The sequence below is a fragment of the Streptomyces sp. NPDC048507 genome (assembly GCF_043199995.1).
Lineage (GTDB): Bacteria > Actinomycetota > Actinomycetes > Streptomycetales > Streptomycetaceae > Streptomyces.
Genome location: NZ_JBICWZ010000016.1, coordinates 1 through 111,889 on the forward strand (window position 1 = coordinate 1; position 111,889 = coordinate 111,889).

Genomic DNA, 111,889 nt, shown 5'->3' on the forward strand with positions numbered 1-111,889 from the left:
GGCCACGTGCAGGCGCAGGCCGTGCCGGGCGACCGCGCGGTCGCGGTAGTCGAGGACCTCGGGGAAGTTGTGGCCGGTGTCCACGTGCAGCAGCGCGAAGGGCACCGGCGCCGGCGCGAACGCCTTCAGCGCCAGGTGCAGCATGACGATGGAGTCCTTGCCGCCGGAGAACAGGATCACCGGCTTCTCGAACTCGCCCGCCACCTCGCGGAAGATGTGCACGGCCTCGGACTCCATCGAGTCCAGGTGGCCGAAGGTCCCGGCCTCCTTGTGCAGGGGAATGACGGTCACGCGAGACCCCTCTGGTCGAGCAGCGCGTGGAGCGCCGCCGCGGATTGGTGGACGGACTGTGTGTGCGAGTCGATGCGCAGGTCCGGGGCTTGCGGTGCCTCGTAGGGGTCGTCGACCCCGGTCAGACCGGAGATCTCGCCCGCCGCCTGCTTGGCGTACAGGCCCTTCACGTCACGCTCGGAGCACACCTCGACCGGGGTGGCCACGTGGACCTCCAGGTAGGCGGTGCCTTCGGCGGCGTGCCGCCTGCGGACGGCCTCGCGGCTGTCGGCGAACGGCGCGATCACCGGGACCAGTGCCTTGACGCCGTTGCTCGCGAGGAGCTCGGCGACGAAACCGATGCGCTGCACGTTGGTGTGCCGGTCGTCCCGGCCGAAGCCGAGTCCCGCCGAGAGGAACTCGCGGATCTCGTCCCCGTCGAGGACCTCCACCCGGTGGCCCTCGGCGCGCAGCCGCTCGGCCAGCGCGCAGGCGATCGTCGTCTTCCCGGCGCTGGGCAGCCCGGTCAGCCACACGGTGGCGCCCTGGTCGCTCACGCTCATCTGCTTCTTCTCCGTAGGTCGCGTCATCAGCCGTGCAGTCCGCACTCGGTCTTGCCCCGCCCGGCCCACCGGCCGGCCCGCGCGTCCTCGCCCTGCGCCACCCGGCGGGTGCAGGGGGCGCAGCCGACGGACGCGTACCCGTCCATCAGCAGCGGGTTGGTGAGCACGCCGTGCTCGGCGACGTAGGCGTCCACGTCGTCCTGGGTCCACCGGGCGATCGGCGAGACCTTGACCTTCCGCCGCTTCTCGTCCCAGCCGACGACCGGGGTGTTCGCCCGGGTCGGGGACTCGTCGCGGCGCAGGCCCGTCGCCCAGGCGTCGTACCCGGTCAGCCCCTCCTCGAGCGGCTTGACCTTGCGCAGCGCGCAGCACAGGTCGGGGTCGCGGTCGTGCAGCCTCGGGCCGTACTCGGCGTCCTGCTCGGCGACCGACTGACGCGGGGTCAGCGTGATGAGACGGACGTCCATCACCGCCCCGACCGCGTCGCGGGTGCCGATGGTCTCCTCGAAGTGGTAGCCGGTGTCGAGGAAGACGACGTCCACACCGGGGAGCGCACGGGACGCCAGATGCGCCACGACCGCGTCCTCCATCGAGGACGTCACACAGAACTTCCCGCCGAAGGTCTCGGCCGCCCACCGCAGGATTTCCGGTGCCAGGGCGTCCTCCAGTTCCCGTCCGGCGCGCTCGGCCAGCTTTTCGAGATCGGCCATCCGGCGGCTCCTTCGCAGGGTGAAGCGGTGCACGGACAGGAATTCGCTGCGCCGAGATTAGCAATGTTGACGGGTAAATCACTGACGGTTCGCTGATCGCGTCCATTTTCGGCCGAAGAAGCAAACATGAGTCTCTGACCTGCCCGTTCAATGAATTGAGGGGATTTGTGATGCGTCGTCAGCGAGCGGTAAGGCTGTTATCAGCGGACCGCCAGTACCCGCGTGCCATAGTGGGCCGGAAAACATGCCGAATGGTTTACGCATTCCGGCCGACTTCCCCCGGAGAGGGCATACAGAGAAATGAGCCTGCAAGGACTGCGCCGAGGAAGGCTGATACGCCGCCTCGCACTCTGTCTGTCGGCGGTGGGACTCACCGCCTCCGTACTCACGGGAGCGGACCCCGCCGCCGCCGGCACGCCGGTGACCTGGACCTCCACCTTCCAGGGCACCGACGGCGTCACCTACTCGGCGACCAACCACCTCGTGCCCGCCTCCAGGGGCCCCGCACGGCAGTGGATGCTCGTCTGGTCCGGCCCGGCCAAGCAGCCCGCGCCCGACTTCCTGACCGTCATCGACGCCACCCCCGGCTCCCCCACGTACGGCAAGGTCGCCAACACCGTCACCGTCGGCCCGAACAACGGCAACGAGCCGCACCACATGCAGTACGTGTGGCATAAGGGCGACCGGATCTACGCCGGCGGCATCATGAGCGACACCACCTTCGTCTTCGACGCGAAGGCCCTGCCCGCGCTGACCATCGCCGGGGTCAACTCGGCCGTCGACACCCCCTGCGGGACGCTGCCCGACGCCTACCAGGTGCTGAGCGACGGGACCGCGTACGGCACGTACATGGGCGGTCCGAACGTCACCGGCCCCTGCACCTACACCAACGGGCAGGTGCGCGTCGGCAACGGCGCGGCCGGCTCCCCCGGCGAGATCGTCCGGATCGGCAAGGACGGCCGGACGCTCGCCGAGATCCCGGCGGCCACCGCGGCGGGCGAGGATCCGGCCCAGTGCGGCAACGTCCCGGCGCTGCCCGCCGCGACCTGCGCCAACCCGCACGGGGTGGCCGTCCGCGAGGACCTGAACGTGATGGTCGCGAGCGACTTCGCCGAGGCCCGCAACTTCATGACGCCCGACTCGGAGCTCAAGGAGAACCTGGCCCGCCAGACCGTCCGCGTCTTCGACATCACCCACCGCGACGACCCGGTGCTGCGCTCGGTGTCCAAGGTCGCCGACGGTCCGCGCGGGACGCAGGAACAGCGCGCCTTCTTCCGCGAGTCCCGCGTGGTCATGGAGACCGCGCTGACCAACCGGCCGGGCCACAAGGGCGCCTTCGTCTCCTCCATGGCCGGCGGGGCCGTCTTCTACACCCCGGACATCACCGCGCCCGCCCCGCAGTGGAAGGAGGTCTTCGACGACACGACGGCCTACCGGTCCTTCCAGGACGACAAGAGCGTCACCGGCAGCGGCGACAACGGCAGCTGGCTGGCCGTCAGCCCCGACGACCGCTTCCTCTTCCACACGGTGATGGGCCAGTCGGTGCCCTACGGCAAGCCGCTCGACCAGACCACCGGCATGATCTACGTCCTGGACATCCAGAAGCTCCTGGCGGCCGGGACCGGCGCCACCTGCTCGGTCGACGAGCTGGCCGAGGCCACCCGGGGCGGGCGCGAGCGGGACTGCCCCGAACTGGTCAGCACCGTGCCGATCCGCGACGTCAGCGCGGGCGGCCCGCACTGGGGCGCCATGGACAACTTCAAGCGGGGCGCGGACGGCGTCTACCGCGAGACGCAGGACGTCACCCGGATCGCGGTCGCCAACTACTTCGTCGCCGGTTCCTTCGGCGGCGGCGGTGACCACCGGGTGTGCATGTTCGACCTCGACCGGCGCGGCCGGGTCTCCCTGGACCGCTCCTTCCGCGACGAGAACACCGGCAAGCCCTGCGTGGGCTTCAACCGGACGTCCTGGCCGCACGGCGACACCGGCGACGCCCAGCCGCACGGCGTCCTGTTCGTGGTCAGCGACAGCGTCGTACGACGGTGAACGCCGTCCTCGTGGCGGCGGTCGCCCTGACCGCCGCCCTGGCGCTGGGCCTGGTGCTGCTCCTGCGCACCCGGCTGCTGCGCCACCGCGCCACCGCCACGGCGTACTTCGCCGTGGCGGTGGCGGGCGCGGTCCTGGCCGGGGTGTGGGGCGGCCCGCTGCTCGCCCCCGCGCCCGCCCGGCCGGTGGCCGGGGGCCCGCTGCTGGACTCCCTCGTGGTGGGCGCCCGGAAGGTCCCGGTGCTCGTGGTGCCGAACCGGCCCGGGTACAACCTGGTGGCCGTCGGCGCCCCCGACGCCGCCGCCGGGACCGGCCGGGACCGGCTGACCCGCGGCGAGCGGCGCCCCGGGTCGGCCCTGACCTGGGTGCCGGTCGAGCTGCCGGCCGGGCCCGGCCGGGTGTGGGTCTCCACCGGCGGGGCGTCGGCCCCGCTGGCCGTGGACACGGGCCGCGCGGGCGGCGGGGCGGGCCCCGCGGACGTGCGGGGCGCCGACGGGCCGGAGTGCGCGAGCGCCGCCGCCGGGGCCGTGGTCGGGGGCAGCACGAAGCCCCTGTCCGGCTGTCCCGCCGACCGGCTCACGCAGGAGGACGCGGCCGCGCTGCGCGAGACGGTGGCCTTCCTCGCCGGACGCGGGGCCCGCTCCCTCGCCCTCGCCGAGGACGGCTCGCCGCGCGGCCGGGCCGCCGCCGCCGAGGTGCGCACCGCCGCCGCCCGGGCGGGCCTCTCCGTGGGCGGGCCGGACGGCGGACGGCGGCCGCTGGTGGTCACCGCCGGCTGGGCGGGCGCCGAGGCGGCCGTACGGGACGTCGCCGCGGGCCGCACCACCGCCGAGGGCACCTACCTGGCGCCCTGGCTGTTCACCGCCCCGCTGCTGTCGCCGAGCGCGGGCCAGCTCATCCCCCTGCGGTACGCGCCGAACGGCCCGGCCGCGGTGGAGTACCTGACGGCGCTCGGCAGCCGCCTGCCGGGCGAGGCCGCGACCGCCGCGGGGTACGAGGCCTGGCGCGCGGCCCGCGGCGCGGCGGGCCCGGCGCCCGCCCGGCTGTACGCCACGGCCGTGCTGTACGTGCCGGGCAGCGGCGGCGGCCACCACCACGAGGAGTCCACGAGCTGGCTGCCCAGCGGGATGATCGTCCCGGTCGCGCCCCTCGGCACCGCCTGACCCCTCGCCCCCTCCCCCCTCCCCCAGCCCACCAGCCCACGTAGGAGCACACGGAGATGACGGAAACAGCCGCGCCGCCGGTCCGGACCGCACGGACCGCCCGGCCCGCCGCCGCCCAGCGCCCCGACGGGCAGTGGGCGCTGGGCCAGCGCGAACCGCTGAACGCCAACGAGGAGTTCAAGCAGGCAGAGGACCCGCTGCTGGTGCGCGAGCGCATCGAGCGGGTCTACTCCCGCGAGGGCTTCGCCTCCATCGACCCCGACGACCTGCGCGGCCGCATGCGCTGGTGGGGCCTGTACACGCAGCGCAAGCCCGGCATCGACGGCGGGAAGACCGGCTCCCTGGCGCCCGAGGAACTGGAGGACGAGCACTTCATGATGCGGGTGCGCAGCGACGGCGGCACCCTGGACCCGGAACAGCTGCGCGCCATCGCCGACGTCTCGATGCGCTTCGCCCGCGACACCGCCGACATCACCGACCGGCAGAACATCCAGCTGCACTGGGTGCGCATCGAGGACGTGCCGGCGATCTGGCGGCGGCTGGAGGCGGTCGGCCTGTCGACGACGGAGGCGTGCGGGGACTGCCCGCGCGTCATCGTGGGCAGCCCGGTGGCGGGCGTGGGCGCCGACGAGGTGCTCGACGCGACCCCGGCCGTACGGGAGATCGCCGCCCGGTACATCGGGGACCCGTCGCTGTCGAACCTGCCGCGCAAGTACAAGTCGGCGGTGTCCTGGCTGGCGGACGTCCCGTACGAGATCAACGACCTGGCCTTCCTCGGCGCGGTGCACCCCGAGCACGGGCCGGGCTTCGGCATGTGGGTGGGCGGCGGACTGTCGACGGTGCCGATCCTCGCGCGGCACGTGGGGGTGTGGGTGCCGCTGGCGGAGGTCCCGGACGTGTGGGTGGCGGTGGCGCGGCTGTTCCGCGACTACGGCTACCGGCGGCTGCGCAGCCGGGCCCGGCTGAAGTTCCTGGTCGCGGACTGGGGCGTGGAGAAGTTCCGCCGGGTCCTGGAGGAGGAGTACCTGGGCCGGCCGCTGCTCGACGGACCGCCGCCCGAGCTGCCGCCGGAGCCGATCGACCACATCGGCGTGCACCAGCAGAACGACGGGCTCTGGTACGTGGGCGCGGCCCCGGTCGTCGGCCGGCTGTCGGGGACGCGGCTGGCGGCACTGGCCGACCTGGCCGAGGCGCACGGCAGCGGGCGGATCCGCCTGACCCCGTACCAGAAGCTCCTGGTCCTGGACGTGGCCGAGCCGGAGCCGCTCGTGGCGGAGCTGGCCCAGATCGGGCTCCAGGCCCGGCCCTCGCCCTGGCGGCGGGGCACGATGGCCTGCACGGGGATCGAGTACTGCAAGCTGGCGATCGTGGAGACGAAGGAGCGGGCGGCGACGCTCGTGGCGGAGCTGGAGAAGCGGCTCGCGGGCGAGGACGTCTCCCTCAACATCAACGTCAACGGCTGCCCCAACTCCTGTGCCCGGACGCAGGTCGCGGACATCGGCCTGAAGGGGCAGCTGGTCGCGGACGAGGACGGCCGGCAGGTCGAGGGCTTCCAGGTGCACCTGGGCGGCAGTCTGGCGCTGGCCGCGGACCAGGAGGGCGCCTTCGGCAAGAAGGTCCGGGGCCTGAAGACCACCGCGGCGGACCTCCCGGACTACGTGGAACGCCTCACCCGCGCCTACCTCGCGGACCGGGCCGGCGCCGCGGAGACCTTCGCCGAGTGGGTGGCCCGCTGCGAGGAGTCGGCCCTGACGTAACCCCCCGCAGCCACCTCCGGCACGGCGGCCCGGCGGCCCGAACCCGCCGGGCCGCCGTGCTGGGCGGGGGCGCCGGGCGCGTACGCACGGCGGCCGGGCGGCCCGCGGAGCCCGGGCACGCGTCCGGGCCGGGCTCCGTGGGTACGGGGCCCGGCCCGGGTGGGGGGTGGCGCGGGGAGTCAGGGGTGCGGTCAGGGGGCGGCGGTCAGTTCGGCGGCGAGGGCTTCGCGGATGACGGCCGCGCTGCGGTCCACGTCCTCCCGCGTCGTGCGCCAGTTGACGACGGAGATCCGCATCGCGGCCCGCCCCTCCCACAGCGTCCCGCCGAACCAGCACACCCCGCTGCGCTGGATCCGCGCGATCACGTTCCGCGTCACCTGGTCGTCGTCCCCGAAGCGCACCATCAGCTGGTTCAGGACGACGTCGTTGAGCAGCTCGACCCCCTCCGCCCCGGCCAGGAGCTCGCCGAAGCGCCGGGTGTGCGCGCAGCAGCGCTCCACGAGGTCGGCGACCCCGGAGCGGCCCAGCGAGCGCAGCGCGGCCCAGACCGGCAGGCTGCGGGCGCGCCGCGAGAAGTCGGGGACCCATTCGATGGCGTCGCGCTCCCCGTCGGTGCCGGGCGGCAGGTAGCCCGCCCGCTCGTTGAGCATGGCGGCCCGGTGCGCCTCGGGGTGGGCGATGACGACGATCCCGCAGTCGTACGGGACGTTGAGCCACTTGTGGGCGTCCAGCGCCCAGGAGTCGGCGCGCTCGACGCCCTCGACGAGGGGCCGCAGCTTCGGGCTGGCCGCGGCCCACAGGCCGAAGGCTCCGTCGACGTGCACCCAGGCCCCGTGCCGGTGCGCGATGTCGCAGATCTCACCGACGGGGTCGATGGCACCGGAGTTGACGTCGCCGATCTGCGCGGCCACGATGACCGGCCCGTCGATCCCGGCGAGGACGGCCTCCAGTTCGGCCGGGATCATCCGGCCCTTCGCGTCGACGGGCACGTTGCGGATGCGGTCGGTGCCGAAGCCGAGGTAGCGGGCGGCCAGGTCGATGGTCATGTGGTGCTGGGCACCGGCGACAATGGCCACGTCGGGCGCGCCGCCCAGGCCCCGGCGTTCCACGTCCCAGCCGGCCTCGCCGAGGAGCTTGTGCCGGGCGGCGGCCAGGGAGGTCAGGTGGGCCATGGTGCAGCCGGTGGGGAAGCCGACGGAGGCGTGCGCGGGCAGGCCCAGCAGTTCCAGGACCCACTGGGCGGCGACGTCCTCGGCGACGGCGACGGCCGGCGAGAGGTTGTAGAGGCTGGCGGTCTGGTCCCAGGCGGAGACGAGCCAGTCGGTGGCGATGGCCACGGGCAGGGTGCCGCCGGTGACGTAGCCGAAGTAGCGGGGGCCGTTGGCGGTGGGAATGCCGCCCTCGGCGACGGCCCGGCCGAGCAGCTCGATGGTGTCGGTCGCTTCGAGGGGCCCGGCGGGCAGCGGGCCACCGAACATTTTCAGCAATTGTTCGGAGCCGGCAGTGGCAGCCACCGGCCGATCGGCGAGGCCCGCCAGATATTCGATGGCCTGCTGATAGGCCAATGCGAGAGGCGCACTGTCTGCTGTGGTCATAGTACTAACCTAGGCGGCCGGTACTGACGTGCGACTGACGAAATTGGCCGGAACAACCGGTTACCCGAACCTCGTGGACTCCGGGGGCTGTTGGACTGTATTACTTTCTCCTGTGGCCCGGTCCGACCGGCGGGCCGCCCGTGCCGAGCCATGAGACATGAGGAGTACCGATGTCCGACGAGCAGACACGCAAGGTTATCGACCAGTTCAACCAGGCATTCCAGCAGCACGACGCGAGCCTGCTGAAAGACCTCCTCGCCGAGAACTGCCGGCTGGAGAACTCCGGACCGGCTCCCGACGGTTCGAAGCACGCCGGTTACGACGAATGTCTCCAGTTCTGGACCGCCATCGCCGCCAACGAGCAGATGACCTTCGAGGTGGAGGAGGTCTGGACGGCCGGCGAACGCGCCGTGTGCCGCTGGACGCTGCGCTGGGGCGGCGGCCCGAAGGACTTCGTGCGCGGGGTGAACGTGACCCGGCTGGAAGGCGGCCTGATCGCCGAGAGCTTCGGTTACGTCAAGGGCTGATCCGCGGGAAAGCGTAGGGGGCACGGGCCGCGAACGGCTCGTGCCCCCTCCGTCTTCCGTTACCGCGCGTCGGCGCCCGGCCGTCAGCCCAGCTGGGAAACGATCATCACGCAGTCCTCCAGCGCCTTCGTGGCGTGGCCCTTGCCGTGCGTGTCCTCGACCAGCTGCGTGTTGCCGGGGACGAAGGTGCGCCAGGTGCCGTCGCTGACGCCGCACTCCATCCGGCCGCTGACCAGGGTCATGATCTGGCGGCGCGGCGCCGGGTGGAAGTCGCCGAACCAGCCGGCCGGGATGTACAGGTAGACGGCCTGCTTGGCCGGCACGCCCTCGGAGACGAAGAGCGACGGCGCGGGCGGCGCGAAATTCACCGCCGTCACCTCCAGCGTCTCGTCGATGAAATGCGATTCGCCGTTCTCATCGGCGTACAGACGCGATACGGCAATCTTGGCGGTTTCGGCGCTCACGGGAACTCCCCTGGGACACACGTGGATGAAGAAGCTCGATCGCCTTCGACTATCCCAGTCACCACTGATGGGCCCCTGACCGTTTCTCCGATTTCCCTCTCAGATATCCATCAGCACCGTGTCAGCCGCCCCGTGCCAAGCTGATGGCACAGAAAGGCCGAGGAGAGGTTCCCAAAGCGGCCGAATGGGGTCCGGTGGGGTTCACCCGCCGGACGGGCTCTGCCCACGCAGGTTCGAATCCTGCCCTCTCCGCAGGTGCTCATCCCAGGCACGCGCATCCCGATCCGGTACCAGGGGTGCGCGTGTCTTCGGCATGAGGGGCCCCGGCGGTGCCGGGGCCCGGTGAGCGCCCGTCCCGCCCCCGGACCCGCGCGGCGGCCGTATCCGGCCCATCCGCCCGCGGGTCCCGTCGACGGAACGCACCTCGTGCGGACCCCTCCCGACCTCTTCCCGACCTCTTCCCGACCTCTTCGCCCGCTTCCTCCGGCCCCCACCTCCTTCCCGGCTCTGGCGGGACCCGACCTGGCGTCGTTTTCCGAGCGACCCCGAGAGACATGGAGACGCAGTTGCCCAGCAGCGACAACCCCACCGTGCCCACGATCCGCAGGACCGGCGCCGCCGCGCTCGTGGAGGAGGTCTCCTCCTGGCTGACCGTGGACGCCGACGAGATCGACGCCAAGTTCCTGGGCGAACGCGCGCGCGTCGTGGAGGCGGTGGCCGCGATGAACGCCGCCGCCATCGCCGGCCCCGACCGCGACGACGCCCACTACCACCAGCAACTCCTGCTGTCGCGCGTCTACCAGACGGTGATGCAGATACCGGACCGGCCGACGGCCGAGGGCTCCGTGCTCCTGCACGAGGTCACCCGGATGCTGGAGAACGCCACGCTGGCCGCCGAGGACGCCCACCTGGAACCCGGGCTCCTGGAGTCGGCGCCCACCGAACCCAAGCAGTTCCTGTCCTGGCTCAAGGGCCTGGTGCGGCGCCACCGCGCCTTCAAGCACCCGTACTACACCGACTTCATCAACCGCGAGGCGCGCAGCGAGGACCTGCGCACGTACGTCATCCAGGAGTCGCTGATCGACGGCCGCTTCGACGACTTCCTCGCGATGATGCAGATCGGCACGGCCGGCGCCAGCAAGATGGAGATCGCCGGGAACTACTGGGACGAGATGGGCAACGGCGATCCCGAGGCCGTGCACACCCACCTCTTCAACAAGATCTACGAGGTCTTCGACGTCCGCGCCGAGGACCTCGAGGCGGCCATGACCACGACCGACCTGCACTCGGGGAACCTCGCCGTGCTGCTGTGCCGCTACCGCCACCTGTACCCGGAGGCGGTCGGCTTCCTCGGCATGACCGAGTGGCTGGCCCCCGACCGGTTCCGCAACGTCGTGCGGGCGTGGGAGCGACTGGGCCTGCCCGAGGTCGGGATCACCTACCACCGGCTGCACATCACCATCGACTCCCAGCACGCCGCGGGCTGGTTCCACAACGTGGTCATCCCGAGCGCCGACACCGCGTACATGCGCCGGGGCATCGCCCGCGGTGCGCTGTGGCGGGCCAACTCCTCCGCCCGGCACCTCGACGAGCGTCTGGACCTCGCCCGGCCGAGCGCCGAGCGCACGCCCGTCGCCGCGGGCTGAGCCGTGCGGACGGGTGCGCACGGACTGCGCGAACACGGCTTCGCGCCGGTCGGCCTGCCGCCGGTCCCGGCGGCGGTCACGGCGGGCTTCCGCGACCACCCGTACCGCACGCTGCGGCTGCGGATGTCCTGGACGGCGGACGACGACTGGCTCTTCCAGTACGTGCCGCCGTCCGGGGCGCCCGGGCCCGTACGGGACCTCGCGGACCGGCGCCTCGCGGCGGGGCTCGGCTCGCTCCTGCGGCGCACGCTCAGCGGTCCGTGGCTCGACGTCCACGCGGACTGGCTGATCGCCCTGCACCGCGTCCGGACCGTCGCCCCCGCCGGGACGTCGGTCCGGGTCGAGCCGCCCGGACCGCCGCCGCCGGACTGCGCGTTCTCCCTGCTCGCGGTCCTGGGCCGGGAGGGGGCGGGCAGCCTGCGCTCGCGCCTCTACGGCCCGGGCGGGGCCTCGGCCCCCCTGCTGGAGACCGCGCCACGACCCGGGCAGGGCCTGCTGCTGGACCGGCGTACGGTCACCGACGACCTCCATGAACTGCTGGCCGGCCCGGACGGCCCGGTGACGCAGGACCTGCTGAGCGCCCACCTCGCCCCGGCGGCCGACCCCGCGGCCTCGGCCCTGCGCGTCCGCCCGATGCTGGTCCGCGGCCCCGCGGGCACCCTCATCCACACCCGCCCCTCCCTGCGCTGACCGCCGGTGGCCCGCCCCCTCCCGCCTATGGGCGGCAGGGGGCGATCGCGTTCGTCCAGTGGGGGGTCAAGCCTTCTCACCGAGGGCGTTGCGCAACCAGTCCAGCGGGCCCTGTCCAAGCAGCTCGTCGGCAAGCCGCTGTCCGGTCTCCGTCGTGAGCCGGGCCCGGCTGTTGTCGATCCATCGCTGCGCGTTCTCGTAGCCCTGGGCCTTGTACTCAATGCCCTGGAGCATGCACTCCAGCTTGTCCGCGTCGCGCGCGCACACCGCCTCCGGCGAGTCCTTCGCTTCGTACTCGGCGACCAGCTCGAGGATCGCCGAGGCCAGTACGTCGGGCATGCCCGCGGTCTGGTCGGCCGTCACGGCCTGCGGGTCGCCGGCCGGCGCGTACTTCTTCCCGAGGTGGTTCACGTCCCCCGTGCGCGTCTCCTGGGTGTCGTGCCACACGGCGAGGAACGCGGCCCGCGCTGGGTCGGCGCCCTCCAGCTTCGCGATGACCGAGGCGATCAGCGAGGTGCGCCACGAGTGCTCCGCGACGCTCTCGGGCTGCTTGACACCGGCCATCCACCAGCCCGTACGGGCCGTGTTCTTCAGGGTCCCCGCCTCGTAGAGGAACCGCGCCACCGCGGACAGGTCGTCAGCCACGTCTGCTTCCTTCCGATTGCCGGTGTCCGTCGCCCGGAACCGCGACGACCGCCTCGGCTTCGGCGTGGGCCGGTACCGTTCAGGTGTCGAGTCTGAACGGGAGCCAGTATGCACTCTCTACCGCACGACCACACCGGCACGCGCATCAAGCGCCTGCGCCTCGAACGCCACCTCACCCAGCAGGACCTGACGGACCTCGCACAGGTGCCGTACAGCACCCTCACCAAGACCGAGCAGGGTGTGATCCCCGCGAGCCCGCACCTGATCGCGGCCGTCGCGCGGGCCCTGAGGGTGGACGTCGCCACCGTCACGGGCCAGCCGTACGCCACCGAACTGCGCGCGGACCAGCTGGACGTTCTGATCCGGCCGATCCGTGCGGCCCTCGACGTGTACGACCTCGGCGCGGATCCCGCCATCAGCCCACGTGCGCACCAGCTGCTCGCCGATGACGCCGGAGCGCTCCTCGTCGCGGTCCGCGCGGGGGAGATCAAGCAGACCGCCGGCCGGCTGCCGGGGCTGGTCCAGGAGGCGACCACGGCCGCTCACACGGCTCCGGCCAGGGAGCGTTGGCTGCTGCTGGCCAGCCTGTACCGCACCTCCTACGACGTCGCGTCCAAGCTCGGGTACTACGACCTTGCCGCGCTCGCCCTGGCACGCATGAACTGGGCCGCCGAGCGCGGATCGGATGCCGTCGTCGGCGGCATGTACCGGTACATGCGCGCCCTCACCTACCTCCGCGACGGGGAGTACCACACCGGTCAGCGCCTCGTGGATCTCGGCCTGCGCACCCTCGCGCAGGCGGACCCGTCCCGGGAGCGTGACGTCGTCACCGGACAGCTCCACCTGGGTGCCGCAGTCATCGCCGGCCGGTCCAAGGACGGCAGCCGCGCGGAGGGCCACCTTGCCGAGGCGGAGCGGATCGCATCGCGGACGGGGGAGGCCGTGGCCGTGCACTGGCTGACCTTCGGCCCCACGAACGTGGCGGTCCACCGAGTGTCCGTGCTGGCCGAGCTGGACGAGTACGGACAGGCCGCGCAGCAGGGCCGGGGGGTACCGATCCCGACGGACTGGCCCAAGTCCCGCAAGAGCCATCACTACGCGGAGCTGGCCCGGGCGCAGATGTGGACCGGCGACCTGGACGCCTCCTTCCAGAACCTGTTGAGGGCCCGGAAGTCGGCTCCGCAGCAGGCCCGGTACCACCAGACCGTCCGCGAGACGTACGCCGGTCTGGAGGCGGCTCGCCGCCGGCTCCCGGACAGTTTCCTCTCGTACGGCTCGTGGCTGGGCGCGTAACACCGCGCGAAGCCATGACCCCGGCTATCAACATGTCGTGATAGTCGGGGTCGTGACGTGCTCCCACACTCGTCGTCACGACCCACTGACGACGGCAGGGAGCACCGGTATGGACAGCGGCGAGACGCGGGAGACCGAGGAACTCATCGGGCGGGCCATCGTGCCGTACTCGGACCGGCCGGACGCCGCCGTCGTGGCGCGGCTCGTCGACGACCTGATCACCCACGGCCAGGTGCTCCACGCCCGGGTGGCCGCGATGCCGCGCGAGCGGCGGACGGAGCGGGCCGGGGCGGCGCTGGTCGAGTGGGCGTACTTCGTCGACGCCGGGCCGATGGGGCGGGGCGACCACGCGAACTGGAACCACGCGCGGGCGCTGGCCCGCATCCTGCGGAGCCTCGCCTCGGCCCTGGCCGAGCGGCCGGGCAGGGTCCGGTGACCGAGCGCCTGCGGCAGGCCCTGTACGTCGTGATCCTGCTCGGCGCGCTCGGCGTCATCGTCGTCGGCACCCGCTGAGCCGCTAGGCCCGGGCCGGCTCGCGGAGCAGTTCGTCCAGGCGGGTCAGGGCCTCGTCGCAGAGGCGGGCCGCCTCCAGGTCGTCGGGGGCGGCGGCGCAGGCCTGGAAGCGGTCGACGAGCAGCAGGCCCGTCGTTTCGATCTCCTCGGACATCTCGTGACTCCCCCTCAGACCGCGTTGCAGGCGCGGAAGACGTGGACCAGCGCGGGCAGGCTCGCCCGGTGCTGGAAGGCGATGTACTCGGGCAGCACCGCGGAGGGCGCCCACTTCTGCTTGTACTCCAGCTGCGTGCGCGCCGGGTAGATGTGCGCGCCGTGCTCCCACAGGTGCTCCATGAACCAGTGGAAGCCCAGGCTGTGGCCCGGGAACTGGGGGGCCGTCAGGGAGGTGAAGGGCGTGAAGCCGAAGTGCAGCCAGCGGGTGCCCTCGGCGGTGAACACGTCGATGGCGGCCTTGTTGAGGGCTTCCATCACCCCGGGCGGGGAGTCGGGCCGCCGGCGGCTGAGGTCGTGCATCCAGCCGGCCTGGGGGCCGAAGACCGGGGCGTAGGAGACGTAGCCGATCAGTTCGCCGTCGCGGACGGCGGCGAAGAGGCGGCGCAGGTGCTGGTAACGGCCGCCGGTCTGGCCGACGAGGAACTCCAGCGGTTTGACGCCCTCGCCCTTGGTGGCGAGCCAGGCGGTGTCCAGGGCGGCGATCTGGTCGGCGTACGGCTCGAACGCGACCTCCTCGATCACCAGGCCGCTGCGCAGCGCCCGCGAGATCTTGTTGCGCAGCTGCATGAACTTGGTGCCGGCCAGGGTGAAGGTCTCCAGGTCGACGGCGTAGGAGGCGCCCATCTGGTTGACGGTGAAGCCCTGCTCGACGTAGACGTCGGCGTCCGCGCCCTGGAGCTGTACGGAGACGATCTCGCGGCCCTGCTCCGCGGCGAAGGCGGTGAAGCCCGCGAGCAGGCGGGCGCGGGGGCCGTGCGGTCCGGCGGGTTCGAAGGGGGCGAAGGGGCCGCCGAACTGGACCAGGTAGCGGCCGACGGGCCGGTACACGATCACTCCGGGCACGTCCGGCAGCCGGAAGTGGCTGTTGCCGTCGCTGAAGGCGAAATACGCGCTCGGATTCCCCGCGTCCGCGTACCGGCGGATGGCGTCGAGCGCGACATCCGTCTCCACGATTACTTCCGTCATTTCAGATCCATTCTGCCGCCGATACTTCCTCACTTATGGCACGGGCGGCGCACCGTCACAAGCCCCACCAGGCCCTCCGGTCAGCCGCCCGTCAGACAGTGGTCAGGCGAAGATGCAGATCAGACGAGTGTCAGGCCTCAGTCAGACCGTCGGTGAAACACTTCTTTCCGAATATCGAGTTTCGGATCAAAGGGATCACAGGAATACCCTTCCCCGGTCCGCAGGAGAATTTCCGATGAGCCCGAGGAGAACACGGCGATGCGTTCCCTGACGACAGCGCGCGGGATCTGCGAGCAATTCCACCCAGGTCTTCTCGACGCACTCGAAGACCTGCCGCTCAGCACCCGGGAGGGCGAGGACAGCCCGGTCCTGGAGCTGTACCGGGCGCACGGCGGCCCCGGCCTGCTGGTGCCCGCGGCGTACGGCGGCGCGGCGGCCGGCCCGCTGGAGGCGGTGCGGGTGCAGCGGGCCGTGGCCGCCGTCTCCCCCTCCCTAGGGGTGGCCACCGTGATGCACCACTTCACCGTGGCGATGCTGTTCCGGCTGGCGGAGGCCACCGGGCGGCTCACCCCGGCCCAGCTGAAGCTGCTGGGGGCGGTGGCCCCGGACGGGCTGCTGCTGGCCTCCGGCTGGGCGGAGGGGCGCACCGACCAGAACATCCTGGCCCCGTCCGTGGTCGCCGAGGCCGTCCCCGGCGGCGGCTACCGGGTCAACGGCACCAAGAAGCCGTGCAGCCTGTCCGGTGCGATGGACGTACTGACGGCGAGCGTCCAGGTGACGCAGGAGGACGGGCGCTCCGCGCTGGCCCTGATGCTGATCCCGGCCTCCTCCCCCGGCATCGCGGTCCGGCCGTTCTGGGCCACGCCCGTACTGGCCGCCTCGCAGAGCCACGAGGTGCGGCTGGACGACGTGGTGGTGCCCGAGGAGCTGGTCATCCACAGCACCCCCGAGGACGCCGAGCGCCTCGACGACCTCCAGACCGCCGGCTTCACCTGGTTCGAGCTGCTCGCCACCTCCTCCTACGTCGGCGCCGCCTCCGCGCTGGTCGCCCGGGTGCTGGAGGGCAAGCGCGGCACCGACGCCGAACGCGCGCAGCTGGCCGTACGGCTGGACGCGGCCGTTTCCCTCGTGGAGGGCGCGGCCCGCTCCCTGGAGGACGGCACCGAGGGCGACGAGGCGGTGGCCGCCGTGCTCACCGCCCGTTACGCGACGCAGGACCTGCTGGCGCAGACCGTCGACCAGACCGTGGAGATGCTCGGCGGGATGGCCTACATCCGCTCCGGCGACGTGGCCTACCTCGCCTCCGCGGTCCGCGCCCTGGCCTTCCACCCGCCCTCGCGCGCGAGCGTGGCGGCGGAGCTGGCCGAGTACTTCGCCGGCGGCCCGCTGCGGCTGTCCTGACCCCGCCCGCGGCCGCACGGCCGCCGGCGCCCGCGGCCGCCCGGCCGCACGGCCCCGCCGGACAGCCCGCCGGCCCGCCAGCCCGCCCGTCGGAAGGACACCCCTGATGGACATCAAGAACCCGGTGGAATCACCGGTCACCTTCAGCCTGCACCGCGCCGAGTACCTGGTCGCCTTCGCCGTGACGATCGGGTTCATCCTGTGGCACTTCCTGGACATCAACTGGTTCGCCGCGATCGGCCTGTTCCTCTACATCGACCTGATCGGCTACATCCCCGGGGCCATCGCCTACCGGCGCAGCGCCGACGGCCGGATCCCGAAGGCGTACTACGTCCTCTACAACACGATGCACAGCCTGCTCAGCGTGGCCGCCGTCGGCCTGCTGTGGATGTGGCTGATCGGTCCCGAATGGGCGCTGCTGGCGCTGCCGTTCCACGTCTTCGGCGACCGCGGCGTCTTCGGCAACTTCCTCAAGCCGTTCGGGCTGCCCTTCGAGCCGGTGGACACCCCGCTGGTCGACCAGGTCACGGCGATGCTGAGGCGCCGCGGCGCCACCGACGGCCCGGTCCCGCTCCCGTACGAGGAGCACCCGGCGACGCTCGCCGCCACCGGCTCCGCCCCGGCCGTCGGGGTGAACCGGTGAGCCGCTACCCGACCTGGCTCACCGACCGCTCGCCCGCCGCGCCCGCCGAGGGGTACGAGGACCCGGAGGCGGCCCGGCTGGCGCTGCGCCGGCTCGCCTCCAGCGTGACGGTGCTGACCGTCAGCCGGGACGGCGTCCGGCACGGCACCACGGCCAGCGCCGTCGTCACCCTGTCCCGGGACCCGCTCGTGCTCGGCGCGTGCCTGCGCCCCACCTCCACCTTCGCCTCGATGGTGCGGCGGGCCGGGAAGTTCTCGGTGAACGTCCTCGCCTCGGCGCAGAACGACGTGGCGCGCCGCTTCGCCAACCCCTCCCGCCCGCTCGGCGACGCCCAGTTCGAGGGCTTCGACTGGTCCACCGACCCGCTCACCGGTGCTCCGCTGCTCGGCGGCAGCCTCGCCCACATGGCCTGCCGGGTGCTCGGCTGGCACCAGGTCGGCGACCACGACATGCTCCTCGCCGAGGTCACGGGCGGCACCCACACCGTCGACTCCCCGATGCTCAGCTTCGCCGGCCGCATGCACAGCGCCGCCGTCACTCCCGCCGCTTCCGTCTCTCCCAGTGAGGTTGCCTCATGACCACCGTCCCGCAGATCCCCGTCGAGGCCGACTGGGACCGCGCGCCCAACCTGCTCGACGGGGCACAGGAGATGACCCTGACCGCCGACGAGTGCGACCTGGGGTACTGGCTGTCGGCCGTCGCCCAGGGCACCCTGCGGGGGCGGGCCGAGGCCGGGCACGACGCCGAGACCCCGGCGTACATGCGCGAGGACGGGCCGCTGCGCGAGGCCCTCGTCCTGGAGCTGGGCAACCGCTCGCTGGCCGAGACCCGCGCGGTCGAGGTGCTGTCGCACTACGTGATCGGCGCGCCCGGGGTCGTCGAGCAGGAGTTCTTCACCACCCAGGTGGTCGACGAGGCCCGGCACGCGATGATCTTCCGCAAGCACCTCACGGACCTGGGGGTGCCGCGGGCCGGGCTGCTGGACTTCATCCGGGAGCAGGGCGCCGACTACACGAAGCGGGTGCTGAACCCGATCGCCGAGTTCGCCACCTCGGTCGTGCGCGACGAGGGCGACTTCATCGGCGCCGTCGCGGTGTTCACCATCGTCATCGAGGGGGTGCTCGCCCCGGCCGCCGAGCTCAGCGAGCGCAAGTGGACCCTGCTGGACCCGGCGGCCGCCGAGATCGCGCGCGGGGCGTCCATCGACGAGATCCGCCACCTGACCGTGGGCAGCTCGATCGTCCGCGAGCACCTCGCGCGCACGCCCTCGTACCGGCCGCGGCTGATCGAGCTGATCCGGCGCGGGCGCCGGCTGTGGGACGAGCTGCCGTCCGAGGAGTTCGTGCTGGAGCGCGAGGAGCTCTTCCAGCAGGGCATGTTCGCGCACGCCCGGCTCCTCGACGGGTACGAGGTCTTCCCCGGCTGCAAGCTGCTGGAGACCACCCCGAAGCAGCGCTACGACCTCGCCGAGCAGTGGACCGACGACATGGCCGAGGTGCGGCTGCCGTACATGGGCATCCCGGAGGCCGTCGACATCATCCGCAACCACCCGAGGTGATCCGGTGACGTCCACGATCCCCGCGAGAGCGGGAGCGGGCGCCGCCGCGGCGGACGCGGCCGCCGGGAAGCCCGCGCTGCGCCGGACCCTGACCACCCCCCGGATCGTGTTCCTCGTGGTCGCCGCGGCGGCCCCGATGTCCGGGGTGGTGGGCTCGGTGCCGCTCGCCTACGCCATCGGCAACGGGGCGGGGGTGCCCGCCACCTTCGCCCTGGCCGGGCTGATCCTGCTGTGCTTCTCCGTGGGCTACGCGGCGATGAGCCGGCACGTGGTCGGGGCGGGCGGCTTCTACACGTACATCGGGCAGGGACTGGGACGGCCGCCGGCCGTCGCGGGCGGGCTGACGGCCGTCCTCGCCTACACGGCGGCGGTCGCGGGCATCGCGGGGGCCTTCGGCTACTTCGCCGAACTGGTCGCCGCCGCCCACCACCTGCCGGTGCCGTGGCCGGTGTGGACGGGCGGGGCGCTCGCGCTGACCGCCGTCATGGGATACCGGCGCATCGACCTGAGCGCCCGGCTGCTGGCGGTCCTGATGGTCGCCGAGGTGGCGGTGCTGGGCCTGCTCGCGCTGGCCATCGGCGTGCGGCACGGCGCGGACACCCTCCCGGCCGCCTCCTTCCGGCCCGACACCGTCTTCTCCCCCGGCCTGGGCGTGGCGCTGATGTTCGCGCTCATCTCCTACGTGGGCTTCGAGGCTGCCGCGCTGTACGGCGAGGAGAGCCGTGACCCCCGGCGCAGCGTGCCCGTCGCCACCTACACCTCGGTGGTGCTCATCACCGTCTTCTTCGCGGTGATCAGCTGGGCGGCGGTCGGGGCGGTCGGCGCCGGCCGGGTCGCGGACCGGGCCTCGGCGGAGCTGGGCGACCTGTTCTTCCACCTGTCCGACGACTACCTCGGCTCCTTCGCGACGAGCGTGATGCAGGTCCTGCTGTGCACCAGCCTGTTCGGGGCGCTGCTGGGACTGCACACCGCCGCGAACCGGTACCTGTTCGTGCTGGGCCGCGAGCGGGTGCTGCCGGGCTCGCTGGCCCGGATCCACCCGCGGCACGGCTCCCCGCACCGGGCGAGCGCGGTGCTGTCGGTGGCCACGGCCCTGGTCTGCGCCCTGTTCGCGCTCGCGGGGGCGCACCCGTACACCACGCTGGCCACCACCATGCTCGCGCTGGGCACGGTCGGGATCGTCGGGCTCCAGGCGGCGGTGGCCGTGGCGGTGCTCGTGTTCTTCCGCCGGCATCCGGACGCGCACTGGTGGCGGACCCGGCTGGCCCCCGTCCTGGCGCTGGCCGGGCTGGTCGGCGCGCTGGTGCTGCTGCTGGCCAACTTCCCCCTGGTCACCGGCACCACCTCCGCCTGGGTCAACCGGATCCCCTGGCTGATGGTCGCGGCCGCGCTCGGCGGGCTCGGCTACGCCGGCTGGCTGCGGGCCCGGGCGCCCGAGCGGTACCGCGCGGTCGCCACCGCGGCGCAGGACATCCCCCCTCTCCCCTGACTGAGGAGCCCGTCATGCACGACCCGCACACCCTGCTCCAGGACGAGGCACAGGAGGCCCTGGCCCGTCGCGGACACCGGCTGGACCGGGCCGCCCTGCGCGACCTGACCGAACAGCGCGCCCGGCTCATCGCCGAGCGGGACAAACTGCGGGCCGAGCAGAACCGCTCCGCGCGCAGCGGCGTGCGCCCCGACGAGGCGGCCCGGGCCCGGATGCAGGAGGCCAAGGACCGCCTGCGTTCGGTGTCGGGGGAGCTGCGGGAGGCGGAGGAGGGGCTCGGCGCGCTGCTGCTGTCCGTGCCCAACCTGCCGTACCCGGACGTCCCCGGGGGCACGGAGCAGGATCCGCCGGTGGTGCGCCGGGTCTGGGGGGAGGTGCCGGGCTTCGACTTCACCCCGCGCGACCACGTGGACATCGGCACCGGCCTCGGGATCCTGGACCAGGTGCGGGCGGCCCGGCTGTCGGGCTCCCGCTTCGCGGTGACCCGGGGGGCGGGGGCCCGGCTGGAACGGGCGCTGGCGGCGTTCCTCCTGGACCTGCACACCACCGAGCACGGGTACACCGAGCACGGGGTGCCGCACCTGGTGACCCGGGAGACGATGACCGGTACCGGGCAGCTGCCGAAGTTCGAGGACGACCTGTTCCTGACGACGGCCGCCGACCGGGACCTGCTGCTGGTCCCGACGGCCGAGGTGCCGCTGGTCGGCCTGTACGGGGGCGAGACCCTCCGGGAGGAGGCGCTGCCGCTGGCGCTGACGGCGTGCACGCCCTGCTACCGGGCCGAGGCGGGCTCGTACGGGCGCGACACCCGGGGGCTGGTGCGGCTGCACCAGTTCGAGAAGGTCGAGCTGGTGCGGATCTGCCGGCCCGAGCGGTCCGCCGAGGAGCTGGAGCTGCTGACCGGGCACGCCGAGACGGCCCTGCGGCGCCTGGGGCTGGCCCACCGGGTGGTGGAACTGCGCGCCGGGGACCTGGGGTTCGCCGCCCGGCGCACGTACGACATCGAGGTGTGGCTGCCGGGCCAGGGCACCTACCGGGAGATCTCCTCCTGCTCGGACTGCGGGGACTTCCAGGGCCGCCGGTCCGGCATCAAGGTGCGCGACCGGGACGGCCGCAAGGCGTTCGCGGCGACCCTCAACGGTTCGGCGCTGCCGGTCGGGCGCACGCTGGTGGCGGTCCTGGAGCAGTACCAGCGCGCGGACGGCTCGGTGACCGTGCCGCCCGCGCTGGTGCCGTACACCGGCTTCTCGGCGATCGCCCCGGACGGGACCCCGGTGCTCAGCTCGCCGTGAGCCCGCCCGCCCGGGCCCGGGCCCGCGCCCGTACCCGTACGAGGTCGCGGGCGCGGTCCGGCCAGGGCAGGACCGTGACCGGCGGGAGCTCCCGGGAGACGAAGGCCGTCATGGCCCACGGGGAGTCCTGCCGGGTGGGCTGGAGCGCGGTGTGGCCGTGCCAGGGCAGGGTTCCGTGGCCGGTGATCCCGCGCAGGGTGACGGCCCCGTCGGGCCCGAAGTCCAGGTCGACGTCGCGGGCCCCGTCGGTCAGGCCCCGGCCGGTGGCCTTCACGGCGGCCTCCAGCAGGGTCCAGGCGTGGAAGAAGGTCTCGGGGGTGGCACCGGCCGGGACCCCCGGGTAGACGAAGGTCAGCACGTCCAGGCTGGCGGTGGCCGGGCGGACCAGCTCCACGTCCACTCCGATCGGCCCGGTCTCGGTGGCACCGAGCAGCAGCAGTCCGTCGGAGCGCGACCAGCTGACGTGGGTGCCGGGCCGGTCGGGCAGGTAGGGCTTGCCGGCCGGGTCGTAGTGGATGCGCAGGTCCCGCGCGGCGAGGCCGAGGCGGTCGGCGAGCAGCCGGCGCACGGTGAGCCGGGCGCGGTAGAAGCGGTGGGCGGCCCGCGCGTGGACGAACTCGGCGCCGCGCCGCAGTTCCTCCTCGGTGAGGCCCTCGGGATAGTGCGCGCTGATGTCGGTGGGGTCGACCTGGTCGAGATCGACCAGCCATGCGTCCATCGTGCTCCTTTCTCGGACACGGGCCCTTGGCGCGTGCGGCCCTCCCGCGGGCGGGCCTACAGGGCGAACACCTGCGTGCGCGAGCGCGAGGGGTCGCCCGGGCGCAGGTGGAGCAGGCCCGCCGCGGGGAGCATGACGGCCGCGGCGACGGTGCGTTCGGCGCGGATGTCGCCCCGGTCGGGGACGCAGACCGGGGGCCGGGACAGCAGGGCGAAGTGGTCCTCGGCGGACGCGTCGGCGGGCAGCGCGGACAGTCCCTCGCGGGCGGCGCCCAGCCGGCGCAGCGAGGAGTTGCGGGCGAAGACGTTCAGTTCGTCGGCCGGGGCGAAGTCGGGGTGCAGGAAGTGGTTGGTGTGGGCGAGTTCGCCGGGGGCGGCCTCGGTGACGCGCAGCTCGCCGTCGAGGTGTTCGGCGTACAGGACGCGTTCGCGGTCGCAGAGCATGAGCGAGCGGGAGCTGGTCAGCGGCAGGCCGGCGAGGATCTTCAGGGCTTCGCCGGTGTCCCGGGCGCTGTCCAGGAGGTGGCGGATCGCCAGGTACGGGGGGACGCCGGGGCGCCAGGTGCCGCCGAGGACCAGGTTGAGTCCGACGGCGAGGCCGTCGCTGTTGAGGCCGAGGTAGCCGAGCAGTCCGGCGAAGCTGAGGACCAGCGAGCGCCGGCCGGTTCCGGTGCGGGCGGTCTCCAGGACGGCGATGTGGGTGTCGAGGTCGCCGCTGAGGTCGACGGTCTGGGCGAGGACGGGCGGGCCGCCGGGGCCGGTGCGGGCGTAGGTGGTGCAGTCGCCGGCCGGGCGGACGGCGGAGTAGCCCATGACCTCGCGGCGGATCTGCAGCAGCCAGGCCTCGTCGGCGCTGATCCGGGCCCCGTCGGCGAGGCCCGCCACTTCTTCGGCGAGGTCGGGCAGGGCCGCCTCGACCGCCGCCCGGTGGGCGGCGATCGTCGCCAGCAGGCCGGGCAGGGTGGGGGGCCGGTCGCTGAGGTGGCGCAGGCGGGCGAGCCCGTCGTCGAGGAAGGCCCGCAGCGGGGCGGCCAGGGCGGCCCCGTGTGCGCGGCCGATCTCGTACGGGGTGCCCGCCGTCCGTATGAAGGTGATCCCGTCGGTGGTGGTGGCGCTCATGCCGGTACGGCGTTCTTCGGGCCGCGCGCCAGCAGCGCCCGGACAGCGGGCCATTCGGAGCGGAGCACGCTGTAGAAGACGGCGTCGCGGCGGCGGCCGCCCGGCATGTAGTTGAAGCTGCGCAGGACGCCTTCCTCGGTGGCGCCGATGTTGGCGAGGCCGCGGCGGGCCTGGACGTTGAGGACGTCGGTCTTGAACTCGGCGCGTTCGGCGCCGAGCACCTCGAAGGCGTGCTCCAGCAGCAAGGCCTTGGCCCAGTGGTTGACGCCGCGGCCCCGGAAGTCGCGGCCGAGCCAGGACCAGCCGACCTCCAGGCGGCGGTCGGCCTCGGCCAGGTTGCCGAAGCTCATGCTGCCCGCGGTGCGGCCGCTGTCCTTGTCGGTGATGACGTAGACGAAGCGGCGGCCGGCGGCGTGGTCGGCGAGGTTGGTGTCGAAGAAGGCCTCGAAGTCGGCGTCGGTGTCGACGGCGGCGACGAAGTACCGCCAGATGTCGGGGTCCATGGCGACGGCCCGGACGCCCTCGCGGTCGGCCTCGGTGACCGGGGTGAGGCGGACCCGGTCGTTCTCCAGGACGGCGGCGGCGTGCTCGCTCCAGCTCATGGCTCAGACTCCGGTGGGGGCGTGGTGGCGGGTGAGGGCGGCGGTGACGTCGCGCAGGGTGCGCATGTCGGCGAGGTCGTGCTCGGTGAAGTGGGCGAGGTCGACGCCGGTCTCCTCGCAGACCTCGGTGAGGAAGAGGACCTTGTTGAGGGAGGTCAGGCCGTAGGCGGCGACCATGTCGGCGTCGGCGTCGATGGCGTCGGGCGCGACCTCGGGGATCAGGACGAGGGAGAGCTGGTCGCGGGCTGCCGCTTCGATCTCGGACGGGTTCTCAGGCATGGATTCCGGCCTCCTGGGTGTGCAGCGGGGAGTGGTAGGCGGCCCGGATGTCAGGGCGCTTGGGCTTGTACTGGGAGGTCAGCAGGCCGTTGCCGATGCTGAACGGCGGGTCGGCGACCACGACCCGGCTGATCCGCTCGTCGGGGGCGGTCACGGCGTTGGTGGCGGCGAGCCGGGCGGCGATGGCCCGGGCGTCGGCCGGCCGGGCGGCCGGGGAGACCACGGCGACGAGTTCTGTCTGGGTGGGGCTGAAGACGACGCATTCGGCGATGGCGGGGTCGGCGCGCATCAGTTCCTCGATGGGCCGCACGATGACCTTCTTGCCGTTGTCGAGGACGATGACGTCGTCGGCGCGGCCGTGGACGAACAGGAAGCCGTCCTCGTCGAGGTGGCCGAGGTCGCCGGTGCGGACGGTGCCGTCCGGGGAGAACACCTTCTCGGACTCGCCGGGGCGGGCGTACGCGTAGTGGTTGTTGACGGGGTGGGTGCTGCGGACGCTGATGACCCCGTCCTCGCCGATGACCACCTCCTTGCCGCGGACCGCCTTGCCGACGCTGCCCTCGCGGTGGGCGCCGGGGTGGTTCTTGGTCGCGATGCACGTCTCGTTGAGCCCGTAGCCCTCGAAGATCGCCATCCCGGCGTCGGTGAAGAACCGCAGGACGGCGGGCGAGGCGGGGGCGGAGCCGGTCCACAGGTAGCGGATCCGGTCGCCGAACAGGGCGCGGGCCACCTCGGGCAGGGTGCGTCCGGCGGAGCGGCGCAGCCGGCCCTCGATGGTGCGGCGGGCGCTCTCGTAGAAGGCGGGGACGCCCATGACGACGGTGGGGCGGACCCGGCGCAGGGTCGCGAAGGCGGCCTCGTAGGTGGTGATGGTGACGTCGTGGCCGTGCAGCAGGGCGGAGTAGACCCAGTAGCGCTGCTGGAGGAGGGAGAGCGGCAGGAAGACGAAGAGGTGGTCGTCCGGGGTGTGTCCGAAGATCTCCTGGACGGCGGTGAGCGAGCTGTCGATGCTGCCGGCGGTGGCGCCGAGGCCCTTGGGGACGCCGGTGCTGCCGGAGGTGAACTTGATGGTGGTGACGTCCCGGGCGCCCCAGCGCACGGGCGGCAGCGGGGTGTCGGGGGCGCCGGTGGGTTCCGTCAGCCGCCAGATCCCGTCGGTGGCGAGGGTGTCGGGGACGTCGGTGGGCCGGTCGGTGCAGAGCAGGTGCAGCCCGTAGCGGTCCATGAGGGCGGTGGACGGGGTGAACTTGCCCGGTTCCAGGCCCGCGGTCTGGGCGCCCAGGCGCAGCGCGGCGAGGTCGAGGAGCACCCATTCCAGGCTGTTGGCGGCGAGGATGCCGATGCGGTCGCCGGGTCCGATGCCGTAGGCGTCCCGCAGGTGGTGGGCGAGCCGGCCGGAGCGGGCGTACAGCTCGCGCAGGGTGATGGTGCGGGTGCCGTCGAGGCGGGCGACGGAGATGCTGCCGCCGCCGGGCGGCCCGGAGACGATCCGCCCGATCGTCTCCGGGTCCCCGGCCGTCCGCGGGTCCTCGAACGTCTCCGGGTGCCCGGTCATCGCTCGCCCCCCGGCATGAGCACGGCGGCCATCGCGCGGACGGTGTCCACCTCGGAGAACTGGTCGAGCGTGAGGGTGACGCCGAAGCGCTTGCGGGCGGCGGTGAGGATGCGGGCGGCCGCGATGGAGTCGCCGCCGAGGGAGGCGAGGGTGTCCAGGGCGCCGACGTCGGGGCGGCGCAGGACGGTGGACCAGATGTCGCAGAGGATCTTCTCGGCCTGGGTGGCGGGGGCGCTGGTGCCCGTGGCCGCGCCCGCCGGGCCGTCGGGTCCGGCGGCCGCGTCGGCCGGGAGGGCGGCCAGGGCCGTGCGGTCGACCTTGCCGTTGCGGGTCAGCGGGAGTTCGTCGTGCCACAGGACGGCCGCGGGGAGCATGTAGTCCGGCAGGTCCGAGCGCAGGGCCCGGCGCAGGTCGTTCAGGTGCGGGCGGTGGGTGCCGCTCGGCACGAGGTGGGCGACGAGGCGGTTGCCCCGGGCGGCGACGACGGCGCGGGCGACCTCGGCGAGGGCGGCGAGGCGGGTCTCGACCTCTCCGGCCTCGATCCGGTAGCCGTTGATCTTGATCTGGAAGTCGCTGCGGCCGAGGATCTGGATGTTCCCGTCGGGCAGGTACCGGCCGAGGTCCCCGGTGCGGTACAGGCGTTCGCCGCGGACCGGGTCCGTGAAGAAGCGCGCGGCCGTGCGTTCCGCGTCGCCCCAGTAGCCGCGCGCCAGACCGGTGCCGGCGGCGACGATCTCGCCGGTGACCCAGTCGGGGGCGTCGAGGCCGTCCCGGTCCAGGACGTAGGCCCGGTTGTTGGCGTTGGGGCGGCCGTAGGGGATGGACTCGCCGCCGTCCTCCTCCTCGCCGACGGGGTGCAGGATGTTCCAGATGGTGGTCTCGGTGGGGCCGCCGAGGGAGACCACCTCCAGGCCGGGGATCAGGGCGCGCAGTTGCGCGGGCAGGGCGGGCGGGAGCCGGTCGCCGCTCATCATGACGAGGCGCAGCGCGGGCGGTGCGGCGCCGTCGGCGCGGGCCTGGCCGTGCAGCAGGCCGACGATGGCGGGGACGGAGTTCCACACGCTCACGTCGTGCAGGCGGCACAGGTCGAGCCAGTGCGCGGGGTCGACGGCCTTGTCCCGGTCGGGCATGACGAGGGCCGCGCCGGCCGCGAGGGCGCCGAAGACGTCCCAGACGGAGAGGTCGAAGTTGAAGGCGCTGATGGCCATGAACCGGTCCGCGGGGGTGATCCCGAAGCGCTCCTGGCAGTCGGCGACGACGTTGGCGACGTTGCGGTGGGTGACCATGACGCCCTTGGGGGCGCCGGTGGTGCCGGAGGTGTAGAGGACGTACGCGAGGTCGTCCGGGTGGGATCCGGGGAGCCGGTCGGGGACCTCGGCGCGGCCGGAGCAGGGCCGGGTGAGGTCGAAGGAGGCGCGGGCGCCGGTGTCGGGCCCGCCGGTGTCGGTCAGGACGCAGCGCACCCGGCCGTCGGCCAGCATGTACTCCTGCCGGGCGGCGGGCAGGGCGGCGTCCACGGGCAGGTAGGCGGCTCCGGCGAGCACCGTGGCGAGGATGCCGACGATCTGTTCGGGGCCGCGCCGCATGACGAGGCCGACGAGCTCGCCGCGGCCGACGCCCTGTCCGCGCAGCCAGGTGGCGGCGGTGGCGGCCCGGTGCAGGAGCTCCCCGTAGCTCATGGTGCGGTCGCCGGTCAGGACGGCGGGCGCGGCGGGGGTGCGGGCGGCCTGGGCGACGATGGCGTCGCCGAGCATCTCGTCGGGCAGCGCGACGGCGGTGTCGTTGGCCTCGCGGCGCCGTTCGCGCTGGGCGGGCGGCATCAGGTCGAAGCTGTGGCGCTGCCAGGCCGCCTCGTCGACGAGCGCGCCGAGCAGGGTTTCGTAGCCGTGCGCGAGGTCGTCGAGGAGTCCCTCGCAGAAGAGTTCGTCGATGCCGTCGAGCTGGACGACGAGCGCGCCGTGCTGCTCCATCGCGAAGGCGTTCAGCCACACCTGCGGGGTCTGGCTGACGGAGAAGACCTCCTTGCCGAAGAGTTCGAGGGCGGAGCCGTCCACCTCGCTGCTGACGTGTCCGATGGCGCTGTTGAAGGTGAAGGGCATCCGCGCGCCGGCCACCCCGCCGCGGCGGCGGGCCAGTTCCTTCAGGACCTCGACGCCGGAGAAGTGGCGGTGGTCGATGTCGGTGTGCAGGCGGGTCTGGAGGGCCTTGGCGCGCTGTGCGAACGGCAGGGCGCGGTCGATCGCGGCCTCGACGAGCAGGGTGTCGGAGAACTGGCCGATCGCCTCGAAGACGCGGGGGTGCACGGGCGGCCGGTTCGCGACGGTGGTGGTGAGGGTGAACCGGTCCCCGGCGCCCCAGGTCGCCAGGGTCTCCGCGTACGCGGCGAGCAGCAGCGCGGAGGGGGTCAGCCCGGCCGCGGCCGCCCGGTCCTTGAGCGCGCTCCACCGCGCGCGGTCCAGGCGGACCCGGCGCTGGGTGAAGCGGGTGCCGTTCAGGGCGGCGGGGCTGGTGCGCAGCGGCAGGTCGGGGTGGGGGGCCAGGTCGTCGCAGCGGTCGGTCCAGTACTGGCGCGAGCGCCGGGCGGGGGCGCGGTCGCGGGCGTGCTCCAGGGCGGCGACGTAGTCCTTGTAGGGGAGTTCCTCGTGGACCTCGGCGGCGGGGTTCTGGTAGGCGTGCCACCAGGCGCGGAAGAACAGGAACATGCTGATCCCGTCCATCACGAGCCCGTCGTGGCCGACGTGCAGCACCATCCGGTCGTCGCCGAGGATGGTCGCGTCGACGGTGAGCAGGGGGGCCTGGTCGGCGGGGAGCACCTGGTGGGAGCGCATCTCGCGCAGTTCGGCGCGGATCAGTTCCTGCTGGCGCCGGTCGTGGGCGCGCAGGTCGAGGACGCCGATGCGCGGGGCGTGGTCGCCGTGCTCGGTGGCCTGGCGTTCGTCGGACAGGAAGCGGGAGCGCAGGGCGCTGTGCGCGGCCACGACGGTGTCGAGGGAGGCCTGGAGCCGGTCGAGGTCCCAGTCCCCCTCGATCTCGTGGAAGACGTGGCTGGCGACGTCGCCGATCTCGAAGATGCCGCTGCGGCCGAGGTGGTAGCTGCGCTGGAGCGGGGTGAGGGGGAAGCCGGGGCCGTGTCCGGCCTCGCGGGCGAGGTGGGCGACCAGGTCCGGCTTGGCGGCCTTGAGCCGGGCGATGAACTCCGGGTCCATCCGCTCGCGGCTGCCCTGGAGGCGCAGGTCGCCGTCGGTGAGGGTGACGGACAGTCCGCGCTCGGCTATCTCGCGCAGGATGCGGCGGCTGTTCATCGGGCCTCTCCGGAGGTCAGGGCGGTGACGGCGGCGGGCTCGGCGCGCTCGGCGAGGACGGCGGCGAGCTCGGCGAGGGTGCCGCCGTGCAGGAGTTCGTCCATGGACAGGTCGACGTCGAGGGTGTCGAGGATCTGGTACTGGACGGTGACGGCCTGGAGGGAGCCGGCCGCGAGCTGGGTGAGGGTGCGGTGGGAGATCGGCTCGTCCTCGCCCAGGCGCAGGGCGGTGCGCACGACGGCGGTGAGCCAGGGCGTGAGCTCCGGTTCGGCGGAGGGCGCGGACTGCGGGAGCCCTGCGGACCGTGCGGGCTCGGCGGGGCGGAAGAAGACGGCGTCGGCGAGGGTGACGGCGCTGCCGGGGGCGAGGAGTTCGACGTGACGGGGCCACGTGTCCGGGGCGCCGGCGCCGAGGGCGGCGGCGAGCCGGGCGGCGAAGCGGGGCATGACGGGGGCGGCGGCGTGCGCGAGGAGGCGGGCGGCGGCCAGTTCGAGGGCGACGGCGGTGCGGTTCTCGCTCTCCCAGCCGGGGGCGTCGGTGAGGAGGCCTTCGGCGCGGGTGAAGCGGACGGTGTCGCGGACGATGCCGTCGAGTTCGGCGGCGGCCTGGTTCAGGGAGAAGGAGTCGTTCTGCAGGGCGCCGGTGACGGCGGCCAGGCGGGTGCCGAGCCGGGCGAGGAAGGCGGAGTGCTCGGCGGTCCAGTTCCCGGCGTCCGGGGCCTGGCCCCCGTGGTGCTTGGCGACGCGCAGGCCGAGGTCGTTCAGCCACTGCTGCCAGGTGCCGATGAGGGTGTCGGTGAGGGTGGCCTCGTAGGCGGCGCGCCGGAAGTCGGTGCGCGTCCCCTCGGGGCGGGTGGCGGCCAGGAAGTAGCGGACGGAGTCGACGGTGTCGGGGGTGAGGATCTCCTTGCCCCAGATGGCGTGCCGGCGGCTGGTGGAGAACTTCTCCCCTTCCAGCAGGTAGAACTCGTTGACGTGGTAGTCGATGTCGGGGGTCCAGCCGGGGAAGGCGAGCTGGTAGAGGACCGGGTAGAGCACCGCGTGGTAGAAGCTGTTGTCGTAGCCGAAGAAGTGGACGATCTTCCAGTCGGCGGCCGGGGCGGCGGCCTTCCAGGGCTTGCCGAGGCGGGCGCCGAGGGACTGGATGCCGTGCAGGAACCCGTAGCTCATCTCGGGCCAGACCCAGATGACCTGGCCTTCGGTGCCGTCCTCGCGCGGCTCGACGCCCCAGCCGGAGGGGTGGGTGAGGGGGATGGACAGGTCGGGGCGGCGGAAGAGGCGGTCGGCCAGTTCGCGCAGCCGGGCGGGGACCCGGCCCAGCCGGTGGTGGGCCCGCACGTCACCGGCGTAGGCGTGCAGGGGCAGGGTCCAGCGGGCGGCCGGGGCCGTGGCCGGCGGGGCGTCGGAGCGGGCCGAGCGGGGGCCGGTCAGGTCGGCGACGGTGTTGGGCTCGCCGCACTCCTCGCAGATGTTGCCGGAGGTGGTGGTGCCGCAGCCGGGGCAGCCGCCCTTGACGTCGGCCTCGTAGAGGTAGTCGCCGGTGGTGGCGTCGTAGAGGGCGTCGGTCTCGGTGACGGCGATCTCGCCGGAGGCGACGACCTGCCCGAAGAAGTCCCGCAGGCCCTCGCGGTAGGCCGGGTCCTGGTCGGTGACGGTGTACTGGTCCAGCGGTATGTCCATCAGCCGCAGGGTCTCGGCGATCTCGGCGCTGTAGTGGGCGGCGGTCTCGGCGGGGGTGCGGCCGTCCTGGGCGGCGGCGCCCAGGACGTAGCTCTGGTAGTCGTCGCTACCGGTGAGGTGGTAGGCCTCGGCGCCGGTCATGCGCTGGTAGCGGGTGAAGGCGTCGGCGCCGAGGTAGGGGCCGGACAGGTGGCCCAGGTGCAGGTCGCCGTTGGGGGTGGGCGGGGTGGAGAAGACGAAGACGGGGCGCTCGCCGAAGCCCTTGCGGACGGGGGCGGCCGCGGAGACCGCGGCCCGCTCGGCGTCGCGCCAGTACTGGGTGAAGAAGACGAGGTCGCCCTCCGAGGTGTTCTCCAGTACGTGGGACTCGAAGGGCTCGAAGAGGATGACGGTGCCGGGGGCGGCCGGGTGGCGGCCGCCGTCGATGACGAACTCGCCCCGGCCGGAGACGACGACGAACAGTTCGGTCTCGTCGTGCCGGTGGCTGTCGGTGGCGCGACCGGGTGCGACGCGCCCCCAGCCGGCGCCGGTGCCCAGCCCCTCGACGCCGCTCATGTCGATGCCGAACGCCTGCTCCAGGACGTCGGCGTCATAACTCGCGATGATCATGTCGTGGCCTTTCGCGGGGACGGGAGGGAGGGGATCAGACCGGCGGCGCGGGCGGCGAGCGCCGGGGCCAGCCGGTAGCCGGCACCGCCCGCCGCGCCCGCGAACACGAGCCGGCCGAAGGGGTCCAGCGGGGTGACCAGCGGGGTGCCGTCCGGCCCGTACGCGTCGCAGAAGACCCGGCCGGAGCGGCAGTGGGCGGCCAGGTCCGGGGCGTAGCGGGTGAGCAGGGCCCGGCCCTCGCGCAGGTGTCCGGCGGTGGGCGCCGGGTCGACGGCGCCGGGGTCGACGTCCCATTCCCGGCAGGTGTAGCTGAGCAGCCAGTGCCCGCGGTGGTGCAGGGGCAGCAGGAAGGCGTCCTCGTCGTGCAGGACGACGGCCCGGTCCCCGGGGGCGGGCGCCCGCTCGACATGCAGGGCGACGACCTTCTTGACCCGGGCCCCGAGCGGGGCGACCAGCTCCCGCCAGGCGGGTTCGGCGAGCCAGGGCCCGGGGGCGATCACCACGTGGCCGGCGTCCAGGGTGGCGCCGCCGGTCAGGGTCAGCCGGGCGCCGCCGGGTCCGGCGGCGACGGACAGGGCCGCGACGCCCTCGCGGAAGGAGGCCCGGCCGCGCAGTTCGGCGGCGAGGAGCTGGGTGAGGGCGTGGACGTCCGCGTACTGGCAGCCGTCCCCCTCCCAGGCTCCGAAGTGGGCGGGCAGCCTCGGTATGCAGGGCGGGAGTTCGCCGGTCCAGCGGAGTTTGGCCTCGGGCAGGTAGACCTCGCGCAGCCGCTCCTCGGCGGCCTCGGGGGCCAGGACGCTCATGCCGAGCGGGTGGATGGGCAGGCCGGGGCGGGCCGCCGCGAGGTCGGCGTAGAAGCGCTCGCTCTCGGCGGCCAGGGTGCGGACGGTGTCGTTGGCGCCGCGCGGGAAGTGCAGCCCGGCCGAGCGGCGGGTGGCGCCGGAGCCGATCATGTCCCGGTCGAGGACGGTCACGGTGGCGGCCGGGTCCCGGGCCAGCACCTCGCGGGCGATGAGGACGCCGAGGATCCCGGCGCCGACGACGGCCACGTCGCAGCGCGCCCCGGTGGGGCCGCCCGCCCGGGGCGCGGTGCGGCGGTAGGCGCCGGGCCCGGTGACGTCGGCGGGGGCGGAGGCGGCGGCGGGGGCGGGGGCGGGGGCGACGTCGGCGGGGGCCATCAGGCGCTCCACCGTTCGTCCTGCGGTGCCTTCGTGGACCACTCGATGAAGGAGGCCAGCTGCTCGTCCCCGCGTACGCCGCACAGCCGGTCGGCGATGCGCCGGCTGCGCCAGGCGTTGAGGCTGAGGTTGGGGTCGGCGAGGCCGCGCTGCCCGCGCACCCCGTTCTGGACGAAGATCCGGCGGTCGGCGGGGCCGTCCCAGCGGACGGCGTAGTCCTCGTCGACGCGCAGTTCCTCGCCCTCGTGCTCCAGCCGGCCGGTCAGCGGCGCGAGGAAGTCCATGGCGGCGGGGCGGTAGCCGGTGGCCCAGACGACCACGTCGGCCTCGAAGCGCTCCACCGACTCCGGCTCGCCGGTGTGGCGGGCGCAGACCTCCCAGCCGCCGAAGGGCCCGGCGCTGACGTCGAAGACCTCGCGGCCCGGGTGCAGGGCGACCAGGTCCTCGTTGCCCTCGACGAACCGGTGGACGTAGATGGTCTGGTAGATCTCGCGCAGCGTGGACTCGGAGATGCCGTCGCTGGTCAGGATGTTGCGGGAGTTCAGCGACTGGCGGCGCTCGCGCGGCAGTCCGTAGAAGTAGTCGGCGTGGCTGGGCATGTAGTAGTCGTTCGTGAAGGGCGAGTCGTCGATCGGGAAGTAGTTCTGCCGGCGCGAGATCCAGGAGACGCGGCGGGGCAGTTCCCAGCCGCCCCGGGAGATCAGGTCGAGGAAGGCCTCGGCGCCGGACTGGCCGCCGCCGATGACGACGACCCGCTTGCCGCCGACGTCGCGGGCGGCGTTCAGGTAGTCGGCGACGTGGAACTGGGTGGGGCCGAGCCGTCCTTCGCCCTGCGGCGGCACCCAGGGGCGGCTGCCGACGCCGACGACGACGTTCTCGGCGGTCAGGGCCCGCTGGTCGGTGAGGACGGTGAACACGCCGAGTCCGTCGTCGAAGCCGACCTCCCGGACGCCCTCGCCGAAGACGATGTTCTCGTTGCGGCGGCTCGCCCAGGCCAGGTAGTTGCGGAACTCCAGCCTCGGCACGTCGTCGAACTGGGCGTTGAGGAAGTGGTAGACCCGCCCCTTGGCGTGCAGGTAGGCCAGGAACGAGAAGGGGCTGGCCGGGTCGGCGAGGCTGACCAGGTCCTTGAACTGGGAGACCTGGAGGGTGGTGCCCGGGATCTGCTGGCCGTCGTGCCAGCTGAAGGACTCCTTGCGGTCGAGGAAGAGATTGGGTACGTCCGGCCTGCTGTGCAGCAGGGAGGCCAGGCTCAGGTTGGCCGGGCCCACGCCGACGCCCAGGCAGCGGAAGTGTGTGATGCCGGGCCGGAAGCTCTCGTGCCCCATGGTCGGAACCTCTCGTTCGATCGGTAGGGAAGGGGGGGTGGGGACTCAGGCCGCGGCCGGACGCGTGCGTACGGCGACCAGGCCGAACAGGGTGGCGAGCAGGGAGCAGGCACCGACCATCGGCCAGACGAGCGGGCCGAACTGGAGGAAGAGCCAGGTGCCGGCCATCGGCCCGAGGGCGGAGCCCAGGCCGAAGACGAACTGGAAGCTGCCGATGTAGCGCGAGCGCAGCGCCTCGGGGCCGGCGGAGGCCGGGTAGGCGAAGACGGCGGGTCCGCCGAGGATCTCGCCCAGGGACCAGATCAGGGTGCCGATGATCACGGCGGCGGGCCCGATCGGCAGTCCGTAGCAGGCGACTCCGGCCCCGACGAGGGCGAAGCCCAGGCCGATGGTGATCTTCAGGGGCCAGCGCTGGGAGACCTTGGTGACCAGCAGTTCGAAGGCGATGACGAGGGAGCCGTTGAGCGCGACCGCGAAGGTGTACCAGAAGAGCGCGATGTGGGCGTCCTTCAGGGACAGCGGGAGGGTGGAGAGGTACTGCATGTAGACGGCCGAGTGGAAGAAGGCGGCGACGAGGTAGAGCAGGTAGCGGCGGTCGCGCAGGACCGCGCCGTAGCCGCCGGTGGCCGCGTCCCGGTCCGTCGCCCCGGCCTTACGGGTACCGGTACGGGTACGGGTACGGGCGGGCAGCGTGGCCCGGGCGACGAGCGCGTAGGCCAGGGCGAGGGCGGCCTCGCCCCAGAACAGCAGGGTGTAGGTCTGTCCCCCGGCGTGGTAGAGGGCGTAGCCGAGCAGCGGGGCGACGGTCGCCCCGACGTTGAGGCCGAAGCGGTACATCGCGAAGATCATGATCTGCCGGTCGCCGTCGGTCTGCTCGGCGAGCAGGGTGGCCGAGGCGGGGCGGAACAGCTGGGCGCCCAGGCTGACCAGCGCGATGGCGCCGAGCAGCGGCGCGAAGCCGGGCAGGTAGAGGAGGGCGGCGGTGAGCACGGCGGTGCTGCTCATGGACAGGACGGTGGCGCCGCGGATGCCGAGCCGGTCGGCGAGGGTGCCGCCGGCCAGGGAGCCGGCGACGGCCCCGGCCCCGTAGACGCCCAGCGCGATGACGGTGTGTCCCTTGGAGTGGCCCCGGGAGGTGAGGAAGAGGACGAGGAAGACGTGCAGGAAGCCGCTGAGCCGGTTGACGAGCACCCCGGCCAGTACGGTCTTCACCGCGCGCGGGGCCTCCTTGAAGGTCGCCCACACCCCGGGGGCGGGCCGGGCCGGGGCCCCGGGCCGCGGGGCGGCTTCGGCGGGGCGGACGTCAGTGCTCACCGGCGGCCTCCTGCGGTTCGATGACGACGGTGACGGCGGCCCGGACGGACCGCTCCAGCTCGTCGAGGCCTTCGGGGGTCGGGGCGTCGATGAGGAAGGTCACCGCCCGGTCCTCGGAGCTGGCGAGCGGGCGCAGCCGGGCCCCGGCCTCCTGGAGGACGAGGAGCGCGCGCAGGGCGGCCGGGTCCGCGGCCTCCCCGGGCGGCCACTCGGGCCACATGCCGGCCTCGCCCACCCACAGCGGGCGTACGCCGGGCCAGTCGAGGGTGACGTCGGCGAGGACGCCGGGGGTGTGGTCCAGGTAGACCTGGCGGGCGAAGCGGCGCGGGGCCGGGTAGGCGGCGTCCTCCCCGAGGGCGATCTTGATGATCTCGGGTTCCATCGGGCGTCCGGTGGCCAGGTGGTAGAGGGCGAGCAGGCCGTCGCCGGGGGTGCGGGCGGCGACCTCCATCAGGCAGGGGCGGCCGTCGGCGCCGACGCGCCATTCGGCGTGGGCGATGCCGTCGCGGAAGCCGAGGGCGTCCAGCATCCGCCGGTTGGCGTCGAGCAGGGCCGCGTCCGCGTCGCCGGGGGCGCTGGGGACGGAGTGGGCCAGCTCCACGAAGGTGCGGGCACCGGATTCGGTGGTCTCCTTGCGGGTGACGGAGGTGAAGACGGGCTCGCCGTGCTGGACGAGGGACTCGACCGAGTACTCCTGGCCGGTGACCTTCTCCTCGATCAGTACGGTCTCGTGGGCGGGGTACTCGGCCAGCAGGACGCGCATCGCGGCGGCGTCCTCGACGGCGACCACGCCCGAACTGGAGTGCCGGGTGGCGGGTTTGGCGACGACCGGGTAGGCCAGCGCGGTCAGGTCGGCGTCCTCGCGTCCGCCGGGCGGCACCACCAGGCAGGCGGGGCCGAAGGCGTCGAGGTACCAGCGCTGGAGGTACTTGCTGCGGCACACGCGGGTGGCGCGCGGTCCGGGTCCGCGCAGGCCGAGGGCGTCGCAGAGCAGGCCGGTCTGCTCGACCAGGGTCTCGCCGACGGCGTACGCGCCGCGCACGTCGTAGCGGCCGTGCCAGGCGCGGGCCCGGGCGGCGAAGCCGGGGGTGAAGGAGCCTTCGAGGTCGAGGGAGCCGTCGACGTAGGCGATCTCGTCGATCAGGAAGGCCGGGTGCTCGGGGTCCTTGCGGGCGGTCTCGGCGGCCTCGCGGTGGCTCTCGGGGGTGATCAGGAGGATCTTCAGGCCGCGGGCGGCGAGTTCCTCCAGGTAGCGGGGGTTTCGGCAGACGACCCGGAAGGCACCGGTGAGGACGAAGGCCGCGGGGAGCGGGCGGGGGGCTGCGGGCCGGGCCGGGGGCGCGGTCGGGTCGGTCATGCCGGGACTCCTGAGGGGGTGGAGGAGGTTTCTTCGCGGGTGCCGCCCAGGCCGTGGGCGGCGAGGAAGGTGAGCCAGCGGGTGGTCTCCCGGGGGGTCTCGGCCGCCCGGTTGAGGCCGGCCGGGAGGGCGCCGGTCAGGATCCGGGTCACGCCGTAGGCGACGGGGAGGCTGACGCAGCGGGCCATCGCGGACTCGTCGGCGTCGCCGGTGAGGTCCAGCAGGTGGGAGCCGCTCCAGCGGGTCCCGGCGGCGGTGCGCAGTTCCAGGGAGACGGACAGCACGACGCGGTCGCGGTCGGCGGGGGTGGTGGGGTGGCGGGCGGCGAGGGCGGCGGCCAGGGCGCGGACGGCCTCGGGGTCGCCGGTGGAGACGGTGTCGAAGACCTCCTTCCAGGCCGTCCGCCAGCCCGCGTTGCGCAGCGTGCCGCGGACGAAGGTGGCGAGCTGCCACTGGTCGGGCATGCCGTACTGGGCGACGAAGGGGAGGCTGTCGCGGTTGGGGTAGACCTCGAACTCCTCGCCCGCCAGGGTCAGCGGCCGGGTGGCCTCCCAGGGGCGGGCGGCGGTCCGCTCGGCCCCGCCGTCGATGTGCCGGGCCGGCGAGCCGAGGGCCGCCAGCACCCCGTACGGGGCCCAGCTGAAGCGGTAGCGGAAGGAGTTGGGGACCGCCGGGACTCCGCCGCAGTAGGAGGTGAACACGGCGGTCGCCGGGGCCGGTCCGAGGGCCTCGCGGGCCCGGGCGACCAGGTCGTGGGCCATCAGGTGGTCGATGCCGGGGTCGAGTCCGGCCTCGGCCAGGACGACGGTGCGGGCCGCCCCGGCGGCTTCGGCGGCCAGCGCGGCCAGTTCCGGGGTGACGTAGCTGGTGCAGGCGAAGTGGGCGCCCCGCTCGGCCGCCAGCCGCAGCAGCGGGGCGTGTTCGGCGGCCGGGAGCATGGAGACGAGGACGTCTCCGGGGCCCACCCCGGCCGCCAGGGCGGCCGGGGTGAGGGCGCGGACTTCCGCGCGGCCCGCCAGGCCGTGGGCGGCCAGGCGGGCGGCGGCGCGCTCGGCGGTGCGGTCCCACAGGACCACCCGGCGGGCGCGCTCGCAGACGAGGGAGAGGCCGGAGCGGCCGGTGGACAGGCCGGTGCCTATCCAGTGGACGGTGCCGGACGCCGGGGCCGCGCCGGGCGCGGGCTGATCAGTGGTCAAGGGGTGCCTCCTGGGCTTCGGCTGCCGTCCGGTAGGTGGTCAGGGCGCGGTCCCAGACGCCGTCCCGGCCGCCCAGCCGCGCCAGGTGCGGGGCGAGCTCGGCGGAGAAGGCGGTGCTGGCCTCGACGGGGAGGAGGGAGGGGAGGTTGTCGATGGCGATGAGGTCGAGGCGGGGCGCCTCGGCGCGCAGGGTGCGGACGGGTTCGGTCCAGGTGGTGGTCTCGTCGTAGACGGGCAGGACGTTGCAGTCGGAGGTGACGTCACAGGTGACGTCGCTGAGCACGGACAGCCGCCGGGCCGGGTCGTCGAGGTCGGCCTTGGCCAGGAAGGGCGCCACGGGGGTGGTGGTCAGGACGGTGTTGACCATCAGGTCGTGGGCGAGCAGGGCGGCCCGGTCCAGGGAGCGGGTCTCGGGCAGGTCCCAGCGGGTGGGCGCCAGTCCGGCCCGTTCCAGCGCGTCGCAGGCGCCGCGGCCGCTGCGCCCGAGCGCGCCGACGACCAGGGCGGTGGTGGGGTCCCCGGCGGTTCCGCCCGAGGCGAGCAGGGCGTCGAGGGAGGCCCGGTCGGTGGGGCGCAGCGGGGTGGTGAGCGCGCCGCGGTGGTGCAGGACGGCGAGGGCGGCGCCGACGTAGCCGGCCCAGTAGCCGAACGCGGCGACGCGGCGGCCCGCTTCGTCGGTGAGGTACTCCAGGTCGAGGAGGGCGCCGCCGCCCGCGGTGAAGCGGGAGAGCAGTGCGCCGGCGCCGGCCTGGCCCTTGTAGGCGTGGGCGAAGTAGATGTGACGGTGGCGCAGGGCGGGGGCGTCCGGTCCGGAGGGGAGTTCCTTGAGGCCGAGGACGTGGGCGGTGTCGGGGGCCTGTTCGTGCCAGGAGGCGGTGGGGGCGGTGGCGCAGCCCGCGGCGGCGTACGCGGCGAGGGGGAAGGCGCGCTGCTGCGACTCCTCGACGGTGATCCGGACACCGGCCCCGACGAGGCGGGCGGCGTCCTCGGGGGTGAGGGGGGCACGCCGCTCGGTGGGGCGGGCCTCGTGACGCATCCAGAGGTGAATACGGTCCGACATGGTGCGGTTTGTCCTGTCTGAAGGCATAGGGGTGGTAGACCCCCGGCCTGATCGCGGTTGCGGGGGCGGCGTCCTGGAGGTGCCTGCGCGCTAGAGGTGCGGGATCCGGGCGTTCGCCAGAGGGCGGTAGGCGGGGGTCGCGGTGGTGGTCAAGCCTGCCGTGCGCAGTTCGCCGACGACGGCGCTCGCCAGGGCCACCGCGAGCTCCCCGCCCGGGCAGCGGTGGGCCGCCGCGCCGAAGGTGAAGATCACGGGATTCACCCGGCCGGGGAGCAGGGTGTGGGGGTCGGGGTTGACGGCGGGGTCCCGGTTGGCGGCGGCGAGCACCACCAGCAGCTGCTGGCCCGGCTCCACCGTGGAGCCCGCGTGGGTGAAGGCCCCGGCCGCGAACCGGCGGGTGTTCTGGACGGGGGCGTCGTGGCGGACCACCTCGCGCACCAGCGCCGCCGTGTCGGGGGCGGCCGCGCCGCGGGCGAGGGCGACCAGGGTGTTGCCGATGAGCCCGGCGGTGGCGTCGTAGGTCTGCGAGAGGAAGCCGATGGCGTTGGAGAGCAGCGCTCCGAGCTCCACCCGTCCGTCCCGGTCGGCGGCCCGCACCAGTTCGGCGAGCAGCCCCCGCGCGGGGCCGGCTCCGGCGGGGGCGGCCGCGGCCGCGTCCAGCCCGGGACCCAGCAGCGCCCGCAGCCGGACGGCGGCCGCCCCGGCCGCCGTGTGGTCGGCGGCGGTGGCGGTGGCCGGGATGCAGCGGACGAAGTCGCCGATCGCCCGGGCCGCCTCGCGCTCGGCCCCGCCCGCCAGCCCGCAGAGCACCGCGATCACCCGGGCCGGAACCCCGAACATCAGCTCCTCGTACGGGACGTCACCGCCCGCGGCGAGCGCCTCGCGGGTGAAGCGGGCCGCCAGTGCGGCCGCGTGCGCGGTGTCGGCGCGGGCCAGGGCCCCCGCGACGACCCCCTTCAGGCGGGCGGCCGCCGCGCCGTCCGTCATCCGCACCAGAGCGCCGAACACCTCCCCGGCCGCCGTCCCGGCGATCCCCGCCGGGACGGGCTCGGCCACCGGCCGCACCCGCAGCACCGCGCTGCCCAGCACCGCGCGCACCGCGGCCGCGTCCGCGGCCACCCATGCCCCGAGCACCTCGTCGAAGGCGAAGGGGCGCTCGGCCACCAGGCGCGCGTAGAAGGGGTAGGGGTCCGCGAGGCGGACGGCCTCGACGGGGGTGACGGTGGTGGTGCTCACGAAGTCTCCTTGCTGAACGGGCGGTACGGGCTGAGCGGGCGGTACGGGCTGAGCGGGCGGCGGGAGCGGCGGCACGGCCGGCCGGGGCGCGGCCGAGTCAGGCCGCCGTCACCCGGGCCGCCCTGCGCATGTCGAGGGAGCCCGCGATGGCCATCCGCAGCACCTCCGAGGTGCCCTCGTAGATGCGCAGGGAGCGGATCTGCCGGTACAGCCGCTCGGTGACCGACCCCTGCACGATGCCCGCCGCGCCGAGCAGCTGCACGGCGGAGTCGACCACCTCCTGGGCGGCCTCGGTGGCGTGCACCTTGGCGATGTTGGAGTGCCGGGCGAAGCGGCGGCTGCCCCGGTCGGTCTCCCAGGCGGCCCGCGCCACCAGCAGCGCGGCCGCGTTCAGCCGCACCTCCATGTCGGCGAGGGAGGCCTTGACCAGCTGGAGGTCGAAGAGCGTCGCCCCGTACGCCTCCCGGCCCAGGACGTGGGCGAGCGCGGTGTCGAAGGCCCGCCGGGCGAAGCCGAGCGCGGCCGCGCCGACCGTCGTGCGGAACCGCTCCAGCAGATCGACGGCGACCACGAACCCCTTGCCCGGCCTGCCGAGCAGCGCGTCCGCGGGCAGCCGGCAGTCCTCGAAGGACAGGTGCGCGAAGGAGCGCGGGGCGATGGCGTCCACCCGCTCCACCCGCAGTCCGGGCGTCCCGCTCGGCACCAGGAAGGCCGACAGGCCCAGCGGGCCGGGCCCCTGGCCGGTGCGGGCGATCACCACGAACACGTCGGCGATGGTCCCGTTGGCGATCCACGCCTTGCGCCCGCTGAGCACGTACGAGCCGTCCGCCGGGTCCCGGACCGCTGCCAGCCCCACCGAGGCCAGGTCCGAACCGGCCTCCTTCTCGGAGACCGCGAAGGCCCCGATCAGGGTTCCGGCGGCCATCCCGGGCAGGTAGCGGCGCCGCTGCGCCTCGCTGCCGAAGCGCAGCAGCGGGGTCGCGGCCAGCGCCTGGATGGAGAAGGCGAAGTCGGCCAGGTCCTCGGCGTACGCGAGGGCCTCGCGGCGCAGGCAGACGGCCCGGAAGTCGTCCACCGGCGCGCCCCGCGGGTCCAGTTCGGCGAGCCAGCCCGCCGCGCCGAGGGCGCGCACGAGGCGGCGTCCGGCGGCGTCCGGGTCGAGGGCGCGGATCTCCTCCCACAGCACCCGGTTGCTGTCGCACCAGGCCCCGGCCGAGGCGGCGAGCCGGCGGTGGGAGTCCTCGTAGAAGGGCAGGGCGATGACCTCGGGGTCGAAGCTCGTCGTCAGTTCCATCGTCCGGCTCCTCAGATGACCAGGTCGGCGGGGGCGTCGGCGGCCGGGGCGGTGGCGGTCGCGGTAGCGGCGGCGGCGGTGGCGGCCGCTTCGGCGCGGACCCGCTTGACCAGGCCGTGCTCGACGAAGTGGGCGAAGGAGGCGTAGCCGCGCCAGATCCGGCGCCACTCGCGCTGCACCGCCTCCTCGCCCGAGCCGCGCCGCACGTCGTCGAGGTAGGCGACGACGATCTCGGCGGACTGACGGGCGTGCCCGGCCGAGAAGTTGTCGATGGACAGGTGGGCCTCTTCGTAGGAGACGTCGAGGCCGTGCCGGCGCAGCTTCTGGATCTCGTGCAGCCGCATCGCGCCCAGACCGAACATCTCGATGCCCAGGTTGTAGCCGAGGATCTCGTTGTAGAGGCTGTCGGGGAACAGCGACAGGCACATCTGGTGGATGGAGAAGCCGTACAGGTGGTCCGGCAGGTCGCCCTGGTGCAGGAACGCCTCCTGCCGGATGTGCGGCAGGTCCATGTCCATGCTGGCGAGCACCTTGTGGATGATGGTGATGTGGTTCTTGTCCATGTCGCCGCGGCCCATCTCGTCCGCGTAGATGGAGAAGAGCAGGTCGTCGCTGCGCCGGCCGCGGCGGCCGAGGTTGCCGATCCGGTGCGCCCAGGTGCCGTCGATGAGGCTGCCGAGCGCGTAGGTGGACTGCTCGAAGACCACCTCGTCGCGGGAGGGGATCTCGGTGAGCGGCTCGTACGGGTCCACGAGCTTGTCCCAGTAGATCCGCTCCACCCGCTCCATGAGCGCCTCGGGCGTGTACGGGAACCAGCTGGCGTCGGTCAGCACCCCGCCGGCCCCGTGCGCGAAGAGCAGCTCGGCGTCGGCGAGCCCGGCCTCGGCGCGGGCCCGGGCCTGCGGCAGCACGTTCGGGTGGCGCTCGAAGTTGACCAGGCGGTGGAAGAAGCGGCGGTGGTCGCCGGTGCCCTCGGGCTCGCGCACCACCAGGCCGGCGGGTTCGACGGTGGCGAGCCGGCCGCTCCAGGCCCGGGCCGGCTCGTCGCCCGCGGTGCTGGGCACCAGGTCCGGGCCGGCGGGCTCGCCCGCGGCGACGGCCGCCGCCCACTCGGCGAGGACGGCGGCCTCCCGCTCGTCGAAGATGCCGAACATCGGGCCGCCGAACTTGATGGACTTCAGGAACCGGCAGGGGCCGCCGTCGCGGGCGGGCCTGATCTGGCGGGCCGTGCGGAACTCCCGTACGAAGGCGGCCGCGTCGAGCCGTTCGTCGTCGAGCCAGTCGGTGAGCTTGCGGGTGCCCAGGCGCACCGCGCGGTGCTGGCGGCCGGCGTGCGGGGCGTGCCGCTCGACGATCCGCGCGACCTTGGCGTCCAGCGACAGCCCGTCGTGCCAGCCGGCGAGCTCGGCGAGGGCGGCGGTGTGCTCGCGCTCCAGGCGCACGAGGAGGCGTACGGCGGCCAGCGCGCGGCGGCGGTCCTCGGCCCCGGTCGGGGACTGCGCGGTGAAGGCCAGGTAGTCGGCGAGCAGGGGGCGTACGTCGCTCTCGGCGAGCATCGGCTCGATGCCGAGCAGCAGGTCGTCCAGGCCGAGGGCGTGGGCGGCGTAGTGGATCCCGACGACCTCGGGGAGGAAGGAGGCCGGGAGCCGGGACAGGGCCAGGTGGAAGGCGCCGTGCAGGGCGGTCAGCGGCCGGGCGCCGGTCTCGTCGAGGAAGGCGGCGGCCTCCACGCCGGGCAGGAAGACGCCGGCGCCGATCAGGGCCCGGCGGCGGCGGCCGAGCATCCCGGCCTCGGCGGTGCCCTCGCCCTGGAGGCGCCAGTGCTGGCCGAAGAGCCGACCCACGATCTCGGCGGGCTGGGTCGCGGCCTGCGAGAGGGTGTCGAGCCAGCAGCCCCCGGTCAGGGCGAGGGGGGCGCGCTGGCGCAGTACGGCGGTGCGCACCTCGGGGTCGGGGTGGCCCGTCAACGGGGCCAGCACGGCGACGAGTTCGGCGCGGGCGGCCAGGACCTGGGCGGCGACGCCGTCGGCCTCGGCGGTGGCGGCGGCGGTCGCCTCCGCGGCGGTGGCGGCGGATCCGGCGGGCCGCGGCAGGTCCGGGTCCTCGGACTCCGGGGCCAGGAAGGCGGCGAGGACCCGGCGGGCGGCGACCAGGACGCCCTCGCTCTCCTGGTCGGCGAGCAGCCGCCGGAACAGCCCGGCGGGGGGCAGAGCGGCGATCCGCGCGCCCTCGGTGGCGCCGGCCGGGGAGGCCTCGAAGGGGCCGGACGGCAGCGAGGTGGTCAGGTCGGGCAGCGCGTGGGCGGGGGCGTAGAACCCGCGCGCCATGTCGAGGGAGGTCTCCTCGCCGGGGGTGGGGTGGGCGCTCATGTCAGTGCTCTCCCTGCCGGGCGGCGGTGGTGGTGGTGGCGGGTCCGGCTCCGGCGGACTGCGGCAGCCGGCGCAGCAGGACGGCGATCCGTACGCCCGGGACGCTGGAGGCGAGCAGGTAGTGGCCGCGGGGCCGCAGTTCGCCGGCGTCCTGGCGGTCGACCAGGTTGATCAGCGGGTCGGCGGCGAAGCAGTGGCCCACGCGCGGGATGTTGTCGAGGTAGAGCTGCTCCCGGGTGAAGCCCGCCTGGCGTTCCTTCAGGACGACGAGCGGCTTGTAGAGGTTGGGGTGGAGCACGCCCTGGATGTCGCCGATCTTCATCCCGGCCTCCTCCAGGATCTGCCGGTTGACCTCGCGGGCGAGGTCGGAGCTGATCTCGTTGGACCAGTCGAGCCCCGCCGGGTCCTGCGCCGCGGCACCCGCGACGATCTCGTAGGCGTCCGGGCCGAGCGGGCCGGCGCTGATCAGGCAGGAGGCGGCGCCGTCGCTGAAGAGGGCGAAGTTCTCCATGCGGACGGACTCGTCGGTGACCCGGTCGGTGGTGACGACCAGGACCCGGCGGTACATGCCGGCGGCGACGTACGCCTGGCCGGTGCGGATGCCGGCCAGCAGGTTGGCGCAGCGGCCCAGGGTGAGGCCGGTGAAGGCGGCGGCGCCCAGGCCGGTGGCGGCCAGGACGTTCTCCACGAACGTGCCGTGGGTGCGCGGGCCGCCCGGGAAGCGGGTGGAGCAGACGATGAGGCAGTCCACGTCCGCCGGGGCGGCGCCCGCGCCGTCGAGGGTGGCGCGGGCGGTCTCGGCGGCGAGGGTCTCCAGGGACTTGGCGGTGCGGTGGACCGTGCCCCAGCCCCACAGTCCGGCACGGGCGGGCATGCCGAACCGGCGGGCCCGCTCCGCCAGGGCCTCGACCGTGGTGTGGTCGGCGGGGAGTTCGCCCAGCACGTAGCGGGGCGCGGACAGGTGGACGGCGCCGGCCGCGGCTGACGCGGGGGCGGCGGGGACGGCGGGTGACGCGGACGGAAGGCTCACGGTGCCGGATCGCTCTCTCGGTCGGCGGGCGGGGCGGACGGGGCGGGGGCGGCGGCCAGGAGGTCGTTGGCGTCGGCGTACGGGAGGGCGTCCGTGCCGAAGCCGAAGGTGCCGGAGCCGGTGATCTCGCGGGCGGCCCGGACGAGGGCGCCGAGGGCGGCCCGGGAGAGGGCCGAGCCGGTGCTGACGCGGCGCACCCCGAGGTCCCCGAGGTCGGCGACGGACAGCTTCAGGGCGCCGGTCATCAGGACGTTGACGGGCCGGCCGACGGCGGAGCAGACGGCGCGGATGGAGTCGGCGTCCGGCAGCCCCGGGGCGTAGAGCACGTCGGCGCCGGCGGCTTCGTAGGCCCGCAGACGGCGGATGGTGTCGTCGAGGTCGGGCAGGCCCTGGAAGAAGTTCTCGGCGCGGGCGGTGACGGTGAAGGGGAAGTCGAGCGCCTTCGCCGCCTCCACGGCGGCCGCGACCCGTTCCACGGCCTCGTCGAGCGGGCGCACCGGGTCCTCGTCGCGGCCGGTGGAGTCCTCGACGGAGCCGCCGACCAGACCGGCGGCGGCCGCCAGCCGGATGGTCTCGGCGACGTCCTCGGGAGCCGGTCCGAAGCCGCTCTCCAGGTCGGCGGTGACGGGCAGGCCGGTGGCGTCGACGATGGCGGCCGCGTTGGCGAGGACCTCCGCCCTGGTGAGCTGGTTGGCGCCGTCGGGGCGGCCGAGGCTGTGGGCCAGGCCGGCGCCGGTGGTGGCGAGGGCGGCGAAGCCGAAGGAGGCCAGGATGCGGGCGGTTCCGGCGTCCCAGGGGTTCGGGACGACGAAGGGGCGGGGCCCCTCGTGCAGGTCCCGGAAGGCGATGGCGCGCCGCAGACGTGCGGCCGTGTCGGTGGTGCTGTTCATGGGTTCCTCGCAGGTGCAGGGGTGCGTCGGCCGGTGGATCAGATCAGCTCAACGTACTCATCTCCGCTGCGGGAGGGGCCCGTTGCCGCGCCCGCCGCCGCTGTGCCAGCCGCCGCCGCGCGGGCCAGGGCGCCCAGGACGGCGGTGACGGAGGTCGGCCGGTCCTCGAAGTAGAAGTGGCCGCCCGGCACCCAGTGCCGGTCCGGCGCGGCGGCGCACTCGTCGGCCCAGGGGCCGAGCGCGGCGGGGCTGACGTGCGGGTCCTCGGTGCCGTTGACCAGGGTGAGCGGGACGGTGAGCGGGGCGGCCCCGCGGTGGCGGTAGCGGTACCCGGCGACCATCCGGAAATCGGCCTTCAGGTGCGGCAGGAGGAGTTCGCGCATCGCCTCGTCCTCCAGCACCTCGGGGGGCAGTCCGCCGAAGAACCGGACGGCCTCGGCGAAGGCGCGGCCCTCCAGACCGGCGGCCCGGGCCACGCGCGGGGTGGGCAGCAGACGCGGGGCGGAGCAGCCGGAGGCGACGAGGTGGGCGAAGCCGCGTACGCCGTCGAGGCGGCGGGCGACCTCGAAGGCGAGGGCGGCGCCGAAGCTGTGGCCGAAGAGGAGGAAGGGCCGCTCGCCGGTGGCGTCGAGGGCGATGGCGGTGGCGGCGCCGTCGGCCAGCTCGGTCAGCGAGGCGGGGGCCGGTTCGCGGAAGCGGTGGCCGCGGCCGGGCGGGCAGACGGCGAGGATCCGCGCGTCGCGCTCCAGGGCGGGCTGCCAGCCGAGGAAGGTGCGGGGGTTGCCGCCGGCGTGCGGGAAGCAGTAGACGCGGGCGGCGGGCTCAGGGCCGGCCGCGGCGGCGTCGGGTCCGGCCGCGCTCTCGGAGGTCAGGAACCAGGGGGAGGCAACCACGAGGATCAGCCATTCCTTTGCCGGTCGGTCGGTGGCGGGAGGTGAAGCAGTGCAGGACGGGGCTCTGGTGGAGGATCAGTTCCAGCCAACGTCGTTGGTGGAGCTGGGCGTGGGGGCCGGGGTGGTGCCGGGCTGCGTGCTGTTCCAGCCGACGTCGCCGGCGTCACCCGCCACGACGTGCGGGTTCGCGTTGTTCCAGCCGACGTCGCCGAGGCGCAGGTGGCTCACGGAGCCGGCCGGGGCGCCCCCCTGGAGGGAGAGGCCGGTGACCGCGGTACCCAGACCGATCGCGATGCCCGCCGAGGCGAGTACCATGCGGCCGCGGATTCCCGAAACGCGGCCGGCCCGACGAGTCACCATGTGGTTCTTCCCCATTTTGCCCAGTCCCCTCAAGTCGTTTCGTGTTCGGCCATTCCAGGAACGCCAAACCGAGGCGGTTTCCGGCGGTGGTGATCCCCGGGGCGCCTTCTCGGTGTTCGTTCCTGCGGTGAGACCAAATCTCCCCTGCCGGGTCACGACGAGGTAGACCTACGATGGCTCCGGTTTACGCATTGCGGGAACCCACGGGGTCTAGACCGCTACAAACAGCTGCATACCGGACAGACGGGGGTGGCACGTGGACGTAGTCAAATACGTCAAAACCGCACAAAGCGGTGCACCTGAAGCGCTGTGCGCGGCTGCGGCGGGGGAACCGCAGGCGTTCTTGCGGGAACTCGCAACGCACCTGGGCCTGCTCGCGCAGGAAGCCGCGCAGCAGGCCCAGCGGCCCACCCCGGCGCAGGCCATCGAGGCCGGTCCGGACGAGGTCGTCGTGGGTCCCGGCGTCCGGTACCTGCACGGCCTGGGCAGCATTTCAACGGCGATCAACGAGGCGCTGGGCTCGGTCCGGCGGGACATCCTCACCGCGCAGCCCGACGGGGCGCGGCCGAGCGCGGTGCTGAAGGACGCACTGGAATCCGTGCGCCGGCACATCTCCGCGGGGATCGCGATGCGGACGCTCTATCAGCACACCACGAGATTCGACGAGGCGACGAAGGAATATGTCCGCGCCGTTACGGAATACGGAGCGCAGGTTCGCACTCTTGAAGAATTCTTTGACCGTTTGATCATTGTCGACGACGTGGCCTTCATTTCGGCGAACGAGGACCGTACCACGGCGATCTCCATTACCGAACCGACCATCGTACGATTTCTCCGGGACACGTTCGACAAGGCCTGGGACCGGGCGAAGCCCTTTCCCTTCGTCCCGCTGCACGCGGCGAAGGCGGCCGACGAGGTGGTCCCGGCGATCCGCGAGTCCATCAGCCGGCTTCTGGTGGAGGGCTACTCGGACAAGGCCATCGCCCGCCGGATCGGCATCAGCGAACGCTCTCTGCAGGCCCATATCGCCGCCATCAAGCAGGACTTGGGCGCCCTGAACCGATTACAGCTCGGCTATCTCCTGGGCCGCAACGAGGCCACGTACGTCCTGTAGCGGGGTGCTCCCCCCGGGCCCCGGGGGGAGCACCCCGCTCACTTCCCGGCCGGGGCCGCCTGCGGAGCCGTCCGGGGCCGCCTGCGGGAGACGGCGACGCCCGCCAGGCAGATCGCCCCGCCCAGCAGCGTCCACCAGCCGGGCACCTCGTCCAGCACGATCCAGGCGACGAGCACGACGACGGCGGGCACCGCGTAGGTGGTCGCGCCCATCTTCCCGGCGGTGGTGCGCGACAGGGCGTACGACCAGGTGGTGAAGGCCAGCGCGGTCGGGAAGAGCCCCAGGTACACCATGTTGAGGGTGGCGGCCGGCGGGGCCTCGGGAATCTGGCGCAGCAGCTGCCCGGCGAACGGCAGGGTGCAGGCCGTACCGACGAAGCACCCGTACGTGGTCACCTGGAGCGGGCTCGCGTACCGCAGGGCGGGCTTCTGCGAGACCACCCCGGCCCCGTAGGCGAGCGCCGCGACCAGGCACAGCAGCACCCCGGTGAGGGAGGAGCCGCCGCCCTTGGAGGTGGACATCCCCACCACGGCCGCCCCCGCGAAGGACACGGCCATCCCCGCCAGCAACATCGGCGGGAACCCCTCCTTCAGCAGCCACCCGCTCAGCAGGGCGATCACGACGGGCCCGATGTTGACCACCATGGCGGCGGTCCCCGCGTCGACGCCCTGCTCGCCCCAGTTCAGCGCCACCATGTACAGCCCGAACCAGAGCACCCCGGACGCCAGGATCCCGGGCCACGCCTGCCGCGGCGGCAACGGCACCCGCTTGAACAGCAGCACGGCCCCCAGCGCGACGGAAGCCGTCGCGAGTCTCCCCAGCGCGAGCGCCCCGGGCCCGAAGTGGTCCGCGGACGCCCGGATGGAGACGAAGGCGGAGGCCCACATCACGACGGTGACGCCGGCCGCCACCAGGGCACGCCGATCGGTTCCGGATTCCCCAGCCGTTTGATCCATCCCCCGATGTTGGCACCAATTCCCCGCCCCCACCCACCAGTTGCCCGGCCCCCACCCTCCGACCGACCACTTCCGGCCCCTCCCGTCAGCCGCCCCCCGGGGGCGCGGTCAGGTGGGGGAGGTGAAGACCGTGAGGTCTTCGGTGAGGGCGCGGGTCACGGCCTCGTGGTGGTCGGACAGGTAGAAGTGGCCGCCGGGGAAGCCGCGGAAGGTGAACGCCGCCCCCGTCACCTCCCGCCAGCCCATGGCCTCCGCCACGCTCGCCCGCGGGTCGGACTCGCCGACGAGCACGCTGACCGGGGTGCGCAGCGGGGACCCGCCCGGCTCGTGCCGGTAGGTCTCGATGGCCCGGTAGTCGGCGCGCAGCGCGGGCAGGATCAGCTCCCGGAAATCCGGGTCGGCCAGCAGCCTCGGATCGGTGCCCGCCAGCGCGGCGACCTGGGCGAGCAGCGCGTCGTCGCCCTGGAGGTGGACGTTCTGCTCCCGGCGCGCGACCAGCGGGGAGCGCCGCCCGGAGACGATCAGGCCGCGCGGGCCCGCCCCGGACGCCTCCAGCCGGCGCGTCAGCTCGTAGGCGAGGACGGCGCCCATGCTGTGGCCGAAGAGGACCAGCGGCCGGTCCCGCCACGGCAGCAGCGCCCGCTCCACCCCGTCGACGAGGGCGGCCACCGTGTCCGGTGCGCTCTCCCCCAGCCGCTCCTGGCGGCCGGGGTACTGGACGGTGAGGACCTCGGCGCGCGCGGCCAGGTCCCGGGAGAGCGGGAAGTAGAAGGAGGCGTTGCCCCCGGCGTGCGGGAGCACGACGAGGACCGGGGCGGTCTCGGGGTGCGCCACCGGGTGGAAGCGGCGGATCCAGGAGCCCGGCCCCTGGTGGAGGCGGTCGGCGGTGGTCATCCCTGGTCCTCGGCGAAGTGGGTGGTCAGCAGCAGCTTCTTCTGGGGCTTGCCCATGGCGTTGCGCGGCACGGCGGCGACGAAGCGGACCTCGCGCGGGCGCTTGTGCACCGAGAGGTGGGCGGCGACGAAGTCGGTCAGCTCGGCGCCGGTGACCCCCTCGGCGACGACGAAGGCGACGATCCGCTGGCCGAGGTCCGCGTCCGGGACGCCGACGACGGCCGCCTCGCTCACCTTGGGGTGGTCCAGCAGGGCGTTCTCGATCTCGCCCGCGCCGATCCGGTACCCGCCGGACTTGATCATGTCGATGGAGGCGCGGCCCACGATGCGGTGGACCCCGTCGCGCTCGTCGACGGCCGCGATGTCACCCGTACGGAACCACCCGTCCTCGGTGTACGCGGCCGCGGTGGCCTCGGGGCGGCCCAGGTACCCGGAGAACAGGGTGGGCCCGGTCAGCTGGAGTTCGCCGATCTCGGCGCCCGGCTCGGCGGCGATGCGGGTGCGGACACCCGGCAGCGGGGTGCCGACGGTGCCGGGGCGGACCTCGCCGCCGGCCCGGCCGCTGAGGGTGATCAGCGTCTCGGTCATCCCGTAGCGCTCGACGGGGCGGTGGCCGGTGAGGCGCTCCAGGTCCCGGAAGACGGGGGCGGGCAGCGGGGCGCTGCCGGAGACCAGCAGCCGGGCCCCGGACAGCGCGGCGGCCGCCTCCGGGTCGGCGGCGACGCGGGACCAGACGGTCGGCACCCCGAAGTACAGGCTGCCGCCCGCCGCGGCGTAGGCGGCCGGGGTGGGGCGGCCGGTGTGCACGAGGCGGCTGCCGGTGCGCAGGGCGCCGAGCACGCCGAGGACCAGGCCGTGTACGTGGAACAGCGGGAGCCCGTGCACCAGGGTGTCCTCGGCGGTCCACTGCCAGGCCCCGGCGAGCGCGTCGAGGTCGGCGGCGAGGGCGGCGGCGCCCAGCAGCACGCCCTTGGGCGGGCCGGTGGTGCCGGAGGTGTACAGGATCAGCGCGGGGTCGTCGGGGCCGGCCGCTCCGGCCGTCGGGGCGGCGGCGCGCCGGGCGAAGTCGACCTCGAACTCGACCGCGCCGGAGTCCTTGAGGATGTGCTCGCGTTCGGCCGGACCGGCGTCCGGTGGCAGCGGTACGAAGGGGACCCCGGCCAGCAGCGCGCCGACGACCGCGGCGACGGTCTCCAGGGAGGCGGTCGCGGTGACGGCGAAGGCGGGGGCGCCCGCGACGTCGGCGGCGACGGCCCCCGCCGCGCCCAGCAGTTCCTCGTACGAAGCGGTACGGCCGGCGACGCCGACGGCGTCCTTGCGGTCGCCGTACGTCCCGTCAAGTGCGGTCAGCACGCGGTGACTCCCCCTGTCGGTGGTGGGAGGGCCAGGCTACGTGCCGCGGGCCCCCTCCCACCTGGGCACCCCCGCCCCGCCGGTGCGGGCGGGACGGGAGCGCCGGGGTGCCGGAGCGTCGGAGCGTCGGGGCGCGGGGGCATCGGGGCGACGGCGGCCCGGATGACTCCCTGCATGACGCCCTGCATGACGCCCTGGACGACGGGCTGGAGGACCGCCTAGATGACGCCCTGGGCGAGCATCGCGTCGGCCACCCGCTCGAAGCCGGCGATGTTGGCGCCCGTCACGTAGTCGCCCGGGGCGCCGTAGCGCTCCGCCGTCTCGTGCGCGACCGCGTGGATCGACCGCATGATGCCCGCGAGTTCGTCCTCGACCCGGTCGCGGCCCCACGCCACCCGGCCCGCGTTCTGGGCCATTTCCAGCGCGCTGACGGCGACGCCGCCCGCGTTGGCGGCCTTGCCCGGGCCGAAGGCGACCCCCGCCGCCTGGAAGAGGTGCACCGCCTCGGGCGTGGTGGGCATGTTCGCGCCCTCGGAGACCGCCTTGACGCCGCTCGCGATGAGCGTGCGCGCGTCCTCGGCGCCCAGCTCGTTCTGGGTGGCCGACGGGAAGGCCACGTCCGCGGGGACCTCCCAGACCCGGCCGTCGCGCACGAAGCGCGCCGACGGGCCGCGCCGGGCGGCGTACTCGCTGATGCGGCCCCGCTCGACCTCCTTGATCTGCTTCAGCAGCGCGAGGTCGATGCCCTTGTCGTCGACCACGTAGCCGGAGGAGTCGGAGGCCGTCAGCGGGTTCGCGCCCAGCTGCTGGAGCTTCTCGATCGTGTACAGGGCCACGTTGCCGGAGCCGGACACCACGGCGCTGAGCCCGTCGAGGGACTCCCCGCGGACCTTCAGCATCTCGGCGGCGAACAGCACGGCGCCGTAGCCGGTGGCCTCGGGGCGGATCGCGGAACCGCCCCAGCCCTCGCCCTTGCCGGTCAGGACGCCGGCCTCCCAGCGGTTGGTGATGCGGCGGTACTGGCCGAACAGGTAGCCGATCTCGCGGCCGCCGACGCCGATGTCACCGGCCGGGACGTCGGTGTGCTCACCGATGTGCCGGGACAGCTCGGTCATGAACGACTGGCAGAAGCGCATGACCTCGGCGTCGGACTTGCCGTGCGGGTCGAAGTCGCTGCCGCCCTTGCCGCCGCCGATGCCGAGGCCGGTCAGGGCGTTCTTGAAGATCTGCTCGAAGCCGAGGAACTTCACCACGCCGATGTCCACCGACGGGTGGAAGCGCAGGCCGCCCTTGTACGGGCCCAGCGCGCTGTTGAACTCGACGCGGTAGCCGCGGTTGACGTGCACCCGGCCGTGGTCGTCCGTCCACGGCACGCGGAAGATGATCTGCCGCTCCGGCTCCAGGAGCCGCTCGACGAGGCCCGCCTCGGCGTACTCGGGGCGTGCGGCGAGTACGGGGCCCAGGGTGTCCAGGACCTCTCGTACGGCCTGGTGGAACTCGGGCTGCGCGGGGTTGCGGCGCTCGATGTCCGCCCGCAGTGCGTCCAGCCTGTCCTTGGGGTCGGTCACGGTCAGTTTCCTCTCCGACGTCTGTTCCGGGGGCGTGCGGGCCCAGCCGGAGGGTACATCGCGCGGTTCGTGCCCCGGCAAAGCCCCTTGGGGGCGCTGGGCCGGGCAACGGCCCGTCCCACATGCCGGGACGCGCGGACCGCGGAACATAGGATCGGCCCGCGCCGGCGGCGCCCGGCCGTTCGCGGAGCACGGGGGAGGCAACTGCGTGGAAACCGTACGTTTCGTGTCACTGATCGCGGCGACGGTCACGATGGGCCTGGTGAGCGGCCTGTTCTACGGATTCACGGTGGCGGTCATGCCCGGCCTGCGCGGCGCGGGCGACCGGACCGTCGTGGAGGTGATGCAGCGGATCAACGTCGCGATCCTCAACGGCTGGTTCCTGGCCGGCTACGTCGGCTCGCTGCTGCTGACCGGGCTCGCCCTGGCCCTGCACGTCCCGGCCGGCGGCCGCTCCGTGCTGGCGCCGCTGATCGGGGCCTTCGCCGCGTGCGTCCTCGCCATGGCCGTCACGGGCCGGGTGAACATCCCGCTCAACAACGCCCTCGCGGCGGCGGGCCCGGCGGACCGGATCGCCGACCCGGCCGCCGTGCGCCGCGCCTTCGAGCGGCCGTGGGTGCGCGCCAACCTCTGGCGCACCCTGCTGTCCACGGCCTCGACCGTCCTGCTGGCCTGGGCCCTGGTCCGCTCCGGGCAGTCCCGCTAGTCCGGCCCGGCGGGGGCGCCTCAGCGCCCGGTGGCCCGGCCGTGCAGGAGCAGGGCGCGGGCCAGGGCCGCCAGGGCGACGGCGCACAGCAGCGTGCGGGCGGTGTTGGCGGGCACCCAGGTTCCCCGGAACCGGTCGACCACGCCGGCGGCGGTGGCGCCCGCCGGATCGCCCGCGGCGGCGAGCTCGTTGTTGAGCGGGATGTTCACCGCGAAGGTGAGGACCAGGACGACGAGGTAGGCGACGGCCGCCGCGCCCGCCCACAGCGCGGCCCGGCGCCGCCCGGCGCGGTACTCGACGGCGCTCGCGGCGACGGCCGCGAGCAGCGCGAGGACGAAGGCGGTGCCGAAGAGGCCGTTGCCGTCGACGGCGGAGTTGAACCGCCGCATGGCGGCGGCGTACGTGGGGTCGCCGGCGGCGTCCAGCCCCGGCATCACCGAGACGGTGAAGGCGAAGAACAGGCCCGCCATCAGGCCGACCAGGACGGTCGCCAGCCCGAGCAGGAAGCCGGCCGCCCGCACCCGGGAGACGGCGGGGGCGGGGGCGGGGTCGTCGGTGTGCGGTGCCGGTCTGTGCTGGTCCATGAGCGCGTCCTCACCCGGTGCCGGCGGGCCCGGTGCCCGCGCGCGGCCGATCGTGACATCCCGCACCGTCCCGGGACCAGGGTCCGGGCGCGGAGCGTGCGGTTCAGCCGCGCGCGAGTGCGGCTCCACTAAGGGTGCGCACCATCTCTGCGGCACCAGGTGGCGCTGACAGGGCCTACGTGCGGGTGGAAGAGGGACGATGCCTGAGCACACGCGTGGTTTTCCCGACCGGTCCGCCGCCCGGACGGCCGGCGCGCCGGCTCCCGCACACCGGCCGGCGTACGCCTCCCGGCCCCCGGCGCGGGGCCGGGACCTGGCGGTGCTGTTCACCGGCCAGGGCAGCCAGCGGCCCGGCATGGGCGCCGGACTGTACGAGGACTTCCCGGTGTTCGCCGCCGCCTTCGACGCGGCCTGCGCGGAACTGGACGGGGCCGTCGCGGAGGCCGTCTTCGGCGAGGACGCCGACGCCCTGAACCGGACGGGGACGGCGCAGCCCGCCCTGTTCGCCTTCGAGGTGGCCCTCTACCGGCTGGTGGAGTCCTGGGGGGTGGTGCCGGCGGTCGTCGGCGGCCACTCCGTCGGGGAGGTCGCCGCCGCGCACGTCGCCGGGGTGCTGTCGCTGCGCGACGCGGCGGTGCTGGTGAGCGCGCGGGGCCGGCTCACGCAGGCGCTGCCCGCGGGCGGGGTCATGGTGTCCGTCCAGGCGGCCGAGGACGAGGTGACTCCGCTGCTGGTGCCGGGCGCGGCGATCGGCGCCGTCAACGGGCCGCGCGCGGTGGTGGTCTCCGGCGCCCGCGAGGCGGTGCGCACGGTCGTCGGCCGGCTCGCCGAACGGGACGTCAAGTCCAAGGCGCTGCGCGTCACCCACGCCCACCACTCCCCGCTCATGGACCCGGTGCTGGAGGAGTTCCGCCGGACCGTGGCGGGCCTGCGCTTCCGGCCGCCCGCGACGGCCTTCGTCTCCGGGCTCACCGGGGGCCTGGTCTCGGACGAGGTAGCCCGGCCCGAGTACTGGGTCGTCCAGCTCCGCGAAACCGTCCGCTTCCACGACGTCGTCCGCACCCTGGCCGGCCGCGGCGTCGGCGCCGCCCTGGAGCTGGGCCCGGACGCCCTGCTGACCGCCCTGGCGCGGGGCTGCGTCACCGCCGAGGACGACATGGCCCTGGTGCCCACCCTGCGCCGCGGCCACGACGAGGCCCCGAGCCTGACCCGGGCGGTGTCCGGCCTCCACCGGCACGGCATCGACGTGGACTGGCAGGCCTTCTTCACCGAGTCCGCCGCCGCCCGCACGGACCGCCCCGCGTACGCCCCGCGCCGCGAGCGCCTGTGGGTGGCGGGCGCCGACGAGGCCCCGCCGGCCGCCCCGGGCCCGCGCTCCGGCGGGTGGGGGGCGGACGGTCCCGGAGCGCGGGCGCGGTTCCCCGCTGCCGCGGCGGGCCCGGCGCCCGACGGATCCGCGCCGCACGCCGGGGCGGACGAGCCCGGCGACGGGGCGCGCGCGGGCGTCCCCGAGGCGTACGCGGTCCCGGCCCTGGCGGGCGCCGCCACCGGCCGGGCCGGCCTGCGGGCCCCCGCCGCCGAGCACGCCCGCGCGGCGGCGCCCGCCGACGCCGCCCGGCCCGCAGCGCGGCTCCCCGCGTCCCGGTCGCCCGGGCGCGGCGCGGCCGTGTGCGCCCCGGCGCCGGAGCGGGCGCCGGGCGGGACCCTCGTAGGGCTGCTGCGCGGGGCCCACGCCCAGGGGCGCACCGCCGAGGGCGTGGCACTGCTGATGGCGGCGGCCGAGCTGCTGCCGCACTACGAGCACCGCGCCGGGGTGGTGCACTGGCCGGCCCCGGCGGAGCTCGCGCCCCACCGGGAGGGCGCCGCCCGGCTGTTCGCGTTCCCCTCGCTCGGCGCGTGCTCCGGTCCCCACGAGTACCGGGAGCTGGCCGCCGCCCTGGACGGCCGGCTGGGGCTGACGGTGCTCCCGCACCCCGGCTTCGCGGGCGATCCCGTACTGCCGCGCACCCGCCAGGCGCTGGTCCGGGCGCAGGCGGAGGCGGTGGCCCGGGCCTGCGGGGACGGGGCGCCGGTGTTGCTGGGGCACTCCTGCGGCGGCTGGATCGCGCACGCCGTCGCCCGCGAGCTGCCCGAACTGGGCCGGGAGGCGGCGGCGGTGGTGCTGCTCGACACGTACGCGCGCACCGAGGCCGGCCGCGGCCTCGCCCTGCTGACGCGGCGGCTGCTGGACCCGGCCGCGCCGCTCGGCGTGCCCGACGACGGGCGGCTCCTCGCGATGGGCGCTCACCTGCGGGTGTTCGCCGACTGGACGCCCGGACCGGCGGCGGCGCCGACGCTGCTGGTGCGGGCGGCCCGCTCGGCGGCCGCCGGAGCGGCCGGCTGGGAGTACGCCGACCACGTGACGGAGGTTCCCGGGGACCACTTCTCGCTGCTCGGCGCCGACAGCGGCGAGGTCGCCGACGTCGTGGAGGGCTGGCTGGGCCGCCTGGCGCGCTAGGCCAGCGCCGGCAGTCCCCGGGGCCGGGTGAACTGCCGGTCGTGGTAGACGAGCGGGTCGGCGCCGCCCGCGTGGACGGCCTCGACGCGGCCGACCAGGATGCTGTGGTCGCCGCCGTCCAGCACCTCGTACAGGGTGCAGGCGATCCGCGCGGTGGCGTCCGGCAGGCCCGGCAGGCCCAGTTCGCAGGGCCGCATGGGGGTGCCCGCGAACTTGTCGGCTCCGGAGCGGGCGAAGTGGCCCGCGAGGTCGCCCTGGTCGGCGGCGAGCACGTTCACCAGGAAGCGGGTGCCGGTGACGAAGGCCTCGTGGCAGGAGGCCGTCTTCGCCGGGCAGACCAGCACGAGCGGCGGGTCGAGGGACAGCGAGGTGAAGGAGCTGGCGGTGAAGCCCCAGCGCCGTCCGTTCGCGTCCACGGTGGTCACCACGGTGACCGGGGTGGGGACCTGGGCCATGACGCGGGCGAATTCGACGGGGTCGGGAGTGCTCATCGGTCCTCCTGGCTCGGAAAGGTACGGTACGGGCGCCCCGCGGACGCGGCGCGCGGGCCCGGGGCGGGCCCCGCCTCAGGCGGCGGCGCGGACCACCACGGCCGCGTTGAAGCCGCCCCGGCCGCGCGCCAGCACCAGCGCCGTGCGCAGGGGGCCGGGCCGGCGGGCTTCGGTGACGAGGTCGATCGGGCAGTCCGCGGCCGGGGCGCCGGAGTTGACGGTGGGCGGGACGACCTGGTCGCGCAGGGAGAGCAGCGCGGCGGCCAGGTCGAGCGAGGCGCCGCCCGCGGCGAGCCGGCCCGTCATCGTCTTGGGCGCGGTGACGGGCACCGCGTACCGGCCGAACAGGCCCGCGATGGCCTCGGCCTCCTCGCGGTCGGCGGAGCGCCGGCCCGCCGCGTCGGCGAAGACCACGTCGACGTCGGCGGGGGTGAGACCGGCGTCGCCGAGGGCCAGTTCGGCGGCGGTGCGCAGCCGCGGTGCCCCGCCCGAGCCGGGCGGCGGGTCGAAGGTGGCGGCGTATCCGGCGACGCTGCCGTAGATCCCGGCGCCGCGCGCGCGGGCGGCGGCGGCGTCCTCCAGGACGAGCAGGGCGCCGCCCTCCCCCACCACGTGGCCGTCGGCGTCGGCGGAGAACGGCAGGAAGGCGCGCGCGGGGTCCTCGGCGGTGCTCAGTTCGCCGCCGGCGAGGTGGGCGGCCCAGCCCCAGGGGCAGATGGAGGAGTCCACGCCGCCGGTCACCACGAGCCGGACGCCCTTGCGGATCTGGCGGCGGGCCTGGGCCACCGCGTCGAGGCCGCCGGCCTGCTCGGTGACGAGGACGCCGCTGGGGCCGCGCAGGCCGTTCTTGATGGAGATCTGGCCGCTGTTGACGGCGTAGAACCAGGCGAAGGACTGGTACGCGCTGACGTACTGGCCGCCCTTGCTCCACAGCGCCTGGAGCTCCTTCTGGCCGAACTCGTAGCCGCCCGCCGAGCCGGCGGTGACGACGCCGGCGCAGTAGTCGGGCAGCGCGGCCGGGTCGACGCCGGCGTCGGCGAGGGCCTCGTCGGCGGCGGTCAGCGCGAGCCGGGTCATGTGGTCGGTCTGCGGCAGCAGCCGGCCGGGCAGGTGCGCGGCGGCGTCGAAGCCGGGGACCTCGCCGGAGAGCCTGGCCGGGTACTGGGCGGCGTCGAAGCGGCCGACGGGGCGGATGCCGCTCTCGCCGCGCAGCACGGCCGCCCACCAGGCCTCGGTGCCCAGCCCGTTGGGGGCGGTGACGCCGATGCCGGTGACGACGGGTGCCGCGGCCGGGCCGGGCTGCCCGGCGCCGGGGCGGGGGCGGGGGCGGGCTGCGGTCTCGGTGCTCATGCGGCATCTCCCAGGCGCGGGCGGGTCAGGATCATGGCGCTCTGGAAACCGCCGAACCCGCTGCCGACGCTGAGGACGGTGTCGGTGCGCTGCTCGCGCGCGGTGAGCGGGATGTAGTCCAGGTCGCAGGACGGGTCGGGGGTGTGCAGGTTGGCCGTCGGGGGGACGGTGTTGTGCGCGATGGCCAGGGCGCTGGCGGCGATCTCCAGCGAGCCGATCGCCCCGAGGGAGTGGCCGATCATGGACTTGATGGAGCTGACCGACACGTCGTGGGCGTGCTGCCCGAGGCTGCGCTTGAAGGCGGCGGTCTCGTGCCGGTCGTTCTGCTTGGTGCCGGAGCCGTGGGCGCTGATGTAGTCGACGGCGGTGGGGTCCAGGCGGGCCTCGTCGAGGGCGACGGTGATCGCCTCGGCCATCTCCACGCCGTCGGCGCGCAGTCCGGTCATGTGGTAGGCGTTGCAGCGGCTGGCGAAGCCGGATATCTCCGCGTAGACGTGGGCGCCGCGCCTGCGGGCGCTCTCCAGCTCCTCCAGGACCAGGACGGCCGACCCCTCGCCGAGGACGAAGCCGTTGCGGGTGGCGTCGAAGGGGCGGGAGGCGGTCGCCGGGTCGTCGTTGCGCGGGGAGGTGGCCTTGATCGCGTCGAAGCAGGCGACGGTGATCGGGGAGATCGGGGCCTCGGTGGCGCCGGTGACCATCACGTCGGCGCTGCCCTCGCGGATCAGCTCCACGGCGTGGCCGATGGCGTCGAGACCGGAGGTGCAGCCGGTGGAGACCACGGAGACCGGGCCCTGGGCGTTCACGCGCCAGGCGACCTCGGCCGCGAGCGAGCTGGGCACGAAGTAGTCGAACAGGTGCGGGACGGCGAGGGTGTGGTCGACCTGCCAGGTGCTGCCGCCCCGGCTCACCGCGTTGTACTCGACGTCCAGGCCGGTGGTGCAGCCCACCGCGCTGCCGAGGGTGACACCGGTGCGCGCCGGGTCCGTCTGCGCGCCGGCCAGGCCGCTGTCGCGCAGGGCCTCGTCCGCGCTGACGAGCGCGAACTGGGCGGCCCGGTCGAGGCGGAGGGCCTCCTCGGCGGTGAACCCGTGGTCGAGCGGGTCGAAGTCGGCCTCGGCGGCGATGCGGGAGCGGAACGCGGAGGCGTCGAACAGGCTGATCGGGCGGGTCGCGGTCCGTCCGGCGGTGAGCAGGGACCAGAACTCCTTGGTGCCCACCCCCCCGGGCGCGACGACTCCGATTCCGGTGATGACGACGCGTCGGCTCATTGGGTGTCCTTCACGGGTGAGTCCTTCTGCTGTGCTTTCGGCGCATCCGGCGGTCCGGTCAGCCCCTCGTCGGTCCGTGTCCGCGGGACGAGCCTGGTCAGAGCCGCTCGACGGCAGGTGGAGGGCCGGTGGTGACCGGCCCGCGCACGGCCCCGGACCGGCCGTCCCCGCCCGGCGGACGGCCGCGCCCCGAGCCGGTCTCGACCCCGTCTCCGGGAGGCCCGGCCCCGGACGGCCGGCCCCGGACGTCCGGCCCCGGACGGCCGGACCCCGCCCGGCCGGACCGCGGCTAGGCGGCCCGGGCGGCTCCGGCGCCCGCGGCGGACCCGGCGGGCGTCGCGGAGCCGAGGACGTCGCGGTGGATCTCCAGGGTCGCCGTCGAGCGGTTGAGGGTGATGTAGTGCAGCCCCGGGGCGCCCTCGGCCAGCAGCCGCCGCGCCATGGCGGTGGCGTACTCGACGCCGATGGCGTGCCCGGCCGCCGGGTCGTCGCGCACGGCGTCGAGGCGGCGGGCCAGGTGTCCGGGGAACGCAGCGCCGCTGAGCTCGGCGAACCGGCTGATCTGGCGGACGTCCGTGGCGGGCATGATCTCCGGAATGACGGGGGTGTCGCAGCCCGCCGCGGCGACCCGGTCGCGCAGCCGCAGGTAGTCGTCCACGTGGAAGAACATCTGCGTGACGGCGTAGTCGGCGCCCGCCCGGCACTTGGCCACGAAGTGCCGCATCTCGCTCTCCCAGTCCGGGGAGCGCGGGTGGCGTTCGGGGAACGCCGCGACGCCGACGCTGAAGGCCCCCGCGTCCCGTACCAGGCTGACCAGTTCGTGCGCGTGTTCCAGGCCCTGCGGGTGGCGCACCCAGGGCGCGTTCGGGTCGCCGGGCGGATCCCCGCGCAGCGCGAGGACGTCGCGCACGCCCACGTCCGCGTACTGGCCGATGATGCGGCGCAGCTCGGCCACCGAGTGCCCGACGGCGGTGAGGTGGGCGACGGGCCGCAGCGTCGTCTCGGCGGCGATCCGTTTGGTCACCTCCACGGTGCGGTCCCGGGAGGAGCCGCCGGCCCCGTAGGTGACCGACACGAAGGTCGGCGCCAGCGGCTCGATGCGGCGGATCGCGTCCCACAGGACCCGGCCGCCGGCGTCGGTCCTGGGCGGGAAGAACTCGAAGGAGAAGGACGGGACACCCCGGGCGAGGGCGTCGCGCAGGGCGGTCATGTGCGGCCTCCGGCGGGGACGGCGGGCGGGGACGGCGCTGTGAACGGGCGGCGGGACACGGGTGGCTTCCTCCTGCGCTGCGGGGTGGGGGCGACGACCCTCCCCGACCGTCCTGGAGGCGGGCTCGAACGGCGGGGTCACCGGCCCCGCCCGGAATCCGGACCGCCCGGACCCCGGACCCCGGACCCCGGACCGCCGGACCCCGGACCGCCGGGGTCTCACCAGCCGAGGCCCCCGTTGATCTCCAGCACGTGGCCGTTGACGTAGGAGCCGCTGTCGGCCGCGAGGTAGACCGCCGCGTCGGCCACCTCCGCGCCGCTGCCCATGCGGCCGAGCGAGATCTTCGGCGCGTACTTGCTCCACACCGCCTCGTTGCGCTTGAGCAGCTTGCCCATGCCCTCGTCGATGAAGCCCGGGGACAGGCAGTTGACGGTGATGCCCCGGGGGGCCAGCTCCAGCGCGATGACCTTGCTGAACATCTCCACCGCCGCCTTGGTGGCGCAGTACGAGGAGGCGCCCGGGGTGGGCCGGCTGCCGAGGGCGGAGGACATCGCGATGATCCGCCCGCCCGCCCGGCTGCGCTCCAGGTGCGGGACCGCCGCCCGGACGCAGTGGAAGAGGCCGTTCAGGTTCGTGTCGACGACGTCCGCCCAGTCCGCCCCGGCCAGTCCCACGGCGGGGCCCGAGCGGCTCACGCCCGCGTTGGCCACCAGGATGTCGATCCCGCCGTACGCCTCCGCCACGGCGTCCGTCAGGGTGCGCACGGACTCCGGGTCGCGCACGTCCACCCGGTGGAAGACGGCCCGCTCGCCGAGCGGTTCCAGGGCCTCGCGCGCCCCCTCCTCGCCGCGCGCGGCGGCGACGACGTACGCCCCCTCGGCGACGAAGCCCTCGGCGATCCTGAGGCCCAGCCCCCTCGTACCGCCGGTGACGACGGCGACCCTGCCCTTGAGTTTCACATGCAACCTCGCACCGCTTTGGGACGGATATGGGCGGCCAGGCTCTGAGGAACCGGGCGCGCCTCACCGGAGGCTGCCTGGAGGAACACGGTCCGGGCCGGTGGCGGCGGCCGCCGTACGGGGCGGCGCCCGTCGGCGGCCGCGCCGTGCCCCCGTACCGGCGACGACCGCACGTCGAGTCCGTTTCCAGCGGATCTGGACGCAATGCGTCCAGGGTGGCCGCACTGCCGCCCGCCCGGCGCGCCGCCCCGAACCGACGAGGAAAGTGGTGCCGATGCCAAGCTCCCCGACGTCAGGCACGGATCTGCGTGCCGGAGCACAGGAGCTGGCTTCCCTGGCCGTCCGGTACGCGGAACGGGCCGACAGCGAGCGCGCCCTGTCCCCCGTGGTGAGCGAGGGGATCATCGGCGCGGGCTTCGCCCGGTACTTCGTCCCCGCCCGCTGGGGCGGCCGCGACGGGCCGGCCACCGGACTGCTCGACGCCGTCGCGGCCCTCGCGCAGGGCTGCACCTCGGCCGGCTGGTGCGCCTCGGTGCTCGCCGGCGGCAGCCGGATGGGCGCCTTCCTGCCCGAGCAGGGGCAGGCGGAGCTGTGGGCCCGGGGCGCCGACACCGCCGTGGTCGGCGCGCTGGTGCCGCGCGGCGGCGCGACCGCGGTGCGCGGCGGCTGGCGGGTGTCCGGCGAGTGGGAGTGCACCAGCGCCGTCGGGTTCTCCGACTGGGCCCTGGTGTGCGCGCTGGTGCCCGAGGACGGCCGGCGGGTCCCCTGGTTCTTCGCCCTGCCCCGGACCGACTACGACATCGCCGACACCTGGACCTCGGTGGGGATGCGCGGCACCGGCAGTCACACCCTGGTCGCCGGGAACGTCTTCGTACCGGCCCACCGCGGCTTCCCCCGCCGGCACCTGACCGAGGGCCGCGCCGTCGGCTCCGACGCCCGCTGCCACACGGCGCCGCAGCCGCTGCTCGGCGGCCTGCTCCTGGGCGCCCCCGCGCTCGGCGCGGCCCGCGCCGCCCTGCGCGTGTGGGCCGAGGACTCCCGTACGGGGGCGGAGCCGGAGGACCTCGGGCTGCGCACCGCCGTGGCCCGCGGGGTGATCGCCACCGACAGCGCGGGCCTGCTGCTGGAGCGGGCGGCCCGGGCCGCCGACTGCCCCGGCTCCGGCCCGGCCGAGCTGGTGCGCAGCCCCGCCGAGTGCGCGTACGCCGTCGAGCGGCTGGTGGACGTCGTGGAGCGGCTGCTGCGCGCCACCGGGAGCTCCGGGCAGTTCGCCGGGCATCCGCTCCAGCGGATCTGGCGCGACGTGCACAGCCTCGCGAGCCATGCGGGGCTCCGGTTCGAGGCGGCCGCGGGTCCGTACGGGGCCCGGCTGCTGTCCCCGTCCGCCGGCCTCACCGCCGCCTGAGCGGGGCGGGCGGATGAGCCACGGTGCGGCGCGCGAGCCGCGACAGCCGGACGAGGACGAAGGGCGCCGCGCGAGGCGGGCGCGCGAAGAGGCGGAGGAGCGCGTCGTCACCGTGATCGGCGCGGGCACCGTCGGGCTCGGCTGGATCGCCCTGTTCCTGGGCCACGGACTGACGGTACGGGTCAGCAGCCGCCGTGCGGACGCGCCGCGCGCCGTCGCCGAGGGGCTGGCCCTGCGCGTCCCGTACCTGCCCGACGGCTGCGCGGACCCGGCGGGCTTCCCCGGGCGGCTGTCCTTCGAGCCGGACCCGCAACGGGCGGTGGCCGGCGCGGACGTCGTCGTCGAGGCCGTGCCGGAGGACCTGGAGCTCAAGCGGGCGCTGTACGAGCGGATCGGCCGGGCCGCCCCCGCCCGGGCGCTGCTGCTGTCGTCCGCCTCCGCCCTGGACCCGGACGCCATGGGCGCCCGGATGGCCGACTCCGGCCGGCTGGTCGTGGGCCACCCCGGCAACCCGCCGCACGTGGTGCCGCTGGTGGAGGTGGTGGCCGGCCGGCGGACCTCGGAGGCGGCCGTGGAGGAGGCGGTGCTCTTCCTGGAGTCGGTGGGCCGGGTCCCGGTGGTGCTGCGCGGCCCCGCCGTCGCGGCGTCGGCGGCGGACCGGCTCCAGGCGGCGCTGCTGCGCGAGGCGGTGCGGCTGGTGCGCGAGGGCGTCGTCACCGCGGAGCAGCTGGACCGGGTGGTCACGCACTCCCTCGGGCTGCGCTGGGCCGCCGTCGGCCCGTTCCTCGGCTTCCACCTGGACGGTGCGCAGGGCGGCCCGCGCGGCCGGCTGGACGCCGGGACCGCGGCCCGGCTCGCCGAGCGGGCGGGGCGGGCCTACGGAGCGACGGGGCGGGAGGACCACGTACGGGAGCGCGACGCCCGGCAGGCGGCGGTCCTGCGCGCGCTCGCCGGGGTCGACGGCCGCGGCTGAGGCCCGCGTACGCACGGGAGTCCCGCTACGGCCCGCACGCCGTACCGGGACTCCCGTGCGTCGCGGTGCTCAGAACGCGGTGCGGGCCGCGGGCGCTTCCCGGCGGGCCGGGACCTCCTGGCCGGGGACGCGGGGACGCACGGTGCGGGCGGCCCGGTCGGCGCGCTCGGGCCGGTCGGCGCGCTCGGGCTGCGGGACGGGGCTCAGCAGCCGTGCCTGGAGCTGCTTGAGCTCCAGGGAGGGCTCCAGGCCCAGTTCGTCGGCGAGCAGGCGCCGGACGTTCTGGTAGGCCTGGAGGGCCTCCGCGCGCCGCCCGGCGGCGCCGAGGGCGCCGATGAGCTGGCTGTGGAACCACTCGTTGAGCGGGTAGTCGTTGATGAGCTTGCGCAGCTCGGGGATGGACTCGCGGTGCCAGCCGAGCTGTTCCTCGCAGGCGATGCGGATCTCGAAGGCGCGGATGCGCAGTTCCTCCAGGTGCACGACGTGCCCGGCGAGCAGGTCGCCCGCGGGGAAGTTGGACAGCGCCGGCCCGCGCCACAGGTCGAGCGCCTCGCGCACGGTCCGCAGGGCGGTGAGCGCGTCGCCCTCGCTCAGTTCGAGGCGGGCCCGCGTGACGAGCGACTCGAATATCCGGATGTCGATCTCCGAGTCGTCGGCCTGGATGGAGTAGCCGGGCGGGCTGGTGAGGATCAGCTGGCGGCCGGCCGGGGCGAGCGACTCGTTCGTGAACATCCGGCGTGCGTGGTACACGTACGTCTGGAGCGTGGTGACGGCGCTGCGCGGCGGTTTCTCGCCCCACAGCTCCTGGATGAGCGCGTCGGCCGTGACGATCTCGCCCGGCCGGGTGAGCAGCAGCGCCAGCGTCTGGCAGACCTTGGGGGTCCCCGGCCGGTAGGTCCTGCCGTCGTCCGTGACGATTTCGAAGGGGCCGATGAGATTGAAACGCATGGGTGATGACTCCTCGTCAGCAGGACAATGCGATGAGCAATCCGCCTGAATTATAAGAAGTCTCTTCCAGTCCTCTGATGCGCGTCAACCAGCCATTTGTCAGGGCGTAGTCAACTTGCGTCAGCATTCGGAATGCTTTTCACAGATCCCCGTCACGGACCTCCGGAAACACAAAAAGACGGCCGCCCCGCCGGATTTCTCCGGCGGGGCGGCCGCATGGGGTGGACCGGCTCGCGACTACTCTCCGAGCAGGTACCGGATGTGCTTGACCAGTTCGCCGATGTCCGGGGTGCGGAGCAGGCTGTAGTGGTCGGCGTCGAGGTCGATGACCGTGGGCGGCTCGGCGGAGTAACCACTGCTGTTCTCGATGAACGAGTAGTCGTCGCCGCGGGCCTTGAAGATGGTCACCGGCGCGCCCAGCGTGCGCTCGGACAGCTCACGGAACGAGTACTCGAATTCGTAGGTCTGCCCCACGACCGAGATGATCCGCTTCGCCAGATCGATGTCGATGCCCTTGAGCTCGCTGATGAATTCGGCGAAGGATTCCTCGTCCGTCGCCGATTCCAGGCACCGGTCCAGGTCCGGACCCGAAATGGTGCCGGTGAACACCGAGAAGAGGATCGTCGTGTAGGCGCGGTTGGCGAAGGACGCCTCCCGGCCGTACACCTTTCCGTTCTCGGCGCGCACGGTCGGCGAGCCCGGGGCGATCAGGAAGAGGTTGTCGACCTTCTCGCCCGCCTGCTCCAGCTGGAAGGCGGTCTCGAAGGCGACGCGGGCGCCGAAGGAGTAGCCCCACAGGGTGTAGGGGCCCTGCGGCTGGAGCTCCTTGATGGCCTCGATGTCGGCCTTGGCCATCTCCGTGATGGTGGCGTACGGGGCTTCGCCCTCGTTGATGCCGTGCGCCTGGATGCCGTAGAACGAGCGGCCGAGGCCGATCTCGCCGGCCAGCGTGCGCAGGTTCATCGGGTAGCCGCCCAGGCCCGGCCAGCACAGCACCGGACGGTCCTTGCCGGTCTCGGCGTGCAGCCGCACCAGGCGGGAGGACTCCTGGGCGACCTCGCGCTCCAGGCGGCGGGCGAGCTTCTCGACCGTCGGGGACTCCAGGACGCTCTGCAGCGGCAGGGAGACGGCCAGGCGCGAGTTGAGCTCGCGGATCAGGCCGACGGCGATCAGCGAGTTGCCGCCCGACTCGAAGAAGTCGTCCTGGACCGAGACGCTCTCGCGGCGCAGGGACTTGGCCCACACCTCCGCGATCTCCTTCTCGGTCTCGGTGCGCGGGGCGACGAAGGGCCGCTCCACGAGCTCGGCGTTGACCTGGTCGGAGGCGGCGAGCGCCTTCGCGTCGATCTTGCCGTTGGCGGACAGCGGCAGCCGCTCGAACACCACGACCCGGTTCGGGATCATGTAGTCCGGCAGGAAGCTGACGAGGTCGTCGCGGATCAGCTCCGCCGGACCGCGCATGTGGACGCTGTCCTCGCGCATGCCCTCGTGACCGAGCTGCTCCTCGCTGACCCGGCCGCCGACGAAGAAGTACGACGGACCGCTGTCGACCCCGGCCGCGTTCAGGACGGAGTCGATCCGGCGCGACGCGGGCAGCGGGTTGCCGGTCTTGGAGCTGTAGCCGGAGGACATGAAGCCCAGGCCGAGCCCGTTCATCATCAGGTGCTGGAGCTTCTTGCCGAGGGTGACGTAGTGCAGCCAGTCCTCGGGCGCCCGGCTGACCACGCTGATGCCGAAGCTGGCGGCCTCGTACACCGACTGGTTGATGGCGATGACCTGCTTCTTGAGGACGATGTCGTCCGAGAAGCGGGTGAGCTCGCCGTCCGCGTAGCGGTACTGGCCCTGCGGGAGGCCCTCGATCTTGCCGCCGTGGGTCTGGACGTAGACCTCGGCGTGGTCCTCGCGCTGACCCGTGTGCGGGACCAGCTCGAAGGTGCCGAGGTAGTAGTCCTCCTCGGGGACGTCCAGCAGCTCGCGGACGGCCGGCTCGAAGGCCAGGTCGCGGATGTCCAGGCCGTAGGCCGGCAGCACCTGCTCGAAGAGGCCGACGATGTGGCCGGTCTCGATCTCCAGGACCTCCTGGATGTTGTTCTTGTAGACGGGCTCGATGCCGCCCTTCTTGCCCATGAAGTGGATCCGGGCGGTGGGCTTGCCGGTGGCGGCCCGCTCGCTGATGAGGACGAGCTGGTGGCGGACCGGCTGGTAGTAGTAGTAGCCCGGCTTCAGCGAGCCGACGCCCTCCAGCTCGAAGTACATCTGCGTCGCGTACAGCGCGCCCGGGGAGGCGTAGCCGTACTTCGGCAGCAGCCGCTCCTCGCTGACGTACTGGCCGAACCAGCGCAGGATCTGGCCCAGTTCGGCCGGCGCCAGGTCGGCGGACTTGCGCGAATAGGCCGCGGGGACCTTCGCGCCGAGCAGCGAGAGCAGGTCGGACTGGGTGACCGCGCCGCCCTCGTAGAAGCGGTACGTCTTGCGGGCGAAGACCCGGCTGCGCTGCTCGGGGGTGGCCTGGGCGCCCGGCAGGTCGAAGGTGGAGCGGCCGGCCAGCTCGGAGTCGTCGCGCAGGCCCGGGTTGGACAGCTGGGCCTTGACCTGGAGCTTGCTCTTCTTCGAGGCGTGGTGGGAGCCGTGGTTGCCCTGGTCCATCAGGGCGGCTTCCTTCTCGCTCAGCTCGACGCAGGCGATCAGGTTCTGGAATCCGGTGCGGCCGTCGTTCTTGACGATGACCGCCGCGTTGCGGACCCAGTCGTGGTTCTCGATCGCCAGGGATATCTCGTCCAGCTCGACGCGGTAGCCGCGCAGCTTGACCTGGTTGTCGGCGCGGCCGGCGAACTGCACGGTGCCGTCCGGGTTCCACTGGCCCAGGTCGCCCGTCTTGTACAGGCGGGTGGTGCCGGCGCCCTCGGCGAGCTCGATGTCCAGGAAGCGCTCGGCGGTCAGGTCGGGGCGGTGCAGGTAGCCGCGGGCCAGCTGGCCGCCGCCGATGTACAGCTCGCCGATCTCGCCGACGCCGACGGGCTTGAGGTCCTCCTTGCCCAGGATGTGGTACTGGGTGTCGTGGACCGGGGCGCCGATGGAGATGGACTGCGGCGCCTCGTCGAGGGCGGCCGGGTCGACCACGAACGAGGAGGAGTTGATGGTGCACTCGGTCGGCCCGTAGACGTTGATCAGGGCGCGGCCCGGCATCTCCTGCGTGACCTGGACGGCGAGCAGGCGCGAGAGCGCCTCGCCGCCGCTGAAGATCTGCTGGAGGGAGACGCACTGGTCGAACTTCTCGGTGTCCAGCAGGCCCTGGAGCAGGGTGGGCACGCACTGGAGCGTGGTCACGCCGTACTTGACGATGGTCTCGATGAGGCCCTCGGGGTCGGCGTAGACGCCGGGGGCGCCCATGACGACGGTGGTGCCGTTGGCCGGGGAGAGGATCTCCCACTGGGCGGCGTCGAAGCTCATCGGGGTCTTCTGCAGGATGGTCTTGCCGCGGTCGATCGCGTAGGTCTCGCGCAGCCAGCCGAGCTGGCTGACGATGCTGTGGTGCTCGATCATCACGCCCTTCGGCTTGCCCGTGCTGCCGGAGGTGTAGATGACGTACGCGAGGGTGTCCGGGCGGGCGCCGTCGACGATGGGCGCCTCCTGCTGTCCCTCGGGCAGGAGGAAGGCGTCGGAGTCGCGCAGGGTGACGACGGTGACGTCCGCGGGCGCGAGTTCACGCAGCCGGGACACCAGGCGCTGCTGCGCCAGGATGATCTTGGCCTGGCTGTTCTCGATCATGTACCGGAGGCGGTCCTCGGGGTACTCCGGGGACAGCGGCAGGTAGGCGGCTCCGGCGGTCAGGATGCCCCAGGCACCGACCATCAGATCGATCGACGGTTCGACGAAGAGGCCGACGCAGTCGTCCGCCGCCACGCCCAGGTGTCTGAGGTAGGCGGCCAGGGCCGAGCTGCGGGAGGCGAGCTCGCGGTAGGTCAGCCGCTCGTCACGGTAGACGACTGCGGTCGCCTCGGGGTGCTCGGCGACGCGCTCCGCGAGCAGGCCGGGCAACGTGGTGGTGCCGCGCAGGGTGGGCTCGAGCACGGTGGTCTCCTGAAGTGTCATTTCCCGCTTCCTTACGTTCCGTTGTCGAGCAGCGGGCGCGCGCACGCCCCCGCGACCGGGCCTGCGGTCGAGCGGTCGGCCCGGTGTGCGACGGCTCACCCGTGCGCCTGGGGGGAGGTGTCCGCCCTGGGGCGGCCACCGCGCCGGCGGTGAGCGTCGGGGCCGGGAGGAACCTCCCGGCGATAAGAATCAGAGAAACGAGGGGCGCAGGTCAGGAGCCTCGCCACCCCGGAAAGAACCGGAACGGCGCGGTGCGTGCGGCCGCCTCCCCCATCGGACGGACGGGCCCCCGTCAGGCCCGTCCGCCCGGGCGATCACCGGCTCTGCAGGAGCCGGGTCACTGATCCGTTTTCGAACACCTCACGGGAGGCCCCGGCGATGAGCGGGGCGATCGACAGGACGGTGACCTTGTCCAGTCCGAGGGCCCCGGGCACCGGCAGGGTGTCCGTGAAGACGAACTCGCTGACGCGCGAGTTCTTCAGGCGGTCCGCGGCGGGGCCGGAGAGCACCCCGTGCGTGGCCGCCACGATGACGTCCTTCGCCCCCTGGGCGAACAGCGCGTCGGCCGCGGCACAGATCGTGCCGCCGGTGTCGATCATGTCGTCGACCAGGACGCAGACCCGGTCGCGGACGTCGCCGACCACCTCGTGGGCCGTGACCTGGTGGGCCACGTCCTTGTCCCGCCGCTTGTGGACGATCGCGAGCGGGGCGCCGAGCCGGTCGCACCAGCCGTCGGCCACGCGCACGCGGCCCGCGTCGGGCGAGACCACGGTGAGGTCCTCGCGGTCCACCTTGGAGCCGATGTAGTCCGCGAGGACCGGCATGGCGAAGAGGTGGTCCACGGGGCCGTCGAAGAAGCCCTGGATCTGGTCGGCGTGCAGGTCGACCGTCAGGATCCGGTCCGCGCCCGCGGTCTTGAGCAGGTCCGCCACCAGGCGGGCCGAGATGGGTTCCCGGCCGCTGTGCTTGCGGTCCTGCCGCGCGTATCCGTAGAACGGCAGGATGACCGTGATGCTGCGGGCCGAGGCCCGCTTCAGCGCGTCGATCATGATCAGCTGTTCCATGATGGACTTGTTGATCGGCGCCGTGTGGCTCTGGACCACGAAGCAGTCCGCGCCGCGCACGGAGGCGTGGTAGCGGATGTAGATCTCGCCGTTGGCGAAGTCGATCGCCTTCGTCGGGACCAGCGTCGTGCCCAGCTCGGCGGCGATCGCCTCCGCCAGCTCGGGGTGCGCGCGCCCCGAGAACAGCAGCATCTGCCCGGTCTCGCTCACGCGGCGAACGTCGGGTAGTCGGTGTAACCGGTGTGGTCGCCGCCGTAGAACTTGCTCTGGTCGGCCTCGGCCAGCGCGTGGCCGCTGCGGATGCGCTCCGGCAGGTCCGGGTTGGCGAGGAAGGCCGAGCCGAAGGCGACGGCGCAGGCCACGCCGGTCTCCAGCGCCTCGGTGGCGATCTCGGCGCTGACCGGGACGCCGTTCTCCGGGTGCGGGCACAGCACGATGGTGCCGGTCCACTGGGCGCGCAGGGCCGCGATGTGGTCGCGGTTGCCGCCCTCCAGGATGTGCAGGAAGGCCACCGGCGGCAGGGCCGCGACGAGGGCCTCGTACAGGGCGCGGGTGTCGTTCTCGACGATGTCGTTGTACGGGTTCGACGGCGAGATGCGCACGCCGACGCGGTCGGCGCCGATGCGCTCGGAGACCGCCTCGATCACCTCGATCGCGAAGCGGACGCGGTTCTCGACCGAGCCGCCATACTCGTCGGTGCGCTGGTTGCTGTTGTCCGCCAGGAACTGGTGGAGCAGGAAGCCGTTGCCCGCGTGGATCTCCACACCGTCGAAGCCGGCCTCGATGGCGAGCTCGGCGGCGTCCGCGTGCTCCTTGACGACCCCGGCGATCTCCTCGACCGTCAGGGCGCGCGGGACCGGGTAGTCGAGCGGGCCCTCGGGACCGTAGGCCTGGCCGGCCGCGGCGATGGCGGACGGGGCGACCGACTGGTGGCCGCTCGGGTACAGCGCGGGGTGGCCGATGCGGCCGGCGTGCATGAGCTGCACGACGATCTTGCCACCGGCCGCGTGCACGGCCTCGGTGACCGGCTTCCAGGACTCGGCCTGCTCCTGGGTGTGCAGACCCGGGCTGTTGGCGAAGCCCTGGCCCACGGCGCTGGGCTGGGCGCCCTCGGTGATGATGAGGCCGGCCCCGGCCCGCTGGCCGTAGTAGGTGGCCATCAGGTCGGTGGCCAGGCCCTCGGCGGTCGCCCGGTTGCGGGACATGGGCGCCATGACCACTCGGTTGCTCAGGGCCAGCTTCCCGAGGGTGACCGGCTCGAACAGCTTCTCGGACATGTGTCTCTCCAGACTGAGGTCAACGCGTGGTGCGGTGGTGGAACGGAAAACGCCCGCGGGCGGGGCGGATCAGCGGCCCGCGATCTCGGCGAGGTGGCGGGAGTGGGCGACGGCCAGGCGGCCGGCCGCCTCGGCGCAGGAGGCGAGGACGGCCATGTTGGCCTTGGCGGAGCGGCCTTCGGTCGCCGCGTCGACGGCGCGCATCAGGTACTTGGTGATGGCCTGGCCCGACACCCCGTCGCGGGTGGCCTCGGCGACGGCGGCGCGGATGGCCGTGTCCACCTCGGCGGAGTCGATGGCGTCCTCCTCCCGGACCGGGGTGGTGATCAGGAAGGAGCTGTTGTTGCCGAGGGCCCAGTGGGCCTCGACGGCGCGGGCGATGACCTGCTCGTCGTCCAGCCGGTGCGGAGCCTTGTGGCCGCTCGTGCGGCAGTAGAAGGCGGGGAAGTCGTCCGAGCGGTAGGCGACGACGGGGACGCACTGCGTCTCCAGGTACTCCAGCGTCAGACCGAGGTCGAGGATCATCTTCGCGCCCGCGCAGACGACGGCGACCTTGGACCGGGTGAACTGGATGAGGTCCGAGGAGACGTCCCAGGTCTCCTGGGCGCCCCGGTGCACGCCGCCGATGCCGGCGGAGGAGAAGAACGGGATCCCGGCGAGCTCCGCCGCGACGACGGAGGTGGCCACGGTGGTGGCACCCAGTCCGCCCTGCGCGAGGACGACGGGCAGGTCCCTGCTGGACACCTTGGGGATGCCCGGCAGCGAGGCGAAGCGCTCGATGTCGGCGTCGCTCATGCCGACCCGGATCTCGCCGCCCTCGATGGAGATCGTCGCGGGCACGGCGCCGCCGGCCCGTACGGCGTCCTGGACCTTGCGGCCGGTGGCCGCGTTGTCCGGGTAGGGCAGGCCGTGGGTGATGACGTTGCTCTCCAGGGCGACGACGGCCGCGCCCTCGTGGAGGGCCTCGCGGACCTCCTCGGTGTAGACGACGGGGATGCCGTTGCTTGCGCTCATCGGGGCTCTCTCAACTCTCGTTCCAGTAGCCGGGTGCCTTGAGCAGCTCGTCCCGGCGGGCGGCAATCTCGGCGAGGACCTGGCTGTCCCAGTCCTCCGGGGTGACCGGCTCGAGGGAGATCGAGACGGTTTCCTCGCCGGTGGCGAAGGTCTTCGTCACGGCGGCGGTGACCGCCTCGTCGATCGCCCTGAGCTGCTCTTGCGTGAAGTCCCTCGGGTAGTGCCGGACGTGTATGTGGGGCACGGCCTCGGTCCTCTCGCGGGGTACTGCGCGTACGTGTGGTCGTGGGGGGGGTGGGCGGCACACCGCGGACGGGGGAGGCCGCGGTGTGCCACCACCGCTCCCCGCCCGTGCCCAGGGGGGAAGGGGCCCGGCGGGGAGTCTCGGGCGGGAGTCCGGCGCGTTACGCCGGGGCGGATTCCCGCGGGGTCTTGTGAGGGGCCGGCTCGGCGGCCGGCTCGGCGGCCGGTCCGGCGGCGTCCTTCTTCGCGCCCGCCCGTGGCTGGGCGAGGAAGACCGCGCCGACGACGATCAGCGCTCCGACGATCTGGAGCGGCGAGAGCGACTGGTCGAGGACGAAGTAGCCGAGCAGCGTCGCCGCCAGCGGGGAGGCGAAGCTCAGGAACGAGACGGCCAGGGCGGGCAGGCGCTGCACGCCGCGGAACCAGATCGCGTAGGCGAACAGGGCCCCGATGATGCCGAGGTAGAGGAAGCCCCAGACGTTCTTGCCGGTGATCTCGCCGGGCAGGCCCTCACCGATCAGCGCGATCGGGAGCAGGACCAGACCGCCGACGGTCAGCTGCCAGCCCGTGAAGGGCAGCAGGCCGACGCCTTCGGGTCGGCCCCAGCGCTTGGTCAGCACGATGCCGGAGGCCATGCTGAGCGCGCCCAGCAGACCGGCGATGACACCGGTGGCGTTCAGCCCGGCGTTCGGCTGGAGGACGAGCAGCGCCACACCGGCCGCGCCGAGCGCACAGGCCGCCAGGTGGATCCGCTTGATCTTCTCCTTCAGCAGCACCGCGCCGAGCAGCAGCACGATCATCGGCTGGATGGACATCACCAGCGCGGCGACACCGCCCGGCAGGTGGTAGGCGGCGACGAAGAGCAGGTAGAAGAAGGCGCCGATGTTCAGGACGCCCAGGACCAGGGCCCGCCACCACCAGATGCCCTTCGGCAGGGTGCGCCCGAAGATCACCAGGATGAGACCGGCGGGCAGGGCACGGAGCACGGCCGCCAGCAGCGGGCGTCCCTCGGGCAGCAGCTCCGTGGTGACCAGGTACGTCGAACCCCAGATCGCCGGCGCCAACGCCGTCAGCGCGGAGTCCGTTAGGGTGCGGGAGCCCTTCATCGTGCGGCGCCCGAGTCCGTCGTGCCGAAGAAGCGGTCACCGAAGTCGCCGATGCCCGGGATCATGAACGCGTGCTCGTTGAGGCGCTCCTCGACCGAGGAGGTGACGATCTTGACCAGCGGGTGCACCGCGTGGACCGCGGCGATGCCCTCGGGGGCGGCGAGGAAATTGACGAAGACGATGTTCTCCTCGCGCACGCCGGCGTCGAGCAGGACCTCGATCGCGGCGTTGGCGCTGCCGCCGGTGGCGAGCATCGGCTCCAGGAGCAGGACGTGCCGGTCCGCTATGTCGGACGGCAGGTTCTGGTAGAAGAGGTGCGGGAGCTTGGTGGTCTTGTCCCGCTGGATGAGGACCTTGCCGATGCGGATGTTCGGCACGACCTCGCGCAGTTCGTCCACCATGGAGTCACCGGCCCGGATCACGGGCACGGCGCACAGCTTCGGAGCGAACTTCAGCCCTTCGAACGTCTCGCCGACCGGCGTGACGACCTTCACCTTGTCGAACGGCAGCTGGTCGAGCGCCGATTCGAGCAGGAGTCGGATGATGCGCCGGGAGTAGAACACGAAGTCGGCGCGCGATGCCTCGCGGTCGCGGATGATCGTGTGCATGGCCCGGAGCTGGTTGGTCTGCGGCAGCGGGTGGACGTTGTGGTGGCCGGTCGCCATCTGAACCTGCTTCTCGTCGGTCGGTGGAGACGGGCTGCGGCCGGGCCCGGGGCCCAGGGGGCCCCGGGCGGCCGCAACCGCGTGGTGGGGTGCCGAGGTCAGGAGGCCGCGATCTCGGCGAAGGCCTTGCGGGACTCGGCCACGAACTTCGCGACCTTGGCGCGGTCCTTGCGGCGGTCGGTGCCCTCCAGGAGGCTGTGGGCGTCGACGGCGGCGGGCTTGACGAAGCGGATCGCGTCGGCGACGTTCTCCGGGCTCAGGCCGCCGGCCATCATCAGGGGCTTCGGCGAGCGGCGCACGAGCTCCGCGCTGACGTTCCAGTCGTGGGTGAGGCCGGTGGCGCCCTTGGCACCGGTGGCCGGGTTGAAGGTGTCGGTGATGAACATGTCCACCGAGTCGGCGACGTCGTCGACGAGCTTGAGCAGCTCCTCGGCGTTGTCCTCCTTCACGACCAGGCTCTTGAGCACGTACAGGTCGGGGCGGTTCGCCTTGAGCTTGCGCAGCTGCTCGGGCTCGACGTCGCCGTGGAGCTGGACGGCCTTGACACCGAGCTGCGTGGTGAACGCGCTGATCTCGTCGGCGTCCGTCATGTAGCTGATGAGGACGCCCTCCTGCGGGGCCTTCAGGCCGGCGATGATCTCCGTGGCCGCGGCCTCGGAGATGTCGTCCTTGCCCGACGGGAGCCGGAGCGGGAAGCCGAACCAGTCGACGCCCTCCTCGGCCAGCAGAGCGGCCTCCTCGGCGTCGATGATTCCGGCGACCTGCACCAGGTCCTTCACGTCACTCATGTGTGTTCCTTTTCGGGATGTATCTGCTGGATCAAAGCGAGTACGGGCCGAACGAGTTGACGTGTCCCGGCATGACGGATTTCGTTACACGTCTCGGGATGCTCACGAAAAGCCTCGTTGGTGACGATCTGTTGGTCAACGGGCTTTATGTCAGATCCGCGTCAACCTTTTTCAGGTCTCTGTCAGACGGCCGGGAAACACGGACCGCCGCGGCGTCACGGGCGAGCAGGCACTCCTCCAGGAAGGCCAGAACCCGCAGGTGATAGGTGCGAGCCGCCCAGCCCAAGCTGATGTTATGACCGGAATCGGGCAGTCGGACAGCCTCCGCGGAGCCCCGGGGCAGCGGACTCAGGAGTTCCTCCAGTGCCGCGCCGTCGGTCCTCCACCACAGCTCCTGTTCGGCGAAGGTGAACCGCACCGGGACCCTGGTCCGGGCCGCGAAACGGGGGTACATGTCCGGCCAGCGGACGGTTTCCCGGGCCTCCAGGGCGGGCACCGGACGGACCAGTCCCGCGCCGAGCCGGAAGGCGTCCGGCGGGTAGAACCGCAGCGCCCCCCAGTGCCGGCGCCACTGGCCCCGCAGGTCCGCCGCCGCCCCGGGCAGCTGCCCGGGCTCGACCGCGAAGCGCCGGCCGAGCCCGCTGAGCTCCAGCCCGACCGGCGCGAAGTCGGCGTCGGCCGCGGCGGACAGCGCGAGCCGGCCGCCGTTCGAGTGGCCCACGAGGAAGTACCCGGCGCCCAGTTCGTGGTCCCGGGCGAAGCCGTCCAGGGCGGCCAGCAGCGTATCGGTCTGCCCGGCGAGCTCCTGCCCCTCGGGCAGCGCGGCCGCCGAGGCCCCGTAGCCGGGCCGGTCCAGGGCGAGGACCGCGTAGCCGAGGGCGGCGCCGAGTTCGAGCAGCGAGAGCCCGGGACGGGCCCGGCTGTCGAAGTATCCGGCGCTCATCCCCGCCCCGTGCAGGGCCACCACGACGGCCCGGGGCACCGGCCGGTCCGGCAGGGCGAGCAGCCCGGACAGCGGGACGCCGGCCGCGTCGAGAACGACGGGCCGGATCCCGGGCGGGCCGGACGGCGGTGGAGCGGGCATGCGGAGGCCTCCGGTGAGGGTGACGGTGACGGTGACGGTGACGGGGGGAGGGGACGGGCGACCGAGTGCGGCGGTCAGCCGCGGGGGCGGAGCGGGCGGACCCGGGCCGCGGCGAGCGCCCAGGCGGCCCGGCGGCGCAGCAGCGTGGTCAGGGGCGGCAGCGGGTGGCGTACGGCGTGCGGCGCGGGGTGCCGTACGGCGTGCGGCGGCGCGGGCTCGCGCAGCGGTTCCGGGGGGAGCTCGCGCAGGGTTTCGCGCGCGGGGACCCAGTAGCCGGCGATCTGCACGGCGTTCACCGGGCGCTCACAGCCGGACTCCGGCCAGCTCGGGCAGGCGGACGCCGGAGTCCCACACGACGTGGAAGGCGATGTGGTGCAGGCGCCAGCCGGCCGGGGTGCGCACGGCGCGGGCCTCCGAGTACCCGCCGACCTCGAAGTGGGCCGGCGCCTCGCCGGGCGCGTGGTGGACGTGGGTGGTGAGCTGCTGGGCGCGCAGCGTGGCGCGGTCCCCGTCGAGGACCACGCTGTGTCCGGCGGCCAGGTGGTGCGTGCGCGCCCACCGTTCGCGGGCCTCGCGCTGGAAGGCGGCGAAGGCCTCGACGCCGGTGCACACCCCGATCGGGAAGGCGAAGGTGACGTCCTCGGTGAAGAGGCCGGCGAAGCGCTCCCGGTCCGGGCCGGGCGGCCCGCCGGTGTCGAGGGCGGTGACGTAGCGGTCGAACAGCTCGCGCAGTTCGGCGTGGTCGCGTAGGTAGCGGATCTGCTCGCGCAGGTCCGCGATGTCGTCGTGGGGCGAAGGCATGGCCTCTCCAGGGGCGGACGTGATGGGCGGGTGGCGCGACGACCCGGCAGCCGGTCCCCTCAGAGGTGTACCGCTCCCGTGGTCAGGCAGGACAGCAGGGTGCGCGCCCGGACGTCGAGGGGGTGGTGGTGGCGGAGCAGGGTGGTGAGCTGCCCGGGGGTGGCCCACCGGTAGCCGGGCGGGGACTGGAGCGGGGCCTGCTCCTCGTCGGCTTCGACGAAGAGGTGGCGGCTCTCGGCGTGGAGGAAGTGGGCGCCCTGCTCGGAGTGCCACGCCTCGTAGCGGATGCGCGAGGGGCCGGCGTCGAGCACGGCGTCGAGGAAGGGCGGGCGCTGCCCGGGCGGCAGGTGCGCGTGGGCGGACGGGACGCAGTCCACGGTCGGGCCGATCTCCACGGTCCCGGCGCTGCCGGGGGCGGCGGCCCGCACCAGCAGGTGCGGCGCGCCGCCGATCCGGCGGGTCAGGAAGGCGCGCAGGCCGGTGCCCGCGGGTTCGAGCATCGGCTGGGTCCAGGAGGTGGTCCCGGGCCCGTCCGCCGTGCGGACGGCGACCGCGACGACGTCGGCGTGGCGGCCCTCCTCGTGGGTGACGCCGTGCCCGGTGCGCTTCCAGCCGGGCAGGTCCGCGAGCGGGACGCGTGCGGCGCTCAGGTCGTGGCGGGAACGCTCGGCGGTGAACCAGGAGAGCAGCTCGGTGTCCGTGTGCAGGGCGAGGCCGTCCGGGTCCGCGTGCGGGACGCAGGCGAGCACGCTGCGCGCGTCCGCGTCGATGACGTGGTCCCGGCGCAGCAGCTCACCGATCTGGCCGAGGGTCAGCCAGCGGAAGTCCGCGTGGGCCGGTACCTCGCCCACGGCCCGTACGAGCATGAGGCGGTCGCCCGCGCCGGCGCTCCACTCGCCGTGCGCGGACTGGAGCGTGTCGGCCAGCACCCGGCCGCGGCCGGGTCCGGTGAAGTGCTCCAGGTGGCGCGCGCCGGAGTCCGGACGGGCCGCGGCGAGTTCGGCGCGGGTGGTCCGTACGGTCGGCGCGAGCTGGAGCCCGTTGCGGTGGCCGGGCTGCGGCGCGGCGCGCAGCAGGAAGTGCGCGACGCCGTCGAAGTCCTTGACGAGGATGCCGAGGACGCCGGGTTCGGACCGGCGGACGACCGGCTGGTGCCACTGCCGCCCGTGTCCGTCGGTGGCGGCGTTCACGCGCAGTCCCTCGACGGTGAAGGGCGTCCGGCCGCGGCGCCCGAGGTCACCGCCGTCGGGGTCCGCGTTCCAGCCCGAGTCGAGTTCGGCGAGGGGGATGCGCTCGGTCCGCGGGCCGTGGGCCCGGCGGCGGGCCTCCAGCCAGACGTGGACGTCCGCGGTGCGCCGCACCACGCCCCGCAGGGCCGCCGCGGAGCGGGCGAAGCACTCCGGGAGGTCCGGGTCGTGGCGGGGGCGCGGGACGGCCGGGAGGCCCTCGGGGACGTCCCTCCGTCCGGGGACGGGGTGGGTCATGGGTCGGGTCTCCTCGGTGGGAAGGTGCGCGCCGGCGGGCGCGTCAGGCGGGCCGGGGCCCGGCGCGGTGGGCGCGCCAGGTGCGCGGCCCGAGGAAGTCGCGCGGGCGGCCGGACCGGCACCAGCCGGCCACGGCGGGCCCGCTGCCCGCCGTACCCCCGAACTCGCCCTCCAGGGCCGCGGCCCGGGCGAGCACGACGGCGGTGAGCGCGGCGAGTTCGTCGGTGTCGGGGCGCCCCCTCACCACGCGGATGAGGTGGTCCGGCGCTTGCGTCTGCACGGGCTGCTCCTCTGGTCGGGACGGTCCGCGCCGGCGGTCGCGGCGGCGGGTCGGCGTGCGCGGGCGGTGGCCGGGCCCGGGCGGGTCCGCGTACGGCGGTCCGTTGCGGGCGGGCCGGTCAGACCGCGGTCGTGCTGAGGGCCCCCACGGCCTCGGCCAGTCGCCCGGCGGTGTGCGTCGGGTGGACGCGGGCGCCCGGCAGGATGTGCCGGACCAGTCCGCTGAGCACCTGGCCGGGGCCCACTTCCACGAAGCGGTCGGCGCCGGCGGTGGCCAGCGCGCCGACGGCCTGGGTCCAGCGCACCGGGCTGGTGAGCTGGCCGCGCAGGGCGACGACGGCCTCGGCGGCGGTCGTCACCCAGCCGCCGGTGACGCCGGAGACCAGCGGGACGGCCGGGTCGCGGAACTCCGTGGCCATCAGCGTCTCGGTGAACTCCGCCTCGGCCTCGTCCAGCAGGCTGGAGTGGAAGGGTCCGCCGGCCCGCAGCCAGGCGATCCGGGCGCCGGTCACGGCGGCCTCCCGCGCGACGCGTTCCACGGCCTCCGCCTGACCGGAGACCACGGTCTGCCGGGGCCCGTTGTCCCCGGCCACCTCCACGACCTGGCCGGTGGCCGCCCGGGCCTCGGCGCACATCCGCATCAGGTCCGTACGGCGCGGGCCGATCACCGCCACCGTGGCGCTGCCGACCCGGTCGCCGACGGTCGCGACGAGCTCGCTGCGCAGCCGCACGAGCCACAGCGCCTCGGTCCACTCCAGGACGCCGGCCGCCACCAGGGCCGCGTACTCCCCCAGGCTGTGCCCGGCGACGGCGTCGGGCGCCAGGCCCTCGCCGCGCAGCACTTCCAGCACGGCCAGGCTCGTCAGGAAGACGGCCGGCTGCGCCACCGCCGGGTCCTCGAAGTCCCGGGGGGAGCCGTCCCGGCAGATCCGGGCCAGGGGGATGCCGAGGAGGTCGTCGGCGGTGCGGTAGTGGGTGTCGGCGAGGTCGGGGCGCAGGGCGAGCAACTCCCTGGCCATTCCGGCGCATTCGGAGCCCTGGCCCGGGAAGAGGAAGGCGGTGCGGCTCATCCGGTCACGTCCTTTTCTGTGGTGGGGCCGGCCGTTTCCTCGGGTCGGTTCAACGGGCGGGCGGGGTGCGGTCCGGGGCGGTACCGGAGCAGACGGTGTGGCCGACGGAGAGCCAGGCGTCCGGTACCCACCTGACGTCGACCTTCGCGGGAGAGGGTCCGGCCACGGCGACGGCCGCCGCGTGGCTGGCGTCGGCGGGAACGCCGACCATGGTCCAGCCCTGCGGGTGACGGTCGTGATCGGTGCCGAGGTAGTCCTCCGCGGGGGAACGGCTCAACCCTGTCCCGAGCCCCTTGAGGAATGCTTCCTTCCGCGTCCAGATCTGGCCGAAGAGCTGCCTGCGCTCCTCGCCGGCCTCGGCTTCGGCTATCTCCAGCTGCTCCTGCGGGTGGAGCGCCTTCGAGCAGATGTCCACCGTTTCGGCACCGGGGAGCTTCTCGACGTCCACGCCGAGCGGCACCGTGCCGACGCCGACCATGGCCACTCCCCCGCTGTGCGAGAGGGAGTAGTGCAGCGGGGGCGGCGGGGGCGACAGGGCGGGGCGGCCGTGTGCTTCGCCGCAGCCCGGGCAGGGCTCGCGCATGAAGCGCACGTCCTCGGGCCGGGTGGCCGTGTAGCGCCCGAGGAGGCGGCGGACTGCCACGTGGGCGGCCGCGTAGAGCATGCCGTCGGACTGGCGGATGAAGGAGTCGGTGCGCTTGCGCTCCTTCTCGTCGAGTTCCTCGATGGCGAGCGCCTCGGCGTCCGCGCCCGTGGGGCGGCGGATCAGCCAGAGGTCGACGCGGTCGGCGGAGAGGGTGAAGTCGGGGCGCGCGAGGTCCCGGTGGTTCACTGCCGGGCGCGTGGCCGGCAGGAGCGTGGTGGCCGTCATGCCGGCACCGGGGCGCCGTGCAGGTGGGCGTCCGGGCCGAACTGGCCGGCGAGGCAGTCGATGAGCTCCTGGGCGCTGTTGGCGAGCAGCAGCCGCTGGAGGTTCACGTCGACGCCGAGCGTGTTCTCCATCCTGTACTGGAGTTCTATTCCGGAGATGGATCCGATGCCCAGGCAGCCCATGGGACGGCCCGTGGTGTCGACCATGTGCGGCTCGATGCCGAGGATGCGGCCGAGCTCCTCGCGGACGTACTGCTCCAGGATCCGGGTGCGCTCGCGCAGTCCGGCGGTGTGCAGCAGGGCCATGTCGGGCCGGGTCATGTGGACCAGGCCGGTGTCTGTCTCGTACGTCTGTGACATGTGAAGTGTGTTCATGACGCTTTCCGGGGTCGGGGCGGACGGGGCTGTCCCCGTCCGCCCGTGGTCGGTTGCTTTCACGGTCGGATCGGTGATGAGGGGGACGGTGAAGCGGCTGGTGAAGGACGGGGGCGGGCGGCCGGGAGCAGGCCGCCGAGGGCGACGCAGGCTCCGGCCGCCCCGATGGCGGTGACCAGCAGGAGCGCCGGCCCCGGGCCCACCGTGTAGAGGGCGGCGACGGGCGCCGCCGTCAGGGCCGCGCCCGCCTGGACGAAGGTCTGGTAGAGCCCGCCGGCCGCGCCCTGGAGCCCGGCCGGGACCGTGCCGGTGGCCTGGAGGTGCAGGGCGGTGAAGGCGAGCACGAAGGCGGCCCCGACGCAGGCCGTCGCGGGCAGCAGGGCGGTGAACCCCGGATCCGCGTCCGGGGCCCGCGGGTAGAGGGCGTAGCCGAGCGGGGCGAGGACGGCGCCGGCGGCGACCGCCCGCGCCGGGCCCAGCCGGACGGCGATCCGCGCCGAGTGCAGTGCGCTCAGCGCGAGCGGGGCCGCCGCCGGCAGGAAGCAGAGGGCGGTCTGCCAGGGGCTGCGGCCCGCACCCTGCACGTGCAGGGTGGCCACGAGCAGGAAGCCCACGTACGAGCCGTTGAGCGCGGCGGCGCCGAGCGCGGAACGCAGCAGCGGTGCGTGCCGCAGCAGTACGGGGGGCACCAGCGGCCGCGCCGCGCGCCGTTCGGCCGCCACGAACACCGCCGCCGCCGGCACCGCCCCGCAGAGGGCGGCCGCCGCGAGGTCCGGGTCGCGGCCGGGGCCCGCCAGGTGCGCGAGCCCGTACACGAGCAGCAGGACCGCGCCGGTCAGCCCGAGGGCGGCCGCCACGGCGTGCCGTCCGGGGCCGCGCGCGGCGCCCGGGCCGCGGACGTCGCGCGGGACCAGCCGCGCCCCGGCGGCCAGCAGGAGCAGCGCGACGGGGGCCGGGAAGGCCAGGGTCCAGCGCCAGCCGACCGCGGTCAGCAGCCCGGCCAGCAGCAGCCCGGTGCAGAATCCGGCGGCGCCGAAGAAGGAGTAGAGGGACACCGCCCGGCGGCGGGCGGGGCCTTCGGGGACGGCGGAGGTGATGATGGCCAGCCCGGTGGGCGCGGTCAGCGCGACGCAGCAGCCCTTGACCACGCGGGTGGCGGTCAGCAGGGCGGCGCCGTCCGCCAGCGCCCCGGCCAGCGAGGCGGCGGCGAAGACGAGCAGCGCGGCCAGGAACACCCGGCGGCGGCCGAGGTGTTCGACCAGGCGGCCGCCCAGCAGCAGGAGGCCGCAGAATCCGGCGGCGAAACCGCTGACGATCCACTGCGCCTGCGGGACGGACAGCCCCAGACCGGCGCCGGCCGAGGGCAGGGCGATCAGGTTCGCGGACACCTCCAACGCGTCGACCAGCATGTTCGCGGCGAGTACGGACACCAGGGCCCGGGGAACCGGGCTCGGGTGCGCCGGCCCGCCGCCGGTCGGGGATTTCGTCGAGGACTGCATGCTCGCGTTCCACCAGGAGGGACGGGGAGGGAAGGGGAGGGGCGGGGCGCCGGGGAGGGATCCCCGCCGCCCCGCCCCGGCGCCGGCGCGGCGCGGGTGTGCGCCGGCGGGTCTCGGTACGGGCGGACCGCTCAGCCGAGCAGGGTGCCGCCCGTGGCGTCGACGAAGGAGCCGGTGATCCAGCGGGCCTCGTCGGTGGCGAGGAACGCCACCACGTCGGCCACGTCCTCCGGTTCGCCCACCCGGTTGAAGGCGGACAGCGAGGCCATGTGCTCCACCGCCTCGGGGATGTCGAAGACGGGGCTGCCGTTGCGCGTGATGCCGGGCGCCACCGAGTTGATGGTGATGCCCCGCGGACCGAGCGCCTTCGCGAAGTGCAGGGCGAGCTGTTCGAGTGCCCCCTTGCTCATCGCGTAGGCGATCTCGTCCGGGTTCGCGAACCGGGTGAGGCCGGAGGAGATGTTGACGATCCGGCCGCCGTCGGGCATGTTCCGCAGCGCCCGCTGGATCAGGAAGAACGGCGCCTTCGCGTTGACCGCGAAGATCCGGTCGAACTGCTCCGGGGTGATGTCGTCGGGGCCGGCCCCGCCCATCACCCCGGCGTTGTTGACGAGGATGTGCAGGTCGGTGCTGCCGGTGCGGTCGAGGAGGTCGGCCTCCAGGGCGCCGAACAGGGCGTCCACGTCCCCCGGTACGCCCAGTTCGGCGCGTACGGCGAAGGCGCGGCCGCCGTCGCGTTCGACCGCGGCGACGACGTCGCGGGCGGCCGCCTCGTCGCTGGTGTAGTGGACCGCGACGAGCGCGCCCTCCTCCGCCAGCCTGATCGCCGCCGCCCGCCCCATGCCCCGGCTCGACCCGGTGACCAGCGCGCTGCGGCCCGCGAGCCGGTCCGTGCCGCTGCGGCGCTCCCGTACGGCGGGCGCCACCGCGGACACCGTCGCCGGCGCGCGCACGGCGGGCGGCCGGGCGGCGGGGACGGACGCCGGCCCGAACCACCGCGCCAGTGCCGCGGCCGGGTCCCCGTCCGGGCCCGAGTCGGCGGTTCCGTCCGCCCAGACGACGTGGCCGTCCGGGCGCACCAGCAGGGCCGTCCCGCCGGTCCCGTCCGCCCCCTCCGCGGCCGTCGCCACGCGCACCCGGTCGCTCCAGGGCAGCGCGGCGGCGCGCAGTTCCTCCCGGCGGGCCTCGTCGCCCGGTGCCAGGAGCAGCAGGCCCCGGCCCGCGCGCAGCAGTGCGAAGGTGGTGGTCCCGCCGTCCTCGCCGACGGCCCCGGCCTGCGGCAGGCGCAGGCCGAGCGGCGCGGGGCCGTCCGCCCCGAGCGCGTAGCGCACGTCGAGTCCGGAGATCATCCCGGCCAGGTGGGCGCGTACGTCCTCGTGGCCGGTGAGTTCGGCGAACACCTCCCGCACCGCGTCGACCTCGGGGCCGCCGAGCAGCAGCAGGGCCTGGGTCCTGATGTTGCTCTGCACGGCCTGGCCGACGGGGTACCGCTCCTCGTGGTAGCTGTCGAGCAGTTCCTCGCCGCCGTGCCCGGCGAGGACGGCGGCCAGCTTCCAGCCGAGGTTGAAGGCGTCCTGGAGCCCGAGGTTGAGGGCCTGGCCGCCGATCGGCATCTGCTGGTGCGCCGCGTCGCCGGCGAGCAGGAGGCGGCCGCGGCGGTAGTGGACGGCCTGCCGGGAGGCGTCCCCGAAGGAGTTCACCCACAGCGGGGTGCCGCCGCCGATGTCCTCGCCCGTGATGCGCTTCCAGGTGTCGGCGACCTCCTCGAAGGAGGGCGCTCCGCGCCGGGGGCGGGAGCCGAACTCGTGCACCATCACCCGGGTGACCCCGTCGGGCCGGCGGGCCGCGATGGCCAGTCCGCCCTCCAGCCGCTCGAAGCGGCGGGCCGGGATGTCCAGGCCCGCGACGTCGGCGCGCAGCAGTTCGCGTTCGGCGTCGGTGCCGGGGAAGTCGAAGCCGCCGAGCGTGCGGACCGCGCTGTGTTCGCCGTCGCAGCCGACGACGTAGGCCGCCCGCAGGGAGGCGGGCGTGCCGTCGGGGCCGCGCGCCTCGACGGTGACGAGGTCGCCGGCCACGGTCAGCGCGGTCACCTCGTGACCGCGCCGTACGTCGGCGCCCAGGTCGGCGGCCCACTGGCCGAGCACTTCCTCCAGGCGGGTCTGCGCGACCTTCCACTGGCCGGGGTAGGGGCCGGGCAGGGAGAGGTCGAAGGGGATCCCGCCGAAGTGGCCGGACGGGTCGTTCGGCACCTCGCCCAGGCCGTCGAGCAGGCCGCGGGTGTCGAGGATCTCCATGGTGCGCGAGTGCAGGGTGGAGGCGCGTGATTCGGTGGTCGGCGCGGTGAGTTTGTCGAGGACCACCACGTCTGCGCCCGCCAGCCGCAGTTCCCCGGCGAGCAGCAGGCCGACGGGCCCCGCCCCGACCACGATCACCTCGGTTTCGGTGTAGTCCCCAGACATGATCAGTCCTTGTTCTCGGCCCGCGCGATGCCTTCGGCATGCGCTTTGGCGTGGTTGAGGGTGGCGGTGCTGTTGGTGCTGAGCGCGGTGTGGACGTAGCGCTTGGCGTCCTCGACCGTGGCCGCGTCCCCGAGGATCCGGGCGATGTTCGCGGTGTTGACGGTGACCGTGTGCTGCGAGGAGGCCGCGACGCCGTCCTCGTTCTCGGTGAAGGTCCAGTAGCCGGTGTGCAGGGTCATCAGCGCGGGCAGCGTGGTCTGCTTGTACGCGATCTTGTGGTGCGGGAAGGTCACCCGGTAGGACTTGGTGGTGTGCACCGAGCCGTCCTTGGCCCGGGTGTCCATCTCCAGCTCCTGGAGCCCGGGGGTGTCCTCGCTCAGGCGGACGCTCGCCACGTGCGGCAGCCGCTCGTGCCAGCGGTCGGCCTCGTTGACGAAGTCGTAGACGTCCTTCGCGGAGCCCTCGATCTGCACGGTGTCCTCGAAGGAGAACGTCAGGTCCTCGGCCGCGTGCGCCGCCTCGACGTTCGTCTTCAGCGCGGCGAGTTCGGAGCGCGAGTTGCGGTCCACGGCCCGGTCGATCCATTCCAGGGACGCCGGGTCGTCGTCGATGGCCCGGTAGTCGTGCAGCAGCCGTACCCGCGACGCGTCCGCGGCGAGTTCCTCGATGATCCAGGTGCCGCCCATCGCGGCGACCGGCGGCGCGGGGATCTCCTGGCGGAAGGTGATCGTCAGGGCGGCGGCGTCCAGGGTGCGGTGCGAGGTCCAGCTCTTCGCCTCGCCGTTCGCGGTCGCCCAGATCCGGATCCGCTCCTCGCCGGGGCCCTCCGGTATCCGGTCGACGTAGATGGTCGGGGGGAAGATCCGGGGCCAGTTCCCGACCTCGGCGATCAGACGGTAGACGGCGGTGGCCGGGGCCGAGATCGTGATCTCGTGCTCCACCTCGCGCAGGCCGGGCTGCGTCATGCTGGTGACTCCTCGGAATCGGGGGGAACGGTTCGCGTCGGCGGACCGCGGGCGGGCGGACGGTGGCCTGTCGGGCGGCCGGGCGGCCGGCCGGTCAGAAGTTGCCGAGGCCGCCGCAGACGTTCAGCGCCTGCGAGGTGATCGACGCGGCGGTGTCCGAGGCCAGGTAGCCCACCAGGCCGGCCACTTCCTCCGGCGTCGAGTACCGGCCGAGCGGGATCTTCGCCTGGAACTTGGCCAGGATGGCGTCCTCGGTGGCGTCGTAGGCGGCCGCGTAGCCCTGCCGCACCCGCTGCGCCATCGGCGTCTCGACGTAGCCGGGGCAGACCGCGTTCACGGTGATGCCGGTCGGGGCCAGCTCGTTGCCGAGCGCCTTGGTGAAGCCGACCACCCCGTGCTTGGAGGCGGAGTAGGGGGCGCCCAGCACGACGCCCTGCTTGCCGGCCGTGGAGGCGATGTTGATGATCCGGCCGCGGTCCTTGGCCCGCAGTCCGCCGGTGGTCAGCGCCTCGCGGGTGACGCGGAAGACGCTGTTGAGGTTGGTGTCGATGACGTCGTGCCACAGCTCGTCGTCGATGTCGGCGGTCACGCCGCCGCCCGAGCGCCCGGCGTTGTTCACGACCACGTCAATGGTGTCGAACCGGTCCACCGCGGCCCCGATCCACGCCCGCACCTCGTCGGTCGAGCGGACGTCGACCTCCGCTCCGTCGACCTCGAAGCCCTCGTCCCGGAGCTGCTTGACGGTCGCGGCGACGTTCTCGGCGTTGCGGGCGCCGATGAAGACCCGGTGGTCCTGCGCGGCCAGCAGCCGCGCCACGGCCAGCCCGATGCCACTGGTGGCGCCGGTGACGACGGCGACCCGCTTGCCCTGATCCGACATGTGTCTCTTCTCCAAAACCAGAAAGGTGAACGGTGTGGGGGGCGGCGGACGCCGCGCCGGAGCGGCGTCCGCCGCCGCAGCGGCCCGGCCGGGGCGCGGCGGCTCAGGCGTCGACGAGCGAGCGCAGGCTCGCGTTGACGGCCGTGACCAGCAGGCGGGGGGTCGGGTTGTCGGTGAAGACGTCGTCGTCGAGCGTGATGCCGAACTCGCGCTCGATGCGGCCGCCGGTCTCCAGGAGCGCGAGCGACTCGTAGCCCAGCATCTCGAACTCGCTGTCGAGGATGTCGCCGTCGAGGTCGACGTCCTCGTCGGCTCCGGCACCCTCCAGGAGGATGCGCTTGAGGTCGTCGAAGGTGAACTCGTGCTTGGACAAAATGGGTCCCTTCATCGGTACGGGGTGGGTGGGTCGGCCGGACGTCAGTCCAGGGAGCGGAAGACGACCGCGGAGTTGAAGCCGCCGTGGCCGCGGGCGAGGACGAGCGCGGTGCGGACGGACGCGGTGCGCGGGCGCAGGGTCACCAGGTCGAGGTCGTAGGCGGGGGACAGCTCCACGTTGGTGGTCGGCGGGATCAGGCCCTCCCGCATGGCGAGGACCGCCGCGACCACGTCGATGGGGGCGGCCCCCGAGTTGATGCGTCCGGTCATCGTCTTGGGGGCGGTGACCGGTACCCCGTACGGGCCGAAGACGGCGGTGATCGCCTCGGCCTCCTCCCGGTCCAGGCGCGGGGTGGCCGCCGCGTCGGCGAAGACCACGTCGACCTCCGCCGGGTGGCAGCCGGCGTCCGCGAGCGCCGTCTCGATGGCCCGGCGCAGTCCCGGTTCGCGGCCGCTGCCGGGCTTGGGGTCGAGCGTGGAGCCGTAGCCGGCGAACTCGGCGTAGACGGTGCGGGCCCCGCGGGCCCGGGCGCTGTCCTCGTGTTCCAGGATCAGCAGCGCCCCGCCCTCGCCCGGTACGTAGCCGGCCGCGGCCTCGTCGAAGGGCAGGTAGGCGCGCTCGGGCTCGTCGCTCGTGGACATCAGGCCGCCGTGCAGGTGCGAGGCCCAGCCCAGCGAGCAGATCGAGGCGTCGAAGCCCCCGGTGGCGATCAGCCGGCTGCCCCTGCGCAGCTGGCGGCGGGCGTGGGCGAGGGCGTCCAGGCCGCCCGCCTGGTCGCTGATGACGACGCCGGTCGGCCCGCGCAGCCCGTTGCGGATCGAGATCTGCCCGCTGTTGACGGCGTAGAACCAGGCGAAGGACTGGTAGGCGCTCACGTGGTTGGCGCCCAGGCTCCAGAGCTTGCGCAGTTCGTTCTCGCCGAACTCGAAGCCGCCCGAACCGGCCGCGGTGACCACGCCCATGTCGTACGGGTCGATCTCGCCCGGCGCCACGCCCGCGTCGGCGAAGGCGCAGTCGGCGGCGACGAGGGCGAGCTGGGTCACCCGGTCGGTCTGCGGGACGAGCCGGCCCGGCAGGTGTTCCCCGGCGTCGAAGCCGTGGATCTCCCCCGCCAGGCGCGAGGGGTAGGAGGAGGCGTCGAAGCGGGTGACGGGCCCGATGGCGTTCTTGCCGACACGGGTCGCCGCCCAGTAGTCCTCCACTCCGAGCCCGCTGGGGGCCGCCACACCGATGCCGGTGACCAGGGTCCTCGCGCTCATGCGGTCCTCCTGTCGGGCCGGGCCAGCACCATCGCGCTCTGGAAGCCGCCGAACCCGCTGCCGACGGTCAGGACGGCATCGGTGCGGTGTTCCCGCGCGACGAGCGGCACGTAGTCGAGGTCGCACTCGGGGTCGGGAGTGCGCAGGTTCGCGGTGGGCGGCACCAGGTGGTGTTCCATCGCGAGCAGGGACGCGGCGATCTCCATGGAGCCGACGGATCCCAGCGAGTGCCCGATCATCGACTTCACCGAGCTCACGGGCGTGGTGTAGGCGTGCGCGCCGAGGGCCAGCTTGTAGGCCGCCGTCTCGTGGCGGTCGTTCTGCCGGGTCCCCGAACCGTGCGCGTTGACGTAGTCGATGTCGGCGGGGTTCAGCCGGGCCTCGTCCAGCGCCACCGTGATGGCCTCGGCCAGCTCCCGTCCGTCGGGACGCAGCCCCGTCATGTGGAAGGCGCTGGAGCGCGATCCGTAGCCGGCCACCTCCGCGTAGACGTGCGCGCCGCGGCGACGGGCGGCCGACAGTTCCTCCAGGACGAACACCGCGGCGCCCTCGCCGAGGACGAAGCCCTTGCGGGAGGCGTCGAAGGGCCGGGAGGCCGTCTCCGGTTCGTCGTTGAGGGCGGTCGTCGCCTTGATCGCGTCGAAGCACGCCAGGGTGAGCGGGGTGATCGGGGCGTCGGTGGCTCCGGCGACCATGACGTCGGCGCTGCCCTCGCGGATCAGGTCGACGGCGTGCGCGACCGCGTCGATCCCCGCGGTGCACCCGGTGGAGACCACGGTGGACGGGCCCTGCGCGCCGACGGCCCAGGCCACCTCGGCGGCGAAGGAGCTCGGCACGAACTGGTCGTAGAGCGGGCCCGGCGCGTACATGTGGTCGACGAGGGCGAGGCCGCCGTCGTGGCTCGCCACGCGGTAGGCCTTGTCGAGACCGGCGATGGCGCCCACGGCGGTGCCGATGCTGACCCCCGTGCGGTAGGGGTCGGCCCCGGCCAGGTCCAGGCCGCTGTCGGCGACGGCCTCGTGGGCGGCGACCACGCCGAACTGGGCGGCGCGGTCCATGCGGCGGACCTCCCGGGAGGTCAGTCCGTGCAGTTCGGGGAGGAAGTCGGCCTCGGCGGCCACCCGGGAGCGGAAGCCGGCGGCGTCGAAGTGGGTGATTTCGCGCGTCGCCGTACGTCCCGAACTCAGCAGGCTCCAGAACTCGCGGGTCCCGATGCCTCCCGGCGCCAGCACTCCCACCCCCGTGATCACTACCCGGCGAGCCACCGGCGCGGCCCTCCCCTCGTATCGGGCCGGTCGGAGGTCATTGCGCGGCCGACCAGTCGTAGAAGCGGGTGGCCATGGCGTCGGCCGGGGTGCGCCAGGTGGCGGGGTCGTACGGCTGGATGAAGGGCAGCAGGTCGTGGCTGATCTTCATGAAGCGCGGGTCGTTGCGGGACTCCTGGATGCGCTTGCCGCCGTCGTCGGCGGCGAAGTCCTGGAGGTGGAAGTACAGGCCCTTGTACATGAACAGGCGACGGCGCAGGGTCCCCATCCGCTCCGGCATGTCGGTCTTGTCGAACTCGGAGAACAGCGTGGCGACTTGGTCGCTCGACATGTCGTTCATCCGGGCCACGATCAGGTTGCTGTGCTGCATGCGACGTCTCTTTCCTGGTGTCGGTGCGTCGGTGGCGGTGGGGTCAGGGGTGGTAGAGGCGGATGAAGTCCGCCACTCCGTCGGCGATCAGCGCGTCCGCCTCGGCCCGGGGCAGCGGCAGGGCGCCGAGGAAGGAGCGCTGGACGACGCCGGAGGGGACCAGCAGGATGAAACGTTCCGCCGCCTGGTCGGCGTCGGGGATGTGCAGCAGCCCGCGGGCGGCGAGGCTCCGCAGCCGGTGCGCCAGTTCGCGGCGGGCCTGGCGCGGTCCGGTGGCCTGCCACTTCTCCACGGCCTCGGCCGGCAGCCGGGTCACCTCGGCGCTGATGTGCCGGACGATCGCGAAGTGCTCCCGGAAGGCCTCCAGCGGGGCCAGCCAGGCCCGGCCGAGGGCGATGAGGTCCTGCTCCAGGTCGGTGATCTCCGCCAGGTGCGTCTCGGCGACGGACGCGAGGGCCGCCGCGACCGACGCCGAACTGTCCAGCAGCACGCTCAGCAGCAGCTGCTCCTGGTCGGGGAAGTGCCGCGCCACGGCGGCCGGCAGCACGCCCGCCTCCGCGGCCGTCGCCTCGGGTGTGGAACGCGTCCAGCCCTCACGGGCCAGGACGCTGCGGGCGGCCCGGACGATCGCGCGCCGTTCGCCGGCCGGGCCGGCCGCGGAGCGCTCGATCGTTGCGGTGGGCGTTGCCATGGATGGTTCCTCCTCGTGACGTGCGCGTCCGGCCGCCGCTGCGGCGGCCGTCGGTGGTGCTGACCGTCCAGCGGTACGGGGGCGTGCGGGCCGTACGGGGTCGTCAGGGAGCGCCGAACCAGCGCTCCAGCGCCATCGGCAGGTCGTGGTGGCTGCCGGGCGCGGCCCAGGCCACGTAGCCGTCGGGCCGGATCAGCAGGGCGGTGGTGTCGTGCGGCGCGTACGCGGCCCCGTCCGCGGCCGCCTCCCGGGGCCGGGCCGTGACCAGGTCGACCCGCTCGGACCAGGCGGCCGCGCGCTGGCGCAGCCGGGGGTTGTCCGCCAGGTCCAGCAGCACCCCGCGGGCGGGGCGCAGCAGTTCGGTGCTGGAGGTGCGGCCGCCCGGGCCGTCCAGCTCCAGGTGCGGCATCCGGCGGCCGAGCAGCGGGTGGCCGCCCTTGCCGACGTCGTAGGTGATCTCCAGTCCGGTCACCATGGCGGCGAGGTGGCGGGCCACGTCCTCGTACGCCATGAGCTCGCGCAGCGCGTCGCGCAGCGGCTGGACCTCCGCGCCGCTGAGGAACAGCAGGCCCTGGGCCCGGGTGTTCATCAGCAGCCGGCGGCCGACCGGGTGCCGCTCGCCGTGGTAGGTGTCGAGCAGGGCGAGCGGGGCCCGGCCGCGCACCACGGAGGCCAGCTTCCAGCCGAGGTTGACCGCGTCCTGGATGCCGGTGTTCATGCCCTGGCCGCCGGCCGGCAGGTGGATGTGGGCCGCGTCCCCGGCCAGCAGCACCCGGCCGCGCCGGTACTCGGTGGCCTGCCGGGCGGCGTCCCCGAAGGCGCTCACCCAGACCGGCTCGGCGGCCGAGATGTCCTCGCCGGTCAGCCGCTGCCAGGCGGCGGCGACCTCCGCGAAGGCCGGCGGAGCCTCGCGCCGCCGCGGCGGGGTGCCGCGTTCGCAGACCACGATGCGGGTGGTGCCGCCGGGCAGCGGACCCACCATCACCATGCCGCCGGGCAGGGTCTCGCCGATCATCCGGGGCTTGAGCTCGACGCCCTTGATGTCGGCGAGGTACATCTCCATGGTGGCCGCCGAGCCGGGGAAGTCGAAGCCGGCCGCCTTGCGCACGGTGCTGCGCCCGCCGTCGCAGCCCACCAGCCAGGCGGCGCGCAGGGTGTGCGGGCCGCCGGGGCCGCGCACCTCGACGTCGACGCCCTCGCCGTCGTCGTGCACGGCGAGCACCTCGTGGCCGCGCCGGATGTCGGCGCCCAGACCCGTGGCCCAGTCCTCCAGGTGCGTCTCGGTGACGGACTGCGGCACCGTCTTGGCCGCCTGGCAGGCCCCGTCGAGGATGCCGAAGTCCAGGGGCAGGCCGCCGAAGTGGCCCAGCGTGCTGCGCTCGATCTCGCCGAAGCGCGCCAGGATGCCGCGCTGGTCGAAGGTCTCCAGCGTGCGCGTGGTGAAACCGAGGCCGCGCGATTCGCCCGTACGGCGCTCCAGGCGCTCCAGGACGATGACGGAGACTCCCGCGAGCCGCAGTTCGCCCGCGAGCATCATGCCCGCGGGACCCGCGCCGACGACGATCACTGGGGCGTCCATCACGTCTCCTTGAATTCGCCTCCGGAGACAGTGCACCGGATCTTGACTACAAGGTTCTTCGGACGCGAGCGGCCGTTCAATGGGGCTGGATTCAGGACTCGGTCAGGTTCCACAAGGGCCGGTCCGCTGCGTCGGAGAACGGACAGGGGAGTGTCAAGGGCAGGTCAGAACACTCCGCCCGGCGCTGCCGGACGGAGTGCGTGACGCGGGGAGGGGGGCGCGGCGCGGGGCCGTCAGGCGCGGGCCGCGGCCCGGCGTTCGAAGCAGGCGCGGACGTCGCCCTCGTGGTAGTACGTGCGGCCCGCGCGGCCCTGCCGGCGCCACCGCTGCTCGCTCGCCAGCCGGTAGACGGTGCCCGTCGGTGTGCGCCACAGCTGCGCGATGTCGGCGGCGGTCAGCCAGCGTTCGGTGGCCGGGGCCGGGGCGCCGGGTGCCCGGCCGGATCCCATCGCCTCGCTCAGGGCGCTCCACTGCTCGCTGGTCCAACGGTGGCCCGGGTCGGCCTCGCAGACGATCGCCGGCCCGTCGGCCGGCGTCGCGGCGCGCACCGACAGGGCGAGGGTGCCGGGGCAGCCGGGCTCGGGGCAGCCGCCGAGGCGTACGGTGCGCGCCGGGTCGGGGAACGCCGCGCGGCGTCCGGCCCGGACCAGCCGGGCGATCTCCTCGCTGGCCTCGCCGGCCGCCGGGTGCGCGGCGAGCCAGTCGGTGTTGCGCAGCAGGAAGGCGGTGAGCCCGGCGACGGTGCGCGGCGGCGGCGCGAACCCGCGCTGCTGCGCGACCAGGCCGCTCCAGGAGCCGAGTACGGAGATCATCCGGGCCCGTACGTCGGCCGCGGCCCCGTTGAAGGGCAGGCCGGGCAGCTCGCCGCCGGAGGTGCGTTCGCGCAGGCTGCCCGGGGAGGCGCCGCCGAGCACGCGCCCGCACTCCTCGTAGAGGTGCGCCAGTTCGCCGAGTCCCGCGTCGAGGTGCTCCCGGCAGGGCCGGCACAGCCTGCCGCCCCCGGCCGTGCGGCGCCGCGGCCGTCCGCCGGCGTTCCCGCCCCGGCAGCCCTCGCCGTGGCACAGTGCGCTCACCGTCATGTCGTTCCCCCCTCGGCTCGGTGCCGGTGTCCTGCGTGGGTCCCGCGCGCCCGGGCGTCCGTGCGCCTGCGCGCGTGCGGACCGGGCGGACCGGGACGGGCCGGGCTCAGCCCTGGCCGAAGCGGAATCCGACGCCGCGGATCGTGATGATCCAGCCGGCGCCGATCTTGTTGCGCAAGGTGCTGACGTGGGTGTCGACGGTGCGGCGGGACCAGGAGTCGCCCCACACCTGCTGCATCAGCATCTTGCGCGGTATGACGGTGTCGGGATGGGACGCGAGGAGGTAGAGCATGTCGAACTCCTTGCGGGTGGTCTCGACGGGTACGCCGTCCAGGGTCACCTCGCGCGTCCCGGAGTCGATCCGCAGGGCCCCGCAGGTGATGCTGGCGGCGACGGGACGGGTCGGGCGCGAGCGCCGCATGACCGCCTCCATGCGCGCCATCAGCTCGCGGAAGCCGTAGGGCTTGGCCAGGTAGTCGTCCGCGCCCGCCTGCAGGCCGAGGACCCGGTCGAGTTCGCTGCCCCGGGCGGTGACCGCGATGACGGGGATCTCGTGGGCCGCGCGGATGCCCCGGCAGACCTCCAGCCCGTCCAGGTCGGGCAGTTCCAGGTCGAGGAGGACCAGGTCGGCGTCGGCGTAGGCGCGCAGCGCCTCGCTGCCGGTGCCCACGATGTCGACCTCGTGCCCGTGCCGGCGCAGACCGCGCGCCAGGGTCTCGGCGTCGGCCGAGTTGCTCTCCACGATGAGGATGCGCCACAGCGCGGACTGGGCCGGCGTGTGGTGCGGTGTTCTCAGGCCTTCGACCGGTGGGAACCCGGCGTTCGCCACCGCGGTGGCCGTGTGAGGTTCCAGCACAGCAAGGGTCCGCTGGTTCATCTGCCCCCCTCCCTCAAGCTCGGTTGGGTCAACGTCACAGAAGATACAAACCGCTTCGTCGGTTTGTCAAAGGTCCCAAAACTCAGCAAGGTTCGCGAAAACTGGGCCAAATCGGCCATCGAGGGACGAGAATCGCCGTAAAACAGGCCACCGCGGTCCACCCGGACACGGTTCCAATACCAACGGGACGGTTTAATAATGGAAGGAAACTGATACAGGAGCTATGCGTGATCAAACAAGAACGCGCCGTCCGGACCCGCCGCGCGCTGATCGAATCAGCCGCGACGGTGTTCGGCCGGCGCGGGTACCGAGAGGCGACGCTGAACATGATCAGCGTCGGAGCCGGAGTCAGCCCGGGCGCGCTGCACTTCCACTTCGAGAACAAGGCCGCCGTCGCGGCGGCCGTCGAGGCCGCGGGTGCGCGCGCCCTGCGCGCGGCCGCGCGGGAGGTGTACGAACGGCGCACCTGCGCCCTCCAGGCCCTCGCCGACAGCTCCCAGGCCCTGGCCGGACTGCTCCTCGCCGACGTCGTGGCGCGCGCCGGCTTCCAGCTCGGCCGTGAGCCGACCTACCCCTCCTCCTACGCCCTGCCCAGGGAGTGGCACCTCTACGTCCAGCTGCTGCTGACGCAGGCGCAGGAGGAGGGCGCGCTGCTGCCCGGCCTGAACCGGCAGAGCGTCACGACGACCGTGGTCGCCGCCACGCTCGGCTTCGAGGTGCTCGGCCGCGACGACCCGCAGTGGCTGGCTCCGCGCACGGTGGCCGGGTTCTGGCGGGTCGTCATGCCCTGCCTGGCCGTCCCGGCCACCCTGCGCGCGCTGGAGGGCGCCGGACGCGGCGGCTGAGGCGGCCGCCGGCCCGCCGCCGGACACGCCGAACGGCCCGTGCCCCGCCCCTGATCACGGGGCGGGGCACGGGCCCCGACCGATCGCTCCGTACGGTGAGCGGGGCGGCCGCCGCCGCGGCCGCCCTCGCGCCCGCCCGGCACCGTTCGCTCCCGGCCCGCTCACACCGGCCGCAGGCTCCTGACCGCCTCGCGCGCGTACTGCTGCGCGGGCTCCAGCGTGGCCCGGCTCTCGCGGCCGAGCACCTCCCGCACGTACCGGCGCGCCCGCGCGAGGTCCGTACCGGGTCCCATCACCCGCTCCACCGCGCGTTCGTCCAGCAGCGCGTCGTGCCGGCACACCACGGTGACCCCCGTGGCATCCGGCTCCACGGACCACTCCCCGGCGTGCGCGGCCAGCAGGGGGTGCGGCGTCGTGTTCTTGAAGACGATCCGCCCGGCCGCCGGGAAGCAGACCCGCAGCGCCTCCGTCGGGTACGCGGAGCCGTCGTCGGCGAGGTTGACCAGGCTGGTGCGCTGCACGCCCGGACGTTCCTCGGTGACGTCGGCGCCCACCACGTGCGCGACCCGGCCGGGCCAGGAACCGACCCGGTAGAGGAACTCGTGGACCGGCTCGGCCGGTCCCTGGACGCGTACGGACTCCTCGAAGGACACCCGCAGGGAGTCGAGCCGGTGCCAGCGCTCGGCGAACGCGCCGAAGCGGCCCAGCACGGCCTTCGCTCCGTCGCGCGCGGACTCCAGCACCCGTTCGACGTCGGCCGTCCGGTTCCCGGCGACGGTGATGTCCTGCTCCAGGGTCAGCCGCGACCAGCCGGGGGCCAGCTCCTCCACGCTCCAGACGCCGCCGGCCGTGGTGACGGGCTCCGCGGGCCGCTCCCGGCGGAAGCCGATGCGCCGTCGGTGCGCGTCCAGGGTCCGCCGCCACAGCTGCGGCCGAATGCTCCCGTCCACGGCGGCCCACTGGGAGTACCGGTCCGTGGCACCGTCGAAGTCAAGTCTCTCCACGTGCACGGTGTCCGGCAGGAACAGCGGCCACGGCGTGGTGTCGGCCACCAGGGCGTACAGGACTCCGGCGGGCGCGGCCGCGTCGACCGCGTGTGACATCCGGTGTACTCGCTCGACAGACATCAGACACCTCTCTCAACGCTTGACGCAGAGTCTGTCCGTATCCGCCGGAGCCCCCTTGGAATGTCGCTCGAATCGCGCACGCGGCCCGCTCCCGGCGCCGCCGGGGGATCACACGACGGCGGCCCGGCTGTCCAGGACCCCGTTGACGAGCCGCAGGAAGAGCCTCGGGGTGTCGGCGAGTTCGAGCAGGTCGCCGTCCAGGAGGACGTCGTACTTCCGCTCGATGGAGCCGGTGGTCTGCAGGACGGAGAGACAGTCGTACCCGAGCTCGATCCAGTACAGGTCCTGGACTTCCTCCGTCAGTTCGACGCAGTCCTCCTCGCCGCCCCACACCCGCAGGATGCGGGTCAGGTCGGTGAGCTCCAGCCGGTCCATGGCTTCCCTCTCTCCTCGTCCGCCGGGGCGGCGACGCACACCGGGTCGCGAAGAGCCTGACCGGGCTCGCTGGAGAGCCGCTCACGCGGGAAGCCAGCCGCGCTGGAGCCGTCTTGCGTCCGCCCGGGTCCCTCCCGGTCCGCCCGGGCGCCGTGCGTCAGGCCGCGTAGAGGTCGAAGGTCGAGCTGCGGCGCGGGCCCGCGACCACGTCGAGCGCCGGGTCCACCCGGAGCATCGCCTGGTGCAGCCGCTGGAGCTGCTGCGAGGGCTCGACGCCCAGTTCGCCGATCAGCCGGCCCCGGAGCCTGCGGTACACATCGAGCGCGGTCGCCTGGCGCCCGGACCGGTACAGCGCGACCATCGCCTGCGAGTGCAGGCCCTCGTGCTGCGGGTTCCTGGCCATCAGCTCGGTCAGCTCGGCGAGGAGTTCGGTGTGCCGCCCCAGCCGCAGGTCGACGTCGATGCGCCGCTCGGTGGTCACCAGCCGGCTCTCCGCGAGCCGCAGCACCTCGATCTCCAGGATCGGCCCGACCTTGACGTCCACCAGCGCCGGCCCCTGCCACAGGTCGAGGGCCCGGCGCAGCAGCAGCGCCGCCCGCTCGTCGTCGCCCTCGTCGAAGGCGGCCTGACCGCCGGCCACCAGGGCCTCGTAGGCGTGGACGTCCACGGACTCCTGCGGGATCTGCAGCAGGTACCCGCCGTGCCGGGTCGCGAGCACGTCCTTGGCCGTACCCGGGGCGCCCGGCCCCATCGCGGTGCCGAGCCTGCGGCGCAGCTGGAGGATGTACGTCTGGAGGGTGGTGAGGGCGCTCTCCGGGAGCTTGGTCCCCCAGATCTCCTCCATCAGGGTCGGTACGGGCATCACCCGGCCCGGGTAGAGCGCGAGGAGCGCCAGGATCTGACGCGGCTTGCCCGCCGTAGGAACGATCGATGTCCCGTTGACCTCAGCGCTCAACGGACCCAGAACCTGAATCTCCACGGTCTCCCGTCTCCCCTCCGTATTTCGTCGAGATACTCTCGGTTTTCCGTATTCGACCCGATGACGGTAAGCCAGCGCCGGGCGCGGTCACCGCGTTCTCAAGCCGACGTCGAGCAGACCTCCGAAACAGGCGAACGGCCGGTGGATTCGAAACCGTGGCTTCCGATTGGAGGCCAGAACCCCTGTTCAGCACGTAGATCAGGCCTCTCATCATTGTTCCGGTTACCTGGTGCGAAATATGTTTCCGCGGATTTACGGAAGCTTCCGGAAATGATCCGCGAATGATCTTTGGGTGAACGCGTGAACGCCCGTGGCTCCGTACGTTCGAAGGGCCGTCCGGTCAGCCCACCCGGGCCAGCCGCTTGCGCGCCGTCTCCGGGGATTCCGCCGGGTTCTCGGGACCGCTCATCAGGATGGAGCGCTGCAGGCTGCGCAGGGCGGAGGACGGCTCGATGCCGAGCTCGCGCACGAGCGTGGCGCGCAGCCGCTGGTAGACGCTGAGGGCCTCGCCGCGGCGGCCGGAGCGGTGCAGGGCGAGCATGAACTGCCCGTGCAGGTTCTCGTGGATGCGGTAGCGGCTGGCCAGTACGGTCAGCTCCGCGAGCAGTTCGCGGTGCCGGCCGAGCCGCAGGTCGGCCTCGATGCGCTGGTCGAGCGCGCACAGCCGGGTCTCCTCCAGGCGCCGCGTCTCCATGTCCAGCTGTACGCCGCCGTCCACGTCGGCGAAGGCCGGCCCGGACCAGAGCGCGAGCGCCTCGCGCAGCAGCCGCGCGGCCCCCGGGAAGTCGCCCGCGTCCATGGCCCGGTAGCCCATTCCGGCCAGCCGGTCGAATGCGCGGACGTCACTGGTGCCGCCGGCGCTGCTGAGCATGTAGCCGCCGGGCAGCGTGACGAGCACGTCCTTGGCGGTCCGGACCGCGCCGCCCTCCTCGGCGTCGCCGCCCTCCAGCGCGGCGGCGATCAGCCCGCGCAGCTGGAGCACGTAGGTCTGCAGCGTCGTACGGGCGCTGCGCGGCGGCTTCTCCCCCCACAGTTCCTCGATCAGCGCGGCGACCGGGACCACCTGGTCCGCATGGAGCGCGAGCAGGGCCAGCACCTGGCGGGGCTTGGCCGCGGTCGGCGTGATGGAGACCCCGTTCTCCCGTACGGCCAGTGCGCCCAGTACATCGATGTCCACGCCGTACTCCCCTGCTTCGTCCTTGGATGAGCTCTCGACTTTCGCTGGAATGAGCAAAAAACAGCCGGGCCGGTTTGTCAATACCAAACCGGCTGTACCGTTTTTCGCCGTCGCTCAGCCCCTCAGGCCCGCGGAGCCCGCCCCCGACCTGCCGTTTCTTGCCCCCCACCGGGGCCTTCGTCCCTCTCCAGAGGCCCCGGAGAGCCTCAGGAATCGCCCTGGAGGGGTCGTCTTGCAGACAGAAGACGGCCGAGAACAGACCATGTGGTTGGCTCCGCCCCCGCCACCCCCTCCTCACGGGGGTCACCCGGCCGACCGTCCCAGACCGCTCGGGACTCTGAACACGAGGCGAAGTCGATCAATACAAACCGCTTTAGCGGTTTGCTCGCCGGTATTCGCACTAGGGATGGAGCAGAGCCCTGGCAGAGATCCACTGGACCACCGCTGGAAACTCCGCGCCGCGAGGCCCCCGCGCCGGGGGCCCCGGCGGCCGTTCGGGCCACGTACCGCCCGCCACCCGTTCGGTGACGGCGGCCCGCCCGGGCCCGGCCGCCCGCGGCCGCCCGCCCCGCCGGCGGCCGGTTCGGCGACCGGCGGGGCCCGGCCACGGAGTGGCGACAGGACGTGGCATATGCCAGGAGATTCACATAAGGGAAGGGCGAACGGGACCGGTGTGCCGGTCCGTCGCCGCCCCGCCCCCCGCTCCCGGGCCGCCCGCCCCCGCGCGGCGGCCCCGGTGGCCGGCGCAGCGCCCTGGAGTGCACGGCCGCGCCAACCGGACTCCGACATGCCGCATAGCGGGACCCTCCGTTCGCGGCGCGCCCCGGGCGGGGCGGCCTCGGGTCCGCGCGCGGCCCCCGGCCCGCACGCAAAGGAACCGCCCCGGTGCGAATCGGCCATTTTTCGGCACCAAGGCTTCATCGAGCGTCCGACAACCCACCGGGGCACCCCCCAGGTCCCTCTTGAGATGGTTCAGTGCGAGTGGCGCGGATGCGACGCCGCACCCGGGGGGAGGGCCGGGAGCGGCAGAGGAACGGCCCGTGGCCGGAATGCATTGCTCCGCATATTTCGGAATCGGGGGTTGTGATCCCTCTGGATAAAAAACCGGTTGGTATATATTTTTCTCGCAGTCACACCTGTAACTGGCCAGCGCTGTCTAGGGGGAACAATGAGCGCGAGCACGTTTCAAGTCGAGCGCACAGCGGTCTACGAACCGGCGTGGCGCACCTCCGCCCCACCGAACAACCGCCGTGACCAGCGCTTCACTTCGCTGACCTCGACCGTCCCGAAGGAATTAGTGCACCGCGCCTCGGTCGCCGAGGTCCTGCTCACGGACTGGGAACGCGTCGACCACACCCGCTTCACCGTCAGCGCCCAGTGGCCCCGCTGCCACAGCTTCTACTCCCCCGTGGCCGGCGGTTACCACGATCCGCTCATGTGCGTCGAGACGATCCGCCAGATCGGCAGCCTGCTGGGACACGCCGAATTCGGGGTGCCTTTCGGCCACCACTTCCTGCTGTGGGACCTCAGCCTCACCGTGGACCCGGAGCACCTCCGGGTGCACGGCACCCCCGCTTCCCTCGACATCGACGTCACCTGCACGGAGGTCAGACGGCGCGGCGGTGACCTGGGCGGGCTGAACTACGACGCCGTGGTGCGCCGCGACGGACACGTCGTGGCCACCGGGCACGTCTCCTACACCTGCACCACCCCGGCCGTGTACCGGCGCATACGCCCTCCGCACACGCTGCTGCCCGGCCACAAGCCGCTGCCGCTGACGGCTCCCGTCGCGCCGCAGAGCGTCGGCCGGCTCTCGCCGGTCGACGTCGTCCTCTCGCCCCTGGCCGAGCCGGACAGCTGGCAGCTGCGGGTGGACCCCAATCACCCCGTCCTCTTCGACCACCCCGTGGACCACGTACCGGGCATGGCCCTGCTGGAGGCCGCCCGGCAGGCGTCGGCCGCCGCGCTCGGCCGCGCCGCCCTGCTCCCGCTCAGCATCTCCGGCGACTTCAAGCGCTACGCCGAACTCGACGTGCCCTGCGTCATCACCGCCGAGCGCCTCTACGACGGCGTGCCGGGCGGGCAGGAGACGGTGGCCGTGGCGGGCCACCAGGAGGGCAACCTCGTCTTCAGCTCCCTCGTGACGGCCGCTCCCTACATCGGCTGACCAGAAAGGCCTCAGACCCGCTCGAAGACCGCTACATGCTCCGCGGCCCACTGCCGGAACGACCGGGCCGGCCTGCCGACCACCTCCCGGACCGTGTCCCCGACCCCTGCCTTGGCCCCGGCGCGCTGTCGCTCCGCACTGCGCAGCAGCGCCTCCACCACGGCTGCCGGGTACCGCGCGCCCCACGCCGCGCGGGCCTGCTCGGGCTCCCACTCCTCGAACCGCAGCGGACGGCCCAACAGGGCGGAGAGCTGGGCCGTCTGCTCCACCGCCGTGAGCGCCCGGGGCCCGGTCAGCGTGTGCGCGCGCCCGGTGTGCCCCGGCTCCGTGAACGCGCGCACGGCCACCTCGGCGATGTCACCCGGATCGACGCAGGCGTTCGCCGAGCTTCCGTACAGGCCCCGGACGACGCCCTCCGCGCGCACCGATCCCGCCCAGGACAAGGCGTTGGACATGAAGGAGCGCGGGCGCAGCAGCGTCCAGTCCATCCCCGATCCGCGCAGGGCCGCTTCGTTCTCCCGCTGCCAGCGGGTGATGAGGTCATCGGCCCGCTCGTCCTCGACGGCGGCCGCGGACAGCTTCACCACGTGCCGCACCCCGGCCTCCCGGGCGGCCCGCAGGAACCGCGCGTCGTCGTCGCGGCCGACGCGGCCGGTCACCAGGAAGACCGCGTCCACGCCCCGCACGGCCCGCGCGAGCGAGGCCGGATCGTCGTAGTCGCCGCGGACCGCTTCGGCCGTCGGGGCCAGCCGCGCGATGCGTTCCGGTTGCCGTGTCATCGCCCGTACCGCGGGGCCCGGGCCGAGGCGGCGCAGCACCTCCCGTCCCACCGTTCCGGTAGCCCCCGTCACGAGAATCATGGTCCGTCCTCAGGTTCGTCCGCGTGCCTTGTGCGACATGCAGGGTTGGCGTAAGGGTCACCCGCTGTAAGATACGTACGGGACGGGCGGTTTGCACCAGAGCTTCCGACGCTCCGAGAATCCTCCGAGGGAAGGAGCCACAGTGGCTGAGCAAGTCCGAGCCATCCGCACGCGCCAGGCGATCCTCGCCGCGGCGGCGAAGGTCTTCGAGGAACGCGGCTACCAGGCGGCCACCATCTCCGAGATCCTCGCTTCGGCCGGGGTCACCAAGGGCGCCCTCTACTTCCACTTCCAGTCGAAGGAGGACCTCGCCTTCGGGGTCCTCAACGCGCAGAACCAGAACCTCGTCATCCCCGACCGCGCGATCAAGGTCCAGGGGGTGGTGGACATCGTCATGCTGCACACCTACCGCCTGCAGACGGACCCCATGGTCCGCGCGGGCGTACGGCTGACGATGGACCAGCTCGCCCAGGGCCTCGACCGCAGCGGTCCGTTCCGCACCTGGGCCATGCCCGTGCGCGAGGGCCTGGAGAGGGCGAAGAGCCAGGGCGAACTGCTTCCCCAGATCGATCCCACGGAGACCGCCGACGTCATCGTCGGCACCTACGCGGGCATCCAGTCGATGTCCCAGGCCCTCACCGACTACGAGGACCTCGTCTCCAGGGTCACCGCGCTCCTGCGCCACCTGATGCCGAGCATCGTCCAGTCCTCCGTCCTGACCTCCGTGGACATCTCGGAGAGCCGCGGCCAGAACGTCTACAACGAGGCCTTCGCCCACTCGCAGAGCGTGCCGGAGGCCGAGGTCGAGCGCGCGGCCGGCTGACCCTCCGGAACGGAAATATACCGCATGGACTGTTCTTCGGGAGGGGTTGCGGGAGAGGGGAATCCACCGGGAGGGCCGGGCTGGGCGACTGAGATGCTTTGCGCATGATCAGTTCTTCGCTCCGTCTGGTGCCGGTCACCCCGGACAACTTCGCCGCGGTGTGTGCCGTACGGGTGCACCCGCGCCAGGAGCACCTCGTCTCCCCCGTCCAGAAGTCCCTCGCCGAGGCCTACGTCCACGGCGAGACCGCCTGGCCGCGGGCCCTGGTGGACGGGGACGAGGTCGTCGGCTTCGTGATGGCCTTCCTCGACATCGTCTGGGACCCGTCGAAGGACCCGGAGCACCGCCGCAGCGGCCTGTGGCGCCTGAACATCGCGGCGGCCCACCAGGGCAAGGGCTACGGCCGCTTCGCCGTGGGGGCCGTCCTCGACGAGCTCCGCGCGCGCGGCGCCGGGCGGGCGTACGTCTGCTGGGACACCGGCGAGGGCACTCCCGAGCCCTTCTACGCGGGCTTCGGCTTCCGCCGCACCGGCGAGTTCAGCGGCGACCAGCCCGTCGGCGTGCTCGACCTGGCCCCGGCCCGCTGAGCGCGGTCAGGCCAGTACGACCGTGCCCGGGGTCCCGGCGCCCTCCGGCCGGGCCCCCGCCCGGAACTGCTGCGGGCTGACCCCGCGCACCCGCTTGAAGGCCGTCGACAGCGCGAACGCGCTCCCGTAGCCGACCCGTCGGGCCACCGTCGCCACCGTGGTGTCGCCCTCGCGCAGCAGGTCGGCCGCGAGGGCGAGCCGCCAGCCCGTCAGGTAGGCCACGGGCGGCTCCCCGACGAGCTCCGTGAAGCGGCGGGCCAGCGCGGCCCGCGACACCCCCGCCCGGCGGGCGAGTTCCGCGACGGTCCAGCCGTGCGCCGGGTCCGCGTGCAGCAGCCCCAGGGCCACCCCGACGACGGGATCGCCCTGGGCCCGGTGCCAGGCCGGGGCGCCTGGGCCCGGAGCTGCGAGCCAGGCCCGCAGGACGCCGATCAGCAGCAGGTCCAGCAGCCGGTCCAGTACGAGTTCCTGCCCCGGCTCGTCCCGGCCCGTCTCGGAGGCCAGCAGGCCGACCAGGGTGGCGTCGGCGGCCCCCGCCGGGCGGACCAGCACCGCCGGCAGCGTCCCCAGCAGCCGCCGCCCGACCTCGCTCGGCGCCTGGTAGGTGCCGCTCAGCACCACCGACGCGCCGGGCTCCTCGTGGTCGGCGCCCCAGGTCCGCACCCCCAGGGACAGGGCGTCGGTGACGTCCTCGCCGGACTCCGTACTGCACCGCTGGTCCGGGCCGATCGTGATCCACGGCCCCCGGGCGTCCGGGCTGTCGGCGAACGCGTACGGCACGGGTCCCCGTACGACCGCCACGTCGCCCGGCCCGATCCGGGCCGGCTCCCCGCCGTCCGGCAGCAGCCAGCCCGAGCCCCGCACCAGCGCGATCACCGACAGCGGCGCCCGGTCCTCGACCCGCAACGACCAGGGCGGGTTGAGGACGGACTTGAGCAGGTGCGCGCCCCGCGCCTTCGGCCCGTCCAGCAGCCCGGTGAGCATGTCCATCGCCCCATCCTCCCTCCCGCTCCGCCCCCGCCGCGCCCCCCCGGGCCGGCCTAGGCCGTCTCTTCCGGATCGTGCCTGACCCGCGCCGACCGGCAAGATCCGGAAGAGACGGCCTAGACGTCCCACGCGCCGCTCGCCGCCGCCGCGCGGGCGTAGTCGGCGAAGTCCTTCGGCTCCCGCCCCAGCACCTGCCGCACCCCATCGGCCAGATGCGCGTTGCGCCCGTCCAGGATCACCGTGAACAGCTCCACGAGCTCCTCCGGCAGACCGTTCTCGCGCAGCACCCCCCGGTAGTCCCCCGCGGACACCGGTACGTACGCGATCTCGCGCCCGGTCGCCTTCGACAGCTCGGCGGCGACCTCGTCCAGGCCCAGCAGGCGCGGCCCGGTCAGCTCGTACGTCCGCCCGGCGTGCCCGTCGCCGGTGAGCGCGGCCACCACGACGTCGGCGATGTCGTCGGCGTCGACGAAGGGCTCGACGGCGTCCGCGACCGGCAGGGCCAGCTCCCCGGCCCGTACGGAGTCCACGAACAGGGACTCGTCGAAGTTCTGGTTGAACCAGCTGGCGCGGACCACGGTCCACTCGGCGCCCGGCACCTTCAGCCGCTCCTCGCAGAGCCGGGCGGCCTCCTCGCCGCGACCGGACAGCAGCACCAGCCTGCGCGCCCCCGCGGCCACCGCCGCCTCGGCCAGGGCGCCGATCAGGTCGGGGGCGCCGGGGACGGAGAGGTCGGGCTGGAAGGTCACGTACACCCGGTCCGTCCCCGCCAGCGCGGCCGCCCACCCCGCGGGCTCGTCCCAGTCGAAGGCCGGCTCACCGGCGCGCGATCCGACCCGCACCGGCCGCCCCTGCCGGCGCAGCCGCTCCACGACGCGCCGCCCGGTCTTGCCGCGCCCCCCGATCACCAGGGTGCCCTTCTCCCCGCCCACCGCGCTCCCGTGGCCCGCCGTGTTCCCGTCGCCCGTCACGTTCTCGTTGTTCGTCATGGACCCCAGTCAAGCTCCGCCGGCGAAGACGCGACATCGCCGAGAAGCTCGTCCGCATGCGCGAGCGTCCAGCCGCGCCCGCCGCCCGGATCCGGCGGACCGCGACCACGTGCACTTCAGGGACCAAGATCACGTCAGGCTGAACCGGCGCTCGAAATGTGATCACATGACCGTATGACGAGGACTCTCTACCTGCTCTGCTCCGCCGCCCCGCCCGTCTTCGACGTGGCCCACGTGATCGAGGACGCCCAGTCGCGCGGCTGGGACGTGTGCCTCGGACTGACCCCGGCGGCGGCGCAGTGGGTGTCCGGGAGCCTCGACGGGCTCGCCGCCCTGACCGGCAACCCGGTGCGCTGGCAGTACAAGATGCCCGGGGAGGCGGACGCGTGGCCGCCCGCCGACGCGCTGCTCTTCGCCCCGGCCACCTTCAACTCGGTCAACGCCTGGGCCCTCGGCCTCACCGACCGCCTCGTCGTCGGCATCGCCGCCGAGGCCCTCGGCAAGGGCGTCCCGGTCGTCGCCGTGCCGTGCACCAACACCGCCCTCGCCGCGCACCCGCAGTTCGAGCAGTCGCTGACCGTGCTGCGCGCCGCCGGCGCCGGAGTCCTCTTCGGCGAGGGCGGTTTCGTGCCCGGCCCGCCCGGCGTCGACGTCCCGCCGCACTTCCCGTGGCAGGCCGCCCTGGACGCCGTGGACAGCGCCGTCACCCCACAGGCCTGACCCCGCGAGCCCCGACCCCGCGGGCCCCGGCTCCCCGCCGCCTACTCCCCCGTCGCCCCGTCCAGCGCCTCGCGCAGCAGGTCGGCGTGCCCGTTGTGCCGGGCGTACTCCTCGATCATGTGGGCCAGCACGTAGCGCAGGGAATACTCCTGGTCCTCGTATCGGCCCCGTACGTCGAGGGACCCGGCGGCCTCCACGACGGCCCGCGACCGCGCGCAGGTGTCCTGCCAGATCCGGAACGACCCGGCCACGTCCGCGTCGTCGACGTGGAACTCCGTCCATTCACCGGCCTCGTTCCGCGGGAAGTAGCCGCGCACGTCCTCGCCGCCCACCACGTTGCGGAACCAGCCGCGCTCGACCTCGGCCAGGTGCCGCACCAGCCCGAGCAGGCTCAGCCCGGACGGCGTCACGGCCCTGCGCCGCAGCTGCTCGTCCGTGAGGCCCGCGCACTTCATCATCAGGGTGTCGCGCTGGCGCTCCAGGAGGCTGGTGAGGGTGGCGCGCTCGTCACCGTCCAGGACGGCGGGGGTCCGCTGTTCGCTCTTCATCGCGCGATGATCACATCAACGACACCGCCCCCACCGGCCGTTTCACATCCCGGACGGGCGGCGCAGCTCGCGGAAGAACTCCCGGATGTCCCCCACCAGCAGCTCCGGCACCTCCATCGCCGGGAAGTGCCCGCCCCGGTCGTACGAGGTCCAGCGGACCACGGAGTCGGTGCGCGCGGCGACGTGCCGCAGCGGGATGAAGTTGTCCCGGGGGAAGTCGGCCAGGGCGGTCGGTGTCGTCGACACCTCGGGCGGCCGCCCGTGGTGGTCGGCGTGGGCGCGCTCGTAGTAGATGCGGGCCGCGGAACCGGCGGTGCCGGTCAGCCAGTACAGCATCACGTTGGTCAGCAGCTGGTCCCGGTCGACCGGGCACCGCGGGTCCGCCCACTCGGCGAACTTCTCCCCGATCCAGGCCAGCAGCCCGGCGGGCGAGTCGTTCAGCCCGTACGCGAGGGTCTGCGGCCGGGTCGCCTGGATGTCCGCGTAGCCCTGCCGTTCGCGCGCCCACACCCGGTACCGCTCCCAGGAGGCCAGCGTCCGCTCCCGCTCGGCCGGGCTCAGCGCGGCCAGTTCGGCCTCGCCGGGCTCGGCGGTGGCCCCCGCCCCGGGCAGCAGGTTCAGGTGCACGCCGATGACCCGCCCGGGCAGCAGCCGGCCCAGCTCCCGCGAGACCGCCGCGCCCCAGTCGCCGCCCTGCACCCCGTATGTTGCGTACCCGAGGCGCTCCATCAGCACCCCGAAGGCCCGCGCGACCCGCTTGAACTCCCAGCCGGTCGAGGTGGTCGGCCCCGACAGGCCGAAGCCGGGGATGCTCGGCAGTACGAGGTGGAAGGCGTCGGCGGGGTCCCCGCCGTGCGCCCGCGGATCCGTCAGCGGGCCCGCGACCTGCTGGAACTCCACGAAGGACCCCGGCCAGCCGTGCGTCATCAGCAGCGGTGTGGCGTCCGGTTCGGGCGAGCGCAGGTGCGCGAAGTGCACTCGGGCCCCGTCGATGAGGGTGGTGAACTGCGGCCACCGGTTCAGCCGGGCTTCGGCGGCCCGCCAGTCGTACTCCTCGCGCCAGTAACGCACGAGTTCCCGCATCTCGCCGAGCGGCATCCCGTAGGCCCGCCCGACCCCGTCGAGCTCATCGGGCCACCGCACCCGGCGCAGCCGCCCGTCGAGGTCGTCGAGGTCCTCCCGCGCCACGTCGAGGCGGAAGGGCTCCAGCTGGCCACCGAGATCGTCCATGCCCCCCAGCCTGCCAGCCCCGGCCGCTCCGGCCCGGGGCCGGGGGGTCAGGCCGCGTAGAGGTCGAAGGTCGAACCGCGCTTGGGACCGGCCGCGACGTCCAGCGCCGGGTCCACCGTGAGCATCGCCTGGTGCAGCCGCCTCAGCTGCGGTGACGGTTCGACGCCGAGCTCCCCGACCAGCCGGCCGCGCAGCCGCCGGAACACGTCCAGGGCCGTGGCCTGCCGTCCGGACCGGTACAGCGCCACCATCAGCTGGGAGTGCAGCCCCTCGTGCTGCGGGTGACGAGCGGTCAGTTCGGTGAGTTCGGCGAGCAGTTCGGTGTGCCGTCCGAGCCGCAGGTCGACGTCGATGCGCCGCTCCACCGCCACCAGCCGGCTGGCCTCCAGCCGCAGCACCTCGATCTCCAGGACCGGCCCCACCCGTACGTCGACCAGCGCGGGCCCCCGCCACAGTGCGAGCGCCTCGCGCAACAGGTCGGCCGAGGCCCGGTCGTCGCCCGCCTCGAAGGCGCTCTGCCCGCGGGCGATGAGGCTCCCGTACGCGTTCACGTCGACGGTTTCCGGCGGCACCTGGAGCAGGTACCCGCCGTGCCGCGTCGTGAGCACCTCCTTCGCCCCGCCCGGCCGGCCCGGCCCCATGGCGGTGCCGAGTCTGCGGCGGAGCTGGAGGATGTACGTCTGCAGGGTGGTCAGCGCGCTGGCGGGCAGGTCCTGGCCCCAGATCTCCTCCATGAGGGTGGGCACCGGCATCACCTGCCCGGGGTGCAGCGCGAGGAGCGCGAGGAGCTGCCGCGGCTTGGCCGCCGTCGGCACGATCGAGTCCCCGTCGACCTCGGCACTCAGCGGACCCAGAACCTGGATCTTCACGGTCTCTCCCCCTTCGTGGTTCGTCGAATCGCACCGATAGCGGCGGGCGCCCGACCGGAGCCCGCTTCGCACACTCTGACCCGCACCGGTGCCGCCCGGCCGGACCCGCACTCCGCGCGGAACGCGGACCTACACCCCGCTGCCGAGGAATTCGTATCCGCGCACACCGTCCGCCCCGGCCTCGCCGTCGGCGTCCGTGCGGTACTCGCCCGCCCGTGCCCGGCCGACCAGGCTCGGCAGCAGCAGCCCCCACAGGGCGGCCACCTTGCGCCGCAGTTCCCGGTACGACAGCCCGGTCCCCGACAGCACTTCGATCCCGCAGACCGCCGCCGCCACCAGGGCTTCGGCGCTCTCCCACCGCTCGGCGGCCGACTGTCCGTCCCCGGCGCCGCGGGCCATCGCGTCCAGCGGCAGCTCCCCGGTGTCCCGCGCCAGGCGCAGCAGGTCGGAGACCGCCGCGAGCCAGGCCTCCTGGAAGTCCATCTGCGCCGACTGCTGCCCGGCGCACTCCTTGGTGATCCGGAAGCTCGCCGGGATCGCCGGCTCCTCGTGCAGCGTCCGCGCCAGCCAGTGGGTGGCGTCGATCAGCGCCTGCAAGGGCGAGGCCCCGCTCTCGTTCAGCCCGCGCACCGCTTCGCGCAACAGACCGCAGCCGCGCCGCTGCACGGCCTCCGCGAGCTCGTCCTTGGAGGCGAAGTGGAAGTACAGCGCCCCCTTCGTCACCCCGGCCGCGCCCGCGATCTCGCCGAGCGTGGCGTTGGCGTATCCGCTGCGGTGGAACAACTCGGCCCCGGCGAAGACCAACCGCCTACGGGTCCGCTCCGACCTCTCCTGCACCGCTCCGTCTCCTTCCGCCCCCGCTCCGACCCCGACCCCGCACCCGCACCGCTCCCGGCCGACCGCCCGGCACCCGCCGGGCCGCCGGCTCAGGCCCGTACGAGCCGGTCCGCCCGCGGACCCGTTCCGGCCACCGCGGGGAGCGCCGCCTTGCCGGCCGCCGCGTTCTCCGGACCGGCCATCAGGATCGAGCGCTGCAGCCGGCGCAGCGCGGCGGACGGCTCCAGCCCGAGGTCCCGCACGAGCGTGGCGCGCAGCCGCTGGTACACGTCCAGGGCCTCGCCGCGCCGCCCGGACCGGTGCAGGGCGATCATGAACTGACCGTGCAGGTTCTCGTGCGTGCGGTACCGGCTCACCAGCACGGTGAGTTCCGCGAGCAGCTCCCGGTGCCGCCCCAGCTTCAGGTCGGCCTCGATGCGCTGGTCGAGCGCGCACAGCCGGATCTCCTCCAGCCGCCGCGTCTCCATGTCCAGCTGCACGCCGCCGTGCACGTCGGCGAAGGCGGGCCCGGACCACAGCGCCAGCGCCTCGCGCAGCCGCTGCGCGGCGTCGGGGAAGTCCCCGGCGTCCATGGCGCGGTAGCCGAGGGCCGCCAGGCGGTCGAACTCCTTCACGTCGCTCGTGCCGCCGCCGCTGTTGAGCAGGTAGCCGCCGGGCAGCGTGACGAGCACGTCCTTGGCGGTCCGCACCGCGTCACCTTCCGCGGCGTCGCCGCCCTCCAGCGCGGTGGCGATCAGCGCGCGCAGCTGGAGTACGTACGTCTGCAGCGTCGTACGGGCACTGCGCGGCGGTACCGCTCCCCACAGCTCCTCGATCAGTGCCGACACCGGCACGACCTGGTCGGCATGGAGGGCCAGGAGCGCCAGGACCTGCCGGGGCTTGGGGGCGGTGGGCGTGATGGAGATCCCGTTCTCCCGCACGGCGAGTGCGCCCAGTACATCGATGTCCACGTCGTACTCCCCTGTCCTTGGATGAGTCGCAAGAGTCAGTAGAAAACAGGCCGGACGGTTTGTCAATACCAAACCGGACATGCTGTTTTGAGGTCCTTCAGGATCTTGGCGCTCTCCAAAGAAACCGCACTGACCTGCCCTTTTATGCGCAACGCGCGCACCGGTGGCAGCTCGGAGGCCTTCGGTCGCCGCGCAACAGGGGTCATATAACACCCTTGCGGGCCCGATAATCAAACCATCCAGTCTGTTTCCTGTTCGGCAGGGGCGATCCCCGGAAGGAGCACCGACCAGATCCGGGTGAGGGCATGCGGCGCCTCCCCCTCGGGTCCGACGGGCTCCAGCGTCCCCAGCCCCACCGTCACGGCCACCACCAGCCGCGCGGCGTCCGGTACCGACACCCCTTCGGCCAGCAGCCCTTCGCGCGCCGCCGCGCCGAGCGCCTCCTCGGCCCAGCGCCACCACTGCGTCCGCAGGTCCACCGGGCTGCGGTGGGCGACGTCGCCGCCCAGCACGAACCCGGCCCGCACGAGCACCTCGTCGCCGACCGACGCCACCAGCGCGTACGAGGATGCGACCAGCGCCCGCAACGGATCTCCCCCCGCCCCGGTGATCCCCCGCACCACCTCGGCGGCCCGCTCCTCGACGGCCCGCGCGAGGGCGTCCTTGCCGTCGAAGTGGAAGTGCAGCGCACCGGAGGTCACCCCGGCCCGTTCGCTGATCGCGGCGACCGAGGCGACGGTGAAACCCTCCTCCGCGAACACCTCCGCGGCCGCGCGCACCAGAGATTCCCGCGTACGTTGCGCACGCTCCTGCTTGACCATGGGGGCTCCGTGGTTCGCCCCAGACAGGGGTACGGGATCATCGCGGCAACGGTCGGCGCCCCCGCCGGAGGACCGGCGGACTTCCACCGGAGACCCCCCGAACAACCGGTACGAACCACCCAGTACGCCCCCCACCGTCCAGCCCCGGTCCACGGAGTGGCCACCCGCGCCCACCACCGTCGCCCGCCCGCCGGCACCACGGCCCGCCGTACGAGAGAAACCGCGCCCGCCCACAAGGGGTCCGCCCGGCCCGGCCGCCCCGTGACGAGCGCCCCCGAACCACCCCTCGCAGCCCGACCCGCACGCCCCCAGTGCCCCGGCCTCCGGACCTACCCGACCCCGTCGGGGTTCACCCACCCCGCCGAACACGCACCACACCCTGCAGCGCGACGTCGCAC

The 111,889-nt window shown here is 73.8% G+C and carries 104 protein-coding genes and 1 tRNA gene; 25 read left to right on the top strand and 80 right to left on the bottom strand.

The genetic code is table 11. The features are described from left to right. The 3 genes from ACGFXC_RS30825 to ACGFXC_RS30835 form a co-directional block, all read right to left on the bottom strand. On the bottom strand, window positions 1-237 hold a 237-nt coding region (locus tag ACGFXC_RS30825; protein WP_393718266.1), incomplete at its 3' end, for a phosphoadenosine phosphosulfate reductase family protein. 50 nt (window positions 238-287) lie between these two features. Beyond that, complete coding sequence (gene cysC / locus ACGFXC_RS30830) at window positions 288-833, bottom strand: adenylyl-sulfate kinase (protein WP_393718267.1); 546 nt, start codon at window positions 831-833, stop codon at window positions 288-290. A 26-nt stretch (window positions 834-859) separates the two neighbouring features. Continuing rightward, window positions 860-1,543, bottom strand: a complete 684-nt coding sequence (locus ACGFXC_RS30835; RefSeq protein WP_393718164.1) for a phosphoadenylyl-sulfate reductase — start codon at window positions 1,541-1,543, stop codon at window positions 860-862. A 300-nt stretch (window positions 1,544-1,843) separates the two neighbouring features. Between ACGFXC_RS30835 and ACGFXC_RS30840 the strand changes: the two genes are divergently transcribed. Genes ACGFXC_RS30840 through ACGFXC_RS30850 form a run of 3 tightly spaced genes read left to right on the top strand, consistent with a single transcriptional unit; the run spans window position 1,844 to window position 6,509 of the window. After that, entirely contained in the window at window positions 1,844-3,589 is a 1,746-nt protein-coding gene (locus tag ACGFXC_RS30840; RefSeq protein ID WP_393718165.1) for a hypothetical protein, read from the top strand. Then, window positions 3,586-4,752 (top strand): hypothetical protein, encoded by a 1,167-nt coding sequence (locus ACGFXC_RS30845; RefSeq protein ID WP_393718166.1) that lies wholly within the window; start codon window positions 3,586-3,588, stop codon window positions 4,750-4,752. Before ACGFXC_RS30840 ends, ACGFXC_RS30845 begins: the two co-directional genes overlap by 4 nt. Window positions 4,753-4,808: 56 nt before the next feature. Next, the gene (locus tag ACGFXC_RS30850) at window positions 4,809-6,509 is read left to right on the top strand and encodes a nitrite/sulfite reductase (protein ID WP_393718167.1); all 1,701 of its coding nucleotides are present in this window, start codon (window positions 4,809-4,811) and stop codon (window positions 6,507-6,509) included. A gap of 191 nt (window positions 6,510-6,700) precedes the next feature. Here the strand turns inward: ACGFXC_RS30850 and ACGFXC_RS30855 are convergent, their stop codons facing one another. Next, window positions 6,701-8,023 carry a pyridoxal phosphate-dependent decarboxylase family protein gene (locus ACGFXC_RS30855; protein WP_393718168.1) on the bottom strand — a complete coding sequence of 441 codons (1,323 nt, stop codon included), beginning with the start codon at window positions 8,021-8,023 and terminating at the stop codon, window positions 6,701-6,703. A gap of 251 nt (window positions 8,024-8,274) precedes the next feature. On the opposite strand from ACGFXC_RS30855, the gene ACGFXC_RS30860 reads away from it, so the two are divergent. Next, window positions 8,275-8,631 (top strand): nuclear transport factor 2 family protein, encoded by a 357-nt coding sequence (locus ACGFXC_RS30860; protein WP_393718169.1) that lies wholly within the window; start codon window positions 8,275-8,277, stop codon window positions 8,629-8,631. 83 nt (window positions 8,632-8,714) lie between these two features. On the opposite strand, the gene ACGFXC_RS30865 is transcribed toward ACGFXC_RS30860, so the two are convergent. Next, window positions 8,715-9,095 (bottom strand): hypothetical protein, encoded by a 381-nt coding sequence (locus ACGFXC_RS30865; RefSeq protein ID WP_030237785.1) that lies wholly within the window; start codon window positions 9,093-9,095, stop codon window positions 8,715-8,717. 161 nt (window positions 9,096-9,256) lie between these two features. On the opposite strand from ACGFXC_RS30865, the gene ACGFXC_RS30870 reads away from it, so the two are divergent. The 3 genes from ACGFXC_RS30870 (at window position 9,257) to ACGFXC_RS30880 (ending at window position 11,431) form a co-directional block, all read left to right on the top strand. Further along, window positions 9,257-9,347, top strand: a tRNA-OTHER gene (locus ACGFXC_RS30870). Window positions 9,348-9,649: 302 nt separating this feature from the next. Beyond that, entirely contained in the window at window positions 9,650-10,741 is a 1,092-nt protein-coding gene (locus ACGFXC_RS30875) for an iron-containing redox enzyme family protein (protein ID WP_393718170.1), read from the top strand. Between the two features lie 3 nt (window positions 10,742-10,744). After that, a complete protein-coding gene (locus ACGFXC_RS30880; protein WP_393718171.1) occupies window positions 10,745-11,431 on the top strand; it encodes a hypothetical protein in 687 nt (228 codons plus the stop codon). Window positions 11,432-11,497: 66 nt separating this feature from the next. Here ACGFXC_RS30880 and ACGFXC_RS30885 read toward each other — a convergent pair whose 3' ends face one another. After that, window positions 11,498-12,076, bottom strand: a complete 579-nt coding sequence (locus ACGFXC_RS30885; protein WP_393718172.1) for an HD family hydrolase — start codon at window positions 12,074-12,076, stop codon at window positions 11,498-11,500. 108 nt (window positions 12,077-12,184) lie between these two features. On the opposite strand from ACGFXC_RS30885, the gene ACGFXC_RS30890 reads away from it, so the two are divergent. Both ACGFXC_RS30890 and ACGFXC_RS30895 read left to right on the top strand, forming a co-directional pair. Next, window positions 12,185-13,369, top strand: coding sequence for a helix-turn-helix domain-containing protein (locus ACGFXC_RS30890; protein WP_393718173.1), 1,185 nt, complete (start codon window positions 12,185-12,187; stop codon window positions 13,367-13,369). A gap of 109 nt (window positions 13,370-13,478) precedes the next feature. Beyond that, a complete protein-coding gene (locus ACGFXC_RS30895) occupies window positions 13,479-13,805 on the top strand; it encodes a DUF6415 family natural product biosynthesis protein (RefSeq protein WP_393718174.1) in 327 nt (108 codons plus the stop codon). 81 nt (window positions 13,806-13,886) lie between these two features. Here the strand turns inward: ACGFXC_RS30895 and ACGFXC_RS30900 are convergent, their stop codons facing one another. Both ACGFXC_RS30900 and ACGFXC_RS30905 read right to left on the bottom strand, forming a co-directional pair. Beyond that, complete coding sequence (locus tag ACGFXC_RS30900; protein WP_393718175.1) at window positions 13,887-14,036, bottom strand: hypothetical protein; 150 nt, start codon at window positions 14,034-14,036, stop codon at window positions 13,887-13,889. Window positions 14,037-14,050: 14 nt separating this feature from the next. Then, entirely contained in the window at window positions 14,051-15,064 is a 1,014-nt protein-coding gene (locus ACGFXC_RS30905; protein WP_393718176.1) for a bifunctional lysylphosphatidylglycerol flippase/synthetase MprF, read from the bottom strand. 258 nt (window positions 15,065-15,322) lie between these two features. Here ACGFXC_RS30905 and ACGFXC_RS30910 point away from each other — a divergent pair, with 258 nt between their 5' ends. The 6 genes from ACGFXC_RS30910 to serS all read left to right on the top strand — a co-directional run bounded on the left by ACGFXC_RS30910 (window position 15,323) and on the right by serS (window position 21,447). After that, window positions 15,323-16,465, top strand: coding sequence for an acyl-CoA dehydrogenase family protein (locus tag ACGFXC_RS30910; RefSeq protein ID WP_393718177.1), 1,143 nt, complete (start codon window positions 15,323-15,325; stop codon window positions 16,463-16,465). 106 nt (window positions 16,466-16,571) lie between these two features. After that, the gene (locus ACGFXC_RS30915) at window positions 16,572-17,108 is read left to right on the top strand and encodes a hypothetical protein (RefSeq protein ID WP_393718178.1); all 537 of its coding nucleotides are present in this window, start codon (window positions 16,572-16,574) and stop codon (window positions 17,106-17,108) included. Continuing rightward, window positions 17,105-17,686: a flavin reductase family protein gene (locus ACGFXC_RS30920; protein ID WP_393718179.1), complete on the top strand. Its 582-nt coding sequence runs from the start codon at window positions 17,105-17,107 to the stop codon at window positions 17,684-17,686. The genes ACGFXC_RS30915 and ACGFXC_RS30920 overlap by 4 nt, the downstream gene beginning before the upstream one ends. Then, window positions 17,683-18,666 (top strand): VlmB-like protein, encoded by a 984-nt coding sequence (locus tag ACGFXC_RS30925; protein ID WP_393718180.1) that lies wholly within the window; start codon window positions 17,683-17,685, stop codon window positions 18,664-18,666. Before ACGFXC_RS30920 ends, ACGFXC_RS30925 begins: the two co-directional genes overlap by 4 nt. 4 nt (window positions 18,667-18,670) lie before the next feature. Beyond that, window positions 18,671-20,155 (top strand): APC family permease, encoded by a 1,485-nt coding sequence (locus ACGFXC_RS30930; protein ID WP_393718181.1) that lies wholly within the window; start codon window positions 18,671-18,673, stop codon window positions 20,153-20,155. Between the two features lie 14 nt (window positions 20,156-20,169). After that, entirely contained in the window at window positions 20,170-21,447 is a 1,278-nt protein-coding gene (gene serS, locus ACGFXC_RS30935) for a serine--tRNA ligase (RefSeq protein WP_393718182.1), read from the top strand. Here the strand turns inward: serS and ACGFXC_RS30940 are convergent. The 20 genes from ACGFXC_RS30940 to ACGFXC_RS31035 form a co-directional block, all read right to left on the bottom strand. Next, window positions 21,434-22,165 (bottom strand): 4'-phosphopantetheinyl transferase family protein, encoded by a 732-nt coding sequence (locus ACGFXC_RS30940; protein ID WP_393718183.1) that lies wholly within the window; start codon window positions 22,163-22,165, stop codon window positions 21,434-21,436. The genes serS and ACGFXC_RS30940 overlap by 14 nt on opposite strands. Before the next feature lie 56 nt (window positions 22,166-22,221). Continuing rightward, entirely contained in the window at window positions 22,222-23,283 is a 1,062-nt protein-coding gene (locus ACGFXC_RS30945; protein WP_393718184.1) for a C45 family autoproteolytic acyltransferase/hydolase, read from the bottom strand. Continuing rightward, window positions 23,280-23,885, bottom strand: coding sequence for a GNAT family N-acetyltransferase (locus ACGFXC_RS30950; RefSeq protein ID WP_393718185.1), 606 nt, complete (start codon window positions 23,883-23,885; stop codon window positions 23,280-23,282). Before ACGFXC_RS30950 ends, ACGFXC_RS30945 begins: the two co-directional genes overlap by 4 nt. Before the next feature lie 3 nt (window positions 23,886-23,888). Then, window positions 23,889-24,164: a phosphopantetheine-binding protein gene (locus ACGFXC_RS30955; RefSeq protein ID WP_393718186.1), complete on the bottom strand. Its 276-nt coding sequence runs from the start codon at window positions 24,162-24,164 to the stop codon at window positions 23,889-23,891. After that, window positions 24,157-25,719 carry an AMP-binding protein gene (locus tag ACGFXC_RS30960; RefSeq protein ID WP_393718187.1) on the bottom strand — a complete coding sequence of 521 codons (1,563 nt, stop codon included), beginning with the start codon at window positions 25,717-25,719 and terminating at the stop codon, window positions 24,157-24,159. Before ACGFXC_RS30960 ends, ACGFXC_RS30955 begins: the two co-directional genes overlap by 8 nt. After that, window positions 25,716-29,021, bottom strand: a complete 3,306-nt coding sequence (locus ACGFXC_RS30965) for an amino acid adenylation domain-containing protein (protein WP_393718188.1) — start codon at window positions 29,019-29,021, stop codon at window positions 25,716-25,718. Before ACGFXC_RS30965 ends, ACGFXC_RS30960 begins: the two co-directional genes overlap by 4 nt. Further along, complete coding sequence (locus ACGFXC_RS30970; RefSeq protein ID WP_393718189.1) at window positions 29,018-31,309, bottom strand: class I tRNA ligase family protein; 2,292 nt, start codon at window positions 31,307-31,309, stop codon at window positions 29,018-29,020. The genes ACGFXC_RS30965 and ACGFXC_RS30970 overlap by 4 nt, the downstream gene beginning before the upstream one ends. Beyond that, complete coding sequence (locus tag ACGFXC_RS30975; RefSeq protein WP_393718190.1) at window positions 31,306-32,487, bottom strand: NAD(P)/FAD-dependent oxidoreductase; 1,182 nt, start codon at window positions 32,485-32,487, stop codon at window positions 31,306-31,308. The genes ACGFXC_RS30970 and ACGFXC_RS30975 overlap by 4 nt, the downstream gene beginning before the upstream one ends. Then, window positions 32,487-33,815, bottom strand: a complete 1,329-nt coding sequence (locus ACGFXC_RS30980; RefSeq protein ID WP_393718191.1) for a lysine N(6)-hydroxylase/L-ornithine N(5)-oxygenase family protein — start codon at window positions 33,813-33,815, stop codon at window positions 32,487-32,489. The genes ACGFXC_RS30975 and ACGFXC_RS30980 overlap by 1 nt, the downstream gene beginning before the upstream one ends. Before the next feature lie 45 nt (window positions 33,816-33,860). Continuing rightward, a complete protein-coding gene (locus ACGFXC_RS30985) occupies window positions 33,861-35,129 on the bottom strand; it encodes an MFS transporter (RefSeq protein WP_393718192.1) in 1,269 nt (422 codons plus the stop codon). Beyond that, window positions 35,119-36,486: an acetyl-CoA carboxylase biotin carboxylase subunit family protein gene (locus ACGFXC_RS30990; RefSeq protein WP_393718193.1), complete on the bottom strand. Its 1,368-nt coding sequence runs from the start codon at window positions 36,484-36,486 to the stop codon at window positions 35,119-35,121. The genes ACGFXC_RS30985 and ACGFXC_RS30990 overlap by 11 nt, the downstream gene beginning before the upstream one ends. Further along, complete coding sequence (locus ACGFXC_RS30995) at window positions 36,483-37,682, bottom strand: saccharopine dehydrogenase C-terminal domain-containing protein (RefSeq protein ID WP_393718194.1); 1,200 nt, start codon at window positions 37,680-37,682, stop codon at window positions 36,483-36,485. Before ACGFXC_RS30995 ends, ACGFXC_RS30990 begins: the two co-directional genes overlap by 4 nt. After that, entirely contained in the window at window positions 37,672-38,742 is a 1,071-nt protein-coding gene (locus ACGFXC_RS31000) for a saccharopine dehydrogenase (protein WP_393718195.1), read from the bottom strand. The genes ACGFXC_RS30995 and ACGFXC_RS31000 overlap by 11 nt, the downstream gene beginning before the upstream one ends. A gap of 90 nt (window positions 38,743-38,832) precedes the next feature. Beyond that, complete coding sequence (locus ACGFXC_RS31005; protein ID WP_393718196.1) at window positions 38,833-39,978, bottom strand: hypothetical protein; 1,146 nt, start codon at window positions 39,976-39,978, stop codon at window positions 38,833-38,835. Between the two features lie 97 nt (window positions 39,979-40,075). After that, the gene (locus tag ACGFXC_RS31010) at window positions 40,076-41,272 is read right to left on the bottom strand and encodes an acyl-CoA dehydrogenase family protein (RefSeq protein ID WP_393718197.1); all 1,197 of its coding nucleotides are present in this window, start codon (window positions 41,270-41,272) and stop codon (window positions 40,076-40,078) included. A gap of 11 nt (window positions 41,273-41,283) precedes the next feature. After that, window positions 41,284-43,641 (bottom strand): iron-containing redox enzyme family protein, encoded by a 2,358-nt coding sequence (locus ACGFXC_RS31015; protein WP_393718198.1) that lies wholly within the window; start codon window positions 43,639-43,641, stop codon window positions 41,284-41,286. A 1-nt stretch (window position 43,642) separates the two neighbouring features. Continuing rightward, on the bottom strand, window positions 43,643-44,671 hold the full coding sequence (locus ACGFXC_RS31020) for a 3-oxoacyl-ACP synthase (protein ID WP_393718199.1): 1,029 nt from the start codon (window positions 44,669-44,671) through the stop codon (window positions 43,643-43,645). Next, complete coding sequence (locus tag ACGFXC_RS31025) at window positions 44,668-45,561, bottom strand: isocitrate lyase/phosphoenolpyruvate mutase family protein (RefSeq protein WP_393718200.1); 894 nt, start codon at window positions 45,559-45,561, stop codon at window positions 44,668-44,670. The genes ACGFXC_RS31020 and ACGFXC_RS31025 overlap by 4 nt, the downstream gene beginning before the upstream one ends. Before the next feature lie 38 nt (window positions 45,562-45,599). Further along, window positions 45,600-46,454: a thioesterase II family protein gene (locus ACGFXC_RS31030; RefSeq protein WP_393718201.1), complete on the bottom strand. Its 855-nt coding sequence runs from the start codon at window positions 46,452-46,454 to the stop codon at window positions 45,600-45,602. Between the two features lie 75 nt (window positions 46,455-46,529). After that, the gene (locus ACGFXC_RS31035; RefSeq protein WP_393718202.1) at window positions 46,530-46,769 is read right to left on the bottom strand and encodes a hypothetical protein; all 240 of its coding nucleotides are present in this window, start codon (window positions 46,767-46,769) and stop codon (window positions 46,530-46,532) included. A gap of 301 nt (window positions 46,770-47,070) precedes the next feature. Between ACGFXC_RS31035 and ACGFXC_RS31040 the strand changes: the two genes are divergently transcribed. Further along, a complete protein-coding gene (locus tag ACGFXC_RS31040) occupies window positions 47,071-47,928 on the top strand; it encodes a LuxR C-terminal-related transcriptional regulator (RefSeq protein WP_393718203.1) in 858 nt (285 codons plus the stop codon). Window positions 47,929-47,966: 38 nt separating this feature from the next. Here ACGFXC_RS31040 and ACGFXC_RS31045 read toward each other — a convergent pair whose 3' ends face one another. From ACGFXC_RS31045 to gdhA, 4 genes are all read right to left on the bottom strand, one after another. Next, window positions 47,967-48,884 carry a DMT family transporter gene (locus ACGFXC_RS31045; protein WP_393718204.1) on the bottom strand — a complete coding sequence of 306 codons (918 nt, stop codon included), beginning with the start codon at window positions 48,882-48,884 and terminating at the stop codon, window positions 47,967-47,969. 108 nt (window positions 48,885-48,992) lie between these two features. Beyond that, complete coding sequence (locus tag ACGFXC_RS31050) at window positions 48,993-49,778, bottom strand: thioesterase II family protein (protein ID WP_393718205.1); 786 nt, start codon at window positions 49,776-49,778, stop codon at window positions 48,993-48,995. Next, window positions 49,775-51,130: an AMP-binding protein gene (locus ACGFXC_RS31055; protein ID WP_393718206.1), complete on the bottom strand. Its 1,356-nt coding sequence runs from the start codon at window positions 51,128-51,130 to the stop codon at window positions 49,775-49,777. The genes ACGFXC_RS31050 and ACGFXC_RS31055 overlap by 4 nt, the downstream gene beginning before the upstream one ends. 218 nt (window positions 51,131-51,348) lie before the next feature. Continuing rightward, the gene (gene gdhA, locus ACGFXC_RS31060; RefSeq protein WP_393718268.1) at window positions 51,349-52,704 is read right to left on the bottom strand and encodes an NADP-specific glutamate dehydrogenase; all 1,356 of its coding nucleotides are present in this window, start codon (window positions 52,702-52,704) and stop codon (window positions 51,349-51,351) included. A 202-nt stretch (window positions 52,705-52,906) separates the two neighbouring features. Here gdhA and ACGFXC_RS31065 point away from each other — a divergent pair, with 202 nt between their 5' ends. Next, window positions 52,907-53,404, top strand: coding sequence for a DUF1772 domain-containing protein (locus tag ACGFXC_RS31065; RefSeq protein ID WP_393718207.1), 498 nt, complete (start codon window positions 52,907-52,909; stop codon window positions 53,402-53,404). Window positions 53,405-53,424: 20 nt separating this feature from the next. Here the strand turns inward: ACGFXC_RS31065 and ACGFXC_RS31070 are convergent, their stop codons facing one another. After that, the gene (locus ACGFXC_RS31070; protein WP_393718208.1) at window positions 53,425-53,988 is read right to left on the bottom strand and encodes an anthrone oxygenase family protein; all 564 of its coding nucleotides are present in this window, start codon (window positions 53,986-53,988) and stop codon (window positions 53,425-53,427) included. 199 nt (window positions 53,989-54,187) lie between these two features. Here ACGFXC_RS31070 and ACGFXC_RS31075 point away from each other — a divergent pair, with 199 nt between their 5' ends. Beyond that, window positions 54,188-56,485, top strand: coding sequence for an acyltransferase domain-containing protein (locus ACGFXC_RS31075; RefSeq protein ID WP_393718209.1), 2,298 nt, complete (start codon window positions 54,188-54,190; stop codon window positions 56,483-56,485). On the opposite strand, the gene ACGFXC_RS31080 is transcribed toward ACGFXC_RS31075, so the two are convergent. The 5 genes from ACGFXC_RS31080 to ACGFXC_RS31100 all read right to left on the bottom strand — a co-directional run bounded on the left by ACGFXC_RS31080 (window position 56,482) and on the right by ACGFXC_RS31100 (window position 61,763). Next, window positions 56,482-56,976, bottom strand: a complete 495-nt coding sequence (locus ACGFXC_RS31080; protein WP_393718210.1) for a flavin reductase family protein — start codon at window positions 56,974-56,976, stop codon at window positions 56,482-56,484. The two genes, ACGFXC_RS31075 and ACGFXC_RS31080, sit on opposite strands and share 4 nt — an antisense overlap. A gap of 75 nt (window positions 56,977-57,051) precedes the next feature. After that, the gene (locus ACGFXC_RS31085; protein WP_393718211.1) at window positions 57,052-58,326 is read right to left on the bottom strand and encodes a ketosynthase chain-length factor; all 1,275 of its coding nucleotides are present in this window, start codon (window positions 58,324-58,326) and stop codon (window positions 57,052-57,054) included. Next, window positions 58,323-59,594: a beta-ketoacyl-[acyl-carrier-protein] synthase family protein gene (locus ACGFXC_RS31090; protein ID WP_393718212.1), complete on the bottom strand. Its 1,272-nt coding sequence runs from the start codon at window positions 59,592-59,594 to the stop codon at window positions 58,323-58,325. The genes ACGFXC_RS31085 and ACGFXC_RS31090 overlap by 4 nt, the downstream gene beginning before the upstream one ends. A gap of 289 nt (window positions 59,595-59,883) precedes the next feature. Then, complete coding sequence (metF, locus tag ACGFXC_RS31095; RefSeq protein WP_393718213.1) at window positions 59,884-60,804, bottom strand: methylenetetrahydrofolate reductase [NAD(P)H]; 921 nt, start codon at window positions 60,802-60,804, stop codon at window positions 59,884-59,886. Window positions 60,805-61,022: 218 nt separating this feature from the next. After that, on the bottom strand, window positions 61,023-61,763 hold the full coding sequence (locus ACGFXC_RS31100; protein WP_393718214.1) for an SDR family NAD(P)-dependent oxidoreductase: 741 nt from the start codon (window positions 61,761-61,763) through the stop codon (window positions 61,023-61,025). Between the two features lie 274 nt (window positions 61,764-62,037). Between ACGFXC_RS31100 and ACGFXC_RS31105 the strand changes: the two genes are divergently transcribed. Beyond that, a complete protein-coding gene (locus tag ACGFXC_RS31105) occupies window positions 62,038-63,168 on the top strand; it encodes a hydrolase (protein WP_393718215.1) in 1,131 nt (376 codons plus the stop codon). A 13-nt stretch (window positions 63,169-63,181) separates the two neighbouring features. Beyond that, entirely contained in the window at window positions 63,182-64,141 is a 960-nt protein-coding gene (locus ACGFXC_RS31110; RefSeq protein WP_393718216.1) for a 3-hydroxyacyl-CoA dehydrogenase family protein, read from the top strand. Between the two features lie 69 nt (window positions 64,142-64,210). On the opposite strand, the gene ACGFXC_RS31115 is transcribed toward ACGFXC_RS31110, so the two are convergent. The 29 genes from ACGFXC_RS31115 to ACGFXC_RS31255 all read right to left on the bottom strand — a co-directional run bounded on the left by ACGFXC_RS31115 (window position 64,211) and on the right by ACGFXC_RS31255 (window position 94,600). Then, window positions 64,211-65,089 carry a BTAD domain-containing putative transcriptional regulator gene (locus tag ACGFXC_RS31115; RefSeq protein WP_393718217.1) on the bottom strand — a complete coding sequence of 293 codons (879 nt, stop codon included), beginning with the start codon at window positions 65,087-65,089 and terminating at the stop codon, window positions 64,211-64,213. Window positions 65,090-65,326: 237 nt separating this feature from the next. Beyond that, window positions 65,327-69,181, bottom strand: coding sequence for an amino acid adenylation domain-containing protein (locus ACGFXC_RS31120; protein WP_393718218.1), 3,855 nt, complete (start codon window positions 69,179-69,181; stop codon window positions 65,327-65,329). 314 nt (window positions 69,182-69,495) lie between these two features. Beyond that, window positions 69,496-70,437, bottom strand: a complete 942-nt coding sequence (locus ACGFXC_RS31125; protein ID WP_030237951.1) for a ribose-phosphate diphosphokinase — start codon at window positions 70,435-70,437, stop codon at window positions 69,496-69,498. Window positions 70,438-70,451: 14 nt separating this feature from the next. Then, the gene (locus tag ACGFXC_RS31130) at window positions 70,452-71,522 is read right to left on the bottom strand and encodes an alkene reductase (protein WP_393718219.1); all 1,071 of its coding nucleotides are present in this window, start codon (window positions 71,520-71,522) and stop codon (window positions 70,452-70,454) included. 69 nt (window positions 71,523-71,591) lie between these two features. After that, on the bottom strand, window positions 71,592-72,536 hold the full coding sequence (locus ACGFXC_RS31135) for a pseudouridine-5'-phosphate glycosidase (protein WP_393718220.1): 945 nt from the start codon (window positions 72,534-72,536) through the stop codon (window positions 71,592-71,594). Between the two features lie 10 nt (window positions 72,537-72,546). Further along, a complete protein-coding gene (locus ACGFXC_RS31140; RefSeq protein ID WP_393718221.1) occupies window positions 72,547-72,780 on the bottom strand; it encodes a tautomerase family protein in 234 nt (77 codons plus the stop codon). Window positions 72,781-72,940: 160 nt separating this feature from the next. Further along, a complete protein-coding gene (locus tag ACGFXC_RS31145; RefSeq protein WP_393718222.1) occupies window positions 72,941-73,885 on the bottom strand; it encodes an EamA family transporter in 945 nt (314 codons plus the stop codon). After that, window positions 73,882-74,550, bottom strand: coding sequence for a uracil phosphoribosyltransferase (upp, locus tag ACGFXC_RS31150; protein WP_393718223.1), 669 nt, complete (start codon window positions 74,548-74,550; stop codon window positions 73,882-73,884). Before upp ends, ACGFXC_RS31145 begins: the two co-directional genes overlap by 4 nt. Before the next feature lie 98 nt (window positions 74,551-74,648). Further along, entirely contained in the window at window positions 74,649-75,338 is a 690-nt protein-coding gene (locus ACGFXC_RS31155; protein WP_351822707.1) for a phosphoribosylanthranilate isomerase, read from the bottom strand. 145 nt (window positions 75,339-75,483) lie between these two features. Next, window positions 75,484-76,422, bottom strand: coding sequence for an alpha/beta hydrolase (locus ACGFXC_RS31160; protein ID WP_393718224.1), 939 nt, complete (start codon window positions 76,420-76,422; stop codon window positions 75,484-75,486). Between the two features lie 74 nt (window positions 76,423-76,496). Then, window positions 76,497-76,718, bottom strand: a complete 222-nt coding sequence (locus ACGFXC_RS31165) for a hypothetical protein (protein WP_393718225.1) — start codon at window positions 76,716-76,718, stop codon at window positions 76,497-76,499. Window positions 76,719-76,725: 7 nt separating this feature from the next. Further along, window positions 76,726-77,223 carry a nuclear transport factor 2 family protein gene (locus ACGFXC_RS31170; RefSeq protein ID WP_393718226.1) on the bottom strand — a complete coding sequence of 166 codons (498 nt, stop codon included), beginning with the start codon at window positions 77,221-77,223 and terminating at the stop codon, window positions 76,726-76,728. Between the two features lie 59 nt (window positions 77,224-77,282). Beyond that, window positions 77,283-78,707, bottom strand: a complete 1,425-nt coding sequence (locus ACGFXC_RS31175; protein WP_393718227.1) for an NDP-hexose 2,3-dehydratase family protein — start codon at window positions 78,705-78,707, stop codon at window positions 77,283-77,285. Window positions 78,708-78,750: 43 nt separating this feature from the next. After that, entirely contained in the window at window positions 78,751-78,987 is a 237-nt protein-coding gene (locus ACGFXC_RS31180; RefSeq protein ID WP_393718228.1) for an acyl-CoA carboxylase epsilon subunit, read from the bottom strand. Between the two features lie 118 nt (window positions 78,988-79,105). Then, window positions 79,106-80,056, bottom strand: coding sequence for an ACP S-malonyltransferase (locus tag ACGFXC_RS31185; RefSeq protein ID WP_393718229.1), 951 nt, complete (start codon window positions 80,054-80,056; stop codon window positions 79,106-79,108). Window positions 80,057-80,105: 49 nt separating this feature from the next. Further along, window positions 80,106-80,927 (bottom strand): 4'-phosphopantetheinyl transferase family protein, encoded by an 822-nt coding sequence (locus ACGFXC_RS31190; protein ID WP_393718230.1) that lies wholly within the window; start codon window positions 80,925-80,927, stop codon window positions 80,106-80,108. Then, a complete protein-coding gene (locus ACGFXC_RS31195) occupies window positions 80,924-81,301 on the bottom strand; it encodes an acyl carrier protein (RefSeq protein WP_393718231.1) in 378 nt (125 codons plus the stop codon). Before ACGFXC_RS31195 ends, ACGFXC_RS31190 begins: the two co-directional genes overlap by 4 nt. Window positions 81,302-81,360: 59 nt before the next feature. Beyond that, entirely contained in the window at window positions 81,361-82,800 is a 1,440-nt protein-coding gene (locus tag ACGFXC_RS31200) for an MFS transporter (RefSeq protein ID WP_393718232.1), read from the bottom strand. Between the two features lie 131 nt (window positions 82,801-82,931). Then, complete coding sequence (locus tag ACGFXC_RS31205) at window positions 82,932-85,259, bottom strand: SDR family oxidoreductase (RefSeq protein WP_393718233.1); 2,328 nt, start codon at window positions 85,257-85,259, stop codon at window positions 82,932-82,934. Between the two features lie 2 nt (window positions 85,260-85,261). Then, the gene (locus ACGFXC_RS31210; protein WP_393718234.1) at window positions 85,262-86,224 is read right to left on the bottom strand and encodes an aromatase/cyclase; all 963 of its coding nucleotides are present in this window, start codon (window positions 86,222-86,224) and stop codon (window positions 85,262-85,264) included. Between the two features lie 94 nt (window positions 86,225-86,318). Further along, on the bottom strand, window positions 86,319-87,104 hold the full coding sequence (locus tag ACGFXC_RS31215) for an SDR family NAD(P)-dependent oxidoreductase (protein ID WP_393718235.1): 786 nt from the start codon (window positions 87,102-87,104) through the stop codon (window positions 86,319-86,321). A gap of 103 nt (window positions 87,105-87,207) precedes the next feature. Continuing rightward, window positions 87,208-87,492, bottom strand: coding sequence for an acyl carrier protein (locus tag ACGFXC_RS31220; protein WP_362134156.1), 285 nt, complete (start codon window positions 87,490-87,492; stop codon window positions 87,208-87,210). A 29-nt stretch (window positions 87,493-87,521) separates the two neighbouring features. Next, window positions 87,522-88,739, bottom strand: coding sequence for a ketosynthase chain-length factor (locus ACGFXC_RS31225; protein ID WP_393718236.1), 1,218 nt, complete (start codon window positions 88,737-88,739; stop codon window positions 87,522-87,524). Further along, complete coding sequence (locus ACGFXC_RS31230; RefSeq protein WP_393718237.1) at window positions 88,736-90,004, bottom strand: beta-ketoacyl-[acyl-carrier-protein] synthase family protein; 1,269 nt, start codon at window positions 90,002-90,004, stop codon at window positions 88,736-88,738. The genes ACGFXC_RS31225 and ACGFXC_RS31230 overlap by 4 nt, the downstream gene beginning before the upstream one ends. 37 nt (window positions 90,005-90,041) lie before the next feature. Beyond that, a complete protein-coding gene (locus tag ACGFXC_RS31235) occupies window positions 90,042-90,374 on the bottom strand; it encodes a TcmI family type II polyketide cyclase (protein ID WP_393718238.1) in 333 nt (110 codons plus the stop codon). Between the two features lie 43 nt (window positions 90,375-90,417). Further along, on the bottom strand, window positions 90,418-91,065 hold the full coding sequence (locus ACGFXC_RS31240; RefSeq protein WP_393718239.1) for a TetR/AcrR family transcriptional regulator C-terminal domain-containing protein: 648 nt from the start codon (window positions 91,063-91,065) through the stop codon (window positions 90,418-90,420). 103 nt (window positions 91,066-91,168) lie between these two features. Continuing rightward, on the bottom strand, window positions 91,169-92,644 hold the full coding sequence (locus ACGFXC_RS31245; protein ID WP_393718240.1) for an FAD-dependent monooxygenase: 1,476 nt from the start codon (window positions 92,642-92,644) through the stop codon (window positions 91,169-91,171). Window positions 92,645-92,877: 233 nt separating this feature from the next. Then, on the bottom strand, window positions 92,878-93,723 hold the full coding sequence (locus ACGFXC_RS31250) for a helix-turn-helix domain-containing protein (RefSeq protein ID WP_393718241.1): 846 nt from the start codon (window positions 93,721-93,723) through the stop codon (window positions 92,878-92,880). Window positions 93,724-93,829: 106 nt separating this feature from the next. Beyond that, on the bottom strand, window positions 93,830-94,600 hold the full coding sequence (locus ACGFXC_RS31255; RefSeq protein WP_393718242.1) for a response regulator transcription factor: 771 nt from the start codon (window positions 94,598-94,600) through the stop codon (window positions 93,830-93,832). Between the two features lie 227 nt (window positions 94,601-94,827). Here ACGFXC_RS31255 and ACGFXC_RS31260 point away from each other — a divergent pair, with 227 nt between their 5' ends. Continuing rightward, a complete protein-coding gene (locus ACGFXC_RS31260; protein ID WP_393718243.1) occupies window positions 94,828-95,445 on the top strand; it encodes a ScbR family autoregulator-binding transcription factor in 618 nt (205 codons plus the stop codon). A 161-nt stretch (window positions 95,446-95,606) separates the two neighbouring features. On the opposite strand, the gene ACGFXC_RS31265 is transcribed toward ACGFXC_RS31260, so the two are convergent. The 4 genes from ACGFXC_RS31265 to ACGFXC_RS31280 form a co-directional block, all read right to left on the bottom strand. Next, window positions 95,607-96,572: an SRPBCC family protein gene (locus ACGFXC_RS31265; RefSeq protein ID WP_393718244.1), complete on the bottom strand. Its 966-nt coding sequence runs from the start codon at window positions 96,570-96,572 to the stop codon at window positions 95,607-95,609. Between the two features lie 108 nt (window positions 96,573-96,680). Continuing rightward, a complete protein-coding gene (locus ACGFXC_RS31270) occupies window positions 96,681-96,947 on the bottom strand; it encodes an actinorhodin polyketide synthase (protein WP_393718245.1) in 267 nt (88 codons plus the stop codon). Window positions 96,948-97,104: 157 nt separating this feature from the next. Continuing rightward, the gene (locus ACGFXC_RS31275) at window positions 97,105-97,926 is read right to left on the bottom strand and encodes a BTAD domain-containing putative transcriptional regulator (protein ID WP_393718246.1); all 822 of its coding nucleotides are present in this window, start codon (window positions 97,924-97,926) and stop codon (window positions 97,105-97,107) included. 340 nt (window positions 97,927-98,266) lie between these two features. Further along, window positions 98,267-99,103 (bottom strand): BTAD domain-containing putative transcriptional regulator, encoded by an 837-nt coding sequence (locus tag ACGFXC_RS31280; protein WP_393718247.1) that lies wholly within the window; start codon window positions 99,101-99,103, stop codon window positions 98,267-98,269. 1,168 nt (window positions 99,104-100,271) lie between these two features. Here ACGFXC_RS31280 and ACGFXC_RS31285 point away from each other — a divergent pair. Next, on the top strand, window positions 100,272-101,270 hold the full coding sequence (locus ACGFXC_RS31285; protein WP_393718248.1) for a ScbA/BarX family gamma-butyrolactone biosynthesis protein: 999 nt from the start codon (window positions 100,272-100,274) through the stop codon (window positions 101,268-101,270). Window positions 101,271-101,281: 11 nt separating this feature from the next. Here ACGFXC_RS31285 and ACGFXC_RS31290 read toward each other — a convergent pair whose 3' ends face one another. Then, window positions 101,282-102,130: an NAD(P)H-binding protein gene (locus tag ACGFXC_RS31290; protein WP_393718249.1), complete on the bottom strand. Its 849-nt coding sequence runs from the start codon at window positions 102,128-102,130 to the stop codon at window positions 101,282-101,284. Between the two features lie 142 nt (window positions 102,131-102,272). Here ACGFXC_RS31290 and ACGFXC_RS31295 point away from each other — a divergent pair, with 142 nt between their 5' ends. Then, window positions 102,273-102,953: a ScbR family autoregulator-binding transcription factor gene (locus ACGFXC_RS31295; RefSeq protein ID WP_393718250.1), complete on the top strand. Its 681-nt coding sequence runs from the start codon at window positions 102,273-102,275 to the stop codon at window positions 102,951-102,953. 104 nt (window positions 102,954-103,057) lie between these two features. Then, window positions 103,058-103,540 (top strand): GNAT family N-acetyltransferase, encoded by a 483-nt coding sequence (locus ACGFXC_RS31300; protein ID WP_393718251.1) that lies wholly within the window; start codon window positions 103,058-103,060, stop codon window positions 103,538-103,540. Window positions 103,541-103,546: 6 nt separating this feature from the next. Here ACGFXC_RS31300 and ACGFXC_RS31305 read toward each other — a convergent pair whose 3' ends face one another. Together ACGFXC_RS31305 and ACGFXC_RS31310 are read right to left on the bottom strand one after the other, a co-directional pair. Then, on the bottom strand, window positions 103,547-104,530 hold the full coding sequence (locus tag ACGFXC_RS31305) for an AraC family transcriptional regulator (RefSeq protein ID WP_393718252.1): 984 nt from the start codon (window positions 104,528-104,530) through the stop codon (window positions 103,547-103,549). 113 nt (window positions 104,531-104,643) lie between these two features. Then, window positions 104,644-105,516 (bottom strand): NAD(P)H-binding protein, encoded by an 873-nt coding sequence (locus tag ACGFXC_RS31310; protein ID WP_393718253.1) that lies wholly within the window; start codon window positions 105,514-105,516, stop codon window positions 104,644-104,646. A gap of 174 nt (window positions 105,517-105,690) precedes the next feature. Here ACGFXC_RS31310 and ACGFXC_RS31315 point away from each other — a divergent pair, with 174 nt between their 5' ends. Next, window positions 105,691-106,236 carry a flavoprotein gene (locus ACGFXC_RS31315; protein ID WP_393718254.1) on the top strand — a complete coding sequence of 182 codons (546 nt, stop codon included), beginning with the start codon at window positions 105,691-105,693 and terminating at the stop codon, window positions 106,234-106,236. A gap of 41 nt (window positions 106,237-106,277) precedes the next feature. Here the strand turns inward: ACGFXC_RS31315 and ACGFXC_RS31320 are convergent, their stop codons facing one another. From ACGFXC_RS31320 to ACGFXC_RS31345, 6 genes are all read right to left on the bottom strand, one after another. Next, a complete protein-coding gene (locus ACGFXC_RS31320) occupies window positions 106,278-106,784 on the bottom strand; it encodes a DinB family protein (RefSeq protein ID WP_393718255.1) in 507 nt (168 codons plus the stop codon). Window positions 106,785-106,826: 42 nt separating this feature from the next. Further along, the gene (locus ACGFXC_RS31325; RefSeq protein ID WP_393718256.1) at window positions 106,827-108,014 is read right to left on the bottom strand and encodes an epoxide hydrolase family protein; all 1,188 of its coding nucleotides are present in this window, start codon (window positions 108,012-108,014) and stop codon (window positions 106,827-106,829) included. Window positions 108,015-108,061: 47 nt separating this feature from the next. After that, a complete protein-coding gene (locus tag ACGFXC_RS31330; RefSeq protein ID WP_393718257.1) occupies window positions 108,062-108,883 on the bottom strand; it encodes a BTAD domain-containing putative transcriptional regulator in 822 nt (273 codons plus the stop codon). A 129-nt stretch (window positions 108,884-109,012) separates the two neighbouring features. Continuing rightward, window positions 109,013-109,720: a ScbR family autoregulator-binding transcription factor gene (locus tag ACGFXC_RS31335; protein ID WP_393718258.1), complete on the bottom strand. Its 708-nt coding sequence runs from the start codon at window positions 109,718-109,720 to the stop codon at window positions 109,013-109,015. Between the two features lie 89 nt (window positions 109,721-109,809). Further along, window positions 109,810-110,670, bottom strand: a complete 861-nt coding sequence (locus ACGFXC_RS31340; protein ID WP_393718259.1) for a BTAD domain-containing putative transcriptional regulator — start codon at window positions 110,668-110,670, stop codon at window positions 109,810-109,812. A 230-nt stretch (window positions 110,671-110,900) separates the two neighbouring features. Beyond that, window positions 110,901-111,491, bottom strand: a complete 591-nt coding sequence (locus ACGFXC_RS31345) for a ScbR family autoregulator-binding transcription factor (protein ID WP_393718260.1) — start codon at window positions 111,489-111,491, stop codon at window positions 110,901-110,903. Window positions 111,492-111,889: the final 398 nt, after the last annotated feature.

Coding starts and splice junctions, on each gene's coding strand:
- cysC (WP_393718267.1), bottom strand. CDS start 833: ATGAGCGTGAGCGACCAGGGCGCCACCGTGTGGCTGACCGGGCTGCCC.
- ACGFXC_RS30835 (WP_393718164.1), bottom strand. CDS start 1,543: ATGGCCGATCTCGAAAAGCTGGCCGAGCGCGCCGGACGGGAACTGGAG.
- ACGFXC_RS30840 (WP_393718165.1), top strand. CDS start 1,844: ATGAGCCTGCAAGGACTGCGCCGAGGAAGGCTGATACGCCGCCTCGCA.
- ACGFXC_RS30850 (WP_393718167.1), top strand. CDS start 4,809: ATGACGGAAACAGCCGCGCCGCCGGTCCGGACCGCACGGACCGCCCGG.
- ACGFXC_RS30860 (WP_393718169.1), top strand. CDS start 8,275: ATGTCCGACGAGCAGACACGCAAGGTTATCGACCAGTTCAACCAGGCA.
- ACGFXC_RS30875 (WP_393718170.1), top strand. CDS start 9,650: ATGGAGACGCAGTTGCCCAGCAGCGACAACCCCACCGTGCCCACGATC.
- ACGFXC_RS30890 (WP_393718173.1), top strand. CDS start 12,185: ATGCACTCTCTACCGCACGACCACACCGGCACGCGCATCAAGCGCCTG.
- ACGFXC_RS30895 (WP_393718174.1), top strand. CDS start 13,479: ATGGACAGCGGCGAGACGCGGGAGACCGAGGAACTCATCGGGCGGGCC.
- ACGFXC_RS30900 (WP_393718175.1), bottom strand. CDS start 14,036: ATGTCCGAGGAGATCGAAACGACGGGCCTGCTGCTCGTCGACCGCTTC.
- ACGFXC_RS30905 (WP_393718176.1), bottom strand. CDS start 15,064: ATGACGGAAGTAATCGTGGAGACGGATGTCGCGCTCGACGCCATCCGC.
- ACGFXC_RS30910 (WP_393718177.1), top strand. CDS start 15,323: ATGCGTTCCCTGACGACAGCGCGCGGGATCTGCGAGCAATTCCACCCA.
- ACGFXC_RS30915 (WP_393718178.1), top strand. CDS start 16,572: ATGGACATCAAGAACCCGGTGGAATCACCGGTCACCTTCAGCCTGCAC.
- ACGFXC_RS30925 (WP_393718180.1), top strand. CDS start 17,683: ATGACCACCGTCCCGCAGATCCCCGTCGAGGCCGACTGGGACCGCGCG.
- serS (WP_393718182.1), top strand. CDS start 20,170: ATGCACGACCCGCACACCCTGCTCCAGGACGAGGCACAGGAGGCCCTG.
- ACGFXC_RS30940 (WP_393718183.1), bottom strand. CDS start 22,165: ATGGACGCATGGCTGGTCGATCTCGACCAGGTCGACCCCACCGACATC.
- ACGFXC_RS30945 (WP_393718184.1), bottom strand. CDS start 23,283: ATGAGCGCCACCACCACCGACGGGATCACCTTCATACGGACGGCGGGC.
- ACGFXC_RS30950 (WP_393718185.1), bottom strand. CDS start 23,885: ATGAGCTGGAGCGAGCACGCCGCCGCCGTCCTGGAGAACGACCGGGTC.
- ACGFXC_RS30955 (WP_393718186.1), bottom strand. CDS start 24,164: ATGCCTGAGAACCCGTCCGAGATCGAAGCGGCAGCCCGCGACCAGCTC.
- ACGFXC_RS30960 (WP_393718187.1), bottom strand. CDS start 25,719: ATGACCGGGCACCCGGAGACGTTCGAGGACCCGCGGACGGCCGGGGAC.
- ACGFXC_RS30965 (WP_393718188.1), bottom strand. CDS start 29,021: ATGAACAGCCGCCGCATCCTGCGCGAGATAGCCGAGCGCGGACTGTCC.
- ACGFXC_RS30970 (WP_393718189.1), bottom strand. CDS start 31,309: ATGATCATCGCGAGTTATGACGCCGACGTCCTGGAGCAGGCGTTCGGC.
- ACGFXC_RS30975 (WP_393718190.1), bottom strand. CDS start 32,487: ATGGCCCCCGCCGACGTCGCCCCCGCCCCCGCCCCCGCCGCCGCCTCC.
- ACGFXC_RS30980 (WP_393718191.1), bottom strand. CDS start 33,815: ATGGGGCACGAGAGCTTCCGGCCCGGCATCACACACTTCCGCTGCCTG.
- ACGFXC_RS30990 (WP_393718193.1), bottom strand. CDS start 36,486: ATGACCGACCCGACCGCGCCCCCGGCCCGGCCCGCAGCCCCCCGCCCG.
- ACGFXC_RS31000 (WP_393718195.1), bottom strand. CDS start 38,742: ATGTCGGACCGTATTCACCTCTGGATGCGTCACGAGGCCCGCCCCACC.
- ACGFXC_RS31010 (WP_393718197.1), bottom strand. CDS start 41,272: ATGGAACTGACGACGAGCTTCGACCCCGAGGTCATCGCCCTGCCCTTC.
- ACGFXC_RS31015 (WP_393718198.1), bottom strand. CDS start 43,641: ATGAGCGCCCACCCCACCCCCGGCGAGGAGACCTCCCTCGACATGGCG.
- ACGFXC_RS31025 (WP_393718200.1), bottom strand. CDS start 45,561: ATGAACAGCACCACCGACACGGCCGCACGTCTGCGGCGCGCCATCGCC.
- ACGFXC_RS31035 (WP_393718202.1), bottom strand. CDS start 46,769: ATGGTACTCGCCTCGGCGGGCATCGCGATCGGTCTGGGTACCGCGGTC.
- ACGFXC_RS31045 (WP_393718204.1), bottom strand. CDS start 48,884: ATGGATCAAACGGCTGGGGAATCCGGAACCGATCGGCGTGCCCTGGTG.
- ACGFXC_RS31050 (WP_393718205.1), bottom strand. CDS start 49,778: ATGACCACCGCCGACCGCCTCCACCAGGGGCCGGGCTCCTGGATCCGC.
- ACGFXC_RS31070 (WP_393718208.1), bottom strand. CDS start 53,988: ATGGACCAGCACAGACCGGCACCGCACACCGACGACCCCGCCCCCGCC.
- ACGFXC_RS31075 (WP_393718209.1), top strand. CDS start 54,188: ATGCCTGAGCACACGCGTGGTTTTCCCGACCGGTCCGCCGCCCGGACG.
- ACGFXC_RS31080 (WP_393718210.1), bottom strand. CDS start 56,976: ATGAGCACTCCCGACCCCGTCGAATTCGCCCGCGTCATGGCCCAGGTC.
- ACGFXC_RS31085 (WP_393718211.1), bottom strand. CDS start 58,326: ATGAGCACCGAGACCGCAGCCCGCCCCCGCCCCCGCCCCGGCGCCGGG.
- ACGFXC_RS31090 (WP_393718212.1), bottom strand. CDS start 59,594: ATGAGCCGACGCGTCGTCATCACCGGAATCGGAGTCGTCGCGCCCGGG.
- metF (WP_393718213.1), bottom strand. CDS start 60,804: ATGACCGCCCTGCGCGACGCCCTCGCCCGGGGTGTCCCGTCCTTCTCC.
- ACGFXC_RS31105 (WP_393718215.1), top strand. CDS start 62,038: ATGCCAAGCTCCCCGACGTCAGGCACGGATCTGCGTGCCGGAGCACAG.
- ACGFXC_RS31110 (WP_393718216.1), top strand. CDS start 63,182: ATGAGCCACGGTGCGGCGCGCGAGCCGCGACAGCCGGACGAGGACGAA.
- ACGFXC_RS31115 (WP_393718217.1), bottom strand. CDS start 65,089: ATGCGTTTCAATCTCATCGGCCCCTTCGAAATCGTCACGGACGACGGC.
- ACGFXC_RS31120 (WP_393718218.1), bottom strand. CDS start 69,181: ATGACACTTCAGGAGACCACCGTGCTCGAGCCCACCCTGCGCGGCACC.
- ACGFXC_RS31125 (WP_030237951.1), bottom strand. CDS start 70,437: ATGCTGCTGTTCTCGGGGCGCGCGCACCCCGAGCTGGCGGAGGCGATC.
- ACGFXC_RS31130 (WP_393718219.1), bottom strand. CDS start 71,522: ATGTCCGAGAAGCTGTTCGAGCCGGTCACCCTCGGGAAGCTGGCCCTG.
- ACGFXC_RS31135 (WP_393718220.1), bottom strand. CDS start 72,536: ATGAGCGCAAGCAACGGCATCCCCGTCGTCTACACCGAGGAGGTCCGC.
- ACGFXC_RS31145 (WP_393718222.1), bottom strand. CDS start 73,885: ATGAAGGGCTCCCGCACCCTAACGGACTCCGCGCTGACGGCGTTGGCG.
- upp (WP_393718223.1), bottom strand. CDS start 74,550: ATGGCGACCGGCCACCACAACGTCCACCCGCTGCCGCAGACCAACCAG.
- ACGFXC_RS31155 (WP_351822707.1), bottom strand. CDS start 75,338: ATGAGTGACGTGAAGGACCTGGTGCAGGTCGCCGGAATCATCGACGCC.
- ACGFXC_RS31160 (WP_393718224.1), bottom strand. CDS start 76,422: ATGCCCGCTCCACCGCCGTCCGGCCCGCCCGGGATCCGGCCCGTCGTT.
- ACGFXC_RS31170 (WP_393718226.1), bottom strand. CDS start 77,223: ATGCCTTCGCCCCACGACGACATCGCGGACCTGCGCGAGCAGATCCGC.
- ACGFXC_RS31175 (WP_393718227.1), bottom strand. CDS start 78,707: ATGACCCACCCCGTCCCCGGACGGAGGGACGTCCCCGAGGGCCTCCCG.
- ACGFXC_RS31185 (WP_393718229.1), bottom strand. CDS start 80,056: ATGAGCCGCACCGCCTTCCTCTTCCCGGGCCAGGGCTCCGAATGCGCC.
- ACGFXC_RS31190 (WP_393718230.1), bottom strand. CDS start 80,927: ATGACGGCCACCACGCTCCTGCCGGCCACGCGCCCGGCAGTGAACCAC.
- ACGFXC_RS31195 (WP_393718231.1), bottom strand. CDS start 81,301: ATGAACACACTTCACATGTCACAGACGTACGAGACAGACACCGGCCTG.
- ACGFXC_RS31200 (WP_393718232.1), bottom strand. CDS start 82,800: ATGCAGTCCTCGACGAAATCCCCGACCGGCGGCGGGCCGGCGCACCCG.
- ACGFXC_RS31205 (WP_393718233.1), bottom strand. CDS start 85,259: ATGTCTGGGGACTACACCGAAACCGAGGTGATCGTGGTCGGGGCGGGG.
- ACGFXC_RS31210 (WP_393718234.1), bottom strand. CDS start 86,224: ATGACGCAGCCCGGCCTGCGCGAGGTGGAGCACGAGATCACGATCTCG.
- ACGFXC_RS31215 (WP_393718235.1), bottom strand. CDS start 87,104: ATGTCGGATCAGGGCAAGCGGGTCGCCGTCGTCACCGGCGCCACCAGT.
- ACGFXC_RS31220 (WP_362134156.1), bottom strand. CDS start 87,492: ATGAAGGGACCCATTTTGTCCAAGCACGAGTTCACCTTCGACGACCTC.
- ACGFXC_RS31225 (WP_393718236.1), bottom strand. CDS start 88,739: ATGAGCGCGAGGACCCTGGTCACCGGCATCGGTGTGGCGGCCCCCAGC.
- ACGFXC_RS31235 (WP_393718238.1), bottom strand. CDS start 90,374: ATGCAGCACAGCAACCTGATCGTGGCCCGGATGAACGACATGTCGAGC.
- ACGFXC_RS31240 (WP_393718239.1), bottom strand. CDS start 91,065: ATGGCAACGCCCACCGCAACGATCGAGCGCTCCGCGGCCGGCCCGGCC.
- ACGFXC_RS31245 (WP_393718240.1), bottom strand. CDS start 92,644: ATGGACGCCCCAGTGATCGTCGTCGGCGCGGGTCCCGCGGGCATGATG.
- ACGFXC_RS31250 (WP_393718241.1), bottom strand. CDS start 93,723: ATGACGGTGAGCGCACTGTGCCACGGCGAGGGCTGCCGGGGCGGGAAC.
- ACGFXC_RS31255 (WP_393718242.1), bottom strand. CDS start 94,600: ATGAACCAGCGGACCCTTGCTGTGCTGGAACCTCACACGGCCACCGCG.
- ACGFXC_RS31265 (WP_393718244.1), bottom strand. CDS start 96,572: ATGTCTGTCGAGCGAGTACACCGGATGTCACACGCGGTCGACGCGGCC.
- ACGFXC_RS31270 (WP_393718245.1), bottom strand. CDS start 96,947: ATGGACCGGCTGGAGCTCACCGACCTGACCCGCATCCTGCGGGTGTGG.
- ACGFXC_RS31285 (WP_393718248.1), top strand. CDS start 100,272: ATGAGCGCGAGCACGTTTCAAGTCGAGCGCACAGCGGTCTACGAACCG.
- ACGFXC_RS31290 (WP_393718249.1), bottom strand. CDS start 102,130: ATGATTCTCGTGACGGGGGCTACCGGAACGGTGGGACGGGAGGTGCTG.
- ACGFXC_RS31300 (WP_393718251.1), top strand. CDS start 103,058: ATGATCAGTTCTTCGCTCCGTCTGGTGCCGGTCACCCCGGACAACTTC.
- ACGFXC_RS31305 (WP_393718252.1), bottom strand. CDS start 104,530: ATGGACATGCTCACCGGGCTGCTGGACGGGCCGAAGGCGCGGGGCGCG.
- ACGFXC_RS31310 (WP_393718253.1), bottom strand. CDS start 105,516: ATGACGAACAACGAGAACGTGACGGGCGACGGGAACACGGCGGGCCAC.
- ACGFXC_RS31315 (WP_393718254.1), top strand. CDS start 105,691: ATGACGAGGACTCTCTACCTGCTCTGCTCCGCCGCCCCGCCCGTCTTC.
- ACGFXC_RS31320 (WP_393718255.1), bottom strand. CDS start 106,784: ATGAAGAGCGAACAGCGGACCCCCGCCGTCCTGGACGGTGACGAGCGC.
- ACGFXC_RS31325 (WP_393718256.1), bottom strand. CDS start 108,014: ATGGACGATCTCGGTGGCCAGCTGGAGCCCTTCCGCCTCGACGTGGCG.
- ACGFXC_RS31345 (WP_393718260.1), bottom strand. CDS start 111,491: ATGGTCAAGCAGGAGCGTGCGCAACGTACGCGGGAATCTCTGGTGCGC.